The 115,343-nt window shown below is 51.5% G+C and carries 106 protein-coding genes (1 of these 106 running past the window's edge); 49 read left to right on the top strand and 57 right to left on the bottom strand.

The window, feature by feature from the left end; translation table 11 throughout:
• A protein-coding gene (locus JOD20_RS16665) for a hypothetical protein (RefSeq protein ID WP_204756351.1) crosses the window boundary here: on the top strand, positions 1 to 288 show its final stretch. It extends 2,097 nt beyond the left edge of the window; 288 of the gene's 2,385 nt are visible here — the last part of the coding sequence; the start codon falls outside the window, past its left edge; its stop codon occupies positions 286 to 288.
• A 21-nt stretch (positions 289 to 309) separates the two neighbouring features.
• Positions 310 to 2,625, top strand: a complete 2,316-nt coding sequence (locus JOD20_RS16660; RefSeq protein WP_204756350.1) for a hypothetical protein — start codon at positions 310 to 312, stop codon at positions 2,623 to 2,625.
• A 137-nt stretch (positions 2,626 to 2,762) separates the two neighbouring features.
• Here the strand turns inward: JOD20_RS16660 and JOD20_RS16655 are convergent, their stop codons facing one another.
• Positions 2,763 to 5,816 (bottom strand): M4 family metallopeptidase, encoded by a 3,054-nt coding sequence (locus tag JOD20_RS16655; RefSeq protein ID WP_204756349.1) that lies wholly within the window; start codon positions 5,814 to 5,816, stop codon positions 2,763 to 2,765.
• A 420-nt stretch (positions 5,817 to 6,236) separates the two neighbouring features.
• Between JOD20_RS16655 and hrcA the strand changes: the two genes are divergently transcribed.
• The 12 genes from hrcA (at position 6,237) to JOD20_RS16595 (ending at position 20,728) form a co-directional block, all read left to right on the top strand.
• Entirely contained in the window at positions 6,237 to 7,301 is a 1,065-nt protein-coding gene (hrcA, locus tag JOD20_RS16650) for a heat-inducible transcriptional repressor HrcA (protein WP_204756348.1), read from the top strand.
• Between the two features lie 152 nt (positions 7,302 to 7,453).
• A complete protein-coding gene (gene grpE / locus JOD20_RS16645) occupies positions 7,454 to 7,969 on the top strand; it encodes a nucleotide exchange factor GrpE (protein ID WP_204756347.1) in 516 nt (171 codons plus the stop codon).
• Between the two features lie 94 nt (positions 7,970 to 8,063).
• The gene (gene dnaK / locus JOD20_RS16640; protein ID WP_204756346.1) at positions 8,064 to 9,920 is read left to right on the top strand and encodes a molecular chaperone DnaK; all 1,857 of its coding nucleotides are present in this window, start codon (positions 8,064 to 8,066) and stop codon (positions 9,918 to 9,920) included.
• A gap of 266 nt (positions 9,921 to 10,186) precedes the next feature.
• On the top strand, positions 10,187 to 11,323 hold the full coding sequence (gene dnaJ / locus JOD20_RS16635; RefSeq protein ID WP_204756345.1) for a molecular chaperone DnaJ: 1,137 nt from the start codon (positions 10,187 to 10,189) through the stop codon (positions 11,321 to 11,323).
• Between the two features lie 283 nt (positions 11,324 to 11,606).
• A complete protein-coding gene (locus JOD20_RS16630) occupies positions 11,607 to 12,017 on the top strand; it encodes a zinc-ribbon domain containing protein (RefSeq protein WP_054532383.1) in 411 nt (136 codons plus the stop codon).
• A 244-nt stretch (positions 12,018 to 12,261) separates the two neighbouring features.
• Positions 12,262 to 13,137 (top strand): ectoine/hydroxyectoine ABC transporter substrate-binding protein EhuB, encoded by an 876-nt coding sequence (ehuB, locus tag JOD20_RS16625; RefSeq protein ID WP_204756344.1) that lies wholly within the window; start codon positions 12,262 to 12,264, stop codon positions 13,135 to 13,137.
• On the top strand, positions 13,134 to 15,275 hold the full coding sequence (locus JOD20_RS16620; RefSeq protein ID WP_204756343.1) for an ATP-binding protein: 2,142 nt from the start codon (positions 13,134 to 13,136) through the stop codon (positions 15,273 to 15,275). The genes ehuB and JOD20_RS16620 overlap by 4 nt, the downstream gene beginning before the upstream one ends.
• 498 nt (positions 15,276 to 15,773) lie before the next feature.
• The gene (locus tag JOD20_RS16615) at positions 15,774 to 16,406 is read left to right on the top strand and encodes an HAD-IA family hydrolase (RefSeq protein ID WP_204756342.1); all 633 of its coding nucleotides are present in this window, start codon (positions 15,774 to 15,776) and stop codon (positions 16,404 to 16,406) included.
• A gap of 95 nt (positions 16,407 to 16,501) precedes the next feature.
• Positions 16,502 to 17,353 carry an aldo/keto reductase gene (locus JOD20_RS16610; protein ID WP_204756341.1) on the top strand — a complete coding sequence of 284 codons (852 nt, stop codon included), beginning with the start codon at positions 16,502 to 16,504 and terminating at the stop codon, positions 17,351 to 17,353.
• Between the two features lie 480 nt (positions 17,354 to 17,833).
• Positions 17,834 to 18,526 (top strand): response regulator transcription factor, encoded by a 693-nt coding sequence (locus JOD20_RS16605; protein ID WP_204756340.1) that lies wholly within the window; start codon positions 17,834 to 17,836, stop codon positions 18,524 to 18,526.
• A complete protein-coding gene (locus JOD20_RS16600; protein WP_204756339.1) occupies positions 18,523 to 19,335 on the top strand; it encodes a sensor histidine kinase in 813 nt (270 codons plus the stop codon). The genes JOD20_RS16605 and JOD20_RS16600 overlap by 4 nt, the downstream gene beginning before the upstream one ends.
• Entirely contained in the window at positions 19,328 to 20,728 is a 1,401-nt protein-coding gene (locus JOD20_RS16595; protein ID WP_204756338.1) for a hypothetical protein, read from the top strand. Before JOD20_RS16600 ends, JOD20_RS16595 begins: the two co-directional genes overlap by 8 nt.
• Here JOD20_RS16595 and JOD20_RS16590 read toward each other — a convergent pair.
• Both JOD20_RS16590 and JOD20_RS16585 read right to left on the bottom strand, forming a co-directional pair.
• Positions 20,725 to 21,186 carry an OsmC family protein gene (locus tag JOD20_RS16590; RefSeq protein ID WP_204756337.1) on the bottom strand — a complete coding sequence of 154 codons (462 nt, stop codon included), beginning with the start codon at positions 21,184 to 21,186 and terminating at the stop codon, positions 20,725 to 20,727. The two genes, JOD20_RS16595 and JOD20_RS16590, sit on opposite strands and share 4 nt — an antisense overlap.
• Before the next feature lie 298 nt (positions 21,187 to 21,484).
• Positions 21,485 to 22,615: a M20 family metallopeptidase gene (locus JOD20_RS16585; protein WP_204756336.1), complete on the bottom strand. Its 1,131-nt coding sequence runs from the start codon at positions 22,613 to 22,615 to the stop codon at positions 21,485 to 21,487.
• A 120-nt stretch (positions 22,616 to 22,735) separates the two neighbouring features.
• Between JOD20_RS16585 and JOD20_RS16580 the strand changes: the two genes are divergently transcribed.
• From JOD20_RS16580 to JOD20_RS16570, 3 genes are all read left to right on the top strand, one after another.
• Positions 22,736 to 23,980: a PP2C family protein-serine/threonine phosphatase gene (locus tag JOD20_RS16580; protein ID WP_204756335.1), complete on the top strand. Its 1,245-nt coding sequence runs from the start codon at positions 22,736 to 22,738 to the stop codon at positions 23,978 to 23,980.
• Positions 23,981 to 24,076: 96 nt separating this feature from the next.
• Positions 24,077 to 24,946, top strand: coding sequence for a fumarylacetoacetate hydrolase family protein (locus JOD20_RS16575; protein WP_110518756.1), 870 nt, complete (start codon positions 24,077 to 24,079; stop codon positions 24,944 to 24,946).
• A 287-nt stretch (positions 24,947 to 25,233) separates the two neighbouring features.
• The gene (locus JOD20_RS16570) at positions 25,234 to 27,840 is read left to right on the top strand and encodes a choice-of-anchor J domain-containing protein (RefSeq protein WP_204756334.1); all 2,607 of its coding nucleotides are present in this window, start codon (positions 25,234 to 25,236) and stop codon (positions 27,838 to 27,840) included.
• Positions 27,841 to 27,911: 71 nt separating this feature from the next.
• Here JOD20_RS16570 and rpiB read toward each other — a convergent pair whose 3' ends face one another.
• Together rpiB and tkt are read right to left on the bottom strand one after the other, a co-directional pair.
• Entirely contained in the window at positions 27,912 to 28,355 is a 444-nt protein-coding gene (gene rpiB, locus JOD20_RS16565; RefSeq protein WP_204756333.1) for a ribose 5-phosphate isomerase B, read from the bottom strand.
• Positions 28,356 to 28,432: 77 nt separating this feature from the next.
• The gene (gene tkt, locus JOD20_RS16560; protein WP_204756332.1) at positions 28,433 to 30,439 is read right to left on the bottom strand and encodes a transketolase; all 2,007 of its coding nucleotides are present in this window, start codon (positions 30,437 to 30,439) and stop codon (positions 28,433 to 28,435) included.
• A gap of 160 nt (positions 30,440 to 30,599) precedes the next feature.
• Here tkt and JOD20_RS16555 point away from each other — a divergent pair, with 160 nt between their 5' ends.
• The 3 genes from JOD20_RS16555 to JOD20_RS16545 all read left to right on the top strand — a co-directional run bounded on the left by JOD20_RS16555 (position 30,600) and on the right by JOD20_RS16545 (position 33,805).
• Positions 30,600 to 31,934: a hypothetical protein gene (locus JOD20_RS16555; RefSeq protein WP_204756331.1), complete on the top strand. Its 1,335-nt coding sequence runs from the start codon at positions 30,600 to 30,602 to the stop codon at positions 31,932 to 31,934.
• On the top strand, positions 31,906 to 32,811 hold the full coding sequence (locus JOD20_RS16550; protein WP_204756330.1) for a DUF58 domain-containing protein: 906 nt from the start codon (positions 31,906 to 31,908) through the stop codon (positions 32,809 to 32,811). The genes JOD20_RS16555 and JOD20_RS16550 overlap by 29 nt, the downstream gene beginning before the upstream one ends.
• A gap of 499 nt (positions 32,812 to 33,310) precedes the next feature.
• Positions 33,311 to 33,805, top strand: a complete 495-nt coding sequence (locus JOD20_RS16545; RefSeq protein WP_204756329.1) for a hypothetical protein — start codon at positions 33,311 to 33,313, stop codon at positions 33,803 to 33,805.
• Positions 33,806 to 34,022: 217 nt separating this feature from the next.
• On the opposite strand, the gene truB is transcribed toward JOD20_RS16545, so the two are convergent.
• The 9 genes from truB to JOD20_RS16500 form a co-directional block, all read right to left on the bottom strand.
• Positions 34,023 to 34,898, bottom strand: a complete 876-nt coding sequence (truB, locus tag JOD20_RS16540) for a tRNA pseudouridine(55) synthase TruB (protein ID WP_204756328.1) — start codon at positions 34,896 to 34,898, stop codon at positions 34,023 to 34,025.
• A 46-nt stretch (positions 34,899 to 34,944) separates the two neighbouring features.
• Entirely contained in the window at positions 34,945 to 35,937 is a 993-nt protein-coding gene (locus tag JOD20_RS16535) for a DHH family phosphoesterase (RefSeq protein WP_204756327.1), read from the bottom strand.
• Positions 35,938 to 35,948: 11 nt separating this feature from the next.
• A complete protein-coding gene (rbfA, locus tag JOD20_RS16530; protein ID WP_204756326.1) occupies positions 35,949 to 36,329 on the bottom strand; it encodes a 30S ribosome-binding factor RbfA in 381 nt (126 codons plus the stop codon).
• Positions 36,330 to 36,428: 99 nt separating this feature from the next.
• A complete protein-coding gene (infB, locus tag JOD20_RS16525) occupies positions 36,429 to 38,237 on the bottom strand; it encodes a translation initiation factor IF-2 (RefSeq protein WP_204756354.1) in 1,809 nt (602 codons plus the stop codon).
• A 497-nt stretch (positions 38,238 to 38,734) separates the two neighbouring features.
• Entirely contained in the window at positions 38,735 to 39,058 is a 324-nt protein-coding gene (rnpM, locus tag JOD20_RS16520) for an RNase P modulator RnpM (protein ID WP_054532402.1), read from the bottom strand.
• A 3-nt stretch (positions 39,059 to 39,061) separates the two neighbouring features.
• Entirely contained in the window at positions 39,062 to 40,396 is a 1,335-nt protein-coding gene (gene nusA, locus JOD20_RS16515) for a transcription termination factor NusA (protein ID WP_054532403.1), read from the bottom strand.
• A gap of 175 nt (positions 40,397 to 40,571) precedes the next feature.
• On the bottom strand, positions 40,572 to 40,808 hold the full coding sequence (locus tag JOD20_RS16510) for a hypothetical protein (RefSeq protein ID WP_204756325.1): 237 nt from the start codon (positions 40,806 to 40,808) through the stop codon (positions 40,572 to 40,574).
• A gap of 73 nt (positions 40,809 to 40,881) precedes the next feature.
• Positions 40,882 to 41,481 (bottom strand): GNAT family N-acetyltransferase, encoded by a 600-nt coding sequence (locus JOD20_RS16505; protein WP_204756324.1) that lies wholly within the window; start codon positions 41,479 to 41,481, stop codon positions 40,882 to 40,884.
• A 120-nt stretch (positions 41,482 to 41,601) separates the two neighbouring features.
• Positions 41,602 to 42,900, bottom strand: coding sequence for a hemolysin family protein (locus tag JOD20_RS16500; RefSeq protein WP_204756323.1), 1,299 nt, complete (start codon positions 42,898 to 42,900; stop codon positions 41,602 to 41,604).
• A 260-nt stretch (positions 42,901 to 43,160) separates the two neighbouring features.
• On the opposite strand from JOD20_RS16500, the gene JOD20_RS16495 reads away from it, so the two are divergent.
• The 3 genes from JOD20_RS16495 to JOD20_RS16485 all read left to right on the top strand — a co-directional run bounded on the left by JOD20_RS16495 (position 43,161) and on the right by JOD20_RS16485 (position 47,752).
• Positions 43,161 to 44,240 (top strand): EfeM/EfeO family lipoprotein, encoded by a 1,080-nt coding sequence (locus JOD20_RS16495; protein WP_204756322.1) that lies wholly within the window; start codon positions 43,161 to 43,163, stop codon positions 44,238 to 44,240.
• A gap of 276 nt (positions 44,241 to 44,516) precedes the next feature.
• Positions 44,517 to 46,847, top strand: coding sequence for an FTR1 family iron permease (locus JOD20_RS16490; RefSeq protein WP_239583897.1), 2,331 nt, complete (start codon positions 44,517 to 44,519; stop codon positions 46,845 to 46,847).
• Between the two features lie 458 nt (positions 46,848 to 47,305).
• Positions 47,306 to 47,752 carry a DoxX family protein gene (locus JOD20_RS16485; RefSeq protein ID WP_204756320.1) on the top strand — a complete coding sequence of 149 codons (447 nt, stop codon included), beginning with the start codon at positions 47,306 to 47,308 and terminating at the stop codon, positions 47,750 to 47,752.
• A 66-nt stretch (positions 47,753 to 47,818) separates the two neighbouring features.
• On the opposite strand, the gene JOD20_RS16480 is transcribed toward JOD20_RS16485, so the two are convergent.
• The 5 genes from JOD20_RS16480 to JOD20_RS16460 form a co-directional block, all read right to left on the bottom strand.
• A complete protein-coding gene (locus JOD20_RS16480; RefSeq protein ID WP_204756319.1) occupies positions 47,819 to 49,192 on the bottom strand; it encodes a DUF5685 family protein in 1,374 nt (457 codons plus the stop codon).
• Between the two features lie 135 nt (positions 49,193 to 49,327).
• Complete coding sequence (lgt, locus tag JOD20_RS16475; protein ID WP_204756318.1) at positions 49,328 to 50,230, bottom strand: prolipoprotein diacylglyceryl transferase; 903 nt, start codon at positions 50,228 to 50,230, stop codon at positions 49,328 to 49,330.
• A 42-nt stretch (positions 50,231 to 50,272) separates the two neighbouring features.
• Positions 50,273 to 51,142: a hypothetical protein gene (locus JOD20_RS16470; RefSeq protein WP_204756317.1), complete on the bottom strand. Its 870-nt coding sequence runs from the start codon at positions 51,140 to 51,142 to the stop codon at positions 50,273 to 50,275.
• A gap of 265 nt (positions 51,143 to 51,407) precedes the next feature.
• Complete coding sequence (locus JOD20_RS16465) at positions 51,408 to 52,193, bottom strand: hypothetical protein (protein ID WP_204756316.1); 786 nt, start codon at positions 52,191 to 52,193, stop codon at positions 51,408 to 51,410.
• A gap of 11 nt (positions 52,194 to 52,204) precedes the next feature.
• Entirely contained in the window at positions 52,205 to 53,209 is a 1,005-nt protein-coding gene (locus JOD20_RS16460) for a YncE family protein (protein ID WP_204756315.1), read from the bottom strand.
• Between the two features lie 595 nt (positions 53,210 to 53,804).
• Here JOD20_RS16460 and JOD20_RS16455 point away from each other — a divergent pair.
• Positions 53,805 to 54,836 (top strand): LacI family DNA-binding transcriptional regulator, encoded by a 1,032-nt coding sequence (locus JOD20_RS16455; RefSeq protein ID WP_204756314.1) that lies wholly within the window; start codon positions 53,805 to 53,807, stop codon positions 54,834 to 54,836.
• Positions 54,837 to 55,031: 195 nt separating this feature from the next.
• Here JOD20_RS16455 and JOD20_RS16450 read toward each other — a convergent pair whose 3' ends face one another.
• Together JOD20_RS16450 and JOD20_RS16445 are read right to left on the bottom strand one after the other, a co-directional pair.
• Positions 55,032 to 56,147, bottom strand: a complete 1,116-nt coding sequence (locus JOD20_RS16450) for a class I SAM-dependent methyltransferase (RefSeq protein ID WP_204756313.1) — start codon at positions 56,145 to 56,147, stop codon at positions 55,032 to 55,034.
• A 58-nt stretch (positions 56,148 to 56,205) separates the two neighbouring features.
• The gene (locus JOD20_RS16445; RefSeq protein WP_204756312.1) at positions 56,206 to 56,781 is read right to left on the bottom strand and encodes a DUF4256 domain-containing protein; all 576 of its coding nucleotides are present in this window, start codon (positions 56,779 to 56,781) and stop codon (positions 56,206 to 56,208) included.
• Between the two features lie 189 nt (positions 56,782 to 56,970).
• Between JOD20_RS16445 and JOD20_RS16440 the strand changes: the two genes are divergently transcribed.
• Genes JOD20_RS16440 through murJ form a run of 4 tightly spaced genes read left to right on the top strand, consistent with a single transcriptional unit; the run spans position 56,971 to position 60,388 of the window.
• Positions 56,971 to 57,405, top strand: a complete 435-nt coding sequence (locus JOD20_RS16440) for a hypothetical protein (protein WP_204756311.1) — start codon at positions 56,971 to 56,973, stop codon at positions 57,403 to 57,405.
• Complete coding sequence (gene lipB / locus JOD20_RS16435; protein WP_204756310.1) at positions 57,402 to 58,076, top strand: lipoyl(octanoyl) transferase LipB; 675 nt, start codon at positions 57,402 to 57,404, stop codon at positions 58,074 to 58,076. Before JOD20_RS16440 ends, lipB begins: the two co-directional genes overlap by 4 nt.
• An 18-nt stretch (positions 58,077 to 58,094) precedes the next feature.
• Positions 58,095 to 58,811 carry a PIG-L deacetylase family protein gene (locus JOD20_RS16430; protein WP_204756309.1) on the top strand — a complete coding sequence of 239 codons (717 nt, stop codon included), beginning with the start codon at positions 58,095 to 58,097 and terminating at the stop codon, positions 58,809 to 58,811.
• Complete coding sequence (murJ, locus tag JOD20_RS16425; protein ID WP_204756308.1) at positions 58,808 to 60,388, top strand: murein biosynthesis integral membrane protein MurJ; 1,581 nt, start codon at positions 58,808 to 58,810, stop codon at positions 60,386 to 60,388. Before JOD20_RS16430 ends, murJ begins: the two co-directional genes overlap by 4 nt.
• 47 nt (positions 60,389 to 60,435) lie before the next feature.
• Here the strand turns inward: murJ and JOD20_RS16420 are convergent, their stop codons facing one another.
• Positions 60,436 to 61,374: a GAF domain-containing protein gene (locus tag JOD20_RS16420; protein WP_204756307.1), complete on the bottom strand. Its 939-nt coding sequence runs from the start codon at positions 61,372 to 61,374 to the stop codon at positions 60,436 to 60,438.
• Between the two features lie 376 nt (positions 61,375 to 61,750).
• Here JOD20_RS16420 and JOD20_RS16415 point away from each other — a divergent pair, with 376 nt between their 5' ends.
• Together JOD20_RS16415 and JOD20_RS16410 are read left to right on the top strand one after the other, a co-directional pair.
• Positions 61,751 to 62,590, top strand: coding sequence for a patatin-like phospholipase family protein (locus JOD20_RS16415; RefSeq protein WP_204756306.1), 840 nt, complete (start codon positions 61,751 to 61,753; stop codon positions 62,588 to 62,590).
• Between the two features lie 62 nt (positions 62,591 to 62,652).
• Positions 62,653 to 63,366 carry a hypothetical protein gene (locus JOD20_RS16410; RefSeq protein WP_204756305.1) on the top strand — a complete coding sequence of 238 codons (714 nt, stop codon included), beginning with the start codon at positions 62,653 to 62,655 and terminating at the stop codon, positions 63,364 to 63,366.
• Positions 63,367 to 63,411: 45 nt separating this feature from the next.
• Here the strand turns inward: JOD20_RS16410 and JOD20_RS16405 are convergent, their stop codons facing one another.
• Positions 63,412 to 65,151 (bottom strand): FG-GAP repeat domain-containing protein, encoded by a 1,740-nt coding sequence (locus JOD20_RS16405; RefSeq protein ID WP_204756304.1) that lies wholly within the window; start codon positions 65,149 to 65,151, stop codon positions 63,412 to 63,414.
• Positions 65,152 to 65,308: 157 nt separating this feature from the next.
• Between JOD20_RS16405 and JOD20_RS16400 the strand changes: the two genes are divergently transcribed.
• Positions 65,309 to 66,118: an alpha/beta hydrolase family protein gene (locus tag JOD20_RS16400; RefSeq protein ID WP_204756303.1), complete on the top strand. Its 810-nt coding sequence runs from the start codon at positions 65,309 to 65,311 to the stop codon at positions 66,116 to 66,118.
• Here the strand turns inward: JOD20_RS16400 and JOD20_RS16395 are convergent.
• The 8 genes from JOD20_RS16395 to JOD20_RS16360 all read right to left on the bottom strand — a co-directional run bounded on the left by JOD20_RS16395 (position 66,094) and on the right by JOD20_RS16360 (position 73,820).
• Positions 66,094 to 66,534 (bottom strand): hypothetical protein, encoded by a 441-nt coding sequence (locus JOD20_RS16395; protein WP_204756302.1) that lies wholly within the window; start codon positions 66,532 to 66,534, stop codon positions 66,094 to 66,096. The two genes, JOD20_RS16400 and JOD20_RS16395, sit on opposite strands and share 25 nt — an antisense overlap.
• Before the next feature lie 111 nt (positions 66,535 to 66,645).
• Positions 66,646 to 67,104 carry an SRPBCC family protein gene (locus tag JOD20_RS16390; protein WP_204756301.1) on the bottom strand — a complete coding sequence of 153 codons (459 nt, stop codon included), beginning with the start codon at positions 67,102 to 67,104 and terminating at the stop codon, positions 66,646 to 66,648.
• A 19-nt stretch (positions 67,105 to 67,123) separates the two neighbouring features.
• A complete protein-coding gene (moaA, locus tag JOD20_RS16385) occupies positions 67,124 to 68,158 on the bottom strand; it encodes a GTP 3',8-cyclase MoaA (RefSeq protein WP_204756300.1) in 1,035 nt (344 codons plus the stop codon).
• 74 nt (positions 68,159 to 68,232) lie between these two features.
• Positions 68,233 to 69,312, bottom strand: coding sequence for an iron-sulfur cluster carrier protein ApbC (apbC, locus tag JOD20_RS16380; protein WP_204756299.1), 1,080 nt, complete (start codon positions 69,310 to 69,312; stop codon positions 68,233 to 68,235).
• Positions 69,313 to 69,816: 504 nt separating this feature from the next.
• The gene (locus JOD20_RS16375; RefSeq protein WP_054532433.1) at positions 69,817 to 70,650 is read right to left on the bottom strand and encodes a DegV family protein; all 834 of its coding nucleotides are present in this window, start codon (positions 70,648 to 70,650) and stop codon (positions 69,817 to 69,819) included.
• Positions 70,651 to 70,838: 188 nt separating this feature from the next.
• Positions 70,839 to 71,687 (bottom strand): DegV family protein, encoded by an 849-nt coding sequence (locus JOD20_RS16370; RefSeq protein WP_204756298.1) that lies wholly within the window; start codon positions 71,685 to 71,687, stop codon positions 70,839 to 70,841.
• A 44-nt stretch (positions 71,688 to 71,731) separates the two neighbouring features.
• Complete coding sequence (locus tag JOD20_RS16365; protein WP_204756297.1) at positions 71,732 to 73,369, bottom strand: DAK2 domain-containing protein; 1,638 nt, start codon at positions 73,367 to 73,369, stop codon at positions 71,732 to 71,734.
• The gene (locus tag JOD20_RS16360) at positions 73,341 to 73,820 is read right to left on the bottom strand and encodes an Asp23/Gls24 family envelope stress response protein (RefSeq protein WP_204756296.1); all 480 of its coding nucleotides are present in this window, start codon (positions 73,818 to 73,820) and stop codon (positions 73,341 to 73,343) included. Before JOD20_RS16360 ends, JOD20_RS16365 begins: the two co-directional genes overlap by 29 nt.
• A 294-nt stretch (positions 73,821 to 74,114) precedes the next feature.
• Between JOD20_RS16360 and rpmB the strand changes: the two genes are divergently transcribed.
• Together rpmB and JOD20_RS16350 are read left to right on the top strand one after the other, a co-directional pair.
• Positions 74,115 to 74,297 (top strand): 50S ribosomal protein L28, encoded by a 183-nt coding sequence (gene rpmB, locus JOD20_RS16355; protein ID WP_041303856.1) that lies wholly within the window; start codon positions 74,115 to 74,117, stop codon positions 74,295 to 74,297.
• Between the two features lie 498 nt (positions 74,298 to 74,795).
• On the top strand, positions 74,796 to 75,854 hold the full coding sequence (locus JOD20_RS16350) for a sigma-70 family RNA polymerase sigma factor (protein WP_054532437.1): 1,059 nt from the start codon (positions 74,796 to 74,798) through the stop codon (positions 75,852 to 75,854).
• 567 nt (positions 75,855 to 76,421) lie between these two features.
• Here the strand turns inward: JOD20_RS16350 and JOD20_RS16345 are convergent.
• The 10 genes from JOD20_RS16345 to upp form a co-directional block, all read right to left on the bottom strand.
• Positions 76,422 to 77,330, bottom strand: a complete 909-nt coding sequence (locus tag JOD20_RS16345) for an ABC transporter permease (RefSeq protein ID WP_204756295.1) — start codon at positions 77,328 to 77,330, stop codon at positions 76,422 to 76,424.
• The gene (locus JOD20_RS16340; RefSeq protein WP_204756294.1) at positions 77,245 to 78,204 is read right to left on the bottom strand and encodes an ABC transporter permease; all 960 of its coding nucleotides are present in this window, start codon (positions 78,202 to 78,204) and stop codon (positions 77,245 to 77,247) included. The genes JOD20_RS16345 and JOD20_RS16340 overlap by 86 nt, the downstream gene beginning before the upstream one ends.
• Positions 78,201 to 79,754, bottom strand: coding sequence for an ABC transporter substrate-binding protein (locus JOD20_RS16335; RefSeq protein ID WP_204756293.1), 1,554 nt, complete (start codon positions 79,752 to 79,754; stop codon positions 78,201 to 78,203). The genes JOD20_RS16340 and JOD20_RS16335 overlap by 4 nt, the downstream gene beginning before the upstream one ends.
• Positions 79,755 to 79,843: 89 nt before the next feature.
• On the bottom strand, positions 79,844 to 80,590 hold the full coding sequence (locus tag JOD20_RS16330) for an SDR family NAD(P)-dependent oxidoreductase (RefSeq protein ID WP_204756292.1): 747 nt from the start codon (positions 80,588 to 80,590) through the stop codon (positions 79,844 to 79,846).
• Between the two features lie 9 nt (positions 80,591 to 80,599).
• Positions 80,600 to 81,586: a 3-oxoacyl-ACP synthase III family protein gene (locus JOD20_RS16325; protein WP_204756291.1), complete on the bottom strand. Its 987-nt coding sequence runs from the start codon at positions 81,584 to 81,586 to the stop codon at positions 80,600 to 80,602.
• A gap of 24 nt (positions 81,587 to 81,610) precedes the next feature.
• The gene (locus JOD20_RS16320; RefSeq protein ID WP_204756290.1) at positions 81,611 to 82,864 is read right to left on the bottom strand and encodes a glycosyltransferase; all 1,254 of its coding nucleotides are present in this window, start codon (positions 82,862 to 82,864) and stop codon (positions 81,611 to 81,613) included.
• Positions 82,861 to 84,159, bottom strand: coding sequence for a F390 synthetase-related protein (locus JOD20_RS16315; RefSeq protein WP_204756289.1), 1,299 nt, complete (start codon positions 84,157 to 84,159; stop codon positions 82,861 to 82,863). The genes JOD20_RS16320 and JOD20_RS16315 overlap by 4 nt, the downstream gene beginning before the upstream one ends.
• Positions 84,156 to 84,971: an MBL fold metallo-hydrolase gene (locus tag JOD20_RS16310; RefSeq protein ID WP_204756288.1), complete on the bottom strand. Its 816-nt coding sequence runs from the start codon at positions 84,969 to 84,971 to the stop codon at positions 84,156 to 84,158. Before JOD20_RS16310 ends, JOD20_RS16315 begins: the two co-directional genes overlap by 4 nt.
• Positions 84,972 to 85,952: an NAD-dependent epimerase/dehydratase family protein gene (locus JOD20_RS16305; RefSeq protein WP_204756287.1), complete on the bottom strand. Its 981-nt coding sequence runs from the start codon at positions 85,950 to 85,952 to the stop codon at positions 84,972 to 84,974. It lies immediately after the preceding gene.
• A 6-nt stretch (positions 85,953 to 85,958) separates the two neighbouring features.
• A complete protein-coding gene (upp, locus tag JOD20_RS16300) occupies positions 85,959 to 86,579 on the bottom strand; it encodes a uracil phosphoribosyltransferase (protein ID WP_054537274.1) in 621 nt (206 codons plus the stop codon).
• 361 nt (positions 86,580 to 86,940) lie between these two features.
• Here upp and JOD20_RS16295 point away from each other — a divergent pair, with 361 nt between their 5' ends.
• The 4 genes from JOD20_RS16295 to JOD20_RS16280 are packed head-to-tail and all read left to right on the top strand — an operon-like array spanning position 86,941 to position 89,154.
• Positions 86,941 to 87,639 (top strand): DUF4388 domain-containing protein, encoded by a 699-nt coding sequence (locus tag JOD20_RS16295; protein ID WP_204756286.1) that lies wholly within the window; start codon positions 86,941 to 86,943, stop codon positions 87,637 to 87,639.
• A gap of 8 nt (positions 87,640 to 87,647) precedes the next feature.
• The gene (locus JOD20_RS16290; protein ID WP_204756285.1) at positions 87,648 to 88,223 is read left to right on the top strand and encodes a GTP-binding protein; all 576 of its coding nucleotides are present in this window, start codon (positions 87,648 to 87,650) and stop codon (positions 88,221 to 88,223) included.
• Positions 88,216 to 88,593, top strand: coding sequence for a roadblock/LC7 domain-containing protein (locus tag JOD20_RS16285; RefSeq protein WP_054537256.1), 378 nt, complete (start codon positions 88,216 to 88,218; stop codon positions 88,591 to 88,593). Before JOD20_RS16290 ends, JOD20_RS16285 begins: the two co-directional genes overlap by 8 nt.
• A 15-nt stretch (positions 88,594 to 88,608) precedes the next feature.
• Positions 88,609 to 89,154 (top strand): protoglobin domain-containing protein, encoded by a 546-nt coding sequence (locus JOD20_RS16280; RefSeq protein WP_204756284.1) that lies wholly within the window; start codon positions 88,609 to 88,611, stop codon positions 89,152 to 89,154.
• 12 nt (positions 89,155 to 89,166) lie between these two features.
• On the opposite strand, the gene JOD20_RS16275 is transcribed toward JOD20_RS16280, so the two are convergent.
• Together JOD20_RS16275 and JOD20_RS16270 are read right to left on the bottom strand one after the other, a co-directional pair.
• Positions 89,167 to 89,805, bottom strand: coding sequence for a hypothetical protein (locus JOD20_RS16275; protein ID WP_204756283.1), 639 nt, complete (start codon positions 89,803 to 89,805; stop codon positions 89,167 to 89,169).
• Between the two features lie 3 nt (positions 89,806 to 89,808).
• On the bottom strand, positions 89,809 to 90,690 hold the full coding sequence (locus tag JOD20_RS16270) for an apurinic/apyrimidinic endonuclease family protein (protein ID WP_204756282.1): 882 nt from the start codon (positions 90,688 to 90,690) through the stop codon (positions 89,809 to 89,811).
• Positions 90,691 to 90,898: 208 nt separating this feature from the next.
• Between JOD20_RS16270 and JOD20_RS16265 the strand changes: the two genes are divergently transcribed.
• The 6 genes from JOD20_RS16265 to JOD20_RS16240 all read left to right on the top strand — a co-directional run bounded on the left by JOD20_RS16265 (position 90,899) and on the right by JOD20_RS16240 (position 95,447).
• Complete coding sequence (locus JOD20_RS16265; protein ID WP_204756281.1) at positions 90,899 to 91,570, top strand: HAD-IA family hydrolase; 672 nt, start codon at positions 90,899 to 90,901, stop codon at positions 91,568 to 91,570.
• Positions 91,571 to 91,608: 38 nt separating this feature from the next.
• Entirely contained in the window at positions 91,609 to 91,830 is a 222-nt protein-coding gene (locus JOD20_RS16260) for a hypothetical protein (RefSeq protein WP_054537251.1), read from the top strand.
• 299 nt (positions 91,831 to 92,129) lie between these two features.
• Complete coding sequence (gene panD / locus JOD20_RS16255; protein WP_054537250.1) at positions 92,130 to 92,507, top strand: aspartate 1-decarboxylase; 378 nt, start codon at positions 92,130 to 92,132, stop codon at positions 92,505 to 92,507.
• Positions 92,508 to 92,564: 57 nt separating this feature from the next.
• Positions 92,565 to 93,800: a molybdopterin molybdotransferase MoeA gene (locus tag JOD20_RS16250; RefSeq protein WP_204756280.1), complete on the top strand. Its 1,236-nt coding sequence runs from the start codon at positions 92,565 to 92,567 to the stop codon at positions 93,798 to 93,800.
• 17 nt (positions 93,801 to 93,817) lie between these two features.
• Positions 93,818 to 95,038 (top strand): phospholipase D-like domain-containing protein, encoded by a 1,221-nt coding sequence (locus tag JOD20_RS16245; RefSeq protein WP_204756279.1) that lies wholly within the window; start codon positions 93,818 to 93,820, stop codon positions 95,036 to 95,038.
• A 13-nt stretch (positions 95,039 to 95,051) separates the two neighbouring features.
• Positions 95,052 to 95,447: a hypothetical protein gene (locus tag JOD20_RS16240; protein ID WP_204756278.1), complete on the top strand. Its 396-nt coding sequence runs from the start codon at positions 95,052 to 95,054 to the stop codon at positions 95,445 to 95,447.
• On the opposite strand, the gene JOD20_RS16235 is transcribed toward JOD20_RS16240, so the two are convergent.
• The 3 genes from JOD20_RS16235 to JOD20_RS16225 are packed head-to-tail and all read right to left on the bottom strand — an operon-like array spanning position 95,444 to position 97,607.
• A complete protein-coding gene (locus JOD20_RS16235; RefSeq protein WP_204756277.1) occupies positions 95,444 to 96,472 on the bottom strand; it encodes a magnesium chelatase ATPase subunit I in 1,029 nt (342 codons plus the stop codon). The genes JOD20_RS16240 and JOD20_RS16235 overlap by 4 nt on opposite strands.
• Positions 96,473 to 96,480: 8 nt before the next feature.
• Complete coding sequence (locus JOD20_RS16230; protein ID WP_012187950.1) at positions 96,481 to 96,768, bottom strand: metal-sensitive transcriptional regulator; 288 nt, start codon at positions 96,766 to 96,768, stop codon at positions 96,481 to 96,483.
• 17 nt (positions 96,769 to 96,785) lie between these two features.
• The gene (locus JOD20_RS16225) at positions 96,786 to 97,607 is read right to left on the bottom strand and encodes an alpha/beta fold hydrolase (RefSeq protein WP_204756276.1); all 822 of its coding nucleotides are present in this window, start codon (positions 97,605 to 97,607) and stop codon (positions 96,786 to 96,788) included.
• A 225-nt stretch (positions 97,608 to 97,832) separates the two neighbouring features.
• Here JOD20_RS16225 and JOD20_RS16220 point away from each other — a divergent pair, with 225 nt between their 5' ends.
• Positions 97,833 to 98,435 carry an HD domain-containing protein gene (locus JOD20_RS16220; RefSeq protein ID WP_204756275.1) on the top strand — a complete coding sequence of 201 codons (603 nt, stop codon included), beginning with the start codon at positions 97,833 to 97,835 and terminating at the stop codon, positions 98,433 to 98,435.
• 2 nt (positions 98,436 to 98,437) lie between these two features.
• On the opposite strand, the gene JOD20_RS16215 is transcribed toward JOD20_RS16220, so the two are convergent.
• From JOD20_RS16215 to JOD20_RS16200, 4 genes are all read right to left on the bottom strand, one after another.
• The gene (locus JOD20_RS16215; protein ID WP_204756274.1) at positions 98,438 to 99,280 is read right to left on the bottom strand and encodes an anti-sigma factor family protein; all 843 of its coding nucleotides are present in this window, start codon (positions 99,278 to 99,280) and stop codon (positions 98,438 to 98,440) included.
• Between the two features lie 30 nt (positions 99,281 to 99,310).
• Entirely contained in the window at positions 99,311 to 99,898 is a 588-nt protein-coding gene (locus JOD20_RS16210) for a sigma-70 family RNA polymerase sigma factor (RefSeq protein ID WP_204756273.1), read from the bottom strand.
• Positions 99,899 to 99,982: 84 nt separating this feature from the next.
• Positions 99,983 to 100,885 carry a LysR family transcriptional regulator gene (locus JOD20_RS16205; protein ID WP_110515023.1) on the bottom strand — a complete coding sequence of 301 codons (903 nt, stop codon included), beginning with the start codon at positions 100,883 to 100,885 and terminating at the stop codon, positions 99,983 to 99,985.
• Positions 100,886 to 101,000: 115 nt separating this feature from the next.
• Positions 101,001 to 102,743, bottom strand: a complete 1,743-nt coding sequence (locus JOD20_RS16200) for a VWA domain-containing protein (protein WP_204756272.1) — start codon at positions 102,741 to 102,743, stop codon at positions 101,001 to 101,003.
• Positions 102,744 to 102,845: 102 nt separating this feature from the next.
• Here JOD20_RS16200 and JOD20_RS16195 point away from each other — a divergent pair, with 102 nt between their 5' ends.
• Complete coding sequence (locus JOD20_RS16195) at positions 102,846 to 104,240, top strand: sensor histidine kinase (RefSeq protein WP_204756271.1); 1,395 nt, start codon at positions 102,846 to 102,848, stop codon at positions 104,238 to 104,240.
• Here the strand turns inward: JOD20_RS16195 and JOD20_RS16190 are convergent.
• On the bottom strand, positions 104,237 to 104,812 hold the full coding sequence (locus JOD20_RS16190) for a hypothetical protein (RefSeq protein WP_204756270.1): 576 nt from the start codon (positions 104,810 to 104,812) through the stop codon (positions 104,237 to 104,239). The two genes, JOD20_RS16195 and JOD20_RS16190, sit on opposite strands and share 4 nt — an antisense overlap.
• 42 nt (positions 104,813 to 104,854) lie before the next feature.
• Positions 104,855 to 105,448, bottom strand: a complete 594-nt coding sequence (locus JOD20_RS16185) for a hypothetical protein (RefSeq protein WP_204756269.1) — start codon at positions 105,446 to 105,448, stop codon at positions 104,855 to 104,857.
• Between the two features lie 115 nt (positions 105,449 to 105,563).
• Here JOD20_RS16185 and JOD20_RS16180 point away from each other — a divergent pair, with 115 nt between their 5' ends.
• Genes JOD20_RS16180 through JOD20_RS16170 form a run of 3 tightly spaced genes read left to right on the top strand, consistent with a single transcriptional unit; the run spans position 105,564 to position 108,767 of the window.
• Positions 105,564 to 106,415, top strand: a complete 852-nt coding sequence (locus JOD20_RS16180; protein WP_204756268.1) for an alpha/beta fold hydrolase — start codon at positions 105,564 to 105,566, stop codon at positions 106,413 to 106,415.
• Complete coding sequence (locus tag JOD20_RS16175) at positions 106,415 to 107,581, top strand: glycosyltransferase (protein WP_204756267.1); 1,167 nt, start codon at positions 106,415 to 106,417, stop codon at positions 107,579 to 107,581. Before JOD20_RS16180 ends, JOD20_RS16175 begins: the two co-directional genes overlap by 1 nt.
• Positions 107,571 to 108,767 carry a glycosyltransferase family 2 protein gene (locus JOD20_RS16170; RefSeq protein WP_204756266.1) on the top strand — a complete coding sequence of 399 codons (1,197 nt, stop codon included), beginning with the start codon at positions 107,571 to 107,573 and terminating at the stop codon, positions 108,765 to 108,767. The genes JOD20_RS16175 and JOD20_RS16170 overlap by 11 nt, the downstream gene beginning before the upstream one ends.
• A 288-nt stretch (positions 108,768 to 109,055) precedes the next feature.
• Here the strand turns inward: JOD20_RS16170 and JOD20_RS16165 are convergent, their stop codons facing one another.
• Together JOD20_RS16165 and JOD20_RS16160 are read right to left on the bottom strand one after the other, a co-directional pair.
• Entirely contained in the window at positions 109,056 to 110,444 is a 1,389-nt protein-coding gene (locus JOD20_RS16165) for an SPFH domain-containing protein (protein WP_204756265.1), read from the bottom strand.
• Positions 110,445 to 111,118: 674 nt separating this feature from the next.
• Entirely contained in the window at positions 111,119 to 111,460 is a 342-nt protein-coding gene (locus tag JOD20_RS16160) for an ATP-dependent Clp protease adaptor ClpS (protein WP_204756264.1), read from the bottom strand.
• A 36-nt stretch (positions 111,461 to 111,496) separates the two neighbouring features.
• On the opposite strand from JOD20_RS16160, the gene aat reads away from it, so the two are divergent.
• Positions 111,497 to 112,072: a leucyl/phenylalanyl-tRNA--protein transferase gene (gene aat / locus JOD20_RS16155; protein ID WP_204756263.1), complete on the top strand. Its 576-nt coding sequence runs from the start codon at positions 111,497 to 111,499 to the stop codon at positions 112,070 to 112,072.
• A gap of 21 nt (positions 112,073 to 112,093) precedes the next feature.
• Here aat and JOD20_RS16150 read toward each other — a convergent pair whose 3' ends face one another.
• The 3 genes from JOD20_RS16150 to JOD20_RS16140 all read right to left on the bottom strand — a co-directional run bounded on the left by JOD20_RS16150 (position 112,094) and on the right by JOD20_RS16140 (position 115,029).
• Positions 112,094 to 113,017: an NAD-dependent epimerase/dehydratase family protein gene (locus tag JOD20_RS16150; protein WP_204756262.1), complete on the bottom strand. Its 924-nt coding sequence runs from the start codon at positions 113,015 to 113,017 to the stop codon at positions 112,094 to 112,096.
• A gap of 80 nt (positions 113,018 to 113,097) precedes the next feature.
• Positions 113,098 to 113,796: a TetR/AcrR family transcriptional regulator gene (locus tag JOD20_RS16145; protein ID WP_204756261.1), complete on the bottom strand. Its 699-nt coding sequence runs from the start codon at positions 113,794 to 113,796 to the stop codon at positions 113,098 to 113,100.
• Between the two features lie 141 nt (positions 113,797 to 113,937).
• Positions 113,938 to 115,029, bottom strand: a complete 1,092-nt coding sequence (locus JOD20_RS16140; RefSeq protein ID WP_204756260.1) for an oxygenase MpaB family protein — start codon at positions 115,027 to 115,029, stop codon at positions 113,938 to 113,940.
• Positions 115,030 to 115,343 lie beyond the last annotated feature (314 nt).

Genomic DNA, 115,343 nt, shown 5'->3' with positions numbered 1-115,343 from the left:
TCGGGCGATAGTCAATATTATTTGCTTGCCCAAAGCCAGACGATTAACTCACGCTTGCTGACATTGAGCCGCACAAGCCAAATCGGCCATTCACTGGTGCTTGCTGATTGGTTCAATCTAACCAAGAGTGATTGGTTTGGCCAGCGTGTCATGGTGGTGATGCCCGACGATGTGTATATTTTGGAGCGAATTAATCAACACTGGTTGCCGTTAATCCAATTTAATGGCTTTGATGCGACGACTCCATTTCGATCATTTAGTGTTGAGTATGTCTATCCGCAACCATAGGAGCCAGAGAGGGAGAAGGCTATGCAAAAAGTGTATCGAATGCTTTTGCTGGGGATATTGGTTGGGTTGTTGAGCAATTGCCAAGCGCAACAGCCCACGCCAACTGTCGTTAGCCAAGCCACGCCAACTTTACCGTCGGCAGCCCAAGCCAGCCCAAGCCAGCCAATTGCCACGCCCACCCAAGCCTTGAGCATGCCAGCCAATGAGCGGGTGTTGGTGCAATTGAAACAGCCAGAGTTTGGCTTGGATTTAAATTATGTTTGGCTTGCAGCGAGCGGCGAATTAACCCCTGTTGGCGCGAAATACCCCGATAAAATTGTCAGTATCTTTGCTGAAGAACACCTAGCAATTAGTCATCACTTCAATGGTATTCAGCTGTTTGATTTTGCAACCAATCAATACCGCTGGGAAATAGAATTCGATACTTTTGATGGGACTGATTTCGTCTTTGCGGCGCTCGATGAAGCCAAAACTGGCGTATATTTGACAATTGAGCGCAGTAAACCAAAACTTGGAGCTTTTTTTTGGACATGGATGCATGTTCAGTTAAGCGATGGAGCAATACTTGAGCAGCACGATATTAACCTTGAGTATATTTCTCGATATACGTGTACACTGAACCTCCACGGGACATTTTGGTGCTCCACCTATAAATCTGAACAGAAAATGAGCCACTATGACCCACGAACTGCTGAGTTAACCACGGCTGAGGAGCGTGGAATTATTACATTTGTTCAGCAACGGCTTTTTGTGTTGCATAACGAAACGGCTGTGCTTGAGTTGGATGGGCTTACGGGAGCGCCATTACGCACAGTTCAACTTACGCCACCACCAAGCGAGCAGCCTTATAACATTATCGTTGCGCCCGATTTAAAGCAGATTGCAGTTATTGAAGAATCCCTGCCCTTTAGAAAGAAACCGCCCTATACATGGCACATTTATGATCTTGAAACCGGTAAATTGCTTGATTCTTATCCTGTTGAGCAACGCTTGTCGCTCGTGCCAAGCTATCAATCGGGCTATTGGTATGCGTATTTGTATGACAATTATTTTATTGATTTGTGGCATCCCCAAAGCCAACAACGCACCAGTTTTGCGGTTGGGCAACAACCTATTCAAGCGGTTGGGAACATTTTAATAGTGCCGCAAACTATACCTGATGGAGGGTTGCCGAATGCTCAATCACTAGCAACCAATCAAATCGTACTCCCTGCTACCGAGCGCTATCCCTTGGCACTGTTTGCCAAGGAGACAATGAACCAAACAACTATCTATTCCACCCTATGGAGCGATCAACAGATTGAAATGCTTGATATACGGTTATTAATTAAGCGGCCTAAGCTCCCTGCTTTGGCGCTTTACCGCGACGATTCGTCTGATGCACTATGGCTCTACGATCCCCAAACCCAAACCCATCGTCAAATTGATTATTCTGCTATAGAACACCCATTAGATACGACAATCCAAACAGTAATCAATCCCGATTTGCAACAGGTACTGATTGTTCTTTTGCCACGTCATTCTGCTCAACCGTTACTGCTTTTAGATCTCACTACCAACCAGCTTACAGCGCTTGAAACAACCTTCAAACCACATAACTATCAAAAGATCGAGCCGCTAGCGTGGAGTGGTCAAACCCTGTATGCCTTATTGCATGGTGCCAGAACAAGCGCTTTCAACAAAAAAACTTTTTTTGCCAAAATTATGCTCACCCAACAAGCGGAAATTGAAATTTTGGCCGAATTGCCCTACGAGCCGCAAACCTTGGTTATGGCAAACCAACAAACCTTGGTTTATCGCCAAAGCCAAACTGCTAGCGAGCAACAGCTGGTTTGGTGGAATTTAACCAACCAAACCTCAAGTACGCTCAGTTTGCCGCTTAGCTCAGACCATGCCCTAGCCTTGGCTCCTGATGGCTCTGCTTTAGCCGCAGTAACCTTTGATTCGGCGCAGGGCATGGCTCAATTGCAGCGTTACGATCATGCTAGCCAAACATGGCACGTGCTTGATCAACAACCAAGCGGGCCGATGGTAACTACAACCCCAATTGTCGGTTGGTCGGCTGATGGCACGCGCTTATGGTGGCAACGCAGTTTGCAACAACCTGTGCTCAGCAAGCAATATCGGGTTTATGCCGCCGCAACTGGAGCCTTGGAATGGAGCGATGAGTTGCCATTACACAATCATGCGGTGGTTAGTGCCGATGCTGAAACGCTGGTTTTGGTTGGGGTTGCTGGCAATTTGATTCAAGAGCGCAGCTATGGGCAGCTTATTGCCCAGTTTCCGCTGCCAGCTGAACTATTGAGCCAGCGCGCCTTGACAGCGTTTGGGCGCTAAAAATCAAAAGCGCCACCATGACCTAAGCCATGGTGGCGCTTTTGTGGTTATTCGTATTGGTATATCAGGTTAACCACGAGACCAGTGCTCCCCTCGCCCGTGTTGAGTAGGCGAGGGGCTGGGGTGAGGGTATCCCGTTATTTGGTGACGGCAGGCAGATACACGCCAACGCCACGGCATTGATTGGTTTCAGTAATCAAACTGATGTCATCAATGCTAAAGCGAATGTTGCGTGTAGTCGAATTATTGACTGAATCGAAGCGCAAGACATGTGCGCCTGCTTCAAGGTCGGTCAATGGAATCGTCACTTTGGCATAGCCATTGTCGTATTCGGTGTTGGCATCGGTGACGCGGAACACTTCTTCGCCATCAATGCTAAGCTTGACGTAATCTTGCGTGCCACGCCCGTTATGGGCATAGATCGAGAGATAGAATTCAAGCGTTGCATCGCTCGCAGTTGAGGTGAAGGTTTGCTCTGCAAACGCGGTTTCGGTGCTGCCAGCGCGTGCGCCAAAGCGCAACCAGCTATTGCCAGTGCGTGGCTCGCCAGCGCAGCCAGGCAAGAAACACAATGGCGGTGAAACGTCGCCAAACGAGCTTGAGAAGGCTTCCCAGCCCTCGCCGAGCTCAAAGCCACCGTCAATCACGCTTTGGCCAGCGGTTTCAACTTCAACATTGAATACTTGGCTAGCGGTGCGGTTGCCGCTGTCGCGGACGGTTACCGTAATTGGGTAGCTGCCAACTTCGGTGTCACAAGCACAATTGACCGTCGCTTTCAAGATGCCTGCTTGGTTGGCGACGTTGACGTTCAAGCCTGCTGGCGCGCCAGCAACGCTCACGGCCAACGAACCAGCCAAATCAATATCATCAGAGGCCGTCCCAATCACAGCACTGCTAATCTTGCCTTGTTGGGCCAAGACATCGCTGGTGAGGAACAGGCTTGGTGCTGCTGGCGTTACTGCGCCGCTACAGCTGTAGATTGCGAAATCGTCAATCGACCAGGTAACCGAGCGGCTTGGAGTTGGGTTGTCGCCAAGCGCCACTTTGAAGCGGAAGCGAACTGATTGACCAGCCAAGCTTGAGAGATTCAAGCGGCTAGCAGTGTAGCCATTGCTGTTGCCAACATAGGCTTGCTCGCCTGCAAATTCGCCGCCTGCAGCAATGTTGTTTGGCCCGTTGTAGCTAAACAAGTTTGCTGCCGATTGCCAGCTGTTGCCGTTGTTGGTGCTATATTCAACCACGCCCGCATCGATTGGTGAGTAGAAATCGTAGGCATGGCGGAAGTAGGCAAAGCCATTGGCTGGAACCGTTACAGCTGCATTTTGGCTGAAGGCCGATTCTTCAACATCTTGATTCACACCATACACGCCATTGATGTTGGTGGCCGAACCATTGCCGCTGGTTGCATACGCGCCAACGATTTGAGCAGGATTGGTCGTCCAGCTTTCGTTGCTACCGCTCAAGGCGCTTGCAGTCCATTTGGTGTTTGGCAAGGCTTCAAAATCATCGGCGAAAACATTAACCTGAGTTTGGCCAGGGCTACAGGCCTTGATGTCAGGAGCTGGTGCGTTGGTTGGCTGCAAATCCATTTCGGTGGCCAAAATGGTTTTGTTAACTTCAGCACAATCAGCTGCCGTAATCCCATGGCTGCCAGTTAGGCTGCTACACGCTTGGCGCAAAGCCGACGCTAAATCAGCATAGTCGCTGCCCGAAGTCAACGAGCTAATTTGGGTTTCATAGAATAAATGGGCAGTTTTGGTGATGCCAATCGAGTTGATCGTTTGGCCGTTGAAGCTGTCGCCATCGGTCAACAGATAGGCAGCCTTGTTGGCAATCCCGCTGTTGGTGTGCACGCCACCGTTGTCAGCCAAGCTTGCGTCAAGCACATACAATGGGCTGAGCATGCTATCAGGCTGGCCGCCTTGCGGTGGATCTTGCATATCACGCAATCCGCCCAAATCTTCGCCCATAATCCAACGAGTGCTTGTATCATCGTCGGCGCTACCGTTGGTTTGATCCATGAATTCGCCGAAAATATCCGACATGGCTTCGTTGATTGCGCCTGATTGGAAGTAGTAGAACAGGTTTGAGGTATATTCGGTTACGCCGTGCGACAATTCGTGGGCAACCACGTCGTCGGCAGCAGCAAACCCTTCACCATAGGTCATTTGGCGACCATTCCAGAAGGCGTTTTGGTAAGGGCAACCAGCACCAGGTGGGCAATGCTTGACCAATGAAATCAAGCTCATGCCGTTGTTGTCGATGCTGTTGCGGCCAAAGAACAAGTTGTAGAAGTCGTAGGTGTCGCCCGAATAATCGTAGGCGGCATCGATATCTGCATCGCCACTTGGGGCTGAGCCTTCGGTGCGCACATATTCGCTGGCTTCATCACAGTTATTATTGGGAGTGTTGTCGGTATCAATCACATTGTCGTCGTCGCAGACGAAGCGATTTTTGGCATAGCCAATTTGGTTGAAGGCTAAGCTAATCTCGCCCGACTGGGCATTGACAAACACATACTCGCGAATTGGCTCGCTGCTGGTTGATTCAATCGTGACTAACCAAACCAAGCTATTTTTTTGAACACCAGTGCCACCCAACAAGGCTGGGTTGTAAATTGAAAGCTCGTTGTTGCTCACATTCAAGTTGGCAGTGTTGGCATCGTATTTGGCGGCAACATAGTTTTGGGCAATGCTGCTAGCGTTGGCTTGGCTCAGTTTGGCGCTGGTGCTCAGATTGAGATTTGGCAACACTTCGCCATTCATACTGAGCAATTCGCCTGCTTGGTTCAATTGCACTTGCAATTCACCAGCTACTACTGGCACGCCTTGGTAGCGTTGTTGATAACGCACAACTTGGCGACCATCTTGGGTGGTGGTCGTTTTTGCAATTGCTGCATCGCTGGCTTGGGCTAAGCCAAACAAGCTACCATATTCGGCCACATAGGCGTTGGCAACATTAACCGTATCTGCCCGATTCAGGCCGCTTGGCTGATCGAGGGTTGTGCCTGCTGCCGCGCCAATCCAACGCACATAGCCTGTTTGGCTGTGGCGAGCAACATTGGCTCCTTGGTTGAGCAAGCGATTGATTGGGGCATTGGTGGTTGGAGTTTGGGCGTTGCTTCGGCTCAATGGAAGCATGCTCACCACAATTAATGCTGCTAGCAAACGCAGCATACGCATCGAACGCATAGACCTTCCTTACACACTAAAAACTATTGACATTCAGCATCACGCTATAAGGAGAGTTGCCAGACCCCCCCGATGCTACCTGCTCCTCAATCAGCAGAGTTTCTCCCCGACCCACATTCGAAACCTCCTCATAGCACTTGATGATCATATCGTAATAGCGTTTGGCGATTATAGCCGATTCTGGGCAAAATGTGCATAGTTCTTGCGATATAGATCTAACGGAAATTCAGCCAATTTTTGAGATTTAGTCGCAACTGGTTTAAATTGGCTGAATGTTAGAGCGATGTAAGAGCTGGCGTGGCCCCGTTGCTAGCTCTTTCGCGGCGTGTTACAATATTCAGCGGCGTGCGGCGAGCACGCCAATCTTATAACTTACCGAGTTAGCACTCGGCGGCCAAGAGTGCTAAAGCGAGGTGAGCGATGAATCTAGAACTCAATGAGCGGCGACGACGGGTGCTTAAGGCAGTTATCCAACAATACATCGATACGGCAACTCCAGTCGCCTCGCAGGATCTTGCGCGGAGTTTGGGGGTTAGCTCGGCGACTGTCCGCAACGAAATGGCGGCCTTAGAAGATGCTGGCCTTTTGACCCATTTGCATACGTCGGCTGGGCGCTTGCCCACCGATGCTGGCTATCGCTTCTTTGTCGAAAATTTGATGGATCGGGCGGCGCTTTCCACCCAAGAACAGCGCATGATCCAACATCAGTTCTATCAAATCCGCTCGGAATTGAACCAATGGATTCATTTGGCAGCAGCGGTTTTGGCCCGAACTGCCCAAACCGCAGCCGTGGTTACCCCCCCGCGCGCCTATGAAAGTCGCTTTAAACATATTGAATTGATCGCGATCAACGATGCCTTGGTGTTGATGGTGTTGGTGTTGCACGAAGGCTCGGTTAAGCAACAAACGCTGCCCGCCGACCCCAACACCACCCAAGAGCAGCTTAGCAGAATCGCTGGCCGGATCAATGAGCTTTGTCATGAAGCTTCGGCCAAGGCGATTGCGGCGCTTGCGCTGACGCAGCCTGTGGCTCAACCTCCGCTCAGCAGTTTTGAAATGCTGGTGATCGAGAGCGTGGCGCGGGCAATGCAACAATTCGAGGAGCATGTCAACGAATTAATTCATCACGATGGCTTGCTCGAAATGCTGCATCAACCAGAGTTTGGCCAGGTGACGCGGGTGCGCGAGGTGCTTTCGATTCTCGAAGGCGGCACGATGCTCGAATCGCTCATTCCCCAAGCCTTGGCCTCCGATGGCGTGCAGGTGATTATCGGCGGCGAGCATAGCCGCGATGAGTTGCGCGATTATAGTGTGATTCTTTCGCGCTACGGAGTCAATGGCGATGTTGCCGGAGTTGTCGGGGTTTTGGGGCCGCGCCGCATGGCCTATCCGCGCTCAATCTCTAGCGTGCGCTATATCGCTGGGGTCATGAGCGATCTGATGGGCGATTTATACGGCGAACGCAAAATAGAACCAACAGAATAGGTTGAATAAGGTTCCCTCACCCCCAACCCCTCTCCCACAGAGCGGGCGAGGGGAGCACAGGATTTTTGACTCACGGGTGCGCGAGGGCGGGAGTGAGGAAACCTAATTCGGTGATAATACAAATTTGATCTTTACGGAGGTATGGAGTTCTCATGACGGAAGAAGTGCAAGCACAATCAACTGACGATACCAATCCTGAAGGCGATGCAGAAAGCCTGAACGAACGGATCGCCACGCTCGAACGCGAAGTTGAAGAACATAAAACCAACTGGATGCGCGCAATTGCCGATTTCAAAAATTACAAACGCCGCACCGAAAGCGAACGCGAGGAGTTGATTCGCAATGCTAGCGCTGGTTTAATGTTGAAATTGCTTCCAGTGCTCGACGACCTGCTCTTGGCGATGGGCCAAATTCCCGCTGAAATTGAAAACAATCAGTGGATTGGCGGCGTTAAACAAGTACAACGTAAATTTGAAACGGTGCTTGAGGGCGCTGGCCTGCAACCAATTCCCGCCGTTGATGAAGAATTCGACCCCAATGTTCACGAAGCAATTATGTTTGAAGAAGGCGACGAAGCCCAATCAAACAAAGTCGTGGCCGAATTGCGCCGCGGCTACAAGCTCGGCGAACGGGTCTTGCGTCCAACGGTCGTCAAAGTCGGCAAGTAGGAGCACCTAGGCAAAGCATCGTTTAAGTGGCATCGCTGCCGTTCGTGGCTGTCGCTTAACGATGCTTTGTCGCTGTCTGTGGAGCAATAAGTATATGGGTAAAGTGATCGGTATTGACCTTGGAACAACCAATTCAGTGGTTGCGGTCATGGAAGGTGGCGAGGCGGTGGTTATTCCCAACGCCGAAGGCGCACGCACCACGCCTTCAATTGTCGCCTTGAGCAAAAACGGTGAACGCACGGTTGGCTTGGTGGCCAAGCGCCAATCGGTCACCAATCCCGAAAATACAATTTATTCGGTCAAGCGCTTTATTGGCCGTAAATTAGATCATCCTAGCGTTCAACGCGACAAGGATTTGATTCCTTATCGCATGACCAGCGCGCCCAATGGCGATGCCCGGGTTTTGATGGGTGGTCGCGATTACTCGCCGCAAGAAGTTTCGGCCATGATTTTGCAAAAACTCAAAGCAGATGCCGAAGCCTATTTGGGCGAGCCTGTCACTCAAGCGGTGATTACGGTTCCGGCCTATTTTGATGATTCGCAGCGCCAAGCGACCAAAGATGCTGGCAAAATTGCTGGCCTCGAAGTATTGCGCATCATCAACGAGCCAACCGCCAGCGCCTTGGCCTATGGCTTAGATCGCAACACCAACGAATTAATTGTCGTCTATGACCTTGGTGGTGGCACCTTCGACGTTTCAATTTTGGAGCTTGGCGATGGGGTGTTTGAGGTTCGCGCAACCAACGGCGATACCCACCTCGGCGGCGATGATTTCGATCAAAAGATTATCGACTGGCTAGCAAGCGAATTCCAACGCGAAAATAATATCGATTTGCGCAGCGACCGCATGGCCTTGCAACGCTTGAAGGAAGCTGCCGAAAAGGCCAAACAAGAGCTTTCGAGCGTGTTGCAAACCGATATTTCGCTGCCGTTTATCAGTGCCGATGCCAGCGGCCCCAAACACTTGAATACCACCTTGACCCGCGCCAAACTTGAGCAATTGACTGGCGATTTGGTCGAACGCACGCTCAAGCCAATCAAACTCGCCTTGCAAGATGCTGGCTTGAAAGCCAGCGAAGTTGATGAAGTGATTTTGGTTGGTGGCCAAACCCGCATGCCAGCTGTGCAAGCCGCCGTCAAAAAATTCTTTGGCAAAGATCCACACAAGGGTGTGAATCCCGATGAAGTGGTGGCAATTGGCGCGGCAATTCAGGCGGGTGTGCTTTCGGGTGATGTGACCGATGTGCTGTTGCTTGACGTAACGCCATTGACCTTGGGCATCGAAACCTATGGCGGTGTGATGACCCCGCTGATTGATCGCAACACCACGATTCCGACCAAGCGTTCGCAAATTTTCTCAACCGCGAGCGACAATCAAAATAGTGTCGAAATTCATGTGTTGCAAGGTGAGCGCGCCGAAGCTCGGCATAACAAATCGTTGGCCCGTTTTACCCTCGATGGCATTCCTGCCGCGCCGCGTGGCGTGCCGCAAATTGAAGTTATTTTTGATATTGATGCCAACGGGATTGTTAATGTTAGCGCTACCGACAAAGCAACCAATAAAGAGCAAAAAATCACCATCACGCCATCGTCGGGCTTAAACGATGATGAAATTGCCTCGATGATTCGCGATGCTGAAGATCACGCCGATAGTGATGCGCGCCGCCGTGATCAAATTGCAACTCGCAACAAAGCCGATGGCGTAATCTACGCCGCCGATCGCATGTTGCGCGAAGCCGATGAGAATGTGGATTACTCTGCTCGTAACACAGTCGAAGATCGGATTGCGGCACTGCGGGCGGTGCTTGATGGCGACGATATGGAAGCGATCAACAATCGTACTGCTGAATTGAGCGTGGCAATGCAACGGCTCAAGCCAGCACCCGATTTTGGCATCGAGCCAGAAACCTCCAGCCAAGAACAAGGCAATGCCGACGAAGTAGAACTCTAACGAAATTATGAAGGATGAAGGATGAAGGATGAAGGATGAAATAGACGAATTATGAATTTAGAAAGGTTATTTCATTCTTCATTATTGAATATGTAATTTAGACATCAAGCGCAGAACTTACATTACAAACCTAAGGTGTGAATGGTGCGGATGTTCATAATTCATCCCTCATCCTTCACCCTTCTACAAGATTAACCAAGGTGTGAGCGATGGGGATGTTCATAATTCATCCCTCATCCTTCATCCTTACTACATAAGGGATATGTATGGCAACTGAGGCAAAACGCGACTACTACGAAGTACTAGGTGTGGGCAAAAGTGCCTCACCTGACGAGATCAAAAAGGCCTACCGCAAGTTGGCCATGCAATATCACCCCGACCGCAACCCCGGCAATGCAGAAGCCGAAAACAAATTCAAAGAGGCAACCGAAGCCTACGAGGTGCTTTCGAGCGATCAAAAGCGCCGCATGTACGACCAATTTGGCCATGCTGGCAGCAGCGGCCAAGGCTTCGACCCATTTTCGGGCTTTGGTGGCGCTGGCGGCGATCCATTTAGCACCATCTTCGATGCCTTCTTTGGCCAAGGTGCGCGTGGCGGTAGCCGTGGCGGCACGCGCCAAGGTGCCGATTTACGCGCCGATTTGGTGATTAGCTTTGAAGAAGCGATTTTTGGTACCGAAAAAGAGCTTGATTATCGGCGGCTCGAATCGTGTGGGCCTTGTGGTGGCAATGGCGCTGAACCTGGCACCGAGCCAACGCGCTGTCCCAAGTGCCAAGGTTCGGGCGAGATGCGGGTGCGCACCTTCCTGAATATGGTCACCGTCACCACCTGTGATCAATGTTCTGGGCGTGGCGTGATTATTCCGATTCCATGTAAAACCTGTCGCGGCGAAGGCCGCGTCCGCGAAACCGTCAAGCGCAAATTGACCGTGCCAGCTGGGGTTGATGATGGCATGCGGATTCGAATTGGTGGGGCTGGCGATAGCGGACCAAGTGGCGGCTCTGCTGGCGATCTGTATGTTAATTTACGGGTGCAACCACACGATTTCTTTGTGCGCGAAGAAAACAATATTCTGTTGCAACTGCCAATTAACATTGTGCAAGCAGCCTTGGGTGCGCAACTGAATGTGCCAACCGTTGATGGCGACGAGCCGTTGAATGTGCCAGCGGGCACCCAAGATGGGACAGTCTTTACCTTGCGCGGCAAAGGCGTGCCCTACATTGATTCATCGGGGCGCAACTTAGGCCGCCGCGGCGATCAAATGGTTGTGGTTAAAGTGCGCGTGCCAACCAAACTCAACGAAGACCAGCGCGAACTGTTCCAGAAACTTGGCGAGACCATGGGCATGGATCATTTCGAGCAAAAAGAGCGTGGCTTTTGGAGCAAAATCTTCGGCAGCTAAGCATGTTGGGTAAAGGGTAGGGTAGGCTAACTAGCTACCTACCCTTTGCCACCATAGTTTAACCACTTTTTCACCCCTAGCTACCCCGCATGATTAAACTCGTGGCAAAAAAGCACATTTTGCCTCTTGTAAATTGTAGATAGTTTTGGTACAATGATTGCGTTGACATGGTTTGGTTCCTCACATTACCTCGGACTGAGTGGATATGCAATCTCTTCCCTGAGCTTCGTGACTCCAACCTGAAACAATTGGAATCCCTTACCATAGTTGGAGAAACAAGCTAATGAGCTTTACCGACAAGACGTTGAACTGCCGCGATTGTGGCAACGAGTTCGTATTTACCGCTGGCGAACAAGAATTTTATGCTCAAAAGGGCTTTGACAACGAGCCAACTCGCTGTTCAAACTGCCGCCAAGCCCGCAAACAAAATCGCGGTGGCGGTGGCTACGAAAGCTCAAGCCGTGGCGGCGGTGGTGGCTACAGCCGCAGCAGCTATGGCTCAGACCGTGGTGGTTACAGCTCAGATCGTGGTGGCTTCAGCTCAGATCGCGGTCAACGCGAAATGCACACCACCACCTGTTCATCATGTGGCGGCCCTGCACAAGTGCCATTCGTACCACGTGGCGACAAGCCAGTTTACTGCCGCGATTGCTTCCAAAGCCAACAATCATCATCACGCTCGAACCGCTGGTAAGAACCCTGGGGAATCAATCCTCACTCTTATAAGCAAAGCCTGGACTCACACGAGTCCGGGCTTTTTGCTGGCCTCAGCTCTGTACACTAGTTCTTTAGTACGGATAACGGCGTAGTACTAGTGCTATCCTCAACTAGCTGCGTTATACTATAGCCCAATAGTATCAGGCACTTTGCGCTTGACTCGCTGATTGCAGTTCGCAATTGGTGAGCTTGCTGCAACCTCTTGCGCTGGAGGTTTTGGCATGCGTCGAGCATGGTGGAGCTTTGCTGGTTTAACGCTGATTATTGTTACCACTGCTTTAATCTGGTGGCTGACAACTCCGGTGGAAACAACCTTAGAACGTGCCCAACGCACTGGCATGATCCGGATTGGCTATGCTCCCGAAGCACCGTTTGCTTATCGTAGTGCCAGCGGCGAGATGCACGGCGAGGCGGCGGTGGTCATGACATGGGTTATGCAGCGCTTAGGCATCCCCCAGCTTGAATGGGTTCAGACCGAGTGGGCCGATTTAATTCCTGGCTTGCAGGCTGGCAAGTTTGATCTGATTGCTAGCGGCATGTTTATTACCTGCGAGCGTGCCCAGCTGTTGGCTTTTAGTCAACCAACTTTTGCCCTGAGCCCCGCGATCTTGGTTCAGTTTGGCAATCCCCTGCATATTCAGAGTTTTAGCGATTTTCGGCGACCTGATCGGCGGTTGGCGGTGATGCGCGGCGCTGAGGAAGCAACAATCGCCCAAATACTTGGGATTGATGCTCAGCAATTATTATTTGTGCCCGATGTGCAAACTGGCTTGGCAGCAGTGCTCGCAGGGCGGGCCGATGGCTTAGCCTTAACCGACATTAGCGTCGATCTCTTAGTTCAGCAAGCGCCGGATCAGGTTGAACGCGCTCAGCCATTTGTGCCGCCAATCATCAATGGTAATCTGAGTATTGGCTATGGGGCGTTTGCGATGCGCCCTGCTGATACCCATTTGCGCAGCGCAATCGATCAGCAGTTGCTTGGATTTATTGGCAGCGACGAACATTATGGCTTGATTGCGCCGTTTGGTTTTGCGCGCGAACAATTGCCCAATCGTTCAACTGCGAGTATTCTCCAGGCGTGCGAGCATGGCTCATGAAGGCTTTGGCTTGGCTACGGCGCAAAGAATTACGCCCATTAATTGCCTTATTGAGTGTGGCCTTGGTTTCAATTGGCTTGTTGCAGGCCAATTATTCCCAAATGCGCGCAATGATTCAAACCCAAATTACTGCATTCAACGGCCTGACTCAAGCCCGCTTGAATATGCAACGCGGCTATTTGATTGCCGAGCAAGTGCTGAATGGCAACCAAACCTTGTTGGCCCAAGATGCAATTGCTTACCTTGATTGGGCAATTTTAGCGGTTGATGATTGGCAGCAGGGCCAAAATCCGGTTGTCGTGTTTGAGCAATTGCTGCCGCCAGCCCCACCCATAGCCCAAGCACTCAACCAATATCGCCAAGATTTAGCCAATTTTCGCGGCTTGTTATTGCAGCATCTCAATCGCCCCCAAAATCACGCTCAAGCCACGATCGATCGGCGTATTGCCTTCTCGCAACTTGAGTTAGAAGCAGAGCAGTTGGAAAATCGGCTGTATCTTGATTTGGAAATAGCGATTAAACGCCAATCGGAACGCTATTCGTTGGTCTTAGTGGGTTGGTCGATCTTTTTGATTATGATTGCTGGCGTAGTCTATCGCTTGGCAAGTTTACAGCGTTTGGCTGTAGCCCAATTGAGCGCTAGCGAAAACCAATTTCGCGCCCAATATGCTGGCATTCCGATTCCAACCTATACATGGCGTTGGGTTGATAGTGATTTTATCCTCGAAACCTACAACGATGCAGCTATAGCCATCACCCAAGGTACAATTACTAAACTTGTCAATCAATCAGCCAAACTTGTCTATCAACATGATCCGGAAATTCTCGAACATTTTCAGCGTTGTTGTCAGACAAAAAGTACAATTCATCAAGAGTTACGCTATCAATTTAAATTTAGCGAGCAATTCAGAGATTTATATGTAAGCTATGTTTTTATTGAGCCAGATTTAATTATGGTGCATACAGAAGATCGCACTGATCGCAATCAATTGCAAATGCAATTAATTCGGGCTCAAAAGATGGAAAGTATTGGGCGCTTGGCTGGTGGTGTGGCCCACGATTTCAATAATTTGCTAACGGCGATTAGTGGCTATACCACGCTGGCGATTGATAGTTTTCAGCATGGTTTGCCAGTGCTCGAAGAATTAACTGAAATTCAACATGCAACCAATCGCGCTGCATTACTCACAACTCAATTATTAACGTTTGCTCGTAAGCAACAGCTACAGCCAAAAATTATTAATCTTAACGATTTAATTATTGCTATGGAAAAATTAATTAAGCGCGTCTTGCCTGAATCAATTCACTGGAAAACTGTGCTTAATCCTGCTATTGATGTAGTTGTGGCTGATGCAGGCCAAATTGAGCAAGTGCTCTTAAATTTGGTGGTGAATGCTCGCGATGCGATGCCCAACGGTGGGCATTTGTTGGTTGAAACGCAGAATCTGGTGGTTGATGCAGCCTATGCGCGTAGCCATGTTGATGTACCGATTGGTCGGTATGTGGTGTTTGCGGTAAGCGATAGCGGCGTTGGGATGACGCAAGCAGTGCAAAGCCGCGCCTTTGAGCCATTTTTTACCACCAAAAGCGATCACGAAGGCACTGGTTTGGGCTTGGCAACCAGTTATGGCATTATCAAACAACATGGCGGTCATATTAGTTTGTATAGCGAAGTTGATCGTGGCACAACAATCAAAATCTATTTGCCACGTTCGGAGCAAACGCCTGCCATTGAGTCGCCAAATGCTAGCCAAAATCTGCCTCGAGGCAACGAAACCATCTTGGTCAGCGAGGACGAGCCACAAGTGCGCGCCGTCTTGGTGCGCATGCTGCAAGGTTTGGGCTATCGGGTGCTGGAAGCAGCTAATGGTTCGGCTGCCCTAGATCTGTTGCAGGCCCACGCTACAGGCACAATTCAGCTGTTGATTACCGATCTGATTATGCCCCAAATGGGTGGTTTTGAGCTAGGCCAGCTGGTGAGCGAGCGTGACCCAAGCCTCAAAATTTTGTTTATTTCAGGCTATTCTGAACATAGTTTGGCCCAACAACAGCAATTTGCGCAGCAACCGTTGTTGCTTAGCAAGCCGTTTTCATTGGCAACCTTGGCCCAAACTGTGCGCAAAGTGCTGGATGCTTAGATCTTTCATCGTTCGCCACCCTTCCGTCCCTCCGCCGGAGGGAAACGCCGGGGGTTTTCATCCCCCAGCACCCCCTAATGTTTGTTTGTTGGATTGTTGTTAGGGTTCCAATTCCCAAACTTTGGGTGCTTCGCGCGCAAAAAACACGCTGCGCCTCTGCAACATTCTGGTTTCATTGGCAACCTTAGCGCAAACCGTGCGCAAAGTGCTGGATGCTTAGATCTTTCATCGTTCGCCACCCTTCCGTCCCTCCGCCGGAGGGAAACGCCGGGGGTTTTCATCCCCCAGCACCCCCTAATGTTTGTTTGTTGGATTGTTGTTAGAGTTCCAATTCCCAAACTTTGGGTGCTTCGCGTGCAAAAAACACGCTGCGCCTCTGCGTTAAGGATTTTGATCTCATTGCTGAGCCTTTAAAGTTCGTTTAGAGTAACTCAAACATTGGCAACAACGCTGTGGCAAGGTATGCTTAGCAATGAGCAATTTTAGTGGTGCGATGTGATGAAAAAATACGAATTGATTCTGTTTGATTTTGATGGCACGTTGGCCGATTCGATTCCTTGGTTGGTCAAGGCGATCAACGGTGTGGCCGAAAAATATAAATTTCGCCAACTTACGCCGAAGGAATTTAGCGAATTGCGGGGCCGCAGCCCGCGCGAGGTGATGAAGTATATGCAAGTGGCGTGGTGGAAAGTGCCACTCATTGCTCGGCATGTTCGCCAACTGGCGGCCCAGAATATTCGTCAGATTCAGCTATTTGAGGGTATGGAAATCATTTTGGCTCAGCTGAGTGCCGCCGATGTGCGTTTGGGCGTGGTCAGCAGCAATAGCGAGGAGAATGTGCGCCATGTGCTGGGCGATGCCTTAGCCAATGTAGTTGAGTTTTATGAATGTAGCGTGCCGATTTTGCGCAAACGAGCGCGCTTTGAGCGAATTGTGCGCAAAGCTAACCTTGAGCGCGAAAAAATTCTATGTGTTGGCGACGAAATTCGCGATGCAGAGGCTGCTAAGCAAGCGCAATTGGCTTTTGGCGCGGTTGGTTGGGGCATGAGCCGCATCCAAGATTTTGCACCCTATGCACCACGCGAGGTTTTTTTTCAAGTTCCCGATATTGCTACCCGCTTGATCGATTAAATTGCCCAGTGACAACCCTGAATTTTAGCTTTTTTGGGGTACAATAAATGAAGTTCCGTACTGAACGGTATTGATTGTGTTTTGGAGGAAGCTCGATGAGCCTCGGTTCTCTAACATTTAAACTTGGTGGCGATCTCGAAATTCGGCGGTTGGGCTATGGTGCGATGCGCATCACTGGCGATGGAATTTGGGGCGAGCCAAGCGACCCCGAACAAGCGAAGGCTGTGTTGCGCCGCGCCGCCGAACTTGGGGTGAATTTTATCGATACCGCTGATTCATATGGCCCCGATGTGAGCGAACGCTTGATCGGCGAAGCCTTGCATCCGTATGCATCAGATATGGTGATTGCGACCAAGGGTGGTTTGTTGCGCGGCGGCCCAAACATTTGGTATTCAAATGGACGGCCTGAACACTTGCGCATCTCGCTTGAAAAAAGCTTGCGCCAATTGAAACTCGATCGGATCGACCTCTATCAATTGCACCGCATCGATGCTCAAGTGCCTTTGGAAGAATCGTTGGGCGCGTTGAGCGATTTGCGCAATGAAGGCAAAATTCGGCATATTGGCTTGAGCGAAGTTAACAATGAACAACTGGCCCAAGCTCAAAAAGTTGTGCCAATCGTTTCGGTGCAAAATCGCTATAGCATTGGTGACCACGAATGGGAAAGCATGGTCGATGCCTGCGAAGCCCAGCAAATTGCCTTTATTCCGTGGTTCCCCTTGGCTGCTGGCAAACTAACTGCGCCTGGCGGCACGCTTGATCAGATTGCCAAGAAATATGAAGCCACGGTTGGCCAAATTGCCTTGGCTTGGTTGCTCAAACGCTCACCAGTGATTTTGCCAATTCCTGGCACCTCGAAAATCAAGCACCTCGAAGAAAATCTGGGCGCTGAAAAGATTGCCTTGAGCGACGAAGACTTCCAAACTTTGCGCGAATTGCAAGCATAAGTTAAAGGTCAAAAGTCAGAAATCAAAAAGCAAAAGGGATTAGGCTTTGGAGGATGGATTCCATCAAGCCTGATCCCTTTTTAAAAGTGAAAAGGCAGAAATCAAAAGTCAAAAAGCAAAATAGAGTACGCATTTAACGCAGAGGTGTAGAGCTTCAAAAATATGAAGGATGCGGAATGAAGGATGAAATGCACGGACGAGGGACTGAGAAAATTTCTCGACCTTCGCGGTTTCTCAGCTTCGTATCCTTCGTGGATTAAATTAAAAAAGGGTAGCAATGCTACCCGATCAACCACCACATATCACTTCCACACACTAGTTCGCACCCCTCACTGATTATTGTAGCAACTTCCTACGCAGCTGCCTAGCACCCTTGTGTAACAATTAGGTAACAATTGGCTGATAAAGCGCTGATGTGCTGCTGAGAGTGCGCTTTTATAGCTAAAATAGCCCTATGCAACAGTTTGGAGGTTTTGGGCTATGAGTGGTCGCATCCTGATTGTCGATGATGATCCAGCAATTTTAAGTGGGGTGAGCACCCTGTTGGAGCAAGCAGGCTATGAGATTGCTCAGGCTGCAAGCGTGGCTCAGGCACGGGCACACTTGCAGGCATTCAATCCCCCAAGCTTGGTGATTCTCGATTTAATGTTGCCAGATGGCGATGGCTTTGAACTCTGTCGCCAAATTCGTCAGAGCAGCCAATATTTGCCAATTTTAATGCTTTCGGCGCGTGATGAGCTGCATGATCGGGTTGAAGGCCTGACGGTTGGCGCTGATGATTATCTGACCAAGCCGTTTGCGCCCGTTGAATTATTGGCGCGGGTACGAGCAATTTTGCGCTTGGCCCAACATCAACGCGAAACGCTTGGTGCATTGGAATGCGGCAAATTACGCTTCGATTGCGAATTACAACGCGCATGGTGGGATGAACAATTGCTTGAATTAACACCCAAAGAAAGCGGCGTTTTATTGCAATTAATGCGTCAGCCAAGCCATGTTTGGGGCCGTTTGGCCCTGTTGCAAACCGTTTGGGGCACGAACTTTTTGGGTGATTCGCGAATTGTTGATGTATGTGTGCAACGCTTACGTGCTAAAATCAACCAACTTGATCCTAGTGCCGACCCAATTCAGACTGTGCGGGGGTTTGGCTATCGCTTGAAGTGTGAACCATGATTGTGCTGCCGCTTAAAGCCATGATTTTTGGTATCTTGCTGTTGCTGTGGCTGGTCGCTAGCCTTGGCTGGTGGTTGGGCCAGCGTGGCAAGCGCCCGATTATTCAACACACTGCTGACCCAATCTTGCGCCAGCAAATTGCCCAACATAGGGCTTTTATTGGCACGCTTTCGCATGAATTGCGCACGCCGTTGACCGCGCTTTTAGCTCATACCGCAATTGTGCGCAACCAACAAAGCGAGCAAACGGTGCGCGACCATTCGTTGCTGACATTGGAACGCGAAGCCCAACGTATGGCCCGCTTGGTGCGCGATCTGTTGGAATTGCATCGGTTAGAATTGAGCGACGAATTGCCGTTGGTGCCAGTTAATGTGGCGCTGCTGGCCGAAGAAGCGCTTGCCAGTATTTGGGTGATGGCTGATGAAGCCCAAATTGAATTGCAATTTGAGGCCGACCCAACCCACAAGCGCGTTTTAGCCCATCCTGATCGCTTAAAACAAGTTTGGTTAAATTTGCTGATCAATTGTTTGCGCTATTGTCGGGCTGGCGATCGGGTGCTGGTGCGGGTTGCTGCGAGCGAGCAAGGGTTGCGTTGTAGTGTTGAAGATAGCGGGCCGGGGATCGCCGCCGCTGATTTGCCGCATGTAACTGAGCCATTGTATCGTGGCGTGCTGGATAATCAAGGCAGCGGCTTGGGCTTGAGCTTGGTCAAACAGATTTTGGCCCGCCATCATAGCAGCTTGCAGCTTGAAAGCAGCACCAGCCCGCCGACTGGCACGCATGTATGGTGGATTTTGCCCTATGACTAAATGGCGTTGGCTTAGCCTACTCGTTCTTGGTTCAATCATCTACTGGCTCTTGCCAATCGACGGTAATTTAGTGCTTCAGACCAACCAACAAGCTGGCTGGCCTCAAATTTGGTTCGAGCGCGATGCCGAAAATCAGCAATGGGTCTATGTGCGCGATAACCAGCCTTGGGTCTATGTGGCCTTGACGCTTGATGGCGCAACCTTGAGCCGCGATCAGCAATTTGCCACTGGCAGCGACCCATGGACGTGGCGCTGGAACACAACAGGCAATTTGACCCAAGCGGATATTCGTTTTTACCACGATTGTGATCGTGGTTGCCAAGAGCGTGGCAGTTTGATGCTTGGTCAGCCAGCGCCAACGCCGATGCCACGCCAAAGCACCTTGTTGGGTGCTGTCTTCGCCAATCCTGAGCGCGATTGGCATGGCCGCGCTGCTTGGACGATTGAATTGGCCTATGCGTTGCGGGCCGATGAGAGCCAATGGAGCATCGATGCCCTAGCCTCGCGGGTGGCGGCGGCGCATAAAGCTGGTTTGCGGGTGATTATTCGGGTTGCCTACGACCAAGGCCAAAGTTTGCCGCCGAATGATGAAGAAACTGCCTTGGCGATCTTTTTGCGTTTTTGCCAGCGTTTGGCCCATGATCAACGCTTGCAGGCGGTTTATGGCTATAGCATTGGCAATGGATACAATAGCCTTGGCGAAAATACCCTGACCCAAGAACCACTAAATCCTGCTTGGGTTGCGCGCATGCTGGTTGGTTATGGAGTTGCAGTTGAGCGTCACGATAATGTGATTGAAACCATGCGCGGCTTGAATCCGCAGCTCAAATTGTTGGTCGGGCCAGTGCGGCCTTGGAGCAACGATGCTGATGGCGCTTGGGCCGATCCGCTGAATCAACCATGGCTTAATTATTTTAATAGTTTGTTGCTATTGCTTGATCAAACAATTCGTTTGAAGCATGCGCAGCAAATTAATGTTGCGCCCGATGGCTTTGCGGTGAGTACGTTTGGCTGGCCCGAACAGAGCGCTGACCCTGCCCAAGAGCCATTACGCGATGTCTATTTGGCGCAATCGGGCAAGGCCCAGCGTGGGTTTCGGGTCTATCGCGATTGGTTGGCGCTTATCAATCGTTACCCGAGTATGGCCAATCGTCCGGTGTATATCACGGCTACCAACACGTTTCACCCTGAGCAAGGTCAAACGCCGCTGGAGAATTATCCTAACGGGTGGCTGAGCAATGCGCTGCGCGAAGTGAGCGCCAATCCGCAGGTGCAGGCCTTGTGTTGGTTTGTTGATCAGCCGTTTGGCCAGCAATGGCGCGAATGGAGCCTGAGCGAGCCACAAGGCAAAATGCATGAAGCCGCTCAGGAGTTCGATCAACTGTTGCGTTAGGCTTGTGGCTCGATGCTAATTTCGGTATAGACTGAGTTGGCCAGAAAGCATTGCTCATGGGCTTGATGATGGAAGTGCTCGATTTGCTCGGCGCTGGGTGCTGGCTCGACCCAGATTATGCTTGGACGCAAGGTTACTTTGGTCATGACGATTTTGCCAGCGCTATTTTTGCCCATTTTGCCCAGCGCCTGATCGGCATAGTGATCGACGATAAAGCCTGCTTTGGCCACGATTGATAAAAACCAGAGCATATGACAGCTTGATAAGGCGGCCACAAAAGCTTCCTCTGGATCAACCGCCTGTTCGTCGGAGTAGGGTAGTGGCACGACATGCGGCGATGAAGAGCCTGGCACAACCTGGCCGCCATCGAAAATCCAACGATGAGCGCGGCTATACTTGCCGTCGCTAAATGAAGCCGCCTTGCGCTCCCATTCGACGTTAACTGTGTAGCCTGCCATTGTTTAGCTCCTGAATATGATCCACGAATGACACGAAGTGAGGCTATAGGCTCTAGGCTATAGGCTCTAGGATGGATGATCCTGTGCCTTCTAAACAATCTTCCGATAGCCCATAGCCAAAAGCCACGTTTTCTCTGCGCCTCTGCGTTAATGAATTGATCCACGAAGAGCACGAAGGACACGAAGATGAGGTTATTGACTTCATCCCTCATCCTTTGGTTCTCTGCGCCTATGCGTTAAACTTCATCCTTCATCCTTCATCCTTCATCCTTTCGCTCTATACTCTATGTTCTATGCTCTACAACGTTTCAATCAAACGCGCCAACAAGGCAGCGCGAGGCGCAAATTGACTGATCGAGAGCCACTCGTCGAAGCTATGCGAATCGCTGCCCCAGCCGCCAAGGCCATCGAGGGTCGGCACGCCGATCGCCGAGGTGAAATTGCCATCCGAGCCGCCGCCAGTGCCACTGGCTTTAATCGGCAAATCGAGTTGATTGGCAATATGCTCGGCAGCTGCGTATAAGGCCATCGTTGCCGGCGTTGGTTCCATGGCTGGGCGATTCACGCCGCCTTCCAAGCTTAATTTGGCTCCAGCCAGCCGTGGCGCTAACTGATGTAAGGCTTGATCGACGCGTTCGGCCTCGCCAACTTTGAGTGCGCGTACATCAATGGTGCAATGAGCTGCGGCGGCTACTACATTGGCGGCAGTGCCCCCGCTAATTTTGCCAATATTGATCGTCGTGCCAATATCAGGTCGGGCCAAAGGCAAAATCTGGCCAATCTGATAACTTAATTCATGGATGGCGCTAATGCCAAGCTCAGGGGCAACGCCAGCGTGCGACGGCTTGCCAGTAATCTCCAAATCATACATGCTGACACTTTTGCGCCATGTTTTGAGCCAGCCGCCTTCTTCCGCCGATTCGATAATCAGCGCAGCACGACAGCCTCGCGCCTGCTCTTCAATATAGCGCCGCGAGGTTGGGCTGCCAATTTCTTCATCGGTGGTAATCAAAAATTTTAAGGGACGGCTTGTCCAGCGCCCAAAATGGCGTAACGCTTGCAAGGCAGCGCAGGTCAGCAAAATACAGCCCTTCATATCGCTCACGCCTGGCCCGCGCACAACATCACCATCAATGCGGAAGGGAAATTGATCGATCGTGCCTGGCGGATAGACGGTATCAACATGGCCGACAATTAGAATTGGCTCGCCCTCGCCGGGCCAGCTGGCCAACAAATGGTCGGCTTGAGGTTTGCCATTGTATTTGCGCACACTTGCGCCAAGTTTGCTCAAGCGCTCGCCAACCACATTGACCATCCAAGAAACCGCCGTAATATCACGGGTAAACGACTCAATTTCGATCCATTGACGCATTTCATCCAACAGATCCGGCAGGCAAGCATCAAGATAGGTTAAAAGCTGACGAGGCATGGTCTTCCTCCATCACTAAGCAGGTATAGCTGTATTGTACCGCAGCCATTGCGCAAGCCTGTCTTGCATCAGGCTAGCGAGCGTGCTATGCTGGATTTTGGTCGTTGCTAGGAGGTGGGTATGTCCCAAATGGAGTTCCTACGTCGAGTGCCCCTATTTGCTGACCTTTCGCTCGAAGGCTTGCAAATGCTCGATGGTCAGGCCCGAATCCGTGGCTTGCCGGCAGATGCGTGGTTGTTCCACCAGCGTGATCGTGGCGATGCCTGTTATGTGGTGGTGAGTGGCACCTTGCGGCTGGTGCTTGAGCAAGGTAGTTCCGAGGAAACGACCCTTGGTTTGTTGGGGGTTGGGGCATTTTTCGGCGAGCTGAGCTTATTGGAGCCTGATGGCACGCGGGCCGCTGGCGCAATTGCAGTCGTCCAAAGCGAGGTCTTGGAGATTCCGATTGCGGCATTTGAAACCTTATTACACACCTACCCCGCGATTGCCTACAATATGTTGCGCCGAGTTGCGGCCCATGTGCGCCGCTCCGATGAACGCCGCTTGGAAGATTTGCGCCATAAAAATCGGCTTTTAACTGATGCCTACACAGCTTTGGAGCAAGCTCAAGCAGAGGCGTTGCGTCGCGCGCGAGCCGCCCGGGAATTGGAGTTGGGCCGCGAATTACAACGCCGCTTGATTCCTACCAGCTTTCCCAATGTGCATGGCGTGGTGATTGCCGCCGCGACCTTCCCTGCCTACGAAATGAGCGGCGATTTCTACGAGGTGCGCCAACTTAGCGAGCACATGCTCTCAATTGTAATGGCCGATGTCTGCGATAAAGGCGCGGGCGCTGCCTTGGTGATGGCGCTGGCCAAAGGCCTGTTGCTGGGTATGGATCAGCGTGATCCTTTGGCGTTGGTCGAACGCTTCAATCAATTAATTCGTACCACCAACCTTGATGCAGCAGTGATTACCATGGTTTATGCGCATTTGGATCTGGCGCGGCGACGATTTAGCTATGTGCGAGCGGGCCACGATTGGCCGTTGCATTATCGCTCAAAACAAGGGCGGGTTGCGATGCTTGAGGGTGGTGGTATGCCCGTTGGCATCACCGAAGAAGCCTTTTTCGAGCAGATGCACATCGATTTAGAGCCAGGCGATGCCTTGGTGTTTTATACCGATGGCTTATGTGATGCGCGCAATTTTGCTGGCGATACCTATGGTCGCGAGCGCTTGATTTCAGCGGTCCAAGCCTATGGACGCTTACCAGCCCATGGCCTTGCAGATGCCATCCTTGGTGATGTGCGCGCCTTTCAGAGTGGCACGCCGCCGATCGACGATTTGACCTTGTTGGTCGTCAAGCTCAACCCTGAATCAAGCTAGCTTCATCAACATAAGCGAATATCGTTATAATGCAAGCATATTCTTTGCCAAAACGATGGTGCGAAAACGCTATCATGGCGATATTGCGGAGATACTATGCGATTTGTAACGCTCAAAACAGCGGTTGGGCCGCGCCCAGGCATTGTGCTCGGCGATCGGGTGATGTTGCTCGATGGCTATCAATCACTGCAAGCCTTGATTGAGGCTGGTGATGCTGGCTTAGAAATCGTCAAAGCAGCCTTGCCTGAATATCAAAGCCGTGCAGGCATTCAGCTCAATCTTGATCAATTATTGGCTCCGTTGCCACGCCCATTGAAAAATGTGTTTTGTGTTGGCTTGAATTACGCTGCCCACGCGCGCGAATCGTTGCAAGCCAAAGGCCTTGAGGTCAAAATGCCCGAACATCCAGTCTTTTTTACCAAACCACCAACCGCCATTAATAGCCCAACCGGTGAAATCGTGATCGATCCGGCGGTTTCCGAGCGGATTGATTGGGAAGTTGAGTTGGGCGTGATCATCGGCAAAGCTGGCAAAAACATTAGCCGCGAGCAAGCCATGGAGCATGTTTGGGGCTATACCGTGATTAACGATATTTCGGCCCGCGATTTGCAAACCCGCCACCAGCAATTTTTCAAAGGCAAAGCGCTCGATGGCTCGTGCCCAATGGGGCCGTGGATTATCACCAGCAGCGAGTTGACCGACCCGCATAATTTGGTTGTGCGCTTACGGGTCAATGGCGAGATCAAGCAAGAATCCAATACCAACGATCTTATTTTTGATATTCCAACCTTAATTAGCGTGCTCTCGCAAGGCATGACCCTTGAACCAGGCGATATTATTGCAACTGGCACTCCTGCTGGCGTGGGCTTTGCCCGCACCCCGCAAGAATTTTTGCGCCCAGGCGATTTGCTCGAAACCGAAGTTGAGGGCATTGGCATGCTGCGCAATCCGGTTGTCGCCGGTTAATTTCACACCAAAACAGCATTCTGACAAAAGTGTATTATTTGAAGAATGCTGTTTTTTTGTTGCCCACATGCGTTATTTAATTGCAGTTAAATTAATCTGAATCTCCATCTAGCTAGCTAAATTGAACTTGTTCATTTAGCGTCGAATTGAATATATATCGGCTTATCGCGATAAGACAATAATTAATAAATTTGACAAATGAGCTAAATCTTTTTATATTAAGCTTATTAACAAATCCTCTCAATTCCCCTCAGTGTTGTGTGGAACTCACCTCAGGAGGTTAGAGCATGGTTCGATCCCGTTGGCTATTTGCTTTACTTGCGATTACCGTTTTATTATCGGTAATTGGGGCGAAGGTGCCGTTCACTGCTGCGCAGAATCAAGCCAGCACGTCCGACCGACCGTTGGCATTGGCGCAAGGCTTGAAAGATTTGGCGACAGTAGCCCAGATTGCTGTACCAGAACTTGATGTGGCCAAAGAGCGCTCAGATGCAGCCAAACGCCCAAGCAATACCCCAATGCGTTTTGCCAAAGACTATCAAACCTCGCTTGACATCAAGCAAGTATCGACGATCGAAGTCGTTGGCAATCGTACGGTAGCTCGCTTGCGAATTAGCGCTCCCAAAGCCTTGTCGATTAACCTTGGCTATACGCGCTATAACCTGCCCAAGAGCGGCCAATTGTTTATGTACAGCCCTGATTATCGCTCAGTTATTGGGCCATATGGTGCTGCTGATAACGAAGATCATGGCCAATTGTGGACTCCAATTGTCGCTGGCGATGAAATGATCATCGAATATAGCGCTGATAGTGGCGAGTTTGCAACTGCCGACCTGACCTTGAGCGCAATCAACCGTGGCTTTAGTGGCTTCGGCGTTCCGCGTGATCTCTTGGTCGATAAATCAGGCTCGTGTAATGTCGACGTTATTTGTCCAGAAGGCGACGACTGGCGCTCAGAAATCAATTCAGTTGCAGCCTACACCTTGAATGGTGCGGACACCTGTACTGGGACGTTGCTCAACAACACCGCCCAAGATCAAAAACCCTACTTCCTGACCGCCGATCACTGTGGCATTAGCGCAGGCAATGCTGCTTCGATGGTGACATATTGGAACTACGAATCAACCTTGTGTCGCACGGTTGGCTCGCCGGAAAATGGTACGCCATTGCCCAAGCCCAATACAACCATGACGGGGGCAATTTTACGCGCCGAATATGCGCCATCAGACATGACCTTAGTTGAGCTTGATGATGCAGTTCCAACCGAATACTCACCATTCTGGGCTGGTTGGAATGCGCAAAGCGGCGACTTTGCCAGCGTTGTGGCGATTCACCACCCAGGTGTTGAAGAAAAACGGATCAGCTTTGAAAACCAAGCGACCCAAACCACCAGCTATGGCGGGGAAACAGTGCCAGGCGATGGCACCCACGTGCGGGTTGTCGACTGGGATTTAGGCACAACCGAACGCGGTTCATCAGGTTCAGCCTTGTATGACCCTAATCACCGTGTCGTTGGCCAACTGCATGGTGGCGGCGCTGCCTGTGGTAACGATTTATCAGACTGGTATGGTCGGGTTTCTGTATCATGGAATGGTGGCGGTACCAGCGCAAGCCGCTTGAAGGATTGGCTTGACCCAACCAACTCAGGGACGTTGGTGCTTGATGGTAATGGTGGTTCGCCTGCGTTCACCATGAATCTCAGCCCTGCCAGCTTGGCAGTTTGTGCCCCAGCTTCGGGCCAAACCACGGTTAACTTAAACTGGATTTCAGGCTTCAGCGAGCCGGTAAACCTTTCGGCAAGCAACTTGCCTGCTGGCGCAACCGCAACCTTTACGCCAAACCCAGTGATTTCACCAACCTTGAGCAGCCAACTAACCATTGGAAATGTAACTGCTGCCGCAGCTGGTGATTACACGGTTGTGGTGCATGCCGATAGCACGAGCATCACCCGCACCGCTGATTTGGATCTCAGCATCTCGGCTGGCATTCCAAGCGCAGCACCAACCTTGACCGCACCAGCCAACAACGCTACTGATGTGAGCGATACCCCAACCTTCACTTGGTCAAGCGCTACTGGCGCAGATAGCTATGTGCTCGAAATTGCTAGCGATGCTAGCTTCAGTAATTTGGTTTACACGGCTACGACCGAGTTGACCAGCTTGACCAGCGCTCCTTTGAGCACCAACACCAAACACTACTGGCGCGTGCGCGCTGCCAATGCGTGTGGCGTTAGCGCCAATAGCGCGATCTTCAGCTTTACCACTGAAGCAGCACCTGGCGATTGTTCAATTGGCACCGAAACTGTGGTTACGTTCGAAGAAAATTTCGAAACCAATCCAAACTGGGTTAGCGGTGGCACTGGCAATACCTGGGCACACGGTGCATTTGGTTACGGTGGCACTTCAGGGATGAAGGCGATTGATCCGACCACAGCATCAGATCAATGGCTGACGACCCCAGCAATTACCTTGACCGAAGGTGTGACCCATACCCTGCAATTCTGGAACTCACAAACGATTGAAGATCGCACCGATGGCGGCTGTTATGATGGCGCATTGATTGAAGTATCAACCGATGGCGGCTCCGCATGGGAGCAAATTCCTAACGCTGCCTTGTTGACCGACCCATACAATGGCGCAATCACTGCTGCATCGAACCCACTTAATGGCCGCGATGCTTGGTGTGGCGACCCACAAGACTGGATCAAGAGCGTGGTTGATTTGGCAGCCTACAACGGCGAAACCGTGATGTTCCGCTTCCGTCTTGCCTCGGACAGCTCAGTTGGCCGGCCTGATGGCTGGAAGATCGATAACGTCAGCGTGAAGGCTTGTACCGAAGAATCTGAGCCAGAAGGCCCAGCCTTGGTCTACTTGCCAGCAGTAATGAAGAACTAAATCGCTGCGCTGAATAGCCCAAAGCCCCGCCCTTGATTCAAACCAAGGGCGGGGCTTTTTTGATTGGTGATCTATTGGTTTTCGAGGGCGATTACTTTATCCAAGCGGCGGGTAAAGCGTGCTTCGTTGTGGAAATTGGCGCTCAAAAAGGCTTGCACAATTTCATCGGCCAAGGCTGGGCCAATCACCCGCCCGCCCAAACAGAGCACATTCAGATCATCGTGCTCAACGCCTTGATGCGCCGAGTAGGTGTCGTGGCATAAACAGGCACGGATACCCTTAATTTTGTTGGCGGCAACAGTCACGCCAACGCCACTGCCACAAATCGCAATCCCGCGCTCAGCTTGGCCGCTAACGACCGCATTGCCCACCGCAGCCGCAAAATCAGGGTAATCGACCGAGGCTGGCGAATCGGTGCCAAAATCGAGCACTTCATGGCCCAGCCGCTGCACTGCCTCAATCACTGCTTGCTTCAAAATCAGGCCACCATGATCGGTTCCAACCGCAATTTTCATGATTTATTTCCTTTCAACAGCACAACGCGAAGCACGAACTGCTCGTACTTCGCGTTACATGCTCAATCAAGCAACGATTACTTAGCCAACAAGGCCTTGGCGCGGGCAATCAGGTTTTCAGCGGTAAAGCCAAATTCCTTCATCAAAATATTAATTGGCGCTGATGCACCGAAGTGATCAATCCCAATAATATCGCCTTCGGTGCCAACATATTTGTACCACGTGACTGGATGGGCAGCTTCAATCGCAATCCGTTTGCTCACAGCCTTGGGCAGCACGCTTTCGCGATATTCCGCCGACTGCGCATCAAACAAGAAGGTCGATGGCATGCTAACCACGCGCACTTTGACTCCTTCGCCGCTCAATTGCTCGTAGGCAGCAACCGCATGCTGCAATTCCGAGCCGGTTGCAATGATAATCAGTTCTGGTTGGCCGTCGCTATCAGCCAACACATAGCCACCTTGGGCCACGCCTTCTGCCGAAGCATAGCGGCTGCGATCAAGGGTTGGTAAGTTTTGGCGGGTCAAGGCCAGCAAGGTTGGGCCTTTGTGGGTTACGGCCACGCGCCAGGCTTGGCTGGTTTCATTGGCATCACCAGGTCGCATCACATTCAAATTGGGAATAATCCGCAACGATGGAATGTGTTCGATTGGTTGGTGGGTTGGGCCATCTTCGCCAACGCCAATGCTATCGTGGGTAAAGACTTGAATGGTGCGAATGCCCATCAAGGCTGCCAAGCGAATCGAGGCGCGGCAATAATCGCTGAACACCAAGAAGGTTGCGCCGTAGGGAATCGTGCCGCCATGCAAGGCCATGCCGTTGACGGCTGCGACCATCGCATGTTCGCGAATACCCCAGTGCATGTTGCGGCCTTGAGGTGTTGCTGGTTGGAACGATTCTGCATGCTCAATCAAGGTAAAGGTCGATTCGGCCAAATCTGCCGAGCCGCCAATCAAGGCCGGAATTTGCTCGGCCAAGCCGTTGAGCGCTGCTTCTGATGATTTGCGAGTTGCCACGCCCTTGGCATCAGCTTCCCAAACCGGCAACTTGCTATCCCAACCGTCTGGTAATTCGCCAGCCATGCGTTGCTTGAAGTCGGCAGCCTTGGCTGGATTCGCTTCAGCGTAGCGGTCAAACAATTCGTTCCAAGCTTGCTCAGCAGCAGCGCCCTTGGTTAAGGCCTCGCGGAAATGTGCCGACACTTCTTCAGGAACGTAGAAGGTTGGTTCGAGCGGCCAGCCAAGGGCTTCTTTGGTCAATTTCACTTCATCGGGGCCTAGTGGCGCGCCGTGCGCTTTGGCCGTGCCAGCCCGATTAGGCGAGCCATAGCCAATCACGGTGTGGGCCACGATCAACGATGGTTGGTCGGTCACTGCTTTGGCGGCGGTCAAGGCTGCATCAACTTGCTCGGTATCAAGCCCATCGATCTCTTGAACATGCCAGCCATAGGCGCGGAAACGGGCTGGCACATCTTCGGTGAAGGCAATTGAGGTATCGCCTTCAATCGAAATTTCATTATCATCGTAGAGATAAACCAACTCGCCTAATTTGAGGTGGCCTGCCAACGACGCGGCTTCGGCGCTAATGCCCTCTTCCAAATCGCCATCGGAGACAATTGCATAAATATGGTGCTTGACGATTTCGAGTTCAGCTTGATTGAATGTGCCAGCCAAGTGACGGGCGGCAATTGCCATGCCCACGCCAGTTGCAAAGCCTTGGCCAAGCGGGCCAGTGGTGGTTTCGATCCCAGCGGCATAGCCATATTCTGGGTGGCCAGCGGTTTTGCTGTGCCATTGGCGGAAATTCTTCAAATCATCGAGCGTCATGTCACTGTAGCCCGTGAGATGCAATAAACTATACAACAGCATTGAGCCATGGCCCGCCGACAGCACAAAGCGGTCACGGTCAGCCCAAGCTGGATTAGCCGGATTATGTTTGAGGTGGCGCGTCCACAGCACATAAGCCATGGCCGCAGCCCCCATTGGTAAGCCTGGGTGGCCCGAATTAGCCGCTTGCACGCCATCAACCGCCAACATGCGGATTGTATTGATGGCCAGTTCATCGAGTGTATGTGCTTGAGTCACAAATCCTCCTGCGGTGATGTATCAGTTCCAACTGTCAATTATAGCAGAGGCCGATCCATTGTAATTCTATGGTACACTCATAATTGCAACTGTTTAGTTGTCCTTCCCACCCCTCAGGGCATGCAGCTATTCACCAGCGCGCAAGGCTAGGAGCGCAAACATGAATCTGACCCAACAAATTCTTGAATTATATGTCGAAGTTCAACAGCGCCAACGCCAGCGCTTATTGATTCGCGCCGCTTGGATGGCCTTGGCGGTGTTATGCCTTGGCCTAATTGGCCGAAACTGGCTAGCTTGGCCGCTTACGTGGCCGATCTTAGGCTTAATTGTGGTGCTGGTGGCAGCACTGGGCGGGGTGTATGCGTGGAAATCAATTCTTGCCCCAGCCCAATTTGTGCAAATGCTCGATCAGCAATATCAATTAAATGCCCAATTGAGCACTGCCAGCGAGTTTCACGACCAACGTGGTGGCTTTCACGCGGTGAATATCGAACGTGCCAAGCGCCGTTTGCCTAGCGTTGCCAACGATGCCACCGCCCGCGTGCTTGCGCCGATTGCGCTTGAATGGCAAAGTTTAGGTTTGGCTGCGGTGTTGGCTACTGGCTTGTTTGTTTTGGGCCAAATTAATGCTGGCTTGCCAGCCCCAACCACCGAGCCATTGCGCGAGTTGGCCAGTTTAACCACGACTGAACCGCCGCAACAGCCTGCCACTGAGCAAGATCCCGCTGCTGATCCCAATCAGCCAGTGGGCAATCAGCCTGATCAACAACCAGAAATCAGCCCCGAAGGCCAAGAAATTGCCGATGCTTTGGCTGATGGCTTAAGTGATAATGGCGCAACGCGGGCCGCTGCCGATGCTTTGCGTCGGGGCGATGTGCAACAAGCAGCCGACGAATTGTCCAAACTTGCCGATCAAGCTGATCAGCTATCGCCGCAAACCCGCAACGAAATTGCCGATGGGCTTGAACAAGCAGCCGCGCAATTGCAAGATCAGCCAGAAGTGGCCGAGCGCTTGCGTAGCGATGCCGATCAATTGCGTGGCAATCCCCAAAATGGTGCCGATGCGCTCGAAGATTTGGCCCAACTGACCGATCAGCTTGATAATGCCCAACCTGATTTGGCCAATGGCGAGCAGAATGGGCAAGCTGGCAGCGAGCCACAAGCTGGCAACCAGCCGCAACAAGGCCAGCCAGGCGATAACCAAAACGGCCAGCCAAGCAACAATGGCGCTGGCAATAATCCCGGCACTGGCAGCCGTTCATCGCCGCCACCGAGCGCTGCGCTTGGCCCCGATGTCAGCTTGCCGGAAGCGCCTGCCGCTGGCGAAACGACTCCAGGAACTGGCGGCGATACCTCAATAACCTTGCCTGGTGGCGAGGGGACTGGCGGCGGCAATGCTGGCGGTAGCGGTGGCAGCGTCCCCAGCGATATTAGCGATCCATCCAATATTCCTGCGGAGCTACGCGATGCGATTCAAGACTACTTCGGGCGCTAGTGGCGACCTGTTTAACCCTGATTTTTTAGCGCGGATCGAACGTCTCGCGTTGCGTTCGCGGCGTACCTTACGCGGAGGCTTGAGCGGCGAACATGCCTCGCGACGGCGTTTGCCCGCGCCAACATTTAGCGATCATCGCGCCTATAGCCCGGGCGACGACCTTCGCCACGTCGATTGGTTTGCCTATGCACGCCATGAAGATTTGCATGTGAAGCTTGGCGAAACCGAACAAGATATCAATATTACAATTGCTTTGGATTGCTCGGCCTCGCTGGATTGGGGCCAAGGCGAGCTGCATAAAGGTCGCTATGCGCTGCGTTTGGCGGCAATGCTCGGCTATCTCGGCCTCACCTCAAACGATCAAACCACGATTTGGCCATTTACCAGCAAATTGATCAAGCCGTTTGGGCCGGCGGTTAGTCGGGCGCGCGGCCCCGATTTGCTGCGCTATTTGAGTAATTTGAATTGGGCTGGACAAACCTCCTTCACGCCGATTACCCAAGCAGTTCGCCGCAGTTCTGGCGGCATGCTCTTGATCATCTCCGACCTTTGGACGAGTGATTTAGAGCCATTGCTACGGGCTGCTGCTCCGCCAGTCTGGCAAGTTGTGGTGCTGCACCTGCTGCATCCCGAAGAAATTAAGCCTACGCTAAGCGGCCCAGTTGAATTTGAAGATAGTGAAACTGGCCAAGTGTTAGCGCTTGAGCTTGATCAACAAACCCAAAAAGATGATCGCGAAAAATTGGTGCGTTGGGTGCGCATGCACGAGCAACTGTGTCAGCGCTATGGGGCGACCTATGCTGGCATTCGCAGCGATCGCCCGCTTGAGCAAAGCATTCTGCCCTTCCTACGGCGGCGCGGCATTATTGGCCTCTAATAAAATTATGAAGGATGAAGGATGAGGAATGAAATGCCACCTCAAATAGCAAATCAATCTGGGCACTCTTTGGTGAAAACGTGGCTTTTGGCTGGAGGCTATCGGAATTATAATCTGGGCCAATCTGTGGCAACTAACGGATTATTCGTGCAATTCGTGCAATTCGTGGCTAAAAAGCTTTATCGGTGCAATCTGTGGCGAAAACGTGGCTGTAGTCTATTGGCTATTGGCTATAGGAATCATAATCTGAGCTAATCTGTGTGAATCTGTGGCTCAAAAAATGATCATTCGTGGAATTCGTGGAATTCGTGGCTAAAAACGTTATCTTTGTGGGCTTCGTAACTAATTGTCTATGTTCTATGTTCTGCTTGCGCTTCGTGGATCAAAACGATAATCTAGCCTAGATCGGCTATTGCTTATTGCGTTCAAAAAAATTACTATCGAGTTGTAGCATCTGACTGTTGCTGATTCAGCCAGTGCTACAGTTTAGGAGGATGGTATGAATTTGATCGAACGCACAGGCACTATCGTTGTGGTAGCGCTGATCGGACTGTTCATCGTCGGAACCTTGCTTGCACCGAACCATGCCACTTCAGCAACTACAAGCAGCCTTGCCTACTCGTTTGGCGGCCCAACCGCAACTCCCGGGCCAGAACCTACCCTGCAATCGCCAGCCAACGAAGCCATTTTGCCACAGCCAGTTGCCCCCAACAAATGGACATTTAATTGGCAAGGCCCGCGCTGTGGTCATACGATCCATCTCGATGGGCCTGGCGATCGGAATTATGTTTTCAATGGCGTTATGGGCCAAGGCCAAGCAATCGTCCCGTTTACCTACATTTATACCCAAACTCAAGCATTGCCAGCAGATGCACTAGGGCCATGGAATTGGCATGTTGAGTATGATTGCAGCACCTACCAAGGCCAAAGTATCACCCGCACCTTCTCAGTTGTGCCTGCCAATTTCGTCTTTTTGCCGTATACAACCCAATAGCAATTATGAATGATGAGGGATGAAGGCTGAAGAGTCCATGTGGCTATAGGCTATAGGCTTTGGGCTTTAGTTAAGAGGGTTCAGGGGCTAGGGATCAGGTTTACGTAATTATGAGGGATGAATTATACAAACCATGAAGTGCACAAAGAAGGTTTTTAGCCACAGATTATTAGGTTGATTTGTGCTTCATCCCTCATAATTCATCCTTCATACTTTGCTAAGCTTCGGGAGCAAAGACCTTGATTGGCTGATAGCCAGTTTCGCTCAATATCGCAATCGCCACTAATTGGCCAGCTTGATCAAGCAAACCTACTCGTTCGGCAACGCTATCAACTTGTACAACCCGCCCCATACGCACATCGGCTACAACCACCTCAGGCAGCGAGATTAAGGGCCAGTTGGCAATTGCTGCCTGTGGTGGCAAAAGCGCCGCAGCCAAAACCTCAGGCTGCTGATCAAGTTCAGCCAACGCAATGCTGGTGCTCAAATCAAAGGCTCCTGCTCGCGTACGCCGCAAGGCAGTTAGGTGCGCGCCACACCCAAGCAAGGCTCCAATATCGCGGGCCAAGGCTCGAATATAGGTGCCTTTGCTGCAATCGACCGCAATTGTTAATTGCTGCGCATCCCAAGCCAACAAATCAAGCTGCTCGATCGTGATTGGGCGGGCTGGCAACTCGATATGCGTGCCTTCGCGAGCATATTCATACATGCGTTTGCCATCGACTCGAATCGCTGCATATTGCGGCGGCACTTGCTCGATTGCACCACGAAATTGGCTCAAGACGCGCTCAATCAAACCTGCATCAAGCGCAGGAACCGTTGACTCAGCAATTACAGCGCCTTCTGCATCGTCGCTATCGGTGGTGATGCCGAGCCGCAAGGTTGCAATATAGGCTTTGTGATCTTCCTCTTGCAAATATTCGAGCAGACGAGTGGCATTGCCCAAGGCAATTGGCAGCACGCCCGTGGCCATTGGGTCGAGCGTGCCACCATGGCCAACCCGTTTCATGCGCGCAGTTCGTTTGACCACCCGCACCACATCGGTTGAGGTCATGCCTTGGGGCTTATCGATGTTTAAAAATCCATGCAGCATACGCAAATATGGCTCGTCAATGAACGAGCCACAACCTTTCTATTAATTAGGCTAAGGCTGACCGTAACGTGCTCAGCACCAAATCGCGGGCTTCGGCCAAGCCCATTTGCAAGGTTGCGCCAGCAGCTTCGCGATGGCCGCCACCACCCAAATTATGGGCCACGCTGCCAACATCAATTCCAGGCTGCGAGCGCATGCTGATTTTCACCGTGCCATCACGCCGCTCTTTAAACAGCACATAGGCTTTGGCTGTGGCAACGCGGCTGAGATAGGCCGTAATTTCATCGCCAGCCTCATCATCTGCGCCCGTACCTTGTTGCATGGCTTGGGTAAATTCCGTCCAGATAATATCGCCCTCGTCGTGCATGCGCTCAATTGCCATGCCCAAAGCTTTGGCATGGGCAAACGGCTTGCCATACATCATCGAGCGCATAACCTCGTTTAATCGCCCACCGAGTGCCAATAAATCGGCGGCAACGCGCAAAGTGCGCGGGCTAGTATGCGAAGTTTGGAAGCTTTGGGTATCAGTCACCAAGCCCATCAACAAGGCGGTTGCGGTTTCTGCGTCAATTGCTTGGTTCCAAGCTTGGGCCAGCAAGCCCAAAATTTCGCAAGTTGCGGCGGCTTCGGTCATCACCAAGTTTAAAAAGCCTTCGCCGCTATTGGTAGCGTGATGGTCAATCACCAACAATGGGCGTTGGGCCAAATAGGCCCGTTCTGCGCTAAAAATTGGCTCAATCCGCGAGATGCTGCCAGTATCGACCAACACCACTAAATCAACATCGTCTGGCAAACTTGCCCCTTGGCTATAAACCCCAACCTCTGGTGCATCGGGCAAAACCACCGCCAAACTTGGCAGATCGGTTGGCAAAACCATAGTTACCCGACAGCCCATCGCCCGTAGAATGCGGGTTAGCCCAATACTTGAGCCAACTGCATCGCCATCGGGGTTGATATGCGAGGTAACCAAAATATGGCGTGCGGCGGTCATGGCATCACGCAGGGCCGGAGCCGCTTGTTGAATAGTGGTATACAGCATCGTGGTATTCCTTATTCGTCGTCTAGTTTTGGTGGGTTAACCCGCCGTTCTTCGTCCACTTGGTTGAACAGCTTGTCCATATGTTGGCGTGTATCAATCGTTACATCAAGATGAAAATGCAACTCTGGCACAGCTCGTAATTTCATTTGCTGGCCCAGTTCACGCCGCAAAAAGCCTTTAGCCCGATCAAGGGTTGCAATCGAATCTTTGCGCGCTGCATCATCGCCCATCACGCTGACGTTGATATTGGCATGATACAAATCTGGGCTAACATTCACGCTGGTGAGGGTTACAAAGCCCAAGCGTGGGTCTTGAATTTCAAATTGAATCGCGTTGCTCAAAATGACTTTAATTTCTTCGGCAACTTGTTCAACTCGTTTACCTTTTGCCATAACAGTCACTCCCACAGGTTTAATAATGCAGAATGGAGACAAACACACCTGTTACAAACAACAGATCTATTTGTCTCCACTCTACCGGTTAATCAGCGCTTACGAGGTGCGAATAATCTTTTCTTTGCGATAGAATTCCATCGTATCGCCAGCTTCGATGTCGTTGAAGCCATCGACCTGCATCCCACACTCGTAGCCAGAAAGCACTTCGCGCACGTCGTCTTTGAAACGGCGCAGCGAGCCAATCCGCCCGTCGTGCAACACAACACCTGAGCGCAAGACCCGGACCAATGAGTTGCGGGTAACCTTGCCGTCGATCATCATCAAGCCAGCCACAACTTCGCGTGATGGCAAGCGGAAGGTGTTGCGCACTTCTGCAAAGCCATCGGTCACTTCCTTGATCTCAGGATCGAGCATCCCGATCATGGCCTTGTTCAGGTCTTCGATCAATTGGTAAATGATGTTGTAGAAGCGAATATCAATCCCGTTTGCTTCGGCGCTACGGCGGGCAGCAGCATCGGGGCGCGCATTAAAGCCAATGATAATCGCGTGCGATGCCACGGCCAAGCTCACGTCCGACTCGCTGATTGTGCCAGTGCCACGGTGCAAAATCTTGATTTGAATCTCGCTTTGTTTCTCGTTCAACTGCGCCAACGAGTGTTCGATGGCCCCAATTGAGCCTTGTACGTCGGCTTTGAGAATAATATTGAGATCCTTGATTTTGCCTGCTTGAATTTGTTTGTACACTTCATCAAGCGTGGTTGCTTTGCCAAGCTGGTTGGCTAAGTGTTCCATCTGACGTTGGCGTTGGCGTTGAGTTGCCACTTCACGGGCAATCCGCGAATCATCAAGCACTTGCAAAATATCGCCAGCTTGTGGCACTTCCGAAAGCCCGATGATCGAGACTGGCGTTGCAGGTTCGGCGATGCGAATCCGGCGGCCAATATCGGTAAACATTGCCCGAATTTTGCCGTGAGTCGCGCCGACCACCACAATATCGTCTTGACGTAACGTGCCGTTTTGAATCAGCACGGTTGCGACAGGGCCACGACCTTTGTCGAGCTCAGCTTCGACGATTGTACCGATGGCTGGTTTATCGGGGTTGGCCTTCAATTCTTGCAAATCGGCAACCAACAACACCATATCCAGCAAGCCATCGATGTTTTTCTTGTGCTTGGCCGAAATTTCGACATCAGGAACGTCGCCGCCCCAGCTTTCAGTCGCAATCCCTTCGACTGCCAATTGTTGGCGCACGCGGTCGGGGTTGGCCCCAGGCACGTCGATTTTATTGATCGCCACAATCATTGGCACGCCAGCGGCCTTAACGTGGGCGATAGCTTCTGCCGTTTGTGGCATCACGCCGTCGTCTGCTGCAACCACCAAAATAACAATATCGGTGACGGTTGCCCCACGGGCACGCATGGCGGTAAACGCTTCGTGACCTGGTGTATCCAAGAACGAAATTTTACGGCCATGGATTTCAACTTGGTAAGCCCCGATGTGTTGGGTGATCCCGCCAGCTTCGCCTTCAGCAACGCGGGTTGAGCGCACTGCATCGAGCAATTTCGTTTTACCATGGTCAACGTGACCCATGATTGTGACAACTGGTGGGCGAGTTTTGAGATTTTCGGCGGTTTCGGCGCGCAGCGCATCGCCAATATCATCGACCAAGCCAGCCATGCTTTCAGGCACATGCTCGGTGGTTTCAATATCAAATTCTGCGGCAATCACAGCGGCAGTTTCATAATCAAGCTGTTGATTAATATTTGCCAAAATGCCTTGCTTGAGCATTTCTTTGATAATATCAGCTGCGCCAACGCTCAGCGCTTCCGATAGCTCACGCACGGTCATAACCGGAGCAAGCTCGACTGGGCCGCGTGGGCGCGCAGGCGCAACTGGGCGAGCCATCATTGGCGTGCCACGGCCACGACCACCTTGTTGATTGTTGTTTTGGCCGCGTCCGCCGCTGCCGCGTGGTGGAACGCCACCACTGCCGCGTGGAGGAACGCCGCCGCCGCCGCGATTGCCACCAGGGCCGCCGCTACGGTTTTGGTTATTATTATTGCGGTTACCGCCGCCGCCACCACCGCCACCTGTGCGGTTACGGTCGTCTTCGCCGCTACGGGTAGGGCGTGCGCCACCAGACGATTGAGGCCGATTGCGGTTACCACCGCCACCGCCGCCGCCGCCACGGTTGCCACCACCGCCACCGCCGCCGCCGCCACGGTTACCACCGCTGCCGCCGCTGCTAGCAGAGAATGATTTGCGATTGTTTGCGCGATCACTTACGCCATCGCGGGTATTTTTTTGAGAAACTGGCATCTATGGTCCTCCTAATGCCCAACACGAAACTTGTGTTTAAGGGCTTGGGAAGCTGAAGCCAGAGGCGAAGGCAGTGATGCGGCTTAGTTCATCGCAGCCTCCACCGCTGGGTCAGCATCGGGAAATTGATCAGCAATTGTTTGCAGAGCCTGCTGATCAATCGCGCTCAATTCGACGCGCAAGGCTCGCTCTAAGGCCCCGCGCTTTAGCGCATTGGTCCAACATGGGCGTTCAGCACAGAGATATGCACCGCGGCCCGCTTGCTTGCCACTTGGGTCGACCACAACACTTTGGTCGGCCAAGCGTACAAGACGTACCAACTGACGTTTATTATCGGTACGCCGGCAAGCAACACACATGCGCTGTGGCACATGGCGTGGGCGCGGCGACTGCTTTTGAGCAGCCATAGGCTATGCCTCGGTATCCGTCTCGTCGCTCTCGCCAGCTTCATCATCGATGATATAGCTAGCAATGAGCTTGTCATTGAAATAAATATTGAGTTTTTGGGCGGCGGCGCGCAAAGCGACTTCTTCGCCAATAATCTCTGCTGGCAATGGGCCGTATTGTCGCCCTTGATAGGTAACCAAGGAATCGACGCGAACCTTGCGGGTTTCGACTTTGGCGGTTGAAAGCGCTGCTTCTTGCAGCATTTGTTCCGACGCGGCAGCTTCGCGCACTTCGGCAGCAGCGCGTTCTTCCTCAAGGAGTGAAGATGCGCTCTTGATGTCGATGCGCCAACCAACCAGTTTGGCTGCCAAACGAACGTTTTGGCCCTCCTTGCCAATTGCCAACGACAATTGTTTATCTGGCACGACCACGGTGGCCGTTTTCTCGCCTTCATCAAGATGAACTTCGACGACTTGGGCTGGGCTGAGGGCGTTGGCAATAAATACCCGCATATCAGCGCCCCATTGCACCACGTCGATCTTCTCGCCGTTCAGTTCATTGACAATATTTTGAATCCGAATCCCGCGCATCCCCACACACGAGCCAACCGGGTCGATGCCTTCTTGGCGGGCATGGACGGCTACTTTCGAGCGTAAGCCTGGTTCGCGGGCAATTGATTTAATTTCAACCGTGCCGTTATAAATTTCGGGCACTTCCATCTCAAATAAGCGTTTGATCAAATCTTTGTGGGTGCGCGAGGCCACCAAGCGCGGGCCACGGGGATCATCACGGCGGGCTTCCATCAAATAGACTTTAAGCCGCTGGCCATGGCGATAGTTGTCGTGGCTAATTTGCTCTTTTTGCGGCAGAATCGCTTCTGCACGCCCAACTTCTAAAATGACGTTGCCTTTGGCGGTGCGCTGTACGGTTGCCGTAACAATTTCGCCTTCACGATCAAAGTATTCGCCATAAATATGGTCGCGTTCAACTTCTTTGATTCGTTGGAGCACAACTTGCTTGGCAGTTTGAGCGGCAATCCGGCCAAAATCGTCGGGCGTGCTTTCAACATACACGGTTTCGCCAATTTCAACATCGGCCCGTACGTTGCGCGCATCTTCAATGTCGATCTCGAAGCGATCATCCATCACTTCATCGACAACTTGCTTTTCAGCGTAAACTCGAATGCGGCCAGTATTTGGCTCTAATTCAATCTTAACGTCAACGGGTGGTGGATTATTGCCCAAATAACGCCGATAGGCGGAGATTAGGGCTTGCTCGACCACATCCTGCACCGACTCGCGGGGAATGCCGCGCTCGGCGGCAATCTGTGAAATAGCTGCGTAAAAATCACTTTTCATATCTAGCCTCGCTTAGGGGTGCAGTGGGTCAGGTATCGACATAATACCTGCTTTGATGGAGCCACCCTGCGTTGGTTAACCTTGTTGACAAGAAGAAACGTGGGGGACACCCACGTTTCGGTCTGTGTACTTCATACTGATTATAGTATATCACTACCACTAAGGCCGTGCAACCCTAGGGAGTTGGGTAGGCCGTTGGTTGCGAGTTGGGAACTGGGTATTGGCCTGGCTCCAAGGTTGGCTCAACAACTACGTTGCCATCTGCTGGCGTTGGGTAGCTGGCGGGAGTTTGGGCTGGGGCCGGATTGGTTGGTTGGTTGGTAACCGGAGCCGTGGTTGGAGCTGAACCGGTGGTTGAACAACCAGCCAAGAGTGCTAGCACAACAAGGCTAGCCAACATGTGTTTGCGCATCTGTAAGAACCTCCATGGGTTTTCAATCGCTCGTTATGCTACCGTAGCGCCGATAAAAAGTCAAAGCTTTGGCTTAACCGTTGTTAATCTTTTTGGCCTGCGCCGCCCGCCAATCAGCACCAAGCAAGCCAAAGACTACGGTGTCGGTAAAGCGGTTTTCAACAATATCAAAATAGTTCTCGCGCAGCAGCCCTTCTTGATGAAAGCCAACTTTTTCGAGCGCTCGCCGCGAGCCTTGATTCTCAGGGTGAATTTGGGCTTCGACGCTATGCAAGCCAAGGTTTTCAAAGCCAAATTGGAGAATCGCCTGCAAGGCCTCGGTCATAATGCCCTTGCCCCAATAGTGCGCTGCCAATTCGTAGCCAATTTCTGCCCGTGCATGCTCGCTCTCAAATCGCCAAAACCCACCTGAACCAATCCACTCGCCATGCTCGCGTAAGGTAATGGCCCAGCGCACACCAATTTTTTGCTTAAACGATCGTTTGAGACTGTTCAAGCGATTTTCTGCTTGCTCAGGCGTTTCCATTGGCAATTGACCAAAATAGCGCAAGACCTGTGGGTCGGCCATAATCGCAAACATGGGGTCGCGATCAGCTAAAACTGGCTGGCGCAAGATCAGGCGCTCGGTCTCCAACACAGGAAATTGGGCTAAAGCACGATCTAAATCAAGCATATCACCTCTTGTTGTAAACACGTGACGGGCTTTATCAACAATTAATTCAACAGGTTCGTGATTAACGCAAATGACGAAACTCAAACGAGCTTCGTCATTGCCAATTATCGATCAAGCAGTTTAGGCGCGTTTTTTGATCAAGACTTTATCAATCCGCCGCCCATCCATATCGATCACTTCAACATCGTAATCATCCCAAGCCACATGATCACCAACATTTGGCAATCGATGCAGTTCGTTTAGCACATAGCCTGCAATCGTCACAAAATCGTTGGCATCATTAATTGCAATATTTAAACGATCAGCAATTACTGCATAGGATTCAGAGCCGTCGATCAGCCATGAGCCATCATCACGTTTGACCATGGTTTGTTCTTCGTTCGAATCATATTCGTCGCGAATATCGCCAACCAGTTCTTCAAGTACATCTTCGAGGGTCAGAATCCCCGAAATCTGGCCATACTCATCGACCACCAAGGCCATATGCGAGCCAGTTCGGCGAAACAGGCTCAACATTTTGGAAACTGGCTCGTGCTCCAAGACATAGGTTGGCGGGCGCACCAATTCACGTAGTTGGCGTTGGTCGTTGCCCAACATCGATGGCAACACATCCTTTATATAGATCGTGCCAATCGAGCGGTCAAGCGAATCGCCTTCGTAGACTGGCATGCGCGAATAGCCATGTTCAACTGCAATTTTGGTGATTTCAGCAAGTGGCGTATTGGCGCTGACCGCTACCACATCGGGGCGGGGGGTCATCAGCATGCGTGCCGTGCGATCCGAAAAATCGAAAACCCGTGAGATTAACGCTTCTTCGTGCAAGGCCACCGTGCCGCCGGCTCGCCCTTCACGGGTCATATACAAAATATCGTCTTCGGTAACGCTAGAATCAGGTTTTTTGTTCTGGCCAATCAACATCAAAATCAAAGTTGATGAATTGGTAAGCACCCAAACGATTGGGCGGGTGAGCCACGAAAGCCACGAAAGCAACGGCGCAAGGTTGCGCGCAATCGTATCTGCATGCAACAAAGCTAAGCGTTTTGGCACCAGCTCACCAATAATCAACGAAAGATAGGTGATGAGCAATACAACCACCGTAAAGGCAATTGAATCGGCATAACTCTCGAGCGCAGGAATCGTTTTCAGATATTCGGCAAAGGGTTTGCTGATGTTCGCGCCCCCAAAAGCTGCTGCAAACGTACCAATTAATGTGATCCCAACTTGAACGGTGGCTAATAAACGATCAGGTTGGTCGGCGAGTTGCAGGGCCTTCTTTGCCCGAAGATCGCCATCGGCGGCTTGTTGTTCTAAGCGAGAACGCCGCGCCGAAACCATGGCTAGCTCCGATGCAGCAAAAACCCCGTTGGCAACCAGCAATACCAAGACAATTCCTAGCTCGCTGGCTATGTCACTTAGCATTCAATTGTTCCTTTCTCAAATATAGAATGTTCCAGCACAGGTTCTTAAGTGGGATTCCTTGTGCTGTAATATCACAAATTGTACCATTGACTTGGCCTCGCGTTGACGCAGCTTTAGGCTCGATTCGGCAGCTAAATCTAAGAATCATTCTCGTTTGACAGAACCAATAGCGCGACGTATACTCTGCCAATCACAATAAAAACTGTTTTTTCCGTACTAAATGATTTAACTAAACCTTGGCATTTGGAGGTTTCTGGCTCATGTATCGTTGGCTTTGTGCATTAACGCTCGTGGCAGTGCTTTTCGGCTGTGGTGCTGAAGAAGCTGCTCCTACCACGCAACCAACCCAAGCCGCCGCCGCTGGCGAACTTGGCGCAATCAAGACCTATCTTTTGGGCAAAACTGGCGATTTGATCACCAGTACCACCGCTTTGGAAACCGCTAGCCAACGCTATTATGATTTGGCAAAAGCTGCTAATTTCGATTATGCAACGCTTTGGAGCAGCAAGCAAGCTGAGGTTGGCACGACCTTGAACGATGCCAAAGCAGCTTGGTTGAAATCCAGCCCTACCTACGAACAAATGGAAGGGATCGTTGCAGGCGTAAGCAGCTTGGCCGATTTCGACGTAACGCTTGACGCTGGCGCTTCGGCTGAAGAAGGCGGCGATAGCGTGGTCAACTACGATTTGAGCTTGGCTGATGGTCGCACGGTTGCCAAACCAGGCAACTTGTTTGGCGTAACCGAAAGCACGCTCTGGGGCACCTACGATGCTTTCCGCATCACCGATGTTGAAGCCGATATCAACGGCAACGGCACGCTTGAATTTGGCGAATCGTTGCCAGAAGCGAATGTGTTGTTGGCTGCCACCCAAAAGCTCAAAGCCACCGCAACCGAGCTTGATACCGCCGCCAAAGCCTGGGAACCAACCGACAGTGATGCCTTCAGCGCCTTGGTCGTGATGGTGCCAACCATGAACGAATATTTCGATTCGTGGAAGAACTCGCGCTTTGTTGCTGGCGCTAGCAGCACCCAACGCGATTTCGTGGCGATCTCACGTTTGGCCGACATTGGCGATATTTTGGGCAGCTTGCAAGTTGTCTACGACAGCCTTAGCCCCAAAATTGCTACGCTCGATGCCGACCAAGATCGCCAAATCAAGACCAACTTACAAGGTCTGCGCGATTTTGTTGCCGATGTGCACAAAAAAGAACAAGCTGGCCAACGCTTTACCGCTGAAGAAGCCGATTTGCTTGGTGCTGAAGCCCAAAATCGTGCCGATGCAATTACCGGCCAAGTTAGCCAAATTGCTGCTCGCTTGAACGTGAAAATTAGCGAATAAGCTAAAAATTGTAGGTTAGGCTAAAAATCGGTTCCCGAACTGATTCGCAAATCGAACCAAAATAGGTATACTGCTTGTATCACAGGTATACCTATGCGCTCAGTGAGAAAGAAGTTGCGCCGGAGCAAGGTCGATGGAGTTTGGGTGTGCGTCCCTCCATCACAAAACTTAAGCAGTAAAGGGCGTGAACTGTTGGCATACAGTTCACGTCCTTTGTCGGTTTATTTTGCTGTTGCCCATTGTGAGCAGCAGCAAACCACAATTTTAGGAGCTTGTATGTGGTTGCGTCGTTTTTTGCTGGCGTTGGTCGTTGCTTTATTGCCATGGTCGGCCATGGCCGCCGAACCATCACCAGCCCAGGCCAGCGAATCGGTGCGTTCGTTGTTGGTGCAAGCCCAATTATCGCTCACAACTGATGCTGCCAACGCCAAACGTTTGGTCAGCGAAGCCCAAGCCTTATATGATCAAGCGCTGGCCAAGGATTTGACCAGCTTGGCTCCCCAACAGGCTACTGAAATCGCCACACGCTGGGCAGATTTAGATCAAGCCTTGGCTGCGAACGATGTTGCGGCCTTTGCTCAACAGCGCGCCTTGCTCTGGATTGATTTGCTCAAAGCGAGCTATGGCATCGTCGGCCAAGCAATCGATACCGGCAAGCCTGAACAAGCCTTGCAATGGCTGCCAGTCCGCGAGTTTCGCAATGCGACCCGCTTTTCACGCCCCAACGGCGATGCCGCCCGCGCGATCGAGCAATGGAAACAAGCAGCCTATAGCGCCGCCGATGCTCGCATTGCCCTCGATGCCGATTTGTTGGATACCTACCAAGCCAAACTTAACGAAAGTTTGCGCACCCTGCGTAGCGCTGCCCAAAAAGGCAATCGGATTCAACAAGCAGAGGCAGGCGCAGCAATTCAAGGCTATTTTAATATTTTAGAGCCAGCCTATCGTGGGCAACATCCTGATAAAGCTGATAGTGCATTAACCAATGCTCAAGCCTTGCGCGAAGCAGCGCTAAGCAACACCAACCTCGAAACGGCAATTACAACGTTTGAAGGCTCGCTCAGCGGCTTTCGGGCGGCTCCACTAAGCCCAGCGGAACAAGTGCGCCGCGCTGGTCAATTGCGCCGATTCTTGAGCCTTGTGCCTGTTGAATATGAACGTGGCGTGCGCAACGGCCAAGTCACACTTGACCTCGAAATTCAAGAAGCCACGACCTTCCGCAATGGTGCTGCTGCTGCCTTCAGCGACCTCGAAAGCTTGTTGGTCGAAATTGATCCAACTAAAACCCAACAAGTTGCCAGCGATCTACGCGAATTGGAAACAATCCTGACCGCTGCGGCTCAACGCACCAGCGTCGCCGAACCCGATGCAGTGCAAGCCAAAATTGATAGCATTAACACAACCTTGGCTTCAATCATGCCCGCCGAGTGGCAAAAATCGAGCCTCGAAGGCGATTTCGATGTGATCGATTCAATGCTCGATCAAATGGAAAATGCTGTTGCTGGCGATCAATATGATCTGGCCGAATCGGCGCGTTTGGAAGCCTACGCTGTGCTCGAATCTGGCCCAGAAGCGCGCTTGATTGTATTTGCGCCAGAATACAAAGCCCCCATTGAAAACCTTTTTTGGTATGGCAAAGACGAATTTACTGGCCTTGCAGAGTTGATTCGCCAAAAAGCGCCATTGAGCGATATTCGCGCCAGCCGCCAAGCCTTGGATAAACAACTTGATTTGGCGCAAGATGCCCTTGGTGGCTCCAGCACCCCAGAAGCTGTGGCTACCAGCGCTGCCGTGATTGTGTTCCGCGAAGGCTTAGAGGCCGTATTGATTTTGGCCTCGTTGCTCGCCAGCCTCAAAATTGGCGAACAACGCACGTATCGCAAGCCAATTTGGATTGGCGCAGTCTTGGCGATGGTGGCTACTGTACTGACCTGGTTGCTGGCACGCGGCCTGATCAACGAACTGATTCGGCGTGGCGATCAAGAAAAAATCGAGGCGATTGTTTCGTTGATTGCGATTGGCGTGTTGCTGTTGATCACCAACTGGTTCTTCCACAAAGTCTATTGGACAGGCTGGATGGCCAATTTCCATGCCCAAAAACGCCGAATTATCGGCGGCAAAGCTGGGCTTTGGCTAGGTTTGATAACCTTGGGCTTTACCAGCATCTATCGCGAAGGCGTTGAAACCGTACTCTTTTTGCAAGCGCTGGTGCTCGAAGCCAGCACTCAAGTGGTGCTTGGCGGGGTTGCGCTGGGCCTTGGCGGCACAGCCTTAGTTGGCGTGCTGGTCTTTGGTTTGCAAGCCAAATTACCGCATAAGAAAATGCTGATCGTTACTGGCGTGATGATTGGCGCGGTGCTACTGATTATGGTTGGCAACACGGTGCACATTATGCAATTGGTTGGTTGGATGCCGCTGCACCCAATTCGCAGCCTTGAAATTCCGTATTGGGCCAATATGTGGCTAGGCTTCTATGCAACGTGGGAAGGCATTGCCTCACAAGTTGCGGCTGCGGCCTTCGTAATTGGCTCGTATGTGATTGCCGAGCACTTGCAACATCGCAAAACCGATGTTGCGGTTAAACGCCAAAGTGCCCCTGCCAAATAAATTGAATATGCCCTCACCCCCTAACCCCCTCTCCCACTTGACGCGGGCGAGGGGGAGCACCCGTTTTTACCACCAATCATGCAAAAACTACGACATTAAAGCCCCTCTCCCATCGAATGGGAGAGGGGTTGGGGTGAGGGGATCTTCATAACTTCCTTTTGTAAGCTTACCCCAACCCCGCGCATGCCTAGCGTGTGAGGGGCTTTTTCATGCTGTGGATGTCCCAAGAATGATTGCGAACTAAAGGCTTTTTGGTTTGCTGTTTGCGCACGTTTATGCGTGGGTGTGGCTAAAATTAAGTTTGTTAGCTGGAATTCTCAGCAATCTTCATCGCTACTTCATCGTTTATTAATCTTTTATTGACCTTTGGGACGTGGGCAAGGACGTTGTTTCGGACTATCTAGCTTTATAGTGGCCGAGGTTTGAAATTCACCTCTGCTTGAAAGGAGCACACGGTCATGGCAAGTATCAATAAATTACTCGATAAGCCAGGGTTTGGGATCGCTATTTTGCGAATTGTGGTTGGTTTTATTTTCTTTATGCATGGTTGGGAAAAATTCAATGGTGGGATTGAAGGCACTGCTGTCTTTTTGGGCAGCCTTGGGATTCCAGCGCCAACCTTTATGGCAGTTTTGTTGATTGCGACTGAACTGATTGGCGGGATTATGTTGATTCTCGGCCTCTTTACCCGCTATGTTGCAGTGGCTGAAGCAATTGCCATGGTTGTGGCCTTGGTAACTGTGCACTTAGAAAATGGCTTCTCATCACAAACTGGTGGCTACGAATATGTGTTGGCTTTGATTGGGGCAAGCCTTGCCTTGGTCTTGCTTGGTTCAGGCTCATTGGCGCTCGACAACTTGCTCAGCCCACGCTTGACTGGCCGCCAAATTACTGCTCGCGCCTAAAAACTTACAGATACACACTGCGACCCCGCCATGCAGCCTAGACGCATGGCGGGGTTAGCTTTTAATTTAGCAATCGCAGCAACTCCCGCATTCGCAGCAACTCCCGCATTCGCAACAGCTACAGCCGCCTTCGCATAGATCAGCTGCATCGCAACATAAACATGAACATTGACAACAATCACAGCAATCACTATCACAACAGCGGCTGCGCGAGCGATGCGAATGGCGGCGGCTTTGGCAGCAACACAAGGCCGCACCTAAGGCTACATCGCGCTTGCTATCTTGATAATGGCCCTGCGGCGCTGGATGCGAGCTGGCTGGCGGCAACGTGCCAGGTGGTAACATCCCTGGATCGTTGGGATTGTACGGTGGCGGATATTGTGAAGGATATTGTTGGCCTTGGTAGGGCGGTTGTTGTGGATATTGGCCTTGATACTCTGGGTTTTCGTGGGGTTTGAGCGCTCGTGTTGGCCCAGTGTAGGCGCGGTTGGGGTCGCGGCGCGAAGGGTCGTCGTCGTAATCGCTGGCCATGGCTGGCAACAAGGCGGCGGCCACTGGCAATGCAGTAGCGCAGACCAAACTATGGCGTTTGCAAGCCCCAAAAGCTTTTGAGCCAATTGCTGGCAACATATTCAGCAACAGCACTTCAACCAAATGCGCTTGCAAAAGCGTTAAGCGTTGCCAGTGTTGGCGCAAGCTTGCCAAGGCATCGTTGAAAATTTTATGCGCGGTGGTACGCAATTCGGCTTGGGGCGTAGCATTCAAGGCATTAAAATGGCCACGCGCTTGATCTTCGGCAAAATCGCCATAGCTATCGAGCAGCAACATCATGCGCCCATACATGCGGCCCATATGCTCCAGCGGCTCGGCGTTGCTTGGCTGGTTGGCCAAAATCGCGGTATGCCGAAAGGCCGCGCCCACAGCGGCCTCGGTTGGCGCTGAATAGGTGCAAAAATCGGCGTTGGGCAAGGCTTCGACTGCTGCTTGGGCAACTGCTTGTTCGCGCAATAAAGCTGGCTCAAAGCCCAATTCACGGGCGGTTTGCTCTGCCTGCTTATCCCAGCGCTTGGCCACGCCATTGGCAACGAAGGGCACTTTGCCAGCCCAGCCATCGCGGTCGGCCACATTATCCCGCAGCCGAATTGCTGCCATCAGCAAACTGACCGCTGATGCATAGCGCGACCCATGATCATCAGCCGCTACCACATCGAGCGCCCGAAAGCTGCGCAAAGCACAAACACTCGTGCGCCGTGCGCCTTGTTCAGGGCGTTGCGCTTCGTAGAGCGCCGAAAGCAAGGCCGCATCGTAATTGGTGGTGATGCGGGCAACTTGGCCATGCTGATCGCGCAATGTGAGGCACATGCCACAAATATGGCTCCACCAAGCGGCATGGGTTGATTGATCGAGGTGCGGCGAGCACCCACGCAAAACGCCAAACATAATAAGCCCTTTCTCAAAAAGAACATCGCAGAAAATGGCCAGAATTGGGAGAAAATCTTGCAAAAGGTACGTGGTTTAGGGGCTGATTGTTGCGCAAAAAGAGCTTGAGGCAGTAACCCCAAGCTCTATTGCTGATTAAGCGGCGGCTTTGGCTGGCTCGCTTGGATCTGGTTGCCAAGGATTATCCCATTGTTGGTAGCTGCTGGCTGGTGGGCGGCGTTGTAAGGCGCGGCGCAGCACAAACAAACTGCTACAAACCACAATCAAAACAATGCTGGTTAAACGGGCGGTTGAAAGGCTATCGCCACAGGCAGCGCCGCCAACCCCGCCAGTACACAGCTTATCAACCCGCAGATCTTCGATCCAGAAGCGGCCAATTGAATAGAGCACGCCGTAGATTAGCAATGAATCGCCGTTGCGCAAGCGGCCCCGAAAGCGGCGCTCGATAAACACAATTGCGAACAACACGCCCAAATTCCAGAATGATTCATACAGGAAGGTTGGGTGGAAGCGGGTTGCTGCATCGTATTGTTCGGTGCCACGAATCCGATATTGGGCGGGAATGTTTAAGTTCCAAGGCAGGCCATTATTGACGGGGCCGCCATAGGCTTCGTTGTTGAAAAAATTGCCCCAGCGCCCAATTGCTTGGCCAACGCTCAAACATGGAGCCATAATATCCATCCATGTCAGGGCATTGGTTTTGGTGCGCCACGAGGCGATAATCACCGTGAGCACTGCGCCAACGATTGCGCCGTGAATTGCCAGCCCGCCTTTGGTGGTGTTGATCATGTCGATGAATGGGCCATCGCGATATTGCGGCCACGACGAGGCGACATACCAAATTCGGCCCCCGGCAACGCCCAAAATCAAGCCAACGATCAACCAATCCCACACGATGTTGGGATTATAGCCACGAGCGCGCGCGCGATGCGCACCCAACCAGCCACCCATCATCGCGCCACTCAAAATGGCAATCGCATACATTCGAATAATAATCGGGCCTAATTCAAGCAAATTTGGACCAAACGGCGGTTGCATAGACTCTCCTTAGAACAATTGCTTGGGCCATTGTAGCACGGCCTAATTGAGTGTTTGCTGCCATTCAGCCTCTAACAAACCAAAGGAGCGATTGTAGATTGCCGCATAATTTGCAGCACCAGGCTGACGCTCTCCACCAGAAACATACAACTGATCGAAGGCTTCGCGGCCATAACTGTTAATCAAATAATCGACAAAGCTCGCCCATTGATAGTAGAGCACATTCATGCCGTCGATCCCAACGTTGGCGTAGTGCGTGGCAAGCGGCAAGGCTTGGCCGTTGGCCCGATAGTCGCGGGCAAAACTGCTAAAATCGTTGGCACTGCCAAGCCAATAGCGGCCCGCGCCCCACGTGGCAAAACCCTCGGACAGCGCCAAGTCGGCGCTCAAATGGGCAGCGCCATAGCGATCTTGTTGCAATTGATGCACAAATTCGTGAGCGGCGATATTGACGACGCGACTGCGAGCAACCCCAGCGCAACTATAAATGTAAATTACCCGCACATCGGAGTAGGTCACGCCATGAAAACCACATTGGGCATCCTGGCTAATGACGACGGTCACTCGTTCATTGAGGCGAATATTGGTGCGCTCCTGAACATAATCGAGCGCTGTTTGCAACTCGCCCGCCAATTCGTTGCTTTGGTCTTGATACAGCTCGGTTTCAAGCACCAAATCGATTTGATTGGAACTTCCGGCGGTGTTGCTTTGTTCAATCGCTTGCAAGGTGGTTGGGGGTAGTGGCGTAACTTGGCTTTGCGGCACGCTGGCAGCAGCATCGCTGAAATAGGCACCTAGCGGGGCATAACGAGTTTTTGGTTGATTAAGCTGGTTGACAATTAACAGCAATAAGCCCAAAAGCACCGCAATTGGCCCAAGAGTTGCCCAATCTAATGGTTTTTTTCGTCGCATCGCCAGCCCCAATCTACACATCAGCAGCGGCTATTGTACCATTGGAGTTTCCTGATGAGGGTAGGCTTTATGTTGATTGCGGTTCTTTGTCAATTGATTTGTAATCGACAATTGCTCATAATTAGGTATTGGTTCGCCACCCTTCCGTCCCTCCGCCGGAGGGAAACGCCGGGGGTTTTCATCCCCCAGCACCCCCTAATATGTATCTAGTGGACTGTGATTGTTTTGTGGATGGAGCACAGCGCGAATGGCTGAGCTTTTTGAATTAATTATCCTCAACCAATGCCAACAAACGCTCAAGCTCTGGTAAAGGCGCGTGCCTAAGCTCAGCAAGCGGCGAGGTTAAGTGCTGCATTGCTGCAATCAGGCCTTGAATTGCCTGTTTTTGGGCGAGGGTTGTGGCCGCAAACTGGCTGCGCGAGCCATGCTGGTAGCTCCATGGTCGCTGTTCGATTAAGCGTTCGACTTCAAGCACAATCCGTTGCAATTCCTCCAGCCATGTCGTTACAAACCCATGATCCTTGCGAATCAGATATTTAATCGTGACTGCGCTCATCATCCAAAAAAACGCTACCCGTTCTTTGATTAATTCAGCTGGATTTGGCTCAGCCTGAGGGGCAGCAGCCACGGCAATTGGCTCATGCTCAAACAAGATCAGCGCATCGACTGGGCGCAGCGCCTTGTCAGCTGGAACTAACGTCCAATCCACAATCAAGCCAGTGCCTTGATAGCAGACAAAGCTTTGGGTTCCGCCTGCTGGTGCATTGTGATGGGCCTCGTACAAGGCGGCAATTGGGCCAAATGTTGTAAACAAGGCAGCTCGTTCAGGAGTTGTGGTGGCGCGATTAATCGCTGGTTTGGCGCATAATTGGGCGCTTGCCGCCTCGGCCACTATCACCATCAGATCAAGATCGCTGACTGCATCAGCAGCATTGCGGCCAAAACTGCCAACCAGCCAACCAGCCACAAAGCGCTGATCGGCTGCGAGCGTTGTGCGTAACTGGGCAATTAAACCATCGCGCTGGGTTTGATATTCAAGCAAATCATGCATTAATTAATATCCTACAAATCCAATTCGATCACGGTAATGCCTTTTTCGTCGGCAACGGCAAAGCGCTTGTTTGCTTGGTCGAAGGCGGTTGGCGGGAGCGCTTGGTCAAGCCTGCCAATCATGCTGTGGGTTTGGCGGCCAGTGGCTAACTCGGGCCAACGCTGCACCACTTTGCCGGTTGTGCAATCGAATACTTTGGGATGATCAAAGAAGCCGACCACATAGCGCTCGCTTAGGGCCATGGCCGTGCCCACGATTTCTGCTGCCTGTACAGTTGCCCGAAATTGGCGATTTTCCAAATCGTAGTAGCCAATGCTATGTGCGCCGCGTCGTTGCACCAGCGTATCAACCAAATTTGCATTGAGGTTGGCAAACTCATCGGTGATGATCAGCAGGGTTTGTTCATCTAAAAAGCTGACCGAGCTAATATCAACTTTGATTGGCGGGCAAAAGCCTTCGGTATCGAGAATTTGCGGCTCTGACCATAGCTCATCGACTTTGTAGATTGCCACGGTATGGGCTGGTTGCCATTGCCAACCGGCGCTTACCGCCCAGGTGCCTTTGGGGCTGACGCTCAAGCGCGAATGAAAAATATCAACTGGCTTGCGCTTCCAGCCTTCAGTCAAACGCCGTCCAGTTGCTACATCTTCCAGATCAAGTTGATTGTGCTTATCGGGACAGTGGAGCAGCACATCATTCAAATCGGCATGTTGCAACACGGCTATCGGGTATTCATAACTATCGGCGTAGTAATAACTGCGGTTAATTTCGCGCACAATCTTGCCACTTTTAAGCACCAACCCCTTCGTTCCCAAGCGTTGATAGATGACCACTACCTCGCCTGAGGCCGATTGCACCGCCGCATCAAAAGGATACGGATAGACCGTGGCCGAACGCTTAATCTTGCCATCAAGCTGGTAGCGCGTTCCGCCAGCAACCCAATCGATCAAACTATTATTGTTCCAGCATAACGAGCGCACGTTTGGCGCACTAATGCGATATTCACGATACTTCATACAATCCCCAGCTATTTTTTAACCGATTTGGCTATAGCAGCAGTTGTGCCGCGTTATTCAAATCATTGTAATAAGTCTATTGCATGTGCAGCATTGCTGTGCTATACTTCTGTAACGTTTCAGAAACACAAGCGTTGCTTCAGCGTTTCGTCTGATAATGGTCTTTGGAGCATGTGCGGCAAACACATTCCAAAAACCGAGATTCGCGAGCCGCGCGTGTTCGAAGCATACTCTCCTTGCACTCCCAGCGGATTAGCCTTGATTCTCCCGATGAGGGCTGCTGCGCTGGGAGTGTTTTATTTAAGCGTCGCTGACTTGCCTGAAGCCCAATTTTGCCCTTTTCAGGCGAAAGTCTGATCAATTTTATGGCTGATTATGCCAAAATAGGCTTTACGCTTGCTGCAAAAACAATGCTGCCAAACCCTATGTAGGTGCAAGCGGCGCAAATCGCGGAACCGCTCCCATTGCTTAGCCGTGGTTCGCCATTTTAGCAAGCCTAGCGCTGTTTGTTCGTTGGGCAGCGCAGCAAGGATTGCGCCAGTAAGTTTGGCGCGCTTGTCAGCCTTGCGATACAAGTTGTTTAGAAGGTCGGATTATGCCATCGATTACGATTGAACAAATTGCCGAAATTGCCCAAGTTTCGATTGCGACTGTTTCGCGGGTGCTGAACAACCAGCCACATGTGCGAGCGGAAGTGCGCGAACGGGTGTTGGCAGTGATGGAAGAGCATCATTATACGCCGCAGGCAGCGGCCCGCACCTTGGCAGGGCAACGACCCAAAGTTATTGCGGTGTTTATCTCCGAAACCACCGCGACGATCTTTCGCAATCCGACCTTCTCGAATTTGCTGCAAGGCATGACTGAAGCCTGTAACGCTAAGGGCTACGTTTTGATGGTTTCGCTCGATAGCGCCAATCGGGCTGATGATCCGGCGACCAAATTGTTGCATGGTCGCAGCGTCGATGGCCGCATCGTGATTCCGAATACGATCAATGATCCCTTGCTACCGCAACTGATTGCTGATCGCGTGCCGATGGTGTTGGTCGGCAAACACCCGCTTTTACACCATATTGTGACGGTCGATATTGACCATTTTGCTGGTAGCTATCAAGCGGTTCGACATCTGCTGGCGCTTGGTCATGAATCAGTTGGCATGATTATTGGCTCATTACACACTCCAGCCAGCCATGATCAAATTGAGGGCTATCAACAAGCCTATCAAGAAGCTGGTTTGCCAATTCATCCAGCCTTGATTGTGACGGGAGCAGAGAGCGAACAAGGCGGCCAAAGCGCAATTCAGCAACTGTTGGCTTTGCAACCACGGCCAACTGCGCTATTTGTGAGCAGCGCGGTGATGGCAACTGGCGTGCTGCGCACCTTGCACGAAGCTGGGCTGCGCATTCCCGATGATATAACCGTGGTGTGTTTTGATGATGTGCCAACTGCTGCCAGCCTCAACCCCAGCATGACCTCGTTGCACCAGCCAATGTACGATTTAGGCACGACCGCCGCCAATGTGTTGATCGAAATGATCGAAGGCAAAACCCCAAGCAGCGAAAACACAATCCTGCCAATTAGCATGATCGTGCGCCACGAAAACGATGAATGTTGCGCTGATGAATGTTAAGGAGAAATTCCCTCACCCCCCAACCCCCTCTCCCACTAGACGCGGGCGAGGGGGAGCCGCCAGTGTTCATGGACGAATTGGGCAAGAACCAAGGACTTAAAGCCCCTCGCCCGCGCCACGGGAGAGGGGTTGGGGTGAGGGACTGTCATTAATCAAAAAAGCCCTGCTGCTCGACTGAGCAACAGGGCTGATTTTTTATTCTTCGGCGGGCAAGGGCGCTGGCACATAGCGGCCTTCGACCTTTTCGGCCAATACGAAATACGGGCCGGTGCGCATCCAGCCAAACAACCACAAATCAAGCTCCATCAGCAGCGTGACCAGATACAGCGCCCAGTAAATTGGCGAGTTTTTGGTCAGGTGGCGACGCATTGCGCGCCGGGCCACGATTTCGCGTTGTGCGCCTGCCGAGGCATTAACGGCCTCGTCGGTCAGCACGGGAGCGCTGGCAGCTTTGGCAGTTTTGCGTTTGGCAATCAACGATTCGCCCAGTTTCATTAGCACATGCTCAACGAACGAGGTGAAAACGCTATTCCAAAATACAACTTTAACCGGCTTCAAGCCTGCTTCAACCAAGGCCGCTTCCACATCATCCCAAGTTTTGAGGTCTTTGATGTGGTCGGATTTACGCCGTGCTTCGCGCTCGAAATCGTAAACGCCTTGCTTGACGAAGAATTTGCCCAAGCGCTTGGAAATATTGATAATTGGCTGAATTGGCGACATTTCGCGGGTATTCGAGAAGATTGCCACCCGCCCGCCAACCCGCAACACGCGCGCAGTTTCGACCAAATAATCGTGAATTACATCGCGTGGGAAGTGTTCGAGCACATCGACCGAGAGCGATTTATCGAATGCACCATCGACAAATGGCAAGCGCCGCGAATCAGCTTGAGCCAATTCCATCTCGGCAAGGGCTTGGTCGGCGAAGAGCACCGCTGGGTCGCTGCCAACAATCAAGCCAACTGCATCGGCGTTCCACAAGCCAAAGCGTCCATTGCCACAGGCATTATCAAACACAATATCGGTCGGCTTGAGCGCCAACATGCGCCGAATTTGGCGATGGCGCACGCCTGCTGCCAGCAACGGGGGAGCCATCTCACGATAATCAAGCTCCTCGCCCATACTTTCTTCTTCGGAAACATATTTCGAAATATAATCAAATTCAGTTTGGCGCGGCATTAAATCAATGTAGCCCTTGTGAATGGGATATTCGTTGCGGCAGCCAGCGCAGAGCACATGCTCAGCATACACCGCCAAATCCCGTGAGTTACAGGTAGGGCATTGCAACAACCGATAAAGTTCACGTCCAACCATTGATCGACCTTTCTATTGGCGTAGCATAGAGTGCCGCGACGCGAGCGCTAAATCCACTTTAGACGCGGATCAAGCCCCGAAAGCCGCGTACAGCATAATACGAATCGGCACCACTATGATAGATAAAAACATGGTTATAGCGATAATCGCCGAAGAGCGCGCCGCCATGATCGCGAATCGCGGGCGGAGTTTGAATCCAGCTTGATGTTTTGGTATCGAATGCTCCAAGCTGTTGCAAAGCCCAATAATCTGCTTCGCTCAGCAATTCAATCCCCATTTCTGCTGCCATATCTTGGGCACTGGTTGCTGGTTTATGTTCTTTGCGCGCATTCAGCGCAGCGCGATCGTAACAGATGCTGCGGCGGCCTTTGGGAGTTTCAATCGAACAATCATAAAACAGATATTGATCGCTTGCTGGATCGTAGCCAACTACATCCGGCTCGCCACCAGTGCGCTCCATTTCGTTGAGCGACCACAGTTTGGCCGGTTGGGCCGTTAGTTTTGCTTCAATTTTGGCCCATTCCAGCGATGGATGGCGCTGCATACATTGCTCAAAGCGAGCTTTCAAGCTATGCAACAGAGCTTCGGCAGCTTCCGGCGCTAACGCTGCTTGAGTTGGATCAACACTCTTCATTGTTTATCGTACCTCCGCTGAATTGCTTGGCATTGACGGAGCATAAGCAACTAGGTTTGCGCGAAATGTGCGGCTAACTAGCGTGCTAGTATAGCAGAAATTCCTCAATTGCTAGCGATTTGGGTGCAAATAACTTGATTGTGCTATCATGCTCGCAGAGCGTTTGTTCTCAACTTGTGAGTTTAACCTATGCCTGTTTTAATCCAATTAACCACTGCCGACCACGGCGGACGCGTTTCAACCGGCAAATGTGGCACCGCCGAATGTGGCGTGAGTTGCAATTGTGGTTGCCCATATACCGCGATGGAAACTCGCGGCCATACCGAAGCCATCGAAACCATCGAAGCCCGCTATCCGAATCAATGGCTTGGCTTGGTGATTCCGCCAGAGGAAGATGAATTTGCACCTGAGCGCGCGATGTTGGTGGCCTATTCCGATGATGATAATGAAGTGTGGGATGCGATGAGCCGTGTAACCCACAACCAAGTGGTGCATGTCTACTTTAATGGTCAATATAGCGCTGATTATGCAGATTGGGCGGCGAGCGAGCCTGCGACCTATGGTAGTCGGCTTAGCCAACCATCACCATTCGGCGGCGATATGATTAGTTTGATGCCTTTATGACGATTCAACAAGCTCAACGCCAATTGGATGTGCAAATTCTCGGCATGCTCGATTATCAAGCTGCTTGGGAATTACAACGCCATTTAGTGAGCCAACGCAGTGCCGAAACCATTCCTGATACCTTGGTGTTGTTGGAACATCCAGCAACCTACACGATTGGGCGTTCTGGCGGCCACGAACACTTGTTGGTCAGCCCCGAAAGTTTGCAACAACGCGGCGCAGCCCTGATCGAGGTTGATCGCGGCGGCGATATTACCTATCATGGCCCAGGCCAGTTGGTGGGCTACCCAATTTTGCAAATTCGCGATCATGGCCGCGATTTACACCAATATCTGCGCATGCTTGAAGAAGTGATTATTGAGCTGCTGGCTGAATATGGCTTGAGTGCGCGGCGCTTTCCTGGCTATACTGGGGTTTGGGTTGGCGATCGCAAAATTGCCGCGATTGGCGTGCGCTCCAACACCCGTGGCGTTACCTCGCATGGCTTTGCCCTGAATGTTACGACCAATTTGGATGATTTTGCAGCGATTGTGCCTTGCGGCATTCACGATTATGGCGTAACGTCGTTGGCCGAGCTGTTGCCGGTCGCGCCAGCGTTGAGCGATGTGCAACAACGAATTATTGAGATTTTTGCGCGTATTTTTGATTTGAATTTAATCGAGCCTGCTTAGTCGAGGACTATCGAAACTATGCCAACCATTCTTTCTGTTTGGGCGCACCCCGATGATGAAGCTTTTGGCCCTGTTGGTGTGCTCGCCCAAGCCCGTGCTGCTGGCTATCGGGTTGTGATTATCACTGCAACTCATGGCGAACGCGGCGATATAAGCCCTGAGCTGGAAATCGATCCTGAACACTTGGGATCGGTGCGCCTAGAGGAGCTGCATCAAGCATGTCAAGCAATTGGGGTCGATCGCAGCATCGTTTGGGATTATCCCGATGGTGGCTTGGCTTTGGCAAATGCCACCGAATTGCGCGATAAGATTGTCGAAGTGCTGAATGCAGAGCAGCCAGAAATTGTCTTGACCTTTGGCCCCGATGGAATTTATGGCCACCCCGACCATATTGCAATTAGCATGGCCACAACCCAAGCTTTTGCGCAATATATGGCCTTGAATCCAAGTAGCGAACAGCCGCGCTTATATTATCAAAGTGTCGCGCCAGGCAGCGATCGCGTGATCAACGCTGCGAGTAGCGGTGATTTTCCCGACCCTTTGCCTGCAACCACGATTATTGATGTGAGTGAGTTTGCCGAAACCAAGCGCGCAGCTTTAGATGCCCATGCCACCCAGCGCCACGATTGGCAACAATTTCTCGACAATTATGATTGGTTTAATACTGCCTATTTACATCGCGTCTATCCTTCGTTCGGATTGAACGATCAGCCAGAAACGACACTTTTTGCATGAACACCAAACTCGAAACCAAAGCCCAAGCAACGGCTGGCCGCAGTATTGCGCTAGCCGCTTTGTTATTAATGGTTGGCAATTTTGCCAGCCGCATCCTTGGCCTCGTCCGCGATAAAGTTATCAATCATAATTTTGGGGTTGGCGCAGAAACCAGCCTCTATTCGTTGCTCAGCGCCGTGCCCACCCAGCTCTACGATTTTTTGGTTGGTGGCTTGGTCAGCGCAGCCCTCGTTCCGGTGCTCAGCGATTACATCGATCAGCAGGACGATGGCGATTTGTGGCAAATTATCAACACGATTTTGACTATGCTCAGCCTTGTTTTGGGGGTTTTGGGTGGGTTGGTTTGGCTCTTTGCTGAGCCGATTAATCAGGTACTGGCTTCTAAAATTGTTGCTAACCCAACCATGCTCAGCCTTGGCGTATCGATGTTGCATTCCATGGTCATCGCCGTGGTTTTTATGTGCTTGTCGGGCGTGCTAACTGGCTTATTGCAAGCTCAACGGCGTTTTTCGTTGCCTGCCTTTACCTCGACCGTGTTTAATTTGGCCTTGATTGTGCTGATTTGGTTTTGGCCGCAGGATGCGCGGGTGTTGGGTTGGGCGATGGTGGCTGGAGCCTTGGCCCAAGTTGGCTTACAATTGCCAGCCTTGCGCGCTGCCCGCTTGCGCCCGATGTTGCGTTTGCGCCACCCAGGCGTGCGCCGCATTGGCTTACTGTATGCGCCAGTTGCGTTAGGCATTAGCTTCTCGTTTGTTGGCACCTTGATTGATCGCCAACTGGCAGGCAGCATTGATGATCTATCGGCCTCGTATATGCGTAATGCCACAACCTTTATTCAATTTGCCTTGGGCTTAGTTTCAGCGGCCATCTCAATTGCGATTTTGCCAACCCTCGCGCGGCTCAACAGCGACGGCGATGAAGCAGGGTTTCGCCGCATCTTAGGCATTGGGCTAAAAGTGGTGTTGCTGCTGATTGTGCCGATGTTGGTGATTTTTGGCTTGCTGGGCGAGTCTGTGCTGCGGATTTTGTTTGAAGGTGGCAAGTTTAGCCCAGAAAATACTCGGGTTACAGCGCTGGTGTTGCTGGCATATTTGCCAAGTATGCTGGCGGCGGCAATCGATCAGCCATTAATTTTCGCTTTTTATGCTCGCAAAAACACCTTGTTGCCCAATTTGGTGCAAGCTCCGGCGATTGCCAGCTACTTTTTGGTGGCTGGTTTGAGCTATCGCCATTGGGGCATGTATGGCCTGATTGCTGGCAATGTGGCTCAATTAACGATTCACGCCTTGGTGATGGCGGTCGTGGCCCATCGGCGCTTACGGGTTTTTGATGGCCAAGCCATGCTGCTCGCTGTCGCCAAAATAGCCATGGCGGCCTTGGTCATGGCCGCAGCATGTTGGGGTTTACTGCAATTGTTGCCAACCACACCGAGCAAATTGAATGCGCTGTTGGTGCTGATTGTGGCGGGCGGCGGCAGTGGCTTAATCTATTTGGGCTTATTGTGGTGGCTCAAACTCGATGCGCTGCAATTTTTCAGCGAAGCCCTGCAACGTAAATTCAAACGCAAAGCTGCGTAAACGAAAAACGGCGGAGTTTGTGCTCCGCCGTTTTTTGAAGAAACTCATTATTTACGCCGAAAGGTATATTCGATGCCTTGTTGCAGCGTGCTATAGGTCACAACACTGCGCAAATCAAGGCCCACGCTGACGATGGTTTGGGCAATTTCAGGCCGCAAGCCAGTCAGCACCATGCGCGCCCCAAGCAGCTGAATTGCTTGCGAGGTTTGTACCAACAACGAAGCCACATAAGTATCCAAGACTGGCACGCCCGTAATATCGAGAATCACAAAATCGGCGCGATATTTGCCAACCCCCGATAAGACCGCCTCGGTCATCCGTTGCGCCCGTTGCTGATCGAGTGCGCCAATCAAGGGTGCAACCAACACTTGATCATTGAGCGGAATCAACGGCGTTGAAAGCTCATCGAGCAAGTTTTGTTGCAGGCTGATAATCTCGGTTTGCAGCCGCTCGCGCTCGCGAATATCGTGTTGATGGGTGCGAATTTCTTGGCGCAACTTAAGCTCGGTCATCAACAATTCAGCAAATTCGTGCAAAATATCAAGTTCGTCAGCTGTCCAAACTCGTGGTTTGCTATCGATCACACAGAACGCGCCAAGCACATGACCATCGCTGCGAATCGGCATGCCAGCATAGCTAATTACACCCAAATCGGGGATGGCAAGGTTATCGTGAACTAAAGGATGTTCGCGGGCATCGGTAACGATCAACTCACTGCCATTGCTGACGACATGTTGACAAAATGAATGGCTCAAGGGTGTTTCGCGGCGCTCGGCCCAAGGCTCGCCCAAGCCAACATGGCTTTTGAAATATTGGCGATGATGTTCAACTAACGAAAGTAATGAAACTGGTGCTTGCAGCACCTTGCTTGCTAAGCGGGTCAATCGATCAAAGGCTGGGTCGAAAGAAACATCAAGTAGCCCTAGCTCTTGCAGTGTCTCGGTTCGGTCAGCATTGTCAAGCTGCGATCCTGATGCTGAAGACATATGCCAGACTCTCCACATAATAGCGTTACTCAAAACAGTAACAGAGTTATTAAGATTGCACAATTGCCACGATAGGGTAACCATGAGGGGTAGCGAGGGATGAGGGATGAGGGATGAAGGATGAAGGATGAAGGCAATTTCGCCACGATTGAGACGAGAACCAAGAAACGAACACCCCTCGCCCGCGTCCAGTGGGAGAGGGGCTGGGGGTGAGGGAATCAGGCTATAGGCTATGGGAACAAGAATCTGTGGCGAAAAACTTAATCTTCGCGATCTTCGTGTCCTTCGCGGTTTCTGTAACTGTTCTGATCCCTGACCGCTAAATTAACGTGATATACTATAACGCAGTGCGTCATTTACATTCAGGAGTAGCGCCATGCAACGGACAATCGGCTTGTGCCTTGGCGGCGGCGGCGGCAAAGGCAGCGCACATATCGGCGTGCTGCACGAGCTAGAACGAGTTGGCATTCAACCAGATATGGTGACCGGAACCAGCATTGGTGCAATTATTGGCGCAGTTGTGGCGGCGGGCTACAATGCGAGAACCATCGAGCAAGCTTTTCGCTCAACTCCGTTGCGCCGCATTCTCAGCCTCGATCCGGCTAGCTGGGGCTTGATTGGCTCGGAAAAATTGGCTGGCGTGCTCAGTGAATTATTGGGCGACCAGTTAATTGAGGATTTGCCAATTCCCTATGCAGCGGTGGCGGTTGATTTGGTAACCGGCCATGAGATTGTGTTGCAACGTGGCTCGTTGGTTGAAGCAGCGCTGGCGAGTGCTGCCGTGCCTGGCGTGTTTCCGCCGCGCCGCATCGATAAATATATTTTGGCCGATGGCGGCATTCGCAACAATTTGCCAATTGACATAACTCGCCAACTTGGGGCCGAACGAGTGATTGCGGTCAATCTCATTGGCGAATTTGATCAATTCGAGGTCAGTAGTGCTGCCCAAAGTAGCCTTTTTTCGTGGCGGCGTTGGGTTCCACTCACCCAATTGGCCTTGGCTGAACGGGCGATTGGCATTATGGTGCATCAAATTACCTTGCAACGCTTGCGTGAAACCCCGCCCGATCTGCTATTTAGCCCCGATGTGAATCGCATGAGTATGGCCGATTTATTGCACCTTGATGATGGCATTCAGGCAGGAATTGCCTGCGTGGCTGATTATTACGAAGAATTGCAGCAATTGGCACTGTGGCAACGCGGCGAATTAGCCTAAGCCAAAATCGAGTACACTCTAAACCGTCATTGAGCCGACCACGTTGGTCGGAAGGAGTATCTATGCGGTTTATTGGCTATTTTCTCGTGATCTTTAGTTTGGTCGCTTGTGGGGGCGCGACGGCCACAACTGTGCCACCAACTGCGCAAGTTGCCCAAGCAGCCACAGCGACGGCTACTGCTGAGCCAGTGTTGCTCGTGCCATCGGCCACCCCAACCATTCCAGCGACAGTTGCTCCACGTCCACAAGTGACCCCAACCACTGACGATTTGGCAAATGTGCCAGGCGATAGTACAGCCTTTATCGTGATTGACGAGCTGCAAACCTACACGAATCCAACCAAGGCCTTTTCAATTGATGTACCAAGCGATTGGCAAATGCGCAAGGGTGTTAATGCTGGCAATGATGTGCTGATTTGGGGTGAACCCTTCGAACAAGCGTTTATTCAATTGCTGGTGGTTGATGATAGCCAAAACTTGATTACGAATGAGGAAGAGTTTTTAAACGATACTATTAGCCAAATCGTGAGTGATTCGGCGGAGTTTAATCTTGATCAGCCAGTTAAGCAAGCAGATGGCACAACCTATGTTTCATATAGCTTTATTGATAGTCAAAGCTTGCTGGCGGTGAGTGGCGATGGTTATGTGCGCCGCGATGGCAATTATCTTAGCATGATTCAGATTTTGGTGCCGCTTGAGCAATTCGAGAGCTTGCAGCCCGACCTGCAACGGATTGTCCAAAGCTACAAAATCGATCCCAGTATTCCATTGCAATAAAAAAAGCGCAGGGATGGCTCAACCATCCCTGCGCTGGCGCTGAATTTAGAAATCGCAGCCTGTGCGCGTAATGGGCAAATAGGCCTTGAAATCGCCACCTTGCAGTTGCTCTGGAGCATATACCTGTTGGCGTGGTGCTTCTGGCGCAGGGTTTTTGACCCATGCGGTACGCTGCAAGTCTTTGCGGCTCATTGGCCAAGGCATTAATTCGGGCAAATTACGGCCTGGGGTTTCCCAAACATAAATATTGCCAGCTCGGCTATGGGCCAAAATCTCAACATAACAATTGTTGTCAATATCGGCGATGGTTGGTGCAGCTTGAATGCCTTTTTGCGAGCCAGCAGTATTATCGTTCGATGGGCCTTCATTAGGCAACGATAACGGAAAGCCGCTGTGTAAGGTTCCAGTCCGCGCATCGAGCGCGTACAGCCCCACAATTCCCGCATAAACGCGATCAAATGAATAGGTTCCAAACACAATGTCGATTTTGCGATCGCCAGTTACATCGGCAATCGTGACTTCGCTGCCAAAGACTTTGCGGGTTGGCGCGCCAGCAACAGGCTCTTGGGCATAGAAGAACGACCACATTTGAACCCCATTTTCGCGATAGGCGCGAATCGTGCCATCGTCGAAGGTCACGACAAATTCTTTGATGCCATCGCCATCCAAATCGGCAACGACAATCGGATTATTTGGAGTGAAGTTCACATCCAAGGGCGCGCCAGCCCGTTTGGCATCAGTCCAGCCTGCGCGACGGGTGCCGTTTGGCTCGGTCACAATTACCGCGCTGGCAATTTGGGGGTCATAGTTATTATTGGGCAAGCCGTCGGGAGTCCGCACTTTGCCTGCTGCAATAACCTCGTAACTGCCATCGCCATCTAAGTCGGCGACTGCTGGCCCAGAGCGGGTAAATTCCAGATAATCGTGGACATTCCAAGTAGTTTGATTGACGTTGGTATAGGTACGAATTGGCCAGCCTGGATATTGTGCCCCATTACTGTTGTAGCGATAGAAATAGATTTCATCGCGGCCAACCAAAATTTCCGAATAGCCATTGTTATCGATGTCGGCCAAAGCTGGGTGGCCCCAAATGCCCGAGCCTTTTTCGGCACTTTGGGGATAGCCTGTAACCGCAGTACCGTTGGAATACCAGGCATAGACATTTGGCGCAAAATTGGTGTTGCTACCAGCTTCGTTGGTTGTGGTTGCAATCACCTCAAGTTTGCCATCGCCAATAATATCGGCAACTGCCACGTGCACAACTTCGGGGAAATTGCCATTGGTGATGTAGGCCCAATCCATCTCTTTGGGCCAGCCGCTTAGGATTGCACCGTTGCGTTGATAGACAATTACCTTGCCACGTTGACCGACAGCAGTGCCTTTGCCGCGCGTGCCAACCACAATTTCCAGCAAGCCATCTTGGTTAATATCGGCGACCACCAACGAGCCATTGACCCGTGGCGTGTTGGCACATGCGCCGCCAGTCATCCATGGGAAGCCAGGCAGCACTTGGCCATAGATGTTATGGCCCCAAATACAGCCAGTTGCATCGGCGGAGAGAATTTCCGGCGAGCCATCGTTAAACAAATCGACCACGGTTGGCGACGAAAAATAGGAGCCATTGGGCTTGGTTGCTGGGAAGCCAGCGCGCATGTTGTAGGCATTGGTTGCGGCTGGGCTTGCGACGACAGGGGCTTCAGGGTCGTTGGTTTCGAGCGGCTTTGCCGAAACTGTGCTCAGGCTAAAAATAACGAGCAGAACAAACATCATCCTTCGAATGAACATACCAGACACTCCTCCGTGACTGCAAACATGGCAGTTAAATGGAAATAATGGGTAGATCGTGCTATGCTAAGCGCTAATTGACTATAGGCCAACAGTCCTATTCGCCTTTAAAACTTTATTAACAAGTATGTATTTCTTAAGCATTTAGGAATAGCCGATGAGTGATTCGATTTTGGCTCAGGCTGCGCCGCCTGCTGATCAGCGAATTTGGTATGCTGCCGATCCATTGCAATTTGGCGATTTGCGCTTGCCAGCTGGCAATGGGCCATTTCCTGTGGTCATCGTTGTCCATGGAGGTTTTTGGCGCGCTCGCTATGACCTTGAGCATATTGGCCACGTTTGTGCTGCACTGACTGTGCTTGGCTATGCGACGTGGAATATCGAATATCGGCGGGTTGGCAATGGCGGTGGTTGGCCCAATACCTTTTTCGATGTCGCCCAAGCTGCCGATTTTGTGCCTCAGTTGGCCCAAACCTATCCGATTGATGCCCAACGTGTGCTGAGCTTGGGCCATTCTGCTGGTGGCCATTTGGCTTTATGGCTGGCTGCCCGCTCGAAACTTGCCCCAACCAGCCCACTTTGGCAAGCCCAACCATTGCGCTTACAAGGCGTAGTTAGTTTGGCGGGAGTCGCCGATTTGGCCTTGGCTGATCAACGGCGTTTGAGCCAGCAAGCGGTGCAAGAATTATTGGGCGGCTCGCCAGATGATTATCCTGAGCGCTACCATGATGCTTCGCCAGCGGCCTTATTGCCCTTAGGCGTGCCCCAAATTGTGCTGCATGGCACAGATGACGGGCCAGTCCCGTTTGGTATTAGCCAAAGCTATGTTGAGCAAGCGCTGGCTGCTGGCGATGAGGCGCGTTTGGTAGCGTTGCCAAACGCCCATCATTTTGAATTAATCGATCCGTCAAGCCGCGAATGGCCTGCGGTTATGGCTGCGGTTCAGGATTTATTGGCGACTCCATAGGCTTCGCGGGTTTCTTGGCGCAGCAATAACCATAGCCCAGCGATGGGCAAGAGTAATGGTGTAAAGCCATAGCCAATGCCAAAATCGCTCCACACCGTATCCTTGGGAAACCAATCGCGCTCGATTAAGGTCAAAATGCCGACCGTAATCACGCCCAAAAGCTCAACCGCACATACCGCTATGGTCACGCGCCATGCTTGTGGGGTGCGTCGCCCAAAGCCCAAGAAAGCGATTCCATAAATCAACGCGGCGATGGTGGTTAGGCTATAGGCCAGTGGAGCTTGATTGAATTTGGTGGCAACTTGAAACAAGGCTCGCACGCCAGCCGAAATTGCCAGCACACAATAGGCAAAGCGTAAAACCCGACTACTACCTGCTAAAACTTCCGATTCATTGGTTTGATCAGTACGCGCCATTGCGCCACTATCCTTTCAACAACAAAAAACGCCGAGCAACAACGTTGACCTCAGCGTCTAAGTTTTGTATAGCATACCATAAACTTTGGCTGCTTCGAGCAAAAAAATAGCTTATTGGCCGCTTGCTTGGGCAGTTTTTTGGGCCAAAACCCGCTTGAGTACGCTCAAATGTTGGCTCGCTTCTTTAATTAATGCAGAACGCATCAGCGGAGCAAATGGGCGTAAAAACCACTTGAAATCAATCGCCGTGCTAATGATTAATCGCGTGCCTGCTGGCTCAACCACAAACTGATAATCCATATCCGATTGCATTAACGGCGAGCTAATAGTGAATTTGATCTGTTTTGGCGGCTCGTAATGATAAACTTTCAACTGCATTTTCATCGGAATTCCCGCCACTTTGGCGTGTTCCTCGTAGATTGCGCCAACGCCTGCGCCGCTGATGTGTTGGGTATGGGTGACCGGCAGCCACCACTCGCGGTTATTTTCAAACCGACAAACATAGGCAAAGGTCGTCGCTTGATCGCTGCTTAGCAATTCGTTGGCGCTAATGCATAATAGTTTTGGCATGGTTCGTTCTTCTCCACTATTACCCGCCTAATTCTGACATTCCTCGAACTGTAGGTTTAACCCCATCGGGCAAGCCATGGCCCCAAGGTTTAATCCAAACCGCATGTCTGATCAAGGCTTCTAGCTCTTCGTCGCTGCCGTTGCCCCGCAGCGCTGCCCGCAGATCAAGCTCATTATCGCGCAGCAAACACAGGTGTAATTTGCCATCGGCTGTCAGCCGCATGCGATTGCAGGTGGCACAAAACGGGTCGCTAATTGAGCTAATAAAGCCAATTTTGCCTTGCGCCCCAGGAATCTGATAGGTGCGGGCTGGGTCGGCTCCATACCAACCAAGGAAATCGAGGCCCAAGTTGGCTTCAATTTGGCCAATTAATTCGTTGCTCGGCACCACGCCGTTATCGGCGACATCGGCCACGCCAACCAAGGGCATCACCTCGATAAAACGCATTTGCCATGGTTTATCGATCGTCAGTCGAGCCAAATCCAGCACTTCGTGGTCGTTCACGCCGCGTACAATCACACAATTAAGCTTGAGTGGCGTTAAACCAGCTTGTTCGGCGGCTTCGATGCCAGCCCAAACCCGCGCCAAATCGCCGCCGCGCGTGATTTTGCGGAAGTTTTCGGGGTTAAGCGAATCGATGCTGATATTGACCCGTTTGAGGCCTGCGTTGGCCAATTGCTGAGCAATCGGAGCTAATAATAAGGCATTGGTGGTCATCGAAACTTCGTTAATGCCTGGAGTATTGGCAATTGCCTCGACCAGCCCGACCAAATCGCGGCGCAAAGTTGGCTCGCCGCCAGTCAAGCGAATCTTTTCAAAGCCAGTTTGGGCCATAATTCGCACCAAACGAATCAATTCGTCATTGGTGAGCAATTCTGGTTTGGGTGCAAATTGCATGCCCCATTCGGGCATACAGTAGAAACAGCGAAAATTACAACGGTCGGTGAGTGAAATCCGCAGGTAATTAATCCGCCGCCCATGGGCATCGTGGGCAGGGGCGCTGGCGTGGATTTGGCTGGTTTGAGGGCTTTCCAGTAGTTCAATCGGCATCATCGGCTTGCTCTTTCAGACAACAATGACGCATAGCAGCAGCCATGCGTCATTGAAGCGTTGCCAGTGGCAAGGCGCTAGGCCGCCACCATGGTTTCAATACTGATGCGGCCTGCGAGCGTGCGTGCAACATCGCGGAAGGCATCTGCATAGGCATCTTTGGCGCTTTGGGTAACCGCTGGCTGGCCAGTGTCGCCACCTTCGCGAATAGACATACCCAACGGAATTTCGCCTAAGAATGGTACACCCAATTTGGTGCTGGCGGTTTGTGCGCCGCCATGGCCAAAGATGTCGTAGCGCTTGCCAGTGTCAGGTGCGATAAAGTAGCTCATGTTCTCGACGATCCCCAAGATGGGTACATTCAACTTGCGGAACATCTCAACGCCTTTAATCGCATCAGCAAGGGCTACATCTTGCGGGGTGGTTACCACAACCGAGCCTGAAAGCGGAATCGCTTGGGCCAAGGTTAATTGAATATCGCCAGTGCCCGGGGGCAAATCGACGACCAAATAATCGAGCTGGCCCCAATCGACCTCGAATAAAAATTGACGCAACATCGATGAAATCATCGGCCCACGCCAAACCAAAGGCTGGCTATCATCAACAAAATAGCCCACCGAAATGATTTTAATACCATGCGCTTCGAGCGGGGCAATTTTTTGATTTTCGGTAATGCCTGGTTTGCCGCGTGCGCCAGTCATCAACGGGGCGCTTGGCCCATAAATATCGGCATCGAGCAAGCCAACCCGCGCGCCTTCTTGGGCCAACGCGACCGCAAGATTGACCGCGACAGTTGATTTGCCTACGCCGCCCTTGCCTGAAGCTACCGCCAAAATATGGCTCACGCCAGGCACACGGGCTTTATCAGGAATCCCATTGTATGACCGCACGGTGGCGGTAAAATCGACCTCGATTTCGCTTACACCAGGCACTTGGGCCAAGGCTGCGCGTACATCGTTGGCCAACTGGTCCTTGAACGGACAGGCTGGCGTGGTCAGATCGACGAGGACGACGACGCGTCCGCCATCGATGGTCAGTTCTTTGATCATTTTGCGAGCAACTAAATTGCCGCCGAGTTCTGGCTCTTGCACCGTTGCAAGGGCAGCCAAGACTGCCTCTTGTGTTGGCGCATCCGCCCGTTTCCCAAACAAGCCCATGGTGCTATGCGCTCCTATAACAATGATGCGAGTGTCGCGCACCATTGAGCAATCTTGTTATGCTATTTAGAACGATTATAGCACGACTAGCTATGACTTAAGTCGCTGTTGTTAAGGATGAGGGATGAAGGATGAGGGATGAAGGCGTAAGGAGAACAGAGAGCAAAGAACATAGAACATAGAAGCAGTGAAAGTAAAAGGCAGAAATCAAAAATCAAAAGAGAAGAATGAAGGATGAAAGCAAAAATCACAAGCCAAAACCGAGGGGTCAGGGTTATTGGCTGTTGGCTATTGGCGTTGGGCTATCGGCTCTTGGGAACATAATCATACGAATCTGTGCCAATCTGTGGCGAAAAATTTAACCTTCGTGCGCTTCGCGCTCTTCGCGGTTTCAAGCCTTCGTGCTCTTCGTGGATTATTAGTGCAGAGCTAGGGAATTCAGGGGCGAGGGACCAGAGTTCGTGTTTTTTAAGCCTGATCCCTGACCCCCTTATTCCTGATCGTTTATTTATTCTTACGCACGCCAGTGAAGCCTAATGCGCCAGGCCCGATGTGGGTTCCTACAACTGCCCCAATTTCGGCCAGCACAATTCGTTCGGCGGGGAAAATTTCGTTGAGGCTTTGGGCAAACTCTTGGGCTTCTTCCTCGTTGCGCGAATAGAGCACCGCCAACTCTTCGAAGGGAGCCATATTGCGCGCTTCTTCGATCAAGCGGGCGACTGCTTTTTTCTTGCTGCGCACTTGCTCGAAGGGCTTAACTTCGCCATCACGCACGTCGATAATCGGCTTGACGTTGAGTAAGGTTCCCAGCAACGCACGGGTTTTGCCAATCCGGCCACCTTTTTCGAGGTAGCGCAAGGTATCCAAAGCGGCCAGCAAGCGAGTGCGCTCGACGATGCTATGCACCAAGGCTTCAATTTCATCAGCCGATTTGCCTTCTTTGGCGGCGCGGGCTGCCAAAAGCGCTGCCCAGCCTTGCGACATGGTGGTGCTTTGAACATCGATCACCCGAATATCGAAATCGGGCAATAATTCGGCTGCTTGTTGGGCTGAGCGAATCGTGCCGCTTAATTTGCCAGCAATATGAATCGAGATAATTGGCTCGTCGTTGCCAATTGCGCGATACAATTGCTCGAAGGCCCCAACTGAGGGCTGCGACGTGGTTGGCAAATTGTTGCTGGCAACGAGGCGCGCATAAAATTGATCGTGGGTAATTTCAACGCCATCGGAGAACGATTCTGCATCGAAATTAACCGTTAATGGAATCACATGAATGTCGTGTTCTGCTGCCAACCCTGGCGGAATATCAGCAGTACTGTCGGTTACAATAATCGCCACTTGGCCTCCTTCTGGCTTTATTTTCGCCAAATCGTAGCGAGCGGCCTTTGGCTACACTGCCAGCACACTGCTCGCTAAGGGAATAGCTACCCCACGCAGCCGTATAATAGCCTAAAATGGCGCTGCGTGGGGTATTGCTTTGGTTTATTGCATGCTTGGTTGCTGCGCAGTTGCGTTGCGGCGTTGGTTTACTCGATCCCTTCGTAAACCACGACACCCATTGCATTTGGCCCAAGATGTGCGCCCAGCGCTGGCCCATATTCCACAATCATGACCTGATCGCGAGGGTAGATTGGGTCGATCTTCTCAAGCAATTTCTCCACATCATCGGGCGTGGTGCTGTGCATAATCGCCACCTGCTCGACTTTGGGAAAGTCCTCAATAAAGGTAAACAAGCCTTCAATTGCTTTGGCCCGCGTGCGGGTGCGATCGTAAGGCACAATTTCACCATCATCAAGAATCAGCAAAGGCTTGATCCGTTGCATCGAGCCAAGCATTGCCGAGGCTTGCGATAAACGCCCGCTGCGTTCAAGATAATCAATTGAATCAACAAAAAACACCACATGGGTCAATTGAATAGTTTGCATGACCGTTCGATGCACTTCATCAAGTGATGCGCCATCAAGTGCTGCCTTGGCGGCGGCGATCGCCACCATGCCCAAGCCCAACGAGGTCGAGGTGCTATCAATCACCTCAACGCGGGTCAGCGAGGCTGGCAATTTATCGCGGGCAATCGTTGCCGATTTAACCACGCCGCCAAAGCGATTCGACAAGTGAATTGAAAAGACCCCGTCATATTCACGGGAAAATTGACGATAATACTGTTCAAACACTCCTGGTGCTGGTGCAGTCGTATAAGGATACGGCCCACCCTCGGCCATCCGCCGATAAAACTGCTCGTTGCTAATGTCGATCCCAGCTCGCAACGTCTGATCACCAAAATGCACATAGATTGGAATCACGGTGATGTTCAGCTCTTGTGCCAAGGCTGGTGGAATATCAGCAGTGCTATCGGTAATAATCTTTACTCGCGCCATAACCCAACATATCTCCATCGCGCCGTCAGAAACGGGGCTGTGTATCACTCCGCAGAGAGAATGTAATCATAAAATGGTTGTCCGCCGTTTTGCACCTCAACATCAAGCGCAGGGTAGGTTGCGTTGATTTTGTGGGCTAGTGTTTCAGCCTGTTCCGCCGAACATTGTTCGCCATAATAGATGGTAACGATCTCATGGTCGTCCAAATCCATCCTGGCTAAGATGCGATCAATCACGTCGTCGGGCTGATCGCCAGATTCAACCAGTGCGCCGTTGAGCAAGCCAATTGTTTGGCCATCGCGCACTTCAACCTCATTCACGGTAGCATCGCGCACAGCAGTCGTAATTTCCGCCGTGGTAATCGCTTTAATTGCGCGGCTCATAGCCTGCACATTTTCCTCAGCGCCAACCGCATAATTAAAGGCAAACATTGCGGCCATGCCTTGGGGCACGGTTTTGGTTGGAATCACATGCACAACTTTATTGGTTAATTGTTGCGCTTGTTGCGCTGCCAAAATCACATTGCTATTATTTGGCAACACCACAACTGCTGGCTGGGGCAATTTCTCGATTGCCGTCACCAAATCTTGAATCGAGGGATTCATGGTTTGGCCGCCAGTAACCACTTCGCCAACATTTAACGATTCAAATAGCTCACGGAAACCTTGGCCAGGCGCGACCGCGACCACGCCAACATCGCTGACCGGCTCATCGGGCTTGACCCGCGCTGGTTGGCTGGTTTGTTGAGCTTTGGCCTCATGCAGATCGCTGCGCTGTTTATCCATATTGGTAATTTCAATTGCCCCAAGGCTGCCCCATTGCACTGCATAATTTAATGCATCGCCAGGCCGCAAGGTGTGCAAATGCACCTTGATCAAGCGCTCATCGCCAACCGCCACCACCGACGTGCCCATCTCGGCAATCGTGCGCCGAACATCTTCGTACGGGATGTCTTCGCCTTGGATCATAAAGTTGGTGCAATAGCCAAAATCATCGTCGCTATGAATATCGTCAAAAGCCATAGCCAATTGATCGACCGGCGCAACTCGTTGCTCAAGTTTTTCGCCACGGGCAAATGCCTGTGCACCCTCGAAGAGCACATACAAACCTTCGCCGCCAGCATCGACCACGCCAGCGTCGCGTAACATTTTCATCAGGTTGGGCGTATTATCGACCGAAACCCGTGCACCTTTAACAATTAAATCAAGCACGTCGTGCCAGTTCATTTCTGGTTTAAAGCCTGCTCGGGCTGCTTCGCTGGTTTCGCGAATAACCGTGAGCATCGTGCCTTCGACTGGCTTGATCACCGCTTTATAGGCAGTGGTTGAGGCTTGTTCTAAGGCTGCAACCAAGATTTCGGGCGTACAAACCTGCTGGCCGGCCATGCCCTGTGAAAGCCCGCGCAGAATTTGCGAAAGAATCACCCCAGAGTTGCCGCGAGCGCCCATCAAAGCTCCGCGATAAACTCGTTCGGCCACGACAGCGACCGAGGCATCATCCTGCACATCCTTGAGCGCCGCTGTCAGCGTAAGGTTCATGTTGGTTCCTGTATCGCCATCGGGTACAGGAAACACATTTAGGGCGTTGACAGTTGCCACATTCTGGCTAAACCACGCTGCGGCTGCGCGAAAAACTGCCAACAGCCGGCTGCCATCAATTTGATTCTTCGGTGCGCTGTCCACGCAGACCTCCCATTACGCCAAAACGTCGCCAGCGGCTGGGCTGGCCTTCGGTTGCATCTTTTGTTGGTTCTTTGTCTGCTTGCTCAATCCGCAGGCCCTGAACATGCACATTGACCGTAATATTGGCCTCGCCAAGTGCATGCACAACCGCGTACTGAACAGTTTCCATAATATTGCGGGCAACCGTGGCGATCCGTGTGCCATACTCGATGATCACAAACAGATCGATGTTAATTGCCTCGGCACTGACTTGCACGTCAATACCTTTATATTGATCTTCCGGTCGCAACACATGGGCGACACTATCGCGTAAGTTGCGCGGGGCCATGCCCACAACGCCGTAGCACCGCACTACCGCTCCGGCTACCACAGTAGCAATGGCGCGAGAATGTACCTCGATGCGTCCAGCGTCGTTTTGGCGCACATTCGCGAGACTTGTTTTCTCGTTCACTCGAACAGTCCTCGCAACTAGATGGTTCGATGGTCGGCGCTCACGAGCGTCGGTTTTTTGATGAGAATAGCGCGGAACTAACCGCGCTACTGCTGTATGATACTCGATTATGCAAGAGCTAGCATATGCCATAATTGGCTTCAATCTGAAGCCCAATTGGCCTTGATTGCGCTGCATTCAGCCAGCAAACGTGCATAATTTAAAAAGTTGCATCAGAGCGCGTCCTATGGTATAGTCAGCGGGTACAGCCACCAAGGGTGGCTCTTTTTAAGTCTCAACTACGGAGGTCCGCCCATGGCAGTCTGCCAAATGACGGGGAAAAAGCGCTCCTTCGGCCACAATGTGAGCCACGCTAAAAACCGTACCAATCGCTCATGGAAACCAAATATCCAATGGGCTATGGTTGAAGTTAATGGTCAAATGAAGCGAATGAAAGTTAGCACCCGCTATATTCGCACCATGTACAAAGATCGCTAATGGTTTTATCACCGCAGAGGTGCGTTGCGGCAAGGAACCTCGGTTTTGACCGCAACGCATTATAGCGGATAGCTATACCCTTTGCAATAGTTTTTAACTATTATTTGACCTCATTTCAAGCCACTTTTTGATACCTAACAATTCGATAAATCCCCCAATGCATACAATAGTCCCATTGTACACTAGCACTTTACTCCTAACCTATGAAGAAACTTTGAACATCTATAAACTACCCCTTTTGGCTTATTGATCTTGACGAATCTCTTGCTATACTATACTTGTTATACTGTAACTGTAAGAATTACAGTTCGTGGCGTGGTTTTTGCTTCAGACATCATCCAGGATGTTGTAAGCAGCCCGTCACAATCCAGCAAACATCCAAGCTAACCAGACGTAACGTAGTACATTGTATAAAGAATCCTGCGGGTTCAATAGATAGCTTTCGTGCGCCGCCAGCTAGCGAAAGCCATAGTGGGCGTAGCCCAGCGAGCGTGGACGATGACAAAGTATGAAACGATGAATGTAGCAAAAAACCAACCGGAGCTTGAAGATGCCCCTGAGGGCTGGGAGCTTGAGCCGGGTTTTAATGATGAAGACGCAGAATTAGCCATAGTAAACCTACGCCGCAAGAAAACGCTCTATTCCGAGGCTGTCGAAGATTCAGTCCAGATGTATTTGCGTGAAATCGGCGAGGTCGAATTGCTTACCGCCGAGGAAGAAATTACTCTCGCCAAACAAATTGAAACTGGGCGCAAGGCGGAGCTCCAGTTGCAAACCGAGCAATACGCAACCTGGGACGAGCGCAAAGCGCTCGAACGCCGCGTCGATTATGGCAACGAAGGCCGGCGCAAGCTAACTCAAGCCAATTTACGCTTGGTGGTCAGCGTCGCCAAAAAATATATCGGCAATCATATGTCGTTCATGGATTTGATCCAAGAAGGCAATATTGGCTTGATGCGTGCCGTCGAAAAGTTCGACTATCGCAAAGGCAACCGTTTTTCAACCTATGCTACCTGGTGGATTCGCCAAGCAGTCACGCGGGCGATTGCCGAACAAAGCCGCACGATTCGCTTACCAGTTCACTTGAGCGAATCAATTGCGCAAATGCGCCGCGTTGCCTACCAGCTTGAACAAGCCCTGCAACGCGAGGCCACTCCCGATGAGTTGGCCGATGCCTTGGGCGTAAGTTTGCGCAAGGTCAAGCGCATGCTGAATGCCTCGGTGCAGCCAGTTTCGCTTGAACAACCAATTGGCAAAGAAGGCCAAGGTCGGGTTGGCGAGTTTTTGGCCGACGATACCGATGAAGCGCCACTCGAGCAAGCAACGCGCATGATGTTGCACGATGAGTTGGCCGATGCACTTTCGCAATTGCCCGACCGCGAACGCCAAATCTTGCAGTTGCGCTATGGCTTGGCCGATGGCAAACGCCGCACTCTCGAAGAAGTCGGGGCTGAATTCGGGATTACCCGCGAACGTACCCGCCAAATCGAGGCCGAAGCAATGCGCCACTTGCGCCAACCCAATGTTGGCCAACACCTCCGAGCATATCTTGACTAAGCGGTTTTTACTATGGCTTACGAACCCTCGCTACCGTTCTGGTGGCGGGGGTTTGTTTTTGATCCACGAAGGACACCAAGGGACACGAAGGCCGGAAACCGCGAAGGACGCGAAGATCACGAAGGTTAAGTTTTTTAGCCACAGATTGCCCAGATTGTTTGGATTATGTTCTTTGCTCTATGTTCTATGCTCTATGTTCTTTTATTTTTTTCGCCACGAATTGCCCGAATTGCCCGAATACGTATTTTTTGCCACAGATTGACACAGATTTGTGGGATTATGTTCGTGCCAGACCAACACCAATAGCCAATAGCCCATAGCCTATAGCCATACGTTCTCTGCGCCTCTGCGTTAAACCCAAACTTTTAGCCACGAATTGCACGAAGAATTATTTTTAGCCACAGATTGCCCAGATTTGTTTGATTCCTGTTCCTATAGCCTAGAGCCTTTTGATTTTTGCCTTCTGACTTTTGATTCGGCATTTCATCCCTCATCCTTCATCCTTCTGCGCCGCTGCGCCTCTGCGTTAAATTGGTCTCCCGATCCCCAACCCCCGATCCCCACTCTCTACATTCTATCAATATCCAAGCGATCACGCAGGGCATTGCCCAAGAGATTGATCCAAAGCACGGTTGTGGCGATGCACAGGCCTGGAATGATCATTAGGCGTGGCTCACGTTGAAAAAATGTCCGCGATTCGTTAATCAAATTGCCCCACTCTGGAGTTGGTGGGTTGAGGCCAAAGCCAATAAACGACAAAGCCGAGAGATTCAAAATCACGCTGCCAAAGTTGGTCGTGGCAACCACAACAATCGCGCCAAAGAGGTTGGGCAGCACATGCCTGGTTAGAATCGCCAGCGGTTTGACCCCAATGACCTGCGCACCTTCGATATAGGGCATTGCCAATTCTTTCATGATCAAGGCCCGATACATGCGGGCATACCACGTCCAATTGGTCAGCACCAAGGCCAGCAGCAAATTGCCAAACGAGCGCGAGAGAATCGCACTTAGCGCCAAGGCCAACAACACTGCTGGAATTGCTTGCAAGGTTTCAGTGATGCGGCTCAGTAGATAATCAAGCCAGCGCGGTCCCAAGGCACAGCATGCCCCAATGAACAAGCCCAAACAGCTTGTGCCAACGCAGACCAAGGCCGCACCCAATAACGACCAACGCCCGCCAATTAAGATTCGGGCTAGAACATCGCGCCCAAATTGATCGGTGCCTAGTGGATTGCTCAACGATGGCGGGGCCAAACGCTCAGCAACATTCTGCGCCAGCGGATCGACCTGCCAAAACAATGGGCCGATACTGACGGCTACAACCATGAGCAGCAACATTGCCGCTGCCAAGCGACCAAGGCTGCTCAATTGCGGTTTGGTACGTTGCTCATCAGCCTGTTGAGCTTTGGCGATGTTGGCGGAGCCGTGGGTCAAGCGCTGCCATACCGAGGTCAGCGCACCAGTTAGCGATAACATAGATTCCTCCTGCAATCAACACCGCCAAGCCCAAAACTGGCATATCGCCAATTAACGCCGCCTCAACCGCCATGCGCCCAATCCCGGGATAGGCAAAAACATGCTCGATAATCACCGTTCCAGTCAGCAAAAATGCTATTTCTAGGCTAATTGGGGTGATCAAACTGGCAGCAACATTGGGCAGGGCATGGGCAAATAACAAGCCATGTTCCGAGCGACCTTTAGCCCGCGCAGTCACGATGTATTGTTGATTCAGCACATCGAGCGTCGTAGCACGCACGAGCCGCGAGGTCAGGGCAATATTGGGCAAGGCCAAAATAATTGCTGGCAGCAACATACCTTTAAATGTGGCGCTGCCCAAAGCTGGCAACCAACGCAGTTTGGCAGCAAAAACCAAAATGAGCACCAAGCCAATCCAAAAGCCAGGAATTGCCGCCCCGATGACCGCCAACAGTTGCGCCGCATGGTCTAATAAACTGTGGCGTTTGATTGCGCTGAGCAAGCCCAAGGGAATTGCAATGCTCAGCGAGAGCATCAAGGCCAAGCCAGCCATCAGCAAGGTTGCTGGCAAACGCTCACGATACATCAGCCAAACAGGCTTGCCCGAATGGTAGCTGCTGCCAAAATTGCCCTGCACAATGCCGCCAATCCAATTGCTATATTGCTTGAGCAACGGTTGGTCGAGGCCAAGCTCGCGCCGTTTGGCCTCGACCGCTTCGACTGGCGGCGCATCAAGACCGTTGGCATTCAACAGCATGCGGGCTGGGTCGCCTGGGGCAGCATGAATAATCAGAAAGGCCAGCACGCTGACCATCCATAAGACGATCAGCCCGCTTAGCAAGCGCCCAGCAATTTGGCGGAGCAAGCTACTCATTGATTGAGTTTCAATTCCTTGGTAATCAAATACACATCATTGGGATTTGGCACATAGCCACTGAGGCTGCCCTTGCGATAGGCCGTAATCAGGGGTGGGCTGGCAAGATAGATATTCACTGGATCATTTTTGACTTCGGTTTGAATCCGCTTGGCAATTGCGATCCGTTTGGCATGGTCTTGCTCGGCGCGCAGTTCTGCAAAGGCGCTTTCAATTGCTGGGTTGCTATAGCCAGCGTAGTTGTAGGCCGCACCCTTAATCAGCGTCGTGCCAACCGTGTATTGAGGATCTGGCGAGGTGCCGATTGAATACATACTGGCGTTGAAGTTGCCTTTTTCGACGATTTCGCCAATATCGGTCACTTCCTTGACCTCAACCGCAATTCCAAGCTCTTTCAATTGGGCTTGAATCGCGATTGCCATCAAGGTGATTTCGGCGCGGCCTGGGTAGCTGTGCAAGGTAAATGCCAGTGCTTGGCCATTTTTGCTGCGCATGCCATCGCTGCCGACAATCCAGCCTGCTTGGTCAAGCAATGTGGCAGCTTGGGCGGGATCAAAAATTTGGGCTTCGACAAGTTCAATCCCAACGCTTGCTGGATAGAGATTGGTTGCGACTGCACCTTGGCCATCAAGCGTCGCTTGCAACAAGGCTTGGCGATCGATTGCCAAGGTTATGGCTTGGCGCACCAAACGATCATCAAATGGTGGATTTGCACTATCTAACATAACATAATGCATGCGCGTGCCAGCAACGCTCTGAAGCTCAATATCTACTGGTATGCCGCTGGCCAAATCAGGCGCGACATTGGTCAACATATCCAAATCGCCGCTTTGCAACGCCAACGCACGGGCATTGGCATCGGGAATTTTCTTGACGCTGATTTTTTGCAAGCCTGCCTGACCATCCCAATAATTGGCAAAGCGTTCGAGCACCAATTCTTGGTCTTTTTCGAGGCTAATCGGCTGATACATGCCAGTCAACACCGAAACGCCATTGACCGCAGGCTTGTGAATGACGAAATTCCAGTTGGCAAGGCTATAGGGAATGCTGCCTTCGGCTTGGCTGGTGCTCAAATTCAGGGTGTAATCATCAATCACCGTGGTTTTGCTATCGGCAGGAATGAAGTTTTTGGCGGCACTCAAGTTTTGCCAGCTGCTATTGAATGAGGTAACTACATCGCTAGCCTTGAGTTCGCTGCCATCGTGAAAGCGCACGCCTTGGCGCAATTTAATTTGCCACGTCGTAGCATCGAGCGCGCTGACGCTTTCGGCCAACCACGGCTCAAGCTTATTATCAACAGTAAAGCGCATCAGGGTTTCGCCTGCGCCATAGGTCACCATGTTGTAGCCAGTCGAACCTTGCGCTACATCCAAGCCAACTGGCAAATTGATACCGGTACCAATCCGCAACACGCCGTTGGGATTGGCCGTTTGCTCGCTCGTTGCATTCGTCGAAGTTATTGTTTGAGCTGTTTCGCTGGCTGTGCCACAGGCGATTAACAACTGGATAAGCAGAATCAGCCCTAAAAGCTGAGCACCAAAACGCCGCATTGCCAAACCTTTCATTAGTAATTATTGATATTAAGTATCAACAAGGCGGCAATTGTAGTCGGCTGGGTTTGGTTTGTCAAATGCTTGCGCTAGGCGCTCCACAGCTTGATCAGCTGGCGATGATAGCGTTTGAGCAATGCTTGGAGCAGTTTTGGGCTGTAGCGTTGCAGCCAAAAAAGCAGTCGATCATTGATACTCAGTATAATTTCGCTTTCGCCAGCCAAATAGTGCTGAATAATGTGCTCGCCTACCTGGTTTGGCTCGGCTAGGGGAAAACGGTGGCCGCTTTGTTGGGCCATGGCGGCGGTCATTGCGGTTTTGCTGGCAGGCGGATAGGCCCGCACAACCCTGATTGTGGTTTCAGCGGCGAGCGCCAAGGCCCACGCCTCAAGCGCCGCTTTGCTCAAGCTATACAGGCTTGCGCCGGGCATGGCAACCCTGCTGACCGTGCTGCCAACAATCAAGATTGCTTTGGGCAAGAGGTGGCGGGTAAGCCAAATTGGGGATACCAGATTGGCAGTAATTGCAGCTAAAATGTGCTGTTCAGGTAGTTGTTCAAAAGCTCCGCCAGCGAGGATTGCAGCATTATGAATGATTAAATCGAGCTGAAGATAGCGGTGTTTAATCTGCTTGGCGAGTGTTTGCACCGCCTGCTGATCGCTTAAATCGCAAACGATTGGCCACGCTTGGCCGCCTGCCTGGGTAATTAAGCCAGCACTATGGGCTAGCTTTTCGCGGCGACGGCCAACCAGAATAATTGTTGCGCCCCGTTTGCCCAAGGCCAGCGCCATGGCCTGACCAAGGCCAGTGCCAGCCCCAGTAATCAACACAACCATCGCCAATTCCTAGTAAATCAAGGCCACCACGCCCAAGGTAATGCCAGCGCCCGAGCCAAGCAACACCAACCGATTGCCGCGTTGAATGCGGCCCTCGGCCACAGCTTCGGCCAACGCTAAGGGAATTGAGGCAGCAACACAATTACCACGTTTGGCAAAATTGCTAATCACTTGATCAGCGGTAAAGCCTAAGCGCACTTGCACTTGCTCAATGGCATGGCGGTTAGCTTGATGCGGAATCAAAGCATCGACTTCGTGATTTTGCCAGCCAAGATCGACCAAAAATTGCTTTACAAATTGCTGAAGCTCGCGGAACACAAAGCGAAACGCCAACGGCCCTTGCATCGAAAACCAATTCATGTCGGGCGTGGTGGTGGCTGCATTGGGATGCTGGTTTGAGCCGCCACCACGAATTTGAATCAAATCGCTACCATTGCTCCATGTTGTAAATTGGCTTCGTTCGAGGCTGCTGCTACCATCGCCACGCTCCAAAATAACTGCCGCCGCTGCATCGCCAAATAAAGCTGTCGATTGCCATTCGTTGGGGTCGAGCGCAACCGAAGCGCGTTCGGTGCTGACCAAAAGTACTCGTTTATAAACTCCGCTGGCAATTAAGGGCGCTAACACTTGCAAGCCAAACAGAAAACTTAAACAGGTAGCGTTTAAATCGAAACAGGCGCTGCGGCCTGCTGGTGCTTGTAAAGCCTTTTGCAATAAAGCGGCGGTACATGGAATATATTGATGCATGCCTGCTGCTGCCACCACAATCAAATCGATACTATCAAGCTCGTACTTGGCATCGGCTAGCGCTTGTTGTGAGGCTTGAACCGCCATCGTCAAGGCAGTTTCTTCCACCGCATAACGGCGCTCGGTAATGCCCGTGGTGCGCTCAATGATGCTGGAATCAACCCCAAAGCGCTCGGCCAAGTCGCTGGTGGTAACGATGGTTGCTGGAACGTAAGCGCCGATGCCGGCGATGCGCAGAGGAAACTGCATACTACTACCTCGTCATTAAAAAGTTCAAAACCGTTGCTCTAGCCATGCGATGGCTTGCTGTACGCCATGTTCAGCGGCTAATTTGCTGGCAAGCTGTTGGGCTGCGAGTTGATAATCGGTACGTTCGCTCAAGCTGCGCAACAGCTGCGCCAAGCGATCAATCTGCAATCGATTGGCTGGCACAGGCGCAGGCCCAGTTTTTAAAGCATACACCCGTTGGCCCCAAAAATATTGGTCGCCCAAAAATGGCGTGACCAACGCTGGCTTGGCGGCATGCAATGCGGTTGCCGTTACGCCAGCCCCGCCATGATGCACCACCGCCGCAACCTGCCCAAACAGCCAAGCATAATCCAAGCCATTAGCTGCGAAGCAATTGCTTGGCAAGTGGCCCTGAGCCAAATCACCCCAACCTTGGTTGATAATCAGGCGCAGGTTGGCTTTTTGGCTGGCTGCAATTAGCAATTGGCTTAATTCCGCGCCGCGCTGTTGGCCATGGATCATACTGCCAAAACTCACGGCGATTGGCGCTGGGCCTGCTGCCAGAAAATCACGCACTGCCGCCGGAGCTTGCCAGTTTGGCGCTGGTTCGAGCATCCAATAGCCAGTAATCGAGCCAGCGTTCTGCCAATGTGCAGGCGGCGGCGCAACCAACGCGCTATAGGCATACAAATTTGGCGGCTGAAACTGGCGGCTGCGTTGCCACAGTTGACCGACACTCAAGCCTGGTCGTTGCAAAAGCTGCTGGCGCGCTTGATTGAAGGCCATGCGCAGCACTTGCCATTGCACTTGTTCGGCCAGCGCATAGCTCATGCGGCGATAGGCAGGCCACGCCAATTGCGGCGTAAAATGATGCGCCGTTTGGCTGCTAGCGCCATACGGATGCATATGCGCCACCACCACTGGAATCTGTAAATGCTCAGCCAAATGTAGTGCAGGCCAGATGCCCAAACTTGCTACAATCAAACAATCTGCATCACGACATGCCGCCAACGCATCGGCGATTAATTGCTGAATAATTGGCGGGGTTTGTTGGAGAAATTGTTTGATAATTGCGCCGCGACCTGCTGCCAAACCCGCCGCCATTTGCTCAGGGTCAAGCAAAGCTTGAATCGAGCCAATCAAGGGGGCAAAGCGGCAGTCATAGCTTTCGACCAGCGCCCGATAATCGTGGGCGGCGGCGATGATAACTTGATGGCCTTGGGCCTGCAAACCAAGCGCCAAAGCGATAAACGGCTGCACATCGCCCCGCGAGCCAAGCGCCAAGATGCAATAGTTCATTGCCGAATTACCCGCCGCCGTTTATTCAGCGTCCCATAATCGATTGCGGCAAAATTGATGCTCAAATGATACGCGCTACAACCATATTCGGCTAGTTGACGCTGAATCTGCTGCTCAACCGCTGTACTAATCAATGTAGGATCTGTTGCATTCGCCACGGTTAAGGTGATTTGCAACTGGTCATCTGCTGGCTGGATGATTTGATATTCTAGAATTGCTGGATGCGCCAGGAGAATGGCGCGACGCAAGCTATCAGGGAACATTGCTTGGCGCTGGCCATAAGCGGTGAAATAGCAAATATCATCGCGCCGCCCTTCGATCTGTTCAATCACCGTGAAGCTGCTGCCACAGCTGCACGCTTGCGAACTCAAGCGCAACACATCGTTCAAGCGATAGCGAATAATCGGCTGGGTGCGCCGCCATAAATCGGTCACATACGGCGTAACTCGGCCTTGGCCCAAATCCTCAAAATCCAGCGCCACCAAATCTTCTTGAATGTGCAAACTGCCGTGAGCACACGAAATGGCGAGCAAACCTTCGGTTGCTTGATAGATTTGCTCGATTGGAATGCCAAAAAACCTGCTGAGTTGCGCTTGTTCATCTGAAGCCAACGCATCGGCCACGCTAATCATGCGCTCAGGTCGATGCGTCAATGCGCCATTTTGGGCTGCTGCGAGCAATTGCAACAGCAATGCTGGCGGTGCAACGATAATTGTTGGCTGGTAGGTATTCAGCATTTCAAGCTGCGGCTCAAGCGCTTGGGTCAAATCAAAATAGCGAAATTGAATCAAACGCCCGCCCAATTGTTGGTAAAGATTGCTGTTGGCACGCAGGAAAAAGGCAATTTTGGTTGGCTTGATGTGGTGTAATGTGCGGGCCAAAATCGTGCCAACCCACAGCAATTGCTCGGCGGGGCTAAGCAAAAACAAGCCGCGATGACCCGACGTGCCCGACGAAAGCCCAACCGTCAGATCGCCCAAGCGCGGCACAAAATCACGCTCTTGCTCTGCTTGTTGCGCCAGATCGAAAGCGGCAGCGGCTGGCACTTGTAAGGTATTGAATTCACGAAAATTGGCCATCATCAAGCGTTTATCGACGGTTGGCAAATTGCGCCAATCGCGCAGATCGTGGCCTTGCCAATGCTGGCGATAGAAGGCCGAATGCTGAGCCACCCACGGAATTAATTGCTGCGCTTTGGTATTTTGAAAATCTCGCAAGCGCTGCCGATTCAGCCGCCAACGCCAACGTGCCCGCCCAAAATACGCGCTTGTAATCAACATATCGCTGATGCTCATGCCTTGGCTACCTCGCTGGCATAAATTTCTGGGCAGTGGCAGGGCACAATCAACACCTCAGGGTAGGCTTGGGCAAAGGCGCTCAAGCGCGCCAAGGTCGTTGCCATGGCTTTGGCATCGTCGATCATCAAATAGGTAATTGGGTGCGGCAGCACTTGTTCGCGAATCGCCCGCGAGTGCCATGCACCATCTGCCGCCAGCAACATCGGGCGTTGATTGGCAACATACATGCCAATTTGGCCGCGCGCATGGCCGGGCAATTCGACCAAGCGCAACAGTCCATCGCCAAACAAATCGTGACTATTGCCCAAAGCAAACAACGGCTGATCGTTAAATGCATGAATTAAATGCAGACGTTGGTGCCAAGCTTGGGGAAATAAGCTTGGGATAATGCCCCGCCGCAAAGCATTAATCCCCTGAACTTGGCTGACCAACTCAAACGCCGTTGCCGACAGATACAACTCGGCCTGCGGAAAATCGGCCAACGCGGCTACGTGGTCGGCATGTGCGTGCGAAAGCACAATCCAGCCAATATCGGCGGCGCTCAAGCCATAGTTTGGCAGTTGATTGATCACTTCTAGCGCTGGCGATAAGCGCAGTGGCGTAGCCCGCCGATAGAGCGACCACGGCAAATGCTCGGTTGCGCTGAGCATCGCTTGGCTATAACCAACATCAAACAAGCCCCAACCTCGCTGGGGATGCTCAATCAAAGCCACAACTGCATGGCAATCGATAATTTGGCTGCTGCCATCGCGCACCATATGATATTCGGGCACGCGGCAAATTCCCGTATCCAGCAAGAAAACCTGCATTTAATCCACCTTTGTTGGCTGTTTGAGGGCGGCGATTGTGCGTTGAATGCCAAGCTCAAGGCTAATTTGTGGTTGATAGCCCAAATCGTGTTGAGCAGCAACAATCGAATGGGTTTGGCTGCGCGCCAAGGCCAGCACGCTATAGCGCGTCAACAATGGCTCGCGGCGAGTTACCAGACTAATACTTTCCATTATGCGTGCCATCAACAGGGCCACCGGCAAGGGCATTGGCCGCAAATCGCTCTGCACGCCCAACTCCGCTAGTACGCGCCGAATGACCGCCCACAGTTGCGGATGTTCGGCGTTGGTGATTGTGTAGGCCTTGCCAAGTGCCGCTGGTGCGGTTAACGCCAGCTCAATTGCATGCACCACGTTTTCCACATAGGTTAAATCAACCAAATTTTGGCCAGCGCCAAATTGGCGTAAGCGCCCAGCCCGCGCTGCCGCAATAATCCGTGGCAACAACGCTTGGTCGCCTTCACCAAAAATCGCCTTGGGCCGCAAAATCACGCTTGGCATTGCATGCGCCAGCACCAATTGCTCGGCCTGCTGTTTGCTGGCTGAATAGAGCGAGATTGGCCGCGCCGGATAGGGCGCAGTGTCGACTAAATCCAGCTGATCGTGGCCATTCGAAAGAACGCTTGGTGATGAAATAAACACCAAGCGTCCAACATTGTGCGCAGCACAACCAGCCAGCACATGCGCGGTTCCATCAACATTAATTGCCTGGAAATCACGGCGACTGCCCCACGGTGCCGAAAGTGCCCCGCTATGCACCACCAGATCGCAGCCAGCGCAGGCTGCAATTACCGCCTCGCGCTCGCGCAAATCTGCGATAATCGGCTGAATCCCAGCGTTCACAAGCTGCGGAACCTGCTGCCAGCGGCGACCCAAGCCCAGCACCGTATGCCCAGCTTTGTGCAGGGCCAAAGCGGTGTGCGAACCCAAAAAACCAGTTGCCCCAGTTACTAAAATGCGCATTCTTGCCTACGTCCCAAATTGGCGGTCACCTGCATCGCCCAAGCCTGGCACGATATAGCCTTGCTCGTTCAAGCGTTCGTCAAGCGCCGCCAAATGAATTTCCACGTCGGGGTGAGCGGTTTGCAAACGTTCTACCCCTTCAGGTGCGGCGATTAACCCCAAGAATTTAATCTTGGCAGCGCCCCAAGCCTTCAAAATATCAACCGCAGCAACTGCCGAGCCACCAGTTGCCAACATTGGGTCGAGAATCAAACACACATCAATATCAGGTTGGGCTGGCAATTTGTTATAGTAGGTAACTGGCTCAAGCGAGTTATGGTCGCGATACAGGCCTAAATGCCAGACGTGAGCGGTTGGCAAGAGGTCGATCACTGGCTCGACCATGCCCAAGCCAGCCCGCAAAATTGGAATCAAGCCAATGCGTGCGCCGATAGCGTGGCCTTCCATCGAGCCTAAAGGGGTCTGAATTGTATAGGGCGCGAGCGGCATATCAGCAGTTGCTTCATAGACCAAAAATTGCGAAATTTCGCGTACCAATTCACGGAATTTCTTTGGTTCGCTCTCGACGCGCCGCAGTAACGCCAATTTATGTAAAACCAATGGATGCGATGATACATGTAAGCCCATAACAACCTCAATACTAAAAAACCGCAGATCGTGGCTATTGTATCCCATCTTGACAAACCCCTCTTAGGCATGGTTCAATCAACCTAGCACGTTATACCTTCGCTCCTCTCCATGGAAACGTCTTCTAGTACTTCCATCCCAATCGTTACCTTACCCCTGCATAGCCATAAAGAGTATTGACATATCATAGACGGATACATCCAGTTGCGGCCATAATACAGTTGTTATTTTTCTTACGTCGATGCCTGCAATTAAGCCTGCTAGAAAATATATTTGTTCCAGTTATGTATTATTTTTGTACAGAATATGGACAAAACCTAGACAACATCGACTGGTTGTACTGCGCAAAAAGGAGACGGCTATGGCTCTCGAAGGTAATTTTGCTGATATGCCATTAATTGATTTGATGCATGTATTTCATCATGGGCGCAAAACTGGTCGTCTACTGATTGCGAATGCTCCATTCAAGGCGATGTTATGGTTTTTTGATGGCGCGATCATCAATGCAGGGGTGGTCAAAAATACGTCCCATGAACGGGTAACGTGTGGTGAACAAGCGGTGTTTGATATGCTGGCTTGGGACGATGCCCAATTTGTCTTTTTGCCACCCAACCCGCAAGAAACGGTCAGCGTGCAAATTCAACGCTCAATTGATTGGCTGATTATTGAAGGCTTGCGTCGCCGCGACCAACCACAACGCTTGGCTGGCACGACCAAACTTCAGCCAACCTCGCGTTTGCGCTTGGTACCAAAGCTCAGCCAAGCCAGCGACATCACCCTGACCCTCGAAGATTGGCGCATTTTGAGCCAATTGGTCCAAGAATTAAGCGTGGCCGAACTGGTTGAAGCCACTGGTTGGAATTACGATCAAACTCTCAAAGTGTTGCATCGTTTGATCGCCTTGAACTTGGTGGAGGTGTCCTGCGAGATTGTTGTTTCTCAGCGTTCGCTTAGCCCGGTCTTGATGGCTCCTAACCCTGAGCATATGGTTGAAACTCGGGTGCGTGGGTTGGTTCAAGCTATCAAAGCGCGGCTGCGTCGTACCAGCGCTAGTGCGTAGGAGTGACAATGGTCAATTATAAAATTGTTATCACGGGAGCATACGCGGCGGGTAAATCGCAATTTATTCGCACAGTCAGCGAAATCGATGTCGTTGATACTGATGTTCCCGTGACCCATACCGAAGAAAAAGAGCTCAAACATCATACGACGGTGGGCTTGGATTTCGGCACGTTGACGATTGATGCCGAACAACGCTTGCTCTTATTTGGCACGCCAGGCCAAGAACGTTTTGATTTTATGTGGGAAATTTTAGCTGAAGGATGTTTGGGTTATATTGTTTTAGTTGATAGCTGTCGGCCAGCCCATTTTAACGAGACAATTGTTGTATTGGAACGCTTCGCGGCCATGACCCCTGTGCCATTTGTGGTTGCCGCCACCAAACAAGATTTACCTGGGGCCTTGCCGCCAACGTATATTCGCCGCCGTTTAGGGCTACCAAACGATATTCCGATTCTCGCTTGCGTTGCAACTGATTATGCTGCGGTGAGCGATGTTATTTCAACCTTATTAGATCGAATCGACGTTTTAGCCCAAGATTCATCCTCCTCGCCTGTAACTCACAAGGAGCATTCTCATGGCTAGTCGTTCGGAACAAATTAATACTATTTTAGGCCAATTGGTTACCAATAATGGTAACGATATTAATGGGGCCGCATTAATTAGTTCAGATGGGATTTTGATTAGCTCGCGCATGTCGGCTGATGTCAATGCTGACCGCATGGGAGCGATTGCAGCCACCATGATGGGGGTCACGACCCGCGTGGTTAATGATTTGAAAATTGGTAAGGCCAACGAGGCCATTGTTAACGCCGAAAGTGGCTATCTCTTGGTCATGCCCGTAGCTACCCAAATGATTCTGGCGATCATTCTGCGTCAACACGCCAATCTTGGCATGATTCGGATTGAAGCGCGGGAAACTGGTCGGGCAATCGCCGAACTGATGAGTGCTTAATCAAGGAGGTAGCTCATGGCAGATCGTCAAAGTTGGGGCGTGAAGGGCACGGCCATTCTCACTGAGTTGGTCAAAATGATGGATGTTTCTGCTGCTGAAGCGCAATTGCTCGGCGGCTTACACGAGCGAGCCAAAGCCCAAACCAAGGATTTTACCGATGCGTTTTACAAGCGCTTGCTTGGCCACGCCGCGACCGCTGAATACCTCGATGGCGTTTCGGTCGAACGCTTGACGGGCATGCTTGGAACCTGGTTTAGCGATTTGTTTCGCGGAACGTATGATGAAGCCTATGCCCAACAACGCCTAAAAATTGGCGAAATTCATGTGCGCATCGGCTTGCCTGTGCGCTATCCATTAGCGATGTTAGATATTATTATGCCGTGTGGCGAGCAGATTGCCGCCACCAGCAGCGATCCTGCGAATGCAACTACCGCCTTCCGCAAAGTGCTAGCCCTCGATGTCGCGCTGTTTAATCAAGCCTATGAAGATAACCAATTGGCCCACTTGGCCGATTTGGTTGGCGGCGAGCGCCTCGCCCGTTTGTTGCTCGCTGGGCAATAAGCTGAACCTAGCTCAATTGCGGCGTTGTAACGCGCGAATTTGGGCTAAGCAACCAGCAAAATCCCAAATTAAATCCTCATGTTCGAAGCGTAAAACCTGCCCACCAATTTGGAGCTCAAGCTGATTGAGCAACGGAATTAGAATACATGTGCCTTGCGGCGGCGGATTACCATCGTGTAAGCGCCGCCGCGCTACGTTCATGCCCTCGCTGATTAATTGTTGGCTTAGTTGCTCGATTAAGCTATCACCTAGCCAGAGATCGTTGATCTGTTTGGCGTGAATAAACTGCTGCCAATTGGTGCTAATAAAGGTAATTCGCCGAAAGCGTTGGGCCAAAATTGGCTGGGGCAAGCTTTGCAACGGACCAATTTGGAGCCGCCAATAGCGTTCTTGGGCACGGGGATGCGCTGGTTGCTCGGGGATTAGCTGGCTGCGAGTGGCTTGGCTCACATGATTAATTTCTGCATACCAGCGAATTTGACCGCCCTCAGCACCAAACGCCTTGGTTTGATACCATGCCAAAATGCCAGCAGCCATCCGCCGTGGCGCATGCGCCAACGGAACCCGATACCAATGCTGCTCCTGAATCCGTTGCCAATCTGCTTGGTTATTCAAAACTGCGACTAAAACTGGCGTATTGGCTTCTGGCATAGGCTACTCCACATCAAAAAGTTCAGGCGCAAAGCGTTGGAGATCGCTGCGCGCTCGTTCAAGCGCCAAATCGCCTGCCTTAACCTCAAGCATCAGATCGTAATCGCGCTGGAATGGCAACCGTAGCAGGCTGATTAATTCAAATGGATTGGCCAAATCGCTGTGTTCGTGCCATGTTGGCAACAGCAATTGCTGGCGTTGACCAAGCCGAATTTCGGTTCTCGGTGAGCTAAAATGCACTTTAGGCTTGCGTTGGCTTGGCCATGTCGCCAGCGCATATTCCAAGCCAGCGGCAGCATTTAATTGAGCTGGATTGTAAAGCTGATGATGCAACCAATCGAAAATCACTGGAATCGTGGTTTGGGCATGAATGTGCAACGCATCGAGCAAGCTCCAAACTCGGCCATCGGCCTCTAGGGCTAAGCAATTGAGAACTGCGGAATCAAGCTGCTGCAAACTGGCGACCGTTTGCGCCAAGGCCCAAGCCCGATCGCCATACTGTGCCCCGATATGCACCACAATCACTGGATCATGGCTGCCAAGCTGGGTCAAAAAGCCTGCCGCACTAGTTAAATAATTCAGCGCATAGTGGCGAATATGCTGATCATGGCTATTGAGCAGTACATTGCTTGGCGCATGATAGGTTAGGCGAATCTTGGCCTGTTGGGCATAATTGCCAATTAAGCTGAGTTGATCGGCGGCTTCGGGCCAGCTATTCAGCAATTCATAGGGCCAAGCTGGCAGGCGATAACAATGAATCTGTTGTTGGTCGAGATAGCGCAGCACATCGTAAAGATACAAAACCCATTGACTTAGGCCTTGCTGGTTGGGTGCTTGTAAATCAGGTCGTTTCAAAATGCGGCCACTCAGGCCAAGATAGCGCATTGGTAACTCCACAAAGGCTGGTTTGGGTGAAGATTGCCAGCCTTTGTGGAATGGATGCTATGCAAAACATAGCTGGTAAATCTATTCACTCACCTTGGTTAGATACACTTGATCACGATTTTTGGCATGGGTTGCTGAGCAATTTGCGAAACTGCTCAAACGTTGCATAATAGCTGTTTAGATTCGTTGCTTAGGTTAGGAGTCGGTGGTGGTTGATTCGCAGCAGATTCAATTATTGGCTTTCGATTTAGATGGAACGTTGGTTGATTCGGCACAAGGGATTGTAGATACGGTCAATCAAGTGCTGGTGGAACATGGCTTCGCTGGGGCTGAATATCGCCAGATTGCGCCATGGATTGGCTTGCCATTGCAGGTTTTTTGGGAACGCTTGACCGATTTTGGGCCTGAAAACTATGCCATTTTGACCGAGCGCTATCGTACAATCTATCGTGAGATTGCGATTCCGAGCAGCCGTTTGTTTGCAGGCGTGGCCGAAACTATCAGCGAATTAAAATCTGCTGGCTATCGTTTGACGATTGCTAGCTCGAAAATTACGCCAGTGAGCGCTGCCGTATTGCAGCAAGTTGGCTTATTTGAGTATTTTGATTTGCTGATGGGCAACGATTCGGTAACTCAGCCCAAGCCGCATGCCGAGATGCTGGAAAAAACCTTGGCCTCTTTTGGCCTGAATTCAGCTCAAGCACTGATGATTGGCGACACGACCCACGATATTACGCTTGGCCATAACGCCCAAGTTGCCAGCGTGGCGGTTACAACAGGCACGCATGATGTGGCAACGCTGAGTGCTGCTCAGCCAGCAGCGATCTTAAATCAGCTCAGTGAGTTGCCCGCGTGGTTGGCTCAAAGCGCGCAACGCTGAATGGTACAATAGAGCTATTACTTGAATTGGAGGATTGTATGCCACAATATAAAAATCGGATGTATCGCAAGGAATGGCTTTCGGAACGCCGCAAATTGGCCCGCGCCTTGGAAGGCCTCGAACAAAACTGGGATCTTGAGGCTGAAGGGATTGTGTTGCCAACCGATGACGACGGTACTGCCTTGAGCGTTGAGCAATTGCGCGAGCGGATTGCTGATCTTGATGGCAAGCTCGAACGCTATCCTAATCCGCAAAAATAACGCTATGTTGGCTAATAGGCTATTTTTGCTGAGTTCTTGCATTGATTGGCTAGATGTGTTTCGCCACCCTTCCGTCCCTCCGCCGGAGGGAAACGCAGGGGGTTTTCATCCCCCTGCACCCCCTAAAGGGCAATTGGAGGACAGCAATCGACCGCCGATGGCTAAAAATTCTACAAATGCAATGTTTAGGTTAGCAAAAATGACTTGCGTTAGACCACTGACAGCCGTATCATGGTTTATGGCGGCGACTGTTGATCGATGGGATGAACAGCGGCGACCAACCTAAGGAGTAATCAACGATGATTCGTACCCTCGTGCATGCCAAAATTCACCGCGCCACCGTCACTGGGGCAGACCTCAATTATGTTGGTTCGATAACCATTGATGAGGATCTTTTGGAAGCAGCGGGAATTTGGCCATTTGAACGGGTTCAAGTAGTCGATGTTAATAACGGTGCGCGGCTCGAAACCTATGCAATTGTAGGCGAACGTGGCTCGGGCACAATTCAACTCAACGGTGCTGCGGCGCACTTAGTCAATGTTGGCGATTTGGTGATCATCATGGCCTATGCCCAAGTTGATGCCAAGCCCGAAGAATGGGAGCCAACCGTGGTCTTTGTTGACGAACAAAACGCGATTACCGAGGTCAAGGCCTTGCAGCCTGCTGGTGGTCGTTAGTTGTTGTGAGGAGTGTGCCATGGATTGGGTTTTGGCCCATCCATGGCCTTTTTTTATATGAGCTTACTTGCTGTTGCTGATGCTCAAGCGGCGATTCTTGAGCGCATGACCACCCTCGCCAGCGAATCAATTGCGTTAACTGAGGCTTTAGGTCGCGTCTTGGCCACGCCAATGTATGCCGATCGCGCTGCACCGCCGTTTGCCAACTCGGCCATGGATGGCTATGCGGTGTTGGTTGCAGATTTAGCTCAAGCCAGTGCCGATCAGCCTGTAGCGTTGCAGATTATTGAGCGGGTTGCGGCGGGAGCGGTGCCAAAGCATGAACTGCGGGCTGGCAGCGCAATTCGGATTATGACTGGTGCGCAAGTTCCGGCTAATGCTGAAGCGGTTGTGCCCTTCGAGGAAACCGATGAAGGCCAGCCCAACGCCCAATCTGAAGTTGTGCGGATGTTTCAAGCAACCCAGCATGGCAATAATATTCGCCCAGCGGGCGAAGATATGCAGGCTGGAGCCTTGGTTTTAGGCGCTGGGCAAGTTTTGAATGCTGGCAGCATCGGGGTTTTGGCTACGATTGGCGCGGCTCAAGTGCCAGTGTTTCGCCAACCACGCGTCGCAATTATTGCAACTGGCGATGAGTTGGTTGATGTTGGCGTTGAGCCAAATCCTGGCCAAATTCGCAACTCGAATGGCTATGCCAATGCCGCCCAAGTGCGCGAAGCGGGAGCGGTTCCGATTTTAATGCCAATTGTGCCCGATAATGCTGAGGCCTTGCGCGCAACTTTAGCTCAAGCAGTGGCCGAAGCAGATGTCTTGTTGACTTCTGGCGGCGTGTCGGTTGGCGATTATGATTTAGTCAAGCAAATTTTGAACGAAGTTGGCAAACTGGAATTTTGGCGCGTGCGCATGCGCCCAGGCAAACCCTTGGCCTTTGGCTCAATCAATGGCAAACCAATTTTTGGCTTGCCTGGTAATCCTGTTTCGGCCATGGTTTGTTTTGAGCTATTTGTGCGGCCTGCGTTACGCAAAATTGGCGGCTATCAACAGCTATTTCGGCCTAGCGTTTGGGCCAAATTGCTCGATGCCGATTTGGAAAGCAACGAACGCCGCCAATATTTGCGGGTGATTGTTAAAAGCAGCGCTGAAGGCTTGACCGCCGAATTAACTGGCGCTCAAGGATCAGGCTTAGTTAGCTCGATGGCGCGGGCAAATGGCTTGTTGATTGTGCCAGAGGCAAGTCGTGGCATTATTCGTGGTGAATACGCCGAAATTGTGCTGTTTGGCGAACTGCAATAGTTGATGGAGTACGGCGGATGCCATTTGAATCATTTCAAGATCTGATAACGATGCTGGTGGTAATCGTGGTACTCCAAGTGAGCTTGGCTTTTTTGTTGATTGGCGTGCGCAAATGGCGACCAACACGCTACGAACGCTACCCGCGGATTAGCCTGCCGCCAACCAGCGACGATCGCCATGAATTTCAGTTGTATATGTCTGGCGAAGAGCTGTTTCCGGCGATGCTGCAAGCCATTGAATCGGCACAACGCTTGATTTTGCTCGAAACCTTTATCTTCAAAGGCGATGAATTAGGCCAAAAATTTCGTGATGCTTTGATGCGCAAAGCCCATAGCGGCGTGGCCGTGTATGTGATTGTCGATGGGTTTGCGAATTTGGTGGTGCCACGTAAATTTAAAAAGTTTCCTGCTGAAATTCACTTGTTGACCTATCCTGCATTTCCGCGCTTATCGCAAATTTTCGATATTGGCTCGTATGCACGTGACCATCGCAAACTGTTGGTGGTTGATAGCGACGTGGCCTTTATTGGGGGCTACAATTTAGGTGAATTGTATCGCACCGAGTGGCGTGACACCCACGTACAAGTGCGCGGGCCGATTGTGCGCAATTTGGCCGAGATGTTTGCCTCGCAATGGAATCGCTATCGGCGGCGCTTGCCTCGGCTCAACATCGACCTTGATTTGGAATGGCAATCGACGGTGCGGGTGCAACGAAACGATGCTGGACGTTTGGTGTTTCCAATTCGTTCGATGTATCTCGATGCGATTGAACGGGCTGAGCGTTTTGTCTACATCAGCAACGCCTATTTTATTCCCGATCGGGCGATTTTAGAGGCTTTGGTGCTCACAGCGCGACGTGGGGTTGATGTGCGAATTTTGGTGCCAGCTGAATCGAACCATGTGTTGGCTGATTGGCTGGCGCGCCATTATTTTGAATTTTGCTTGCGCCATGGAATTAAAATTTTTCTGTATGAAAACGCCATGATTCATGCTAAAACGGCGACGATTGATGGCATTTGGTCGACGGTTGGCACAGCCAATCTTGATCGGCTGAGTTTGGCGGGCAACCACGAAATTAATCTTGAAATTTACAATGCGGCTTTTGCTGAACGCATGGAAGCAATTTTTGCCTGCGATATGACCAATGCCCGCGAATTGACCTTGGCCGAATGGATTCAGCGTCCGTGGTATACCAAGGCTGCTGAGTTGGTGCTCTCGCCACTGTGGCCGATTTTATAGAAATGGAGCAAGCATGCTCAAACGCAATGAATCGTTGGCTTTTGGCCGCCCATTTTTGATTACGGTGATTGCGATTGGCTATGTGCTGACCGCACTGGTTGAGATTGGCGTGGCCTTGTTGGGGCGCGTGCCATCCTTCTTGCAGTCGTTTATCTTATCGGAAGATCCAATTGTGTTGGTTGTGACCGCCTGTTTTCAGATTGTGATGGGATTGGCGCTGTTTCAAGGCTGGCGCGTGATGTGGTGGGTGGTGATTATAAGCGCCTATGTTTCGATTGGTGGCTACATTTTAGATGGCTTGTTGGGCGAGCGCTGGGCTTGGGGCGGCATGTTGTGGAATGTGATTGTGCTGGCCTATATGAATTCGCGCGATGTCGAAGCCTTTTTTGGCCGCGAAGTCTATTATTAAGCCTGCAAGGCTTGGGCGATGAGGCCTTCCTCGGTTTCGTGCTGCTTCAGAAAATCGTTAAGATGCGGGCTTTGTCTCCAGCGCAAGGCCATCGGGGCAACTGCTTTGATGTCGTTGGGTGTGGCGCGCAGCCGATCATCAGCAGCAGCACGGGCGCGGGCGGCCTCGAGCAAGACAATTTCAGCCCGATGCGAAGGAATTGCCAACTGAGTAATGATCTGCATGGCATAGCGTTCAGCAGCTTTGGTTAAATGAACCTTGGGCAGCAACTCGCGGGCTTTGAGCACATCGAGTCGCAGTTGGGTGGTGGCTTGGGCATACGCCAGGCGAAAGGCTGTGCGGTCTTGGCGAAAGGCAATGGCGCGGCGATAGATTTCGAGCCGTTCGCGGGCGTTTGGCTGCGGGCCGACCCACACGCGCAGGCCCAAACGATCCAAGATTTGCGGACGCAAGCGACCTTCCTCTGGATTCATCGAGCCAATGAGCACCAAGCGACTTTGATAGAGTTTGACCATTGCCCCGCGGCGCACGAAGGTTTGGCCTTGGGCTGCTGCATCGAGAATCGCATCGATCACCGCGTGATCAAGCAAATTAATTTCATCGACATAGAGCAAATTATTGTTGGCGCGGGCCAAAACCCCTTCTTCGAGCAGGACGCGCTGCTGTTCGATGGCGACGCGCTCGTTCACGCCGCCGACCACATCCTCTAAGCGGGCGTTGAGTGGCAGCTCGATCAAGCGCATGAGATCATCTTTGAGCCGCGATTCGCCGCGTTCGAGGTAGTCGAGGCAGGTTGGGCAGAGGTCGCTCTCGTCGTCGGGTGGGCAATTATTCTCGCAGCGCGAGCGTTTGACTAAGGGCATAATATCGAGCAAGCCGCGCACGGCGGTGGTTTTGCCTACACCATAGGGGCCACTTAACAAAACCCCACCCACAGCGGGATTGACCAAAGCCAAGGTAAGCGCGGTTTTCAGCTCGCTTTGGCCGACAATGCCCAACAATGGGTAGGGTAGCAACTCATTCATAGGGTTGGTTATTTCTCGCTAACGCTGCGGGTTGCCGCAAAAATTTCGAGAATTTCGGTAATCGCCTGTTCGCGTTCGCCCTCGTTGGGCGAGCGAATTGCATTGGTAACGCAGGTTGAGAGATGGCGTTCGAGCACGAGGGCATCGACTTTTTCGAGTGCGCGGCGAATGGCTAAGGTTTGGCGCAGCACATCGATACAGTAGGCATCCTCTTCAAGCATGCGTTGCACGCCACGCACATGGCCCTCGATACTTTTGAGTCGCCGAACTAAGGCTTCAGTTTGTTCATCAATCATGAACTTGACCTAACTACCTATGCTGCTTCAGCAGCAGCACGGGTTTCGTTGACTGGCCGTTTTAAGAAGGCGTGAAGCACCTTGTTAAATTGCGCTGGCTCGTCAAGGAAGGGAAAATGGCGACTTTCTGGCATCACAAAAACTTGCGTGTTGGCCATATCGCGTTGTAAGAAAATATCGGCCTGATTGGGATTGACAATATCGTCACGAGCGCCGTGGACAACCAAGGTCGGAATCGTCAATTGTTCGAGCTCAGGCCGCAGATCGGTGCGCATCATCGAGCCAACGGCGCGGCGTAAACTTTCTTCGGTTGGCTTAACGCTATCGTCGAGAATTTCGCCGTAGGCGGTATCGTTGACATTGCCCAAAAACCAGCGAAACAAAAACTTGGTGACGACTGGCACACGGGCCATTGCTCGCGAAACATACTGATTATCGGTGAGCTTGAGCAAGCCTGAAAGCGATGTACCAACGATGGGAGCACCAATAGCCGCAACTCGGCTAATCCGATTGGGGTGGCGGATTGCAGTTTTGAGCGCGACCATTCCGCCCATTGAGTGGCCGACTAGCGGAACCTTATCGATGCCCATGGCATCTAAAAATCGAATCACTTGATCAGAGAAATTGGTAATGCTAATGCTCTTGGCAGTACTTGTTTTATCTGAATCACCAAAACCCCAAAAATCGAACGAATATGTGCGGAAATCTTTGGAAACGAATTCCATCGTCGGCATCCAATATCGCCACGAACCGAGCCAGCCGTGGAGAAATAGGACTGGACGACCACGCCCAAAGGTCTCGTAATGCACAACTTGGTCATCAATGACGATTACGCTCATGGTGATGCTCTCACGTTGCAGACTGCTGTCAACCAAACTATACCATACCGCCTAAAGCTCGGCAACGCAGCATTGCTTGCTAAAATGGGTTGTGGTTGAGTGGTCGCTGTAGTGTACCTGCGATAAGACGTTTATGTCAATTCTCAAAAGTAGGGTCTACACGGGTGACACATGGGTTGGTTTTGACGGATAATTTCGCAGTTTTGCAGTCTATGAGGTCGTTGTATGCTCGATTTTCGCACTCAGATTCAGGCCTATATTCGGGCGCAAGCCCTGCCGATCGATAAATATAGCCATCAGCCACGTTTATATCAGCTAGCCACCACCCTTGGCGAAGGTTTGGTCTATGATGACGATGTGTTGTATGCGGCGGCATGGTTGCACGATCTTGGGGTCTTTATTGGCCATCGGCCTGCTGACCCAGCCGAATTGGCTGCTTGGGATAATGTGGCCTATGCCTTGAAAATGGTGCCAGATTTATTGCATCAATGGCAATTCCCTAGCGCCAAAATTGCGGCAGTTTTAGCGGCGATTGCTCAACATAGCCCGCAGCAAACGCCAACCAGCCTTGAAGCCAGTTTACTGCGTGATGCTGATATTTTGGAGCAACTAGGGGCGGTAGGAATCTTGCGGATTGTGAGTAAAGTTGGCCGCGATACGCGCTATCGAACCTTTGGTGATGCGTTGGCGACCTTGGAGCATAATCTCCAGACCTTGCCCAGCCAGCTTTGTTTGGCAATTTCGCAGCAATTAGCCCAAGCCCGTATCGCTGTTTTGGCTGAATTTACCACGGCTGCCCAAGCAGAAGCGCAAGGGCAGCCGTGGTAAATTTAGGCTTGTTTATGCAGTTTGAACCAGTAGCCCATGGCGAAGGCTAAGCCAACTCCCAGCACGAGCGCAATGCTGAACCAGAGCAATAATGATGATTCGGACTCAGCTGCTGGCGCAGGAGCTGCTTGCTCAAGCACTTGATCCTTGAGCACTGATGGCTCTAAGCTGATTGTATCGGGCGATGATGTGCCATTCGGCTCAATCAGCGGTTGGTTCAAGCTATTGCCAGCCATGGCGGTTGCTTGTTCAGGGCTGATGCTTCGGGCCATATCGCTTGTATCGCTCATTGGACCTGAGCCAGCAGCGTATGGTAGGGCCGGCGGTGGATAAGCACCAAGCATTGCATCGGCAGCGCCACCAGTTGGTTGTTGCAGCAGTGACATCTCTGGAGTTGGCATGGCTGCGCTTCTTGCCGTGCTCATTGATGGCGCTACAGGATTTTCATTTTCGTTTTGCTGGGATTGAACAGCTGCTGATTCAGTGCTCAATGCCTGCGATTTAGGTGCAATAGTCATCGATTGCTCAGCCTGATTAGTGAGCTGTAAGCCTACTGTCAGCATTAAGGCAAATACGCCAACCACGGTGACCCAACGTGTCCAGCCGCTGAGCCAGAGGCTGCGTTTGGGCGCATGCAAGGCAGGATCGAGCGTAAAACTGCGTGGTGGTCGAACAGGCGGGAGGTCTTGCAACAACGCCTGCATCGAGCGCAACTCGGCAAATTCGACAGCTAAGCTAGGGTCGTGCTCAAGCTGTTGATCCAACTGAGCTTGCTCGGCGGCGCTAAGCTGACCATCGAGGGCTGCCGAAAGAAGTTCTTGGTGTTGTTCAGATATTGGTGTCATTGCATACCCACTTGTGTCGTCATATCAAGCTTAACGTTCGGCAGTTGGCAAAAGTTCCCGACTTTTAAGATAATCGCGCAACTTTGCTCGTGCTCGGCTGAGCCGCGATTTGACTGTGCCCAGTTGGGTATCAGTAGCTGCCGCGATTTCCTCGTAGGCAAAGCCTTGAATATCGCACATAATTAACACTGCGCGTTGATCTTCGGGCAAGGTTGCCAAGCCTGCTTGGATGGCCGCTTGCAACTCGCGATTGATCATGTGCTGATCGAGAGGCAGCGATTGATCTTCAAATTGCTCGCCTGGGCTATCATCGTCGCCAGCAAGCATTTGATCCATCGAGGTGGTGCGGCGGCGTTTTTGGGCGCGCAACACATCGTAGCATGCATTGGTGGCGATGCGTAGCAACCAAGCAGCAAACGAGCCTTCGCGAAAGCGTTTAATTGCCTTAAATGCCGAGATAAAGGTATCTTGGGCCACATCGGCAGCGCTATCGCTATCACCCAGCATGCGATATGCCAAGCCATAGACCCGACCTTCGTACATGCGCACTAATTGATTGAAGGCTTCAACGTCGCCAGCTTTGGCGGCGCTCACCCATTGTCGTTCTGCATCGGTCATGCAGGCCATTCCCCCAAGCCCATAACGGGTTCTGCTCCAAAAGGTGGTCGGAAGCAATAGATCGTATCATAGCATATCAAGGGCCTATTCGTTAGTATCTGGCCCCAACGGTTTGCGCAAAAGATCGAGGAACAATTGGGCTGCATTGGTAATGTGGCGGTCGCGATGATGGACTACGTTATACACCCGCCGCGTTGGCATATTGGCCAAATGCAATTGACGCAAGCGCCCAGCCGCTACTTCGCGGCGCACGGCCATGGCGGGCACTAAGGCGATGCCCAATCCAACTTCAACCGAGCGCTTAATCGCCTCAAGATTGCCAAGCACAATTGGCTGCTTGGGGCGAATTTGCTGCTTGGTGAGCAATTCGCTGACGCTTGCTTGCAACGCCGAGCCTTCCTCGCGCAAGAGCATGCGCCGCCCATGCAAGGCTTCGAGATTAATCTGTTTCAAGCGTGCCCACGGATCATCGGGGCTGACGATGACCACCAATTCGGTGCTGAGAAATGGCATCACGATCAATTGATTATGGCTAATCGGCGAACCAACCAGCGCCAATTCAAATTCGCCAGAAATCACTTGGGCCAGCAATTGCTCGGTGTTACCAGTGCCAATGTGGACGACAAATTCTGGGTGTTCCCAGTTGAAGCGTTGCAGCAAATCGGGCAGCGCATAGGTGGCCAAGGTGTTGCCAACGCCCAAGAGCAAGGTGCGCTCGCTTTGGCCTGCGGCGGCACGTACTGCCTGTTCGGCAATTCGTTCGAGCGCAATCATTTGCTCGGCGTGGGGTAACAGCGCCCGCCCAGCAGCAGTTAGCTCGATGCCACGGCTCAGGCGCTCGAACAAACTCACGCCGAGTTCGCGTTCGAGGGTTTGGATTTGTTGGCTAACCGTTGGCTGCGTGAGATCGAGTTGCTCGGCAGCGCGAGTAAAATTGCGGCTTTGGGCAGCGGCCACAAACATGCGCAGTTTTTGTAAATCCAGCATAGAGTGTTCTCATAGGTGCGATTGTGGTTTGCACTGTAGCACAATTTTAAGCCAAAATAAAAATCGCAGCACTGGTTAAGATGCTGCGATTGAAAACATGCTGTAGGCAAGAAGTTTAAGGTTTGTTATAGTTGCGTTCTTTGGTGACTAAGCGGCCATCGCCAGCATTGACCTCGACCTTGAGCGTAATTCCAGCGCCACTTGGATAGCTATCAGGCACGCTGAAACTGGCCCGATATTGGCCAGCAACCTCTTGGGCGACCTCGCCATAGAAGCTGGTCAATTGCTCTTTGGATGGGGTTTGATAGATCATCGCTTTGGTATCGCGTTGCAAATCTTCCAGCAATTTGCCATCAAATTCTGGGCTGGTCAAGCCAATAATATAGGTAGGAATTTTGGCTTTGGCTGCTTTGGTCACAATGCTATCGTAATTATCGCCTTTGCTGGCGGTATCAGCGCCATCAGAGATCAGCACGATGAAGGTGCGGCCTTCTGCGCGGCGTAATTGGGTGTAGCTGATTGCCAAGGCATCATAAATTGCTGTTTGGCCTTCGGCTTTAAGCTCGGTAATGCTTTGGCGCACTGCGCCAATATCGTCGGTTAATGAGTGATCGACCGTTACCATCGTGCCAAAGTGAATTAAGCCAAGATTGGTGTTTGACGGCAGTTGATCAATAAAATCAAGCGCAGCAATTTTGGCTGCATCTAAACCGCCATCAGTTAAGCCTTCTTTGCTGGGACCCATACTGCCGCTCGTATCCATCACCAACATAATATTGAGCGGATCGCGAATTTTTGAGAGATTGACCCATGAGAAGTTTTCAATTTTATTATTATTTTCAAAGACGCTGACATTTTGGCGTGGGACATCGGTTACGACCCCGGTCGGGCGCATAATACTCAGATACATATCAATATCGGGATAGCCCGTATCATCAATCCGATTAATTTCAACCTCATTGACATCGCCGAGCATAGACAAGCCTGTACCCGGTTGATCGGGCTTGAAATCGGTGCTTGGAGTCCCATTGGCTTTGGCCTGGCCAAACTCAGTATCCGATGCTTTATCCCGCTGCGATAAACCATAGATGACTAAGAACGTAATGATTGCCGTGCTAATTACACCGACCAACCATTTCAGCTTTGAAGGCTTCTTTTTGGCAGTTTGGGTAACTTTGCCCGATAACCAATCTTGGATTTGTTGGCCAAGCTCTTGGGCGCTTGGGCGTTGTTTTGGATTGGCGGCAGTGGCACGTTGTAAAATGCTCGCCAAGTGGCCATCAATTGCTGGCAACATGGCTAAAGGATTCCCTTGGGGTGCAACTTGACCGCTAATCATCCATGCAATTAAGGCTCCGATATAATAGCTATCGCCTGCTGGGCTGGGCTGTTCGTTCACTGGCAATAATTGCGCTGGAATTGGTGCAGCTTTTTGGCCCAAACTGGAATCGATTTTTGGCACAATTGTGCCTTGCGAACCAAGGTCGAGCAAACTTGGGCCATACAAATTGCTACTGGTGAGTGCAGTGCGCTGGCGATGGTTAAATTCGGCGGTTTCGATCAGGCCTAAGGCATATTGGGCGGCAACTGGCGCAGGCAGGCTGCCAGCTGTATCCAAGAGTTGTTGCAGCGATAGGGCCTGAACATCTAAAATAGCGACCTCACTGCCAGCCTGTTCGGCAATTTGTACAACCATTTGTTGTTTGCGCAAGGCATCGGGAATGCGGCTTTCCCACCAAACGAGGTAGGGAATGCCCGCTTTTTTGGCCATAAAAAAACGCCGATGGCTCGACTGCTTGCCACAAGCACCGATGATTTCGAAGGGCGCGGGCAGGTGCGGATAGGTTAACGTAGACATTGCCTCTACACTTTCTACATCAAGTTTTATTGAAGGGGACAAAATTTCTCAAAGGCGATTATATCATGCCATGCAAGTGGCTAGCTATGCGATAATGCTCGTATGAAAAAAGTACATCGACCCAAAATTGTAACCTTAGCTGTACGCCTAACCATAACGATGGTGGCGGTGAGTGTTGTGCCTTTAGCATTAATCGCGATCATTATTCTGATGGGTGTACGGATTAGTGAAGCTGATCGTCGCAGTGTTGAATTAAATAATCAGCTTGAGTTGTATATTGCCTTTGCCGAGCAACTGATAGCAAGCGATGGCGATTTACAATCGGCAACCACTATTCTGCTGAGTCGGCCAATTGGCAATGGCGATGGCGCAATTCGGGTCTTTGGCAGTGCTGGCCAAATCTTTGGGGCCAACGGCTCGAACTCTGCTTTACCAAGTCGAGCTGCTGCTAGCCAATTTGTAACCAGTATTCCAACCGTGTTTGTGGGCGAGGCGCGTGGGCGACGTTATGTGGCAGGACAAGTGCGTTGGCAGCAAAAAGTTGTGGGGGTCGTTGAGGTTTCGCAAAGTGTTGCCGACGAGGATCGCTTGTTGCGCGTGCTGGGCCGTTTTGTCTTTATTTCGATTGCTCTGGCTTTTGCAGCAGCCTTTTTAGGCTCGTCGTTGGTCGCCCGTTGGTTGGCGCGGCTGATTGGCCAATTGCGCGCAACTGCCGAACAAGTGGCCGATGGCGATCTCACCGAACGCGCGCTTGAGCGTGGCCCCTCGGAAATTATTCAGCTTGCGCGTTCGATCAATACCATGACCGATCAATTGGCCGAGCGTTTATCACGGATCGAGCAACAATCGGAAGCGCAACGGCGGTTTTACCGCGATGTTTCGCACGAGTTGCGCACGCCGATGATGGCCTTGGGTGGCTACTTGGAAAATATCGAGGATGCAGAGAACGCCGACGAACAAGCGCAATCGATTCAGGCAATGCAGGCCGAAATTGCGCGGCTTGCCCGTTTGGCCGATGAACTTTTGCGCACTGATGCCCAACCAAGCCTGACCCTCGGCCCCAAGCAAAGCCTTGATCTTGGCGAAATGATTTATGAATTGGTGCAGAATTTGAGTGGGCGGGCGCAACGCAGCGGGGTTGAATTGCTGGCCCAAGTTCCGCCGCGCCCAATTTTGATCGATGCTGATCGCGATCGTTTGAAGCAAGCCTTGTTGAATTTGTTTGATAATGCCTTGCGAGCCACCCCTCCAGGCGGCCAAATTATTATGCGGGTCAGCTTAACCGCCGATCAAGTGGTGATCGATGTTCAAGATACTGGCGAGGGGATTCCGGCGGCTATGCGTGAAGCAATTTGGGAGCGTGGCGTGCGTGGCGCTGAGGGCGGCTCGGGCCTTGGCTTGGCGATTGTGCGGGCGATTCTGCGGGCGCACGGCGGCGATGCAGTGCTTATTCCCAGCGAGCAAGGCGCACATATTCAATTAAGCTTGCCAATTTAATGCTTTGAATAAGTGACAGGTTTTAAAATGCCATTCGCCTCAAATTCTAGAGTGAGGTAACAGGCTGCGACGATTGTGAGCGCGAGCCATGCCAAAATCCTGCTGCACATATTGTTGTAGGCTTGAGGGCTAGCCCAATATTGAATTAACATAATGAATGCGCTTAACCCTGCACTCAGCAACCATGTTCCTGCATTGCAGATATAGTAGGCTTCATTTGTCAGTTCAAAAGCGCGAATCGATAAAGCAAAGCCTGCCGATTCATAGTGCGAACGGTAATAGCGTAAGATCAAGGCAATGCCGATAAACCAAGTTATGCCAAGCCAAATATGTTTTTGCGGATTGAGCGCAAACAAGATGCTGCCATTGAGAAATACGCTCGCAAAAAATATCGAATGCAAAAACTGAATAAATATACCGATTGTTTGATGATCAATTGCTTGGATGAAAGCAACATCTTGCCAAACAGCGATGCTGAACCAAACAAGCGCCAATAATGCTGGCAAATACCAGCCATAAACGATGCTTTGCCAGCGTGGAATTGGTTGAACCGCTGTTGAGACGCTATACATTGCGAAACTCCTGTATCAAAATGTAGTTGACTGCTTATGAGGTTAGAAAGCATCAATGCTTATAGCTCTTGGCTTATCAATTGTTTTAGTTTTTATACTCACAGAACATGTTGCAATAATTGCTAAGGCAAGCCCTGCGACAAGCATTGTGCGCCTAGTAGGGTATGTTTTGGGATTCAGCCAATGCTGAACGACCATGCAACCAACGCTCAGCAGGAACCCAATTAAGATCGCCGCTGCATTGTAACTATAATGATTCCCAGGAACTCTGATGTTGAACAAGGCGGGGATCTTGCCAGCCATAACCGATCGGTTGATTGTTTCATACAGTGCCGTGGCCATGCTCAAACCAACAAACCAAATTGAGCAAATCCAAAGGTAGTTTTTTGGTTTGAGCAACCATAAAATCAAACTATTCAGCACGATGCTTGCGATGAATGCAGTCCGCATTAGAATGATGCTTTCAGCAATAATCTCGCTGATTCGAAAATCAAATAGAAGCATGATTGCACTCTTCAGCCACAGAGGACTGGTGAGCCATACAAGCGCCAATAATGCTGGCAAATACCAGCCATAAACGATGCTTTGCCAGCGTGGTTGTGGGTGATCAATGTTGTTTATTGCGACGCTATCCATTGCACAGCTCCTAGCATAAAAGGCTTAGAATGAGTGTAGCAAGCCCAAGCGAGCAGCTAGAGCAACTTTGCAGCAATTTAGGCGCAGCAATAGCGCAATTTCAGAGGCAGCCTGAATGATTCAGCATGAGTACGAGCAGTTAATGAGCGCTGCCGATTGCCAAGCTTCTTATGCGGCAACCCTTGAGCGCTATCCAGTGCAGCGGGTGCGGATCAACGGCCACGAATGGGAAATTTGCGATACTGGCGGTAATTTGCCTGGCTTGTTGATTTTGCCTGGTGGCTTGGCGCGCGCCGATTTGGCTTTTCGTTGGCTGGATCGTTGCCAGCAGCGCTATCGGGTGCTTAGCCTCGCCTACCCCAACACAATTGCTACTTTGGCGGATTTGGCGGCCAATCTGCAAGCCTTATTCAATTATTTGCAATTTGAAGCGAGTTGGATTGTGGCTGGCTCGTATAGCGGCTTGATTGCCCAAGCGCTGTTGCACTATCGCCCGCAATTGGCCCAAGGCTTGCTGCTGTCGGATACTGGTGTGCCGCGGCGTGGGCGTTGGCTTTGGCTCAGTTTGCTGCATCCACTGGTCGCGATCTTGCCATTGGGCTTGGTGCGTTGGCTGTTTTGGCGCGGCACGCAGCAATTTTTGCAGCCAATGGCTACTATTCTGCGGCCATTTTGGGCTGAGCGGTTGCAGCAAAATCTACAAAAAATGCAACGCCACGATTATCTGAGTTTGTTGGGTTGGTGGCGCGAGCTGGATTGGCATTTGGGCGCGGCGCGGTGGCATGGCAAGCTGGCCATGATTGTGGCTGAACACGATGGCTTGTTTGGGCAGCGTGATCAAGCATTATTACGCCAGTATTACCCAACGGCGAGCTATTATCGCGTGCCGCAAGCCCAGCATTGTGCTTCTTTAGCCCAAATTGATGAATATATTGATTATGCGTTGGCGCAGATTGAGGCGACATAATGCGATTGTTGGCCCTGTGGTATTTGCTTGATCGTTGCTGGCGGTGGTTGGTGTTGCGGCGCTTTTTTGCCAAGCCCAAGCCTGCTGCGCCTGATGATTGGCCAAGCATTGATTTAATTCAGCCTTTGACCCATGGCGTATTCGATTTGGCCACAACCTTGGAGCAACGGCTGAAGTTGCGCTATTCTGGCCAGCTTAATCATTACTGGGTGGTTGATCGCGCTGATCAGGCAACATTCGCAGTTTGCTCTGCGCTACAGAAAAACAATCCAAATCATGCAATTACAATCTTGCAAATTGAGCCTGATTGGGGCCGCCTGGCCTCGAAATTGGGTAAGATGCGGGCAGCGTTGGCCCAAGCAAAAGCAGATGTGGTTTGGTTTGTTGATGATGATATAACCTTGCCGCCTGATGGCTTGCGCCAAGCGATTCCGTACCTGTTGCAGCCGCAGGTTGGGGCAATTTTTGGCTTGGCCTGTTATACGAATTGGCAAAATCTGCCTTCGGCGTTGATGAGCAATTTTGTGAACGCCAATGCCTTGCCAAGCTACGTGGGCGTGGCGGCGTTGACCGAGCCATACACGATTACTGGGCATCAATTTGCCTTGCAACGCAGCGTATTTGAGCAAATTGGTGGTTTTGAAGCCATGGATGGGCGGATTGATGATGATCATGAGTTGGCGCGGCGGGTGCAAGCTCATGGCTTGCGCAATCTACAAACGCCATTAATCTACAGCGTTGATAATTATTTTGCCAACCTCAAGGCCTATGGCTTGCAGATGGAGCGCTGGTTTACGATTCCGCGGGTGTTGATGTTGCCCGAGCTTAATCAGCGCGATCGTTTGGTCACTGGCCTGACCAGCGCTGCCCAGCCGATACCACCACTTTTGGCAATCGCAAGTTTGCCTAAAGCAAAGCTGCGGCCTTGGTTGATGGCTTGTTTGGCGGCGCAATTGAGCTTGCACGCTTGGCAAATGCGGCGTTATTGCCAGCAAGCAACGCCGTGGTGGGCTTGGCCCTTGAGCATTTTGGGCACATTGCTTGACCCATTGCTCATGCTCTGGGGCTTGCTTGGCGATGACACCATTGTTTGGCGTGGCGAGCGCATGCGGCTGCGGCATTTGGCAGCAGCACAGTGGTTGAGCAAGGAGCAAAATGATGATTAAACGGCTTTGGCTGCTGTTATGCGGCTTAATGCTTGGCCAACGCTGCTGGAAGTGGTGGCAAGTTTGGCGCTTTTTTCGCCAGCCTACGCCTCAATCGCAGCGCGAGCCAGCAACAACCTTGGTGAGTTTGCTTCAGCCAATTTTGAGTGGCGACCCGCATTTGGCAACATGTTTACGCGCCAATTTGGATGCGCCAAGCAGCTATGCGCGCGAATGGTTATGGCTGATTGATGATAACGATGTGGTAGCGCAGCAACTTTGCCACGAACTCCAAGCAGAATATGCCAACCAAACAATTCGCATTATTAGCTTGCCAGCTCCTGCAGAGCGCGTAAACCCCAAAACCTTCAAGTTGATTGCTGGTTTGGCGCAAGCCCAAGGCCAGATTATTTGCGTGCTCGATGATGATACCAGCCTGCCAGCTTATGGCTTGGAAGCTTGTTTGCCATGGCTCGATCAAGCGGGGGTTGGCTTGGCGTTTGGCTTACCCTACTATCGTTCATTTGATAATGCTTGGTCGAGTTTGGTGGCGCTGTTTGTCAATAGCAATAGCTTGCTGACCTATGTGCCCTATATTCAAGTGAGCGAGCCATTTACGATTAATGGCATGTTCTATGCGTTGCGGCGCGATGTGCTGGAGCAATTGAATGGCTTCAATGGCCTAGAGCATATTTTGGCCGATGATTTTGCGGTGGCGCAACGGGTTAAACAGGCTGGCTTGGGCTTGCAGCAAACCTGCATGCGCCATGCAATTCGCACGACCGTGACCAATGCTCAGCGCTATCGGAGCTTGATTCAACGCTGGTTTATTTTTCCGCGCGAATCGTTGTTGCGCCATTTGAATCGACGCGAACGCAGTTTGTTGTTTTGTTTAGTGATTGTACCAACCCTGTTTCCCTTACTTTTGGCAGTGGTAACTGTGCTGCGCCCAAGCCAACGCCAGCGCTGGTTTAGTGCGATCTACACGCTGCTTGGGCTATTGAATTTTATCCAAATCGATCAGCACTATCTTGAGCAATCCACACCACGCCGTTATTGGCTGCTTGTGCCATTTTTAGAATTGCTGATTCCCGTGCAATTGATTCAAGCCTTGCTGGCCCCGCAACGCATCGTTTGGCGCGGCCATGTGATGGATGTGGAAAAAGGCGGCGCATTTCGGTTTGTGCAGCGTAGAAACGAGCAATGAGTTTTGATCCACGAAGCGCACGAAGAGCACGAAGAGCGAAACCGCGAAGAACGCAAAGATCACGAAGAAGGGCTATTGGATTTTGACTTTCATGCTTCATCCCGCATAATTCATCCTTCGGTGCTCTGCGCCTCTGCGTTAAAAACCAGCCGTTTTAGCCACGAATTGCACGAATTACACGAATAAGCATTTGGGACTCAATAGCTTAAACCTTCGTGCTCTTCGTGTTCTTCGTGGTTAAATAAATCCCATTATCTGATCCCCGATCCCCTAGCCCCTGGCCCCTCGCTAATGATGCTCAAGGCTCAAATTAATATCGGCAGGCGTGAGATACAACTGGGCCTTGCCTTGGCTGAGGCTCGCAATTGCCTCTTGACGGCGCAGAATATTGAAAATCGCCAGCTTTTCGCTGATTGGCAACTCGTCGCCGAGGCCTTGGATAAACGCATGGACCCGTTCGGCTTCGGCCAAACCATGGGTTTCAGCTTCTGCTTGGGCGATGCGACGCTGCAATTCGAGCAAGCGGCTGCGGGTTTCTTGGGCCACAATTTCGCCCTCAAGTTGCTTGACCTTGATTTCGTTCTCGCTCTCTTGCTTTTGCAGCCGATTGAGCCGATTGGTGGTTTCTTGAATAATTTCTTGCAGCACGCGCTGAGTATTGGGGTCTTTGCAGGTAATTGAGCGCACTTCGACCGAATGCAATTTTACCCCACGCTCTGCATAAAAATCGTCTTCGGGAACAATTACTGCATCGCGCACAATGCTATTGAAATTGGCTAAAAAGCGTTCTAGGCTAGTTTGCGAAACAGCTTGGATGATGGCGCTACGAGCGTGGGCGCAAATATCGCCTGGCGCATCATCGGTGCTCACAATCATGGCCTCAACATCGGCCAATTGCCAGAAGAAGGTAATATCGATCAAAATTTCGACATTATCTTGGGTGCGGGCTTCGAAGGCATACCACATAAATTTTGGCCGAATATCCAAATGGGTGATGACTAAATTGCGTTTATCTTTATGCAAGCCTGACGACCAGCGAAAGGTCACCAAATCGGTGTAGGGTTCGAGGAAGAATGAGCGATCGCGTTGGCTGCCACGGCGAAATTGATAGCGTCCATCACGATCTTTAATCACCACAACTTCATGATTTTCGAGCAAAATTCGTTGGCGATGCTCAATCACTTCTTGTTCGGCGGTGGGAATAAAGACTTGCGGCGTGGTGATGAGGTTTAATTGGCCATCGGTGGTGCTGCGCACCAAAACAGCGTGATGCTCATCGATATTGTAGCCAGCCTCAATCGCGCCAACTTGAATCTCGTTGGGTTGGAGATAGACGCTTTGCTCGCCGCGCTCAACCCGCAATTGGCCCGTGCTGCGATCCAAAATGCGGGCATATTGATTTTTCTTGAGCGGGATTGCCAAGAGAATTTTGCCAAGCTCTTCGTAGGCGTTGGGAAAGAGCAGTTGTGGGCCTCGTTCGAGCCGCACTTGGCCGCTCAACGAATCAGTGACATAGACATATTCGGTTGGGCCAAGCACCAAACCGCTACGCCGCGTAATGCGTTCGAACGGTCGGGCGGTATAGCGTTGCGGCCCATTGACCGTCCAACGGCGGCTAAAACTCTCAACTAATAATTGTTCATCAGCTTGAACGTAGTAGATCCAAGGAATAATCATTGTGTCCTCCGCTGCTATGCTAGGGCTAGCATACACTGCGGCTGTGACAATTGCTATGACATGGATTACAGGGATGAAGGATGAATTATGAAGGATGAATTATGAAGTCAAAGGGCAAAAGGCAAAAATCAAAAGTCAAAAGGCAGAAATTTAACGCAGCGGCGCAGAGTTGCGAAATCATGAAGGATGAGATGCTAACAGAATATAATCGCAACAATCTGTGGCGAAAAAATATTCGTGGAATTCGTGCAATTCGTGGCTAAAAAGTTTTAACGCAGCGGCGCAGAGTTGCGAAATTATGAAGGATGAAGGATGAAGGATGAGATGCTAACGGAATATAATCGCAACAATCTGTGGCTAAAAAGTTTTAACGCAGCGGCGCAGAGTTGCGAAATTATGAAAGATGAAGGATGAAGGATGAGATGCTAACGCAATATAATCGCAACAATCTGTGGAATTTGGGGCGAAAAAACTTAACCTTCGTGCCCTTCGTGGATCAAACACTTAACACAGAGGAATGATATGGCTATGATCTGGGGGAACCACGAGGCCCATGCTCCCCTCGCCCGCGTTTTCGTGGGAGAGGGGCTGGGGGTGAGGGCATGCATCTCAGTCATACCGAACTTCATAGCTCCAATGGCCTGACCCCAACTACAGCCCCCGATCCCCAATGCTTAAAAATCCGGTTCGAGGAACAAAACGAGCGGAAAACCCAGATCGCGGGCGCGGCTCTGAGCGCTATACACGCGCGAATTGGCCTCTTTGAAGGGCAAAATCGTCACCAAGGCATGACCCTTGAGATGGGCTTCGAGCATAATGCTGCTGGCTTTTTCAAACGATTGCTCAAAGATCTTTTCCAAAACCCAGACCACCACTTCCATGGGGGTTATATCATCGTTTTGCAAAATCACCCGATAGGGCTTTTCCAATTCCTCATCGCTGAGCGTGATAAAATCTAGCTCGACATCAGTGGTCGTTTGTGGTTCGGCGGTTGCCACATCCCGTGGTGTATTCATTGGTTGATTGACCTCACTTTTTGGAGACATGATAGCATGACCAAGCGACTCTCACCACAATTATTAATTTATGGCTATGCCCAAGGGATCTTTCCCATGGCCGAGGATGGCCAAATCTATTGGTATGATCCCGATCCACGGGCGATTATTCCGCTTGATGAGCGTTTTCATGTGGCGCATTCGTTGCAACGTACAATTCGCCGCCAAACCTTTGAAATTCGCTTTGATACGGCGTTTCGCGAAACCATGCAAGCCTGCGCCGAACGCGACGAAACCTGGATCAGCCAAGAATTTATCGAGGTTTATAGTCAATTGCATGCTGGTGGTTTGGCGCATAGCGTCGAGGCCTGGCAAGATGGCGAGATGGTTGGCGGCTTGTATGGGGTTAGCTTGGCGGGCTTGTTTGCTGGCGAAAGTATGTGGAGCAAAGTGCGCGATGCCAGCAAAGTTGCTTTGGTAGCGTTGGTCGAGCGCTTACGGGCTGGCGGCTTTCAATTGCTCGATACTCAGTTTATCACGCCGCATTTGGCAACTTTTGGAGCTTATGAAATTCCGCGCAGCGACTATAAACAACTGCTGGCCGAGGCGTTGGAGTGCAGCGCAAGCTTTTGAACGCCTGCGCTGCGCCGCTGGTTAATTGCGAAACCAATCCACCATCGAGCGAATTCCCTCTTCGATTGGCGTGGCTTCAATCCCGAAGGTTTGGCTAAACGCGCTGCTATCCATCACAAACGGCGCTTGCCACTCATACATCATCTCAACTGTTTCGGCAATTTCTTTGACAAAGCGCCCAAGTAGCCAAACCATCGTCGTGTTGATCGTGCGATAGCCAACTGGCTTGCCCAAAATCTTGGCCAAGATTGCCACAAACTCGCGCTGGGTCAGCGCAGCTGGGCTGGGCGCATGCCACGGACGGCCCAAACCGCGATCATCGCTGCCCAAAAGCGCCATGGTTGCACCAATATCATTGACATAACTGAAGCTGTGCGGCATATCTGCATTGCCAAGCAAGGTTGCTTTTTTGCCTTGCAAGGCTGGTTTTACCACCTGATCGCCCATCAGTTGATATTCTGGGCCATAGAAATTTGAGGCCCGCACGCTGGTGGCGCGAATTCGGCCAGCCTGATGGGCTGCAAACAGCTGTTCGCTCATTTGGGCGCGCAGTTTGCCTTTGCGGGTGTGGGCGGCAAATGGTGTTGCTTCGGTCATTGGCTGCGTGCTGCGGCCATAGCCATACAAATTTTCCATCACCACCAGCCGCGCATTGCTTTGGGACACGCCTGCGATCACAGCCGCTTGCATGGCCGGAAATTTGCTCGTCCATTCGTAATAGGCTGGCTGGGCGCATTGGTAAACGCTGGCGGCATCGCGGGCTTGCTGTGCGACAAATTGCTGATCGTAAATATCGCCAGCTAGCACTTCAACGCCCTCTGGCAGATGGCTGGCTTTGCCCGAACGATTGATCATTCGCACCTGTTTGCCTGCGCTAACCAAACAGCGGGCGGTCGCTTTGCCAATTGGGCCAGTGCCAAAAATAACGTGTAATTCGCTTGTCATTTGAAAATTCCTTATTAATTTTGGCAACAGCAAGCTCAGCCTTGTTGCCAAGGCCAATTTAAGTCTCATTGCCAGGTTGATTAAGTTAAGTCGTGAAAACCAAAACTGTGCAGCATCTCCATCACCCGATGGCGATAGAACTCCTCAGCATTGCCAACATTCGAGCTAAGATGCCCATACAAATCCAGCATAATCAGGCCATGAATTTGCGTCCAAAGCGTCATCACAACATACATCGATTCAAGTGAGACTGGATAGTTATTTTGGGTAATCATGGCGGTCATGCGTTCAGCACAGGCCTCGGTCATGACAAATTCGTTGAGGCTCGATTCGCCAGCTTTGATGGCTAAATCGGCCAAGCGTACTGGTGTGACAAACGTGCGTACCACGGCAGGTACGGTAATTTCGCGTGGGGCGTTATAGCCTGGAATTGGATTCCCATAGATCAGTTGAAAATCGATTGGATGCTCAAAAGCCCAGCTGCGATAGGCCTCAAGCACAGCCAATAAGCGGCCTGCCTTGGTCTTGGTTCGGCTTTTGAGTCCGACCTCATCCAAGCGGTCGGCCAAGCTATTAAAACTATCAGCGATTAAGGTTGTAATCAGGTCGTCCAAGTTGGCAAAGTAGTGATACAGCGCCGGTGGACTCACCGACAGCACTTTGGCAATCCCTCGAATTGATAAACCTGCTGTGCCATGCTGCGCCATAAGTTGCCGCGCTGCTTGCTTAATTTGAACGGTTGTTTCAGCATTGAGTACATGATTCCGCGTTCGCGCCATTCCAAAACCTCAATAGATTTACAGTGTAAATCTATTGAATGAATTTACACTGTAAATCGAATACTGTCAAGACCTAAAAAAGACCAATCGTGGCAAGCGCCAGATTGGCTTTAGTGTAGCATTAGCTGGCGCTTGATTCGATTAAGTGCTGCGTTGGTTGAGGGTTGCGCTTACCTCGCCACGATGAATTGCGCCCGTCCAGCGTTGCAGCAACAAAAATGTTAAGCGATCGAATTGGGTATCGATTACAGGAACGTGCTGGGTAATCGTCCGCATGGCGCTGTTGAGCGCTTTAAGATAGCGTAGCGCATATTTCCAGCGGGTTTGGGGCACGCCCATCCATGCCGCCACCTCAGCACCTGCCAAATGCTGAATCAATGCGGGAACCATGCCATCGAAAAAACGGCTTGGTAATAGCCCCGTATGCATTGCCAGCAGCGCTTGGGTCAGTTCGCGGCCCTCATCCGAAGGGCCATGCTGACGGTTCGAAATGCTATAGGCCAAATCCTCGGCTTCGGCGATTGAGCATGGCAAGCTGGCAGGATCGATGCCAATCAAGCTGCCAATCAGATTCCATGTATACAGAAAATCCTCTGCTTGCTTTTTGTCAATGCGATAGCCAAGTTGCTCCAAGCCCCAAATTACGCCATACGAAAACACCATTAGCGTGCCCAACATATCTTCTTGGCAAATTGGCACCCCCAGTTCGCTGTGATTCCATTGGCCAGCTTGGTCAATTTGGTAGCGCACAGCGGCGTGCATCAGGCGCACTTTTTGAATGATCTGCGACCCGTCGCCATTGGCTTGCAAAGCATTTGGTTGCAAAACTGCCATGACAAAATGGCCCGATTCGGTGACGCGGCGGTAGGGTTCGGTTTGCAAGCGCTGGGTTTGGGTGAGCACTTTGACCCCTTTTTGGGCCGCATAACAGCCAACCAACGCGGCGGTTGAGAGCACAACCGTAATTGCCATGCCATAGCGGGCAAAAAAAGCTGCCCCATTATTAATTCGTTGCCAATCGATCGTTGCAGGAGGGGTGGAATGTTGTGCGAGCCATGCAATGAGCAGCGGCGGCAAATCGTGGGGCCATGGCTGGTCGTTTTTGGTGATTTGGCGCAGCACTTGGCTTACACGGGCTAAATCGCCATGAGCAGCCAACTGGGCAATTAAACTATCGGCGGCAGGGTCACCGATTGGGCGCAACGCTTCAAGGTATGCTTGGGTGTAACGCATACTTCCCCTTTCAATTCTCCAACGATCAGGGTAGAGCCAAGCTTAGTGGCTGGTATGACCGATGTGCATAGAAAGGGTGAAATGCTCGTGGCCAAAGGATCTATGCTTGGCTAGTATCATAGGGGTGTTTGGCAGCCCGTGCAAGCGCCTTAAGTCCGATAAATTTATTAACTTTTGTTAATAGATGAATTGCGTGAGTTAACCAACCCCTTACCCTTTCAAGGGTTTAAGGGCGGACAGGTTGAGGAATAGCTATCAATAGATGTTAGGCCATTTCCAAGCCCAGTCGTCTGCCCCGCATCACCGTCGTTGCC

Origin of the sequence: Herpetosiphon giganteus, assembly GCF_016907925.1 — a bacterium.
GTDB classification, from domain to species: domain Bacteria; phylum Chloroflexota; class Chloroflexia; order Chloroflexales; family Herpetosiphonaceae; genus Herpetosiphon; species Herpetosiphon giganteus.
The sequence above is the reverse complement of the archived record's forward strand: the minus strand, read 5'-3'. Positions and strand labels throughout refer to the sequence as shown.

Bases quoted from the DNA above. Each gene is read 5' to 3' on its own strand.
- murJ (WP_204756308.1), top strand. From the start codon at position 58,808: ATGAACACCAAACTCGAAACCAAAGCCCAAGCAACGGCTGGCCGCAGT.
- JOD20_RS16580 (WP_204756335.1), top strand. From the start codon at position 22,736: ATGTCCCAAATGGAGTTCCTACGTCGAGTGCCCCTATTTGCTGACCTT.
- JOD20_RS16210 (WP_204756273.1), bottom strand. From the start codon at position 99,898: ATGACCGATGCAGAACGACAATGGGTGAGCGCCGCCAAAGCTGGCGAC.
- JOD20_RS16150 (WP_204756262.1), bottom strand. From the start codon at position 113,017: ATGACAAGCGAATTACACGTTATTTTTGGCACTGGCCCAATTGGCAAA.
- JOD20_RS16175 (WP_204756267.1), top strand. From the start codon at position 106,415: ATGCGATTGTTGGCCCTGTGGTATTTGCTTGATCGTTGCTGGCGGTGG.
- JOD20_RS16160 (WP_204756264.1), bottom strand. From the start codon at position 111,460: ATGAATACACCACGGGATGTGGCAACCGCCGAACCACAAACGACCACT.
- JOD20_RS16285 (WP_054537256.1), top strand. From the start codon at position 88,216: ATGGCTAGTCGTTCGGAACAAATTAATACTATTTTAGGCCAATTGGTT.
- JOD20_RS16660 (WP_204756350.1), top strand. From the start codon at position 310: ATGCAAAAAGTGTATCGAATGCTTTTGCTGGGGATATTGGTTGGGTTG.
- JOD20_RS16615 (WP_204756342.1), top strand. From the start codon at position 15,774: ATGAAAAAATACGAATTGATTCTGTTTGATTTTGATGGCACGTTGGCC.
- JOD20_RS16390 (WP_204756301.1), bottom strand. From the start codon at position 67,104: ATGCCAAAACTATTATGCATTAGCGCCAACGAATTGCTAAGCAGCGAT.
- JOD20_RS16305 (WP_204756287.1), bottom strand. From the start codon at position 85,952: ATGCGCATTTTAGTAACTGGGGCAACTGGTTTTTTGGGTTCGCACACC.
- grpE (WP_204756347.1), top strand. From the start codon at position 7,454: ATGACGGAAGAAGTGCAAGCACAATCAACTGACGATACCAATCCTGAA.
- JOD20_RS16370 (WP_204756298.1), bottom strand. From the start codon at position 71,687: ATGGCGCGAGTAAAGATTATTACCGATAGCACTGCTGATATTCCACCA.
- JOD20_RS16510 (WP_204756325.1), bottom strand. From the start codon at position 40,808: ATGCGCAAACACATGTTGGCTAGCCTTGTTGTGCTAGCACTCTTGGCT.
- JOD20_RS16290 (WP_204756285.1), top strand. From the start codon at position 87,648: ATGGTCAATTATAAAATTGTTATCACGGGAGCATACGCGGCGGGTAAA.
- JOD20_RS16400 (WP_204756303.1), top strand. From the start codon at position 65,309: ATGAGTGATTCGATTTTGGCTCAGGCTGCGCCGCCTGCTGATCAGCGA.
- ehuB (WP_204756344.1), top strand. From the start codon at position 12,262: ATGCGTCGAGCATGGTGGAGCTTTGCTGGTTTAACGCTGATTATTGTT.
- JOD20_RS16325 (WP_204756291.1), bottom strand. From the start codon at position 81,586: ATGCAGTTTCCTCTGCGCATCGCCGGCATCGGCGCTTACGTTCCAGCA.
- JOD20_RS16350 (WP_054532437.1), top strand. From the start codon at position 74,796: ATGACAAAGTATGAAACGATGAATGTAGCAAAAAACCAACCGGAGCTT.
- rnpM (WP_054532402.1), bottom strand. From the start codon at position 39,058: ATGGCTGCTCAAAAGCAGTCGCCGCGCCCACGCCATGTGCCACAGCGC.
- JOD20_RS16230 (WP_012187950.1), bottom strand. From the start codon at position 96,768: ATGATTGATGAACAAACTGAAGCCTTAGTTCGGCGACTCAAAAGTATC.
- JOD20_RS16470 (WP_204756317.1), bottom strand. From the start codon at position 51,142: ATGCGACGAAAAAAACCATTAGATTGGGCAACTCTTGGGCCAATTGCG.
- JOD20_RS16480 (WP_204756319.1), bottom strand. From the start codon at position 49,192: ATGTTTGGCGTTTTGCGTGGGTGCTCGCCGCACCTCGATCAATCAACC.
- JOD20_RS16655 (WP_204756349.1), bottom strand. From the start codon at position 5,816: ATGCGTTCGATGCGTATGCTGCGTTTGCTAGCAGCATTAATTGTGGTG.
- JOD20_RS16490 (WP_239583897.1), top strand. From the start codon at position 44,517: ATGTGGTTGCGTCGTTTTTTGCTGGCGTTGGTCGTTGCTTTATTGCCA.
- JOD20_RS16330 (WP_204756292.1), bottom strand. From the start codon at position 80,590: ATGGTTGTGTTGATTACTGGGGCTGGCACTGGCCTTGGTCAGGCCATG.
- JOD20_RS16550 (WP_204756330.1), top strand. From the start codon at position 31,906: ATGCGATTCAAGACTACTTCGGGCGCTAGTGGCGACCTGTTTAACCCT.
- JOD20_RS16410 (WP_204756305.1), top strand. From the start codon at position 62,653: ATGCGGTTTATTGGCTATTTTCTCGTGATCTTTAGTTTGGTCGCTTGT.
- lgt (WP_204756318.1), bottom strand. From the start codon at position 50,230: ATGCAACCGCCGTTTGGTCCAAATTTGCTTGAATTAGGCCCGATTATT.
- rpmB (WP_041303856.1), top strand. From the start codon at position 74,115: ATGGCAGTCTGCCAAATGACGGGGAAAAAGCGCTCCTTCGGCCACAAT.
- JOD20_RS16225 (WP_204756276.1), bottom strand. From the start codon at position 97,607: ATGAGCGTAATCGTCATTGATGACCAAGTTGTGCATTACGAGACCTTT.
- infB (WP_204756354.1), bottom strand. From the start codon at position 38,237: ATGGCTCGCCCAGTTGCGCCTGCGCGCCCACGCGGCCCAGTCGAGCTT.
- JOD20_RS16345 (WP_204756295.1), bottom strand. From the start codon at position 77,330: ATGTTATCGCTAACTGGTGCGCTGACCTCGGTATGGCAGCGCTTGACC.
- JOD20_RS16535 (WP_204756327.1), bottom strand. From the start codon at position 35,937: ATGCTGTATACCACTATTCAACAAGCGGCTCCGGCCCTGCGTGATGCC.
- JOD20_RS16605 (WP_204756340.1), top strand. From the start codon at position 17,834: ATGAGTGGTCGCATCCTGATTGTCGATGATGATCCAGCAATTTTAAGT.
- JOD20_RS16180 (WP_204756268.1), top strand. From the start codon at position 105,564: ATGATTCAGCATGAGTACGAGCAGTTAATGAGCGCTGCCGATTGCCAA.
- nusA (WP_054532403.1), bottom strand. From the start codon at position 40,396: ATGAAAAGTGATTTTTACGCAGCTATTTCACAGATTGCCGCCGAGCGC.
- JOD20_RS16420 (WP_204756307.1), bottom strand. From the start codon at position 61,374: ATGTCTTCAGCATCAGGATCGCAGCTTGACAATGCTGACCGAACCGAG.
- dnaJ (WP_204756345.1), top strand. From the start codon at position 10,187: ATGGCAACTGAGGCAAAACGCGACTACTACGAAGTACTAGGTGTGGGC.
- JOD20_RS16165 (WP_204756265.1), bottom strand. From the start codon at position 110,444: ATGATTATTCCTTGGATCTACTACGTTCAAGCTGATGAACAATTATTA.
- JOD20_RS16235 (WP_204756277.1), bottom strand. From the start codon at position 96,472: ATGAATGAGTTGCTACCCTACCCATTGTTGGGCATTGTCGGCCAAAGC.
- JOD20_RS16585 (WP_204756336.1), bottom strand. From the start codon at position 22,615: ATGCCTCGTCAGCTTTTAACCTATCTTGATGCTTGCCTGCCGGATCTG.
- JOD20_RS16295 (WP_204756286.1), top strand. From the start codon at position 86,941: ATGGCTCTCGAAGGTAATTTTGCTGATATGCCATTAATTGATTTGATG.
- JOD20_RS16245 (WP_204756279.1), top strand. From the start codon at position 93,818: ATGCCATTTGAATCATTTCAAGATCTGATAACGATGCTGGTGGTAATC.
- JOD20_RS16275 (WP_204756283.1), bottom strand. From the start codon at position 89,805: ATGCCAGAAGCCAATACGCCAGTTTTAGTCGCAGTTTTGAATAACCAA.
- JOD20_RS16465 (WP_204756316.1), bottom strand. From the start codon at position 52,193: ATGCATGATTTGCTTGAATATCAAACCCAGCGCGATGGTTTAATTGCC.
- JOD20_RS16200 (WP_204756272.1), bottom strand. From the start codon at position 102,743: ATGTCTACGTTAACCTATCCGCACCTGCCCGCGCCCTTCGAAATCATC.
- moaA (WP_204756300.1), bottom strand. From the start codon at position 68,158: ATGATGCCGATTGAACTACTGGAAAGCCCTCAAACCAGCCAAATCCAC.
- JOD20_RS16460 (WP_204756315.1), bottom strand. From the start codon at position 53,209: ATGAAGTATCGTGAATATCGCATTAGTGCGCCAAACGTGCGCTCGTTA.
- JOD20_RS16395 (WP_204756302.1), bottom strand. From the start codon at position 66,534: ATGGCGCGTACTGATCAAACCAATGAATCGGAAGTTTTAGCAGGTAGT.
- JOD20_RS16440 (WP_204756311.1), top strand. From the start codon at position 56,971: ATGCCTGTTTTAATCCAATTAACCACTGCCGACCACGGCGGACGCGTT.
- JOD20_RS16620 (WP_204756343.1), top strand. From the start codon at position 13,134: ATGAAGGCTTTGGCTTGGCTACGGCGCAAAGAATTACGCCCATTAATT.
- rpiB (WP_204756333.1), bottom strand. From the start codon at position 28,355: ATGAAAATTGCGGTTGGAACCGATCATGGTGGCCTGATTTTGAAGCAA.
- JOD20_RS16590 (WP_204756337.1), bottom strand. From the start codon at position 21,186: ATGGCAGGCTACACAGTTAACGTCGAATGGGAGCGCAAGGCGGCTTCA.
- JOD20_RS16450 (WP_204756313.1), bottom strand. From the start codon at position 56,147: ATGGTTGGACGTGAACTTTATCGGTTGTTGCAATGCCCTACCTGTAAC.
- JOD20_RS16335 (WP_204756293.1), bottom strand. From the start codon at position 79,754: ATGCGGCGTTTTGGTGCTCAGCTTTTAGGGCTGATTCTGCTTATCCAG.
- rbfA (WP_204756326.1), bottom strand. From the start codon at position 36,329: ATGGCAAAAGGTAAACGAGTTGAACAAGTTGCCGAAGAAATTAAAGTC.
- JOD20_RS16205 (WP_110515023.1), bottom strand. From the start codon at position 100,885: ATGCTGGATTTACAAAAACTGCGCATGTTTGTGGCCGCTGCCCAAAGC.
- hrcA (WP_204756348.1), top strand. From the start codon at position 6,237: ATGAATCTAGAACTCAATGAGCGGCGACGACGGGTGCTTAAGGCAGTT.
- dnaK (WP_204756346.1), top strand. From the start codon at position 8,064: ATGGGTAAAGTGATCGGTATTGACCTTGGAACAACCAATTCAGTGGTT.
- JOD20_RS16555 (WP_204756331.1), top strand. From the start codon at position 30,600: ATGAATCTGACCCAACAAATTCTTGAATTATATGTCGAAGTTCAACAG.
- JOD20_RS16545 (WP_204756329.1), top strand. From the start codon at position 33,311: ATGAATTTGATCGAACGCACAGGCACTATCGTTGTGGTAGCGCTGATC.
- JOD20_RS16610 (WP_204756341.1), top strand. From the start codon at position 16,502: ATGAGCCTCGGTTCTCTAACATTTAAACTTGGTGGCGATCTCGAAATT.
- JOD20_RS16430 (WP_204756309.1), top strand. From the start codon at position 58,095: ATGCCAACCATTCTTTCTGTTTGGGCGCACCCCGATGATGAAGCTTTT.
- JOD20_RS16340 (WP_204756294.1), bottom strand. From the start codon at position 78,204: ATGAGTAGCTTGCTCCGCCAAATTGCTGGGCGCTTGCTAAGCGGGCTG.
- JOD20_RS16140 (WP_204756260.1), bottom strand. From the start codon at position 115,029: ATGCGTTACACCCAAGCATACCTTGAAGCGTTGCGCCCAATCGGTGAC.
- truB (WP_204756328.1), bottom strand. From the start codon at position 34,898: ATGCTGCATGGATTTTTAAACATCGATAAGCCCCAAGGCATGACCTCA.
- panD (WP_054537250.1), top strand. From the start codon at position 92,130: ATGATTCGTACCCTCGTGCATGCCAAAATTCACCGCGCCACCGTCACT.
- JOD20_RS16195 (WP_204756271.1), top strand. From the start codon at position 102,846: ATGAAAAAAGTACATCGACCCAAAATTGTAACCTTAGCTGTACGCCTA.
- JOD20_RS16600 (WP_204756339.1), top strand. From the start codon at position 18,523: ATGATTGTGCTGCCGCTTAAAGCCATGATTTTTGGTATCTTGCTGTTG.
- JOD20_RS16190 (WP_204756270.1), bottom strand. From the start codon at position 104,812: ATGTATAGCGTCTCAACAGCGGTTCAACCAATTCCACGCTGGCAAAGC.
- JOD20_RS16320 (WP_204756290.1), bottom strand. From the start codon at position 82,864: ATGAACTATTGCATCTTGGCGCTTGGCTCGCGGGGCGATGTGCAGCCG.
- aat (WP_204756263.1), top strand. From the start codon at position 111,497: ATGACCAAGCGACTCTCACCACAATTATTAATTTATGGCTATGCCCAA.
- upp (WP_054537274.1), bottom strand. From the start codon at position 86,579: ATGGGCTTACATGTATCATCGCATCCATTGGTTTTACATAAATTGGCG.
- JOD20_RS16445 (WP_204756312.1), bottom strand. From the start codon at position 56,781: ATGAAGAGTGTTGATCCAACTCAAGCAGCGTTAGCGCCGGAAGCTGCC.
- JOD20_RS16170 (WP_204756266.1), top strand. From the start codon at position 107,571: ATGATGATTAAACGGCTTTGGCTGCTGTTATGCGGCTTAATGCTTGGC.
- JOD20_RS16215 (WP_204756274.1), bottom strand. From the start codon at position 99,280: ATGACACCAATATCTGAACAACACCAAGAACTTCTTTCGGCAGCCCTC.
- JOD20_RS16310 (WP_204756288.1), bottom strand. From the start codon at position 84,971: ATGCAGGTTTTCTTGCTGGATACGGGAATTTGCCGCGTGCCCGAATAT.
- JOD20_RS16185 (WP_204756269.1), bottom strand. From the start codon at position 105,448: ATGGATAGCGTCGCAATAAACAACATTGATCACCCACAACCACGCTGG.
- JOD20_RS16315 (WP_204756289.1), bottom strand. From the start codon at position 84,159: ATGAGCATCAGCGATATGTTGATTACAAGCGCGTATTTTGGGCGGGCA.
- JOD20_RS16270 (WP_204756282.1), bottom strand. From the start codon at position 90,690: ATGCGCTATCTTGGCCTGAGTGGCCGCATTTTGAAACGACCTGATTTA.
- JOD20_RS16505 (WP_204756324.1), bottom strand. From the start codon at position 41,481: ATGCTTGATTTAGATCGTGCTTTAGCCCAATTTCCTGTGTTGGAGACC.
- JOD20_RS16575 (WP_110518756.1), top strand. From the start codon at position 24,077: ATGCGATTTGTAACGCTCAAAACAGCGGTTGGGCCGCGCCCAGGCATT.
- JOD20_RS16485 (WP_204756320.1), top strand. From the start codon at position 47,306: ATGGCAAGTATCAATAAATTACTCGATAAGCCAGGGTTTGGGATCGCT.
- apbC (WP_204756299.1), bottom strand. From the start codon at position 69,312: ATGGGCTTGTTTGGGAAACGGGCGGATGCGCCAACACAAGAGGCAGTC.
- JOD20_RS16280 (WP_204756284.1), top strand. From the start codon at position 88,609: ATGGCAGATCGTCAAAGTTGGGGCGTGAAGGGCACGGCCATTCTCACT.
- JOD20_RS16415 (WP_204756306.1), top strand. From the start codon at position 61,751: ATGCAACGGACAATCGGCTTGTGCCTTGGCGGCGGCGGCGGCAAAGGC.
- JOD20_RS16240 (WP_204756278.1), top strand. From the start codon at position 95,052: ATGCTCAAACGCAATGAATCGTTGGCTTTTGGCCGCCCATTTTTGATT.
- JOD20_RS16145 (WP_204756261.1), bottom strand. From the start codon at position 113,796: ATGGCGCGAACGCGGAATCATGTACTCAATGCTGAAACAACCGTTCAA.
- JOD20_RS16500 (WP_204756323.1), bottom strand. From the start codon at position 42,900: ATGCTAAGTGACATAGCCAGCGAGCTAGGAATTGTCTTGGTATTGCTG.
- JOD20_RS16455 (WP_204756314.1), top strand. From the start codon at position 53,805: ATGCCATCGATTACGATTGAACAAATTGCCGAAATTGCCCAAGTTTCG.
- JOD20_RS16260 (WP_054537251.1), top strand. From the start codon at position 91,609: ATGCCACAATATAAAAATCGGATGTATCGCAAGGAATGGCTTTCGGAA.
- JOD20_RS16220 (WP_204756275.1), top strand. From the start codon at position 97,833: ATGCTCGATTTTCGCACTCAGATTCAGGCCTATATTCGGGCGCAAGCC.
- JOD20_RS16570 (WP_204756334.1), top strand. From the start codon at position 25,234: ATGGTTCGATCCCGTTGGCTATTTGCTTTACTTGCGATTACCGTTTTA.
- JOD20_RS16495 (WP_204756322.1), top strand. From the start codon at position 43,161: ATGTATCGTTGGCTTTGTGCATTAACGCTCGTGGCAGTGCTTTTCGGC.
- JOD20_RS16630 (WP_054532383.1), top strand. From the start codon at position 11,607: ATGAGCTTTACCGACAAGACGTTGAACTGCCGCGATTGTGGCAACGAG.
- JOD20_RS16405 (WP_204756304.1), bottom strand. From the start codon at position 65,151: ATGTTCATTCGAAGGATGATGTTTGTTCTGCTCGTTATTTTTAGCCTG.
- lipB (WP_204756310.1), top strand. From the start codon at position 57,402: ATGACGATTCAACAAGCTCAACGCCAATTGGATGTGCAAATTCTCGGC.
- JOD20_RS16595 (WP_204756338.1), top strand. From the start codon at position 19,328: ATGACTAAATGGCGTTGGCTTAGCCTACTCGTTCTTGGTTCAATCATC.
- JOD20_RS16250 (WP_204756280.1), top strand. From the start codon at position 92,565: ATGAGCTTACTTGCTGTTGCTGATGCTCAAGCGGCGATTCTTGAGCGC.